Origin of the sequence: Duganella sp. BJB1802, assembly GCF_013369445.1 — a bacterium.
GTDB lineage: Bacteria > Pseudomonadota > Gammaproteobacteria > Burkholderiales > Burkholderiaceae_D > Rugamonas > Rugamonas vulcania_A.
Genome location: NZ_JABWEF010000009.1, coordinates 168,424 through 274,786 on the forward strand (window position 1 = coordinate 168,424; position 106,363 = coordinate 274,786).

A 106,363-nucleotide genomic window follows, 5' to 3' on the forward strand; every position below is an offset into this window, starting at 1 on the left:
CATGGCGCCGCCTCAGGCGTGGTAGCCGGCCACGGTGCCGCGCGCCATCTCGACGATCTCCTCGCTCGACAGCACGCGGCCGATGTCGAGCAGGATCACGAACTTGCCGTTGCACTTGCCGATGCCGGCGATGAAGTCGGGCCGGATGCGGGTGCCGAACGACGGCGCCGGCTCGATGTCGCCGGCGGCGATCTCCACCACCGCGTTGACCGCGTCCACCAGCATGCCCAGCACCTGCTTGCCGTCGCCGCCGTCGACCTCGACGATGACGATGCAGCTGCGCTTGCCGATCGCGCTGGGGCCGCGCTCGAAGCGCGCCGACAGGTCCATCACCGGCACCACCGCGCCGCGCAGGTTGATCACGCCGCGCACGCAGGACGGCATCATCGGCACCGTGGCCAGCGCGCCGTATTCGATGATCTCCTTGATGTGCAGGATGCCGACCGCGTACGGGTCGTCGCCCAGCATGAAGGTCAGGAACTGGCTGGGCAGCGCGGCGCCGCTCTGCAGCGCCACGATGGCACTGCTGCCGTAGGTGACCGCGTTGGCGGCCAGGTTGTTCGCTGCTGTGTGCATGGTGTCCTCTCCGGGGTTAGGCGGCCAGCGCCGCGGCGGCGCCCTTGCCGCTGACGGTGTGCATCAGCGCGGCCACGTCCAGGATCAGCGCCACCTCGCCGCTGCCCAGGATGGTCGAGCCGCTGATGCATTTGACTTCGCTGAACAGGGGGCTGAGCGGCTTGATGACGGTCTGGAATTCGCCCAGCAGGGTGTCGACCACCAGCCCGGCGCGCTGGTTGCCCAGCTTGAGCACGACAATGCTCTCGCGCCGCGTGGCGGCGCCGTCGATGCGGAACAGCGAACGCAGCCGCACGAACGGCAGCACCTGGCCGCGCAGGTTGCAGTAGTCTTGGCCCGGTTCGGTGGCGTACTCGATGCACTCCTCGATCATGTCGAGCGGGATCACGAACACCGAGGCGCCCACCTGCACCAGGAAGCCGTCGATGATGGCCAGCGTCAGCGGCAGGCGCACCGTGACGGTGGTGCCGGCGCCCTCGCGGCTGGAGACGTCGACGCTGCCGCGCAAGGCCGTGATGTTGCGCTTGACCACGTCCATGCCGACCCCGCGCCCGGACAGGTTGGTGATCTTCTCGGCGGTGGAGAAGCCGGCCTCGAAGATCAGGTTGTAGATCTCGCTGTCGGTCAGCTTGCGCTCGGGGTCGACCAGCCCGCGCTCGACCGCCTTGGCCAGGATCTTCTCCTTGCGCAGGCCGCCGCCGTCGTCGCTGACCTCGATGACGATGCTGCCCGATTCGTGGAAGGCGTTCAGCTTGATCATGCCCTTGGCCGGCTTGCCGGCCGCCACCCGCGCCTCGCCCGGCTCGATGCCGTGGTCCATGGCGTTGCGCACCAGGTGCATCAGCGGATCGCCGATCTTCTCCACCACGGTCTTGTCCAGTTCGGCATCCTCGCCGTCGACGATCAGGCCGATGTCCTTGCCCAGCTCGCGCGCGACGTCGTGCACCACGCGCTGGAAGCGGTTGAAGGTGGCGCCGATCTTGACCATGCGCAGCTCCAGCGCGGCGTCGCGCACCTCCTCCACCAGGCCCGACAAGGTGGAGGTGCATTCCTGCAGCTCGGTGTTGTGGATGTGCTGGCCGATCATGTCGGCGCGCGCGCCGGCGATGATCAGCTCGCCCACCAGGTCGATCAGGCGATCCAGCTTGTCGGAGTCGACGCGGATCGAGCGGCTCTCCTGCGCCTTCTGCTCGCTGACCTGCTTCTGCTTGGCCAGCGCGGCCTCCACCACCACCGGCGGCACGTTGCCGGCGCCGACCAGGATGCTGCCCAGCTGCTGCGGCGGCGCGTCGTCCCGCGGGTTGGCGGGATGGGACTGCTGGTGCAGCGCGCCCTCGAGCTCGTGCGCGGTGACGCTGCCGCAGCGCACCAGGATCTCGCCCAGGCGCGCGGCCTGCTCCGGCAGCGCGCGGATCAGGTCGACGTAGTGCGACACCTTGCTGTGCGGCGGGATGATGCGGATCTCGCAATCGTCCTGCACGAACTCGAACACGCCGGCGATGGCCTCGCGGTCGGCCGTGCTGTCGAAGGCGATCTCGAAGCCCAGGTAGCACAGCTCGGCGTCCATGTCGTCGGCGGCCGGCAGCGCGTCCGGCACGGTGGCGATGCCGACGATCCGGCCCAGCTTGGCCAGGTAGCGCAGGAAGGCGATCGGGTCCATGCCGTTCTGCAGCACGCCGCGGCCGAAGCGCAGCGAGATATGCCAGTAGTCGCTGTCGCCCCTGTCCTGGTCGATGCGCTCGACGCCGGGTTCGGCGTGCACCGCCAACGGCGCGTCCGCCGGCGCCGCGTGGGCGTCGGCCGAGCCGCCCGCCATGTGGCGGCGCAGCTGCTGCAGCAGCATCTCGCCCTCGGGCGCGGTGTCGGGGTCGGCGTCGAGCCGGCCGGCGGCCAGCGCGTCGGTCATGCCGGACAGATAGTCGCAGCACGACAGCAGCAGCACGATCATCTCGTCGTTGAGCGTGACGCGGCCGTCGCGCACCTCGTCGAGCAGGCTCTCGACCACGTGGGTGAAGGCGACGATGTGGTCCAGGCTGAACAGCCCGGCCGAGCCCTTGATGGTGTGCGCCGCGCGGAAGATGGCGTTGATCGCCTCGCCCTGCTCGCCCGCGATGTCGACGTTGAGCAGCGCGTTCTCCATGTCTTCCAGCAGCTCGCGGCTTTCGGTGATGAAGGTCTGTAGTGCTTCGTCCAGGTTCATGGTCATGCCCTCGGAACAAAATTAAACAGATGAAACGCGGATAAAACGATCAGGCGTGCATCAGCAGCGCGTCGCCGAAGAAGGCGCCCAGGTCCAGCATGTCGAAGACCTCCAGCACCGCCGGGCTGTGCTTGACCAGGCGCAGTTCGCGCTGGTCGGCGTGGGCGGTCTGCTTGGCCAGCATCAGCACCTGCAGGCCGGCCGTGTCGAGCTCGGTGACGCCGGACAGGTCGAGCTCCAGCACCCGGGTCTTGCGCAGCGCGTCGAGCACGATCGCCTTGAGGTCGGCGGCGCGGTAGATGGTCATCTCGCCGTCGAGGGCGACGCGGGCCACGGCGGCCCCGTTTGCATCGGACATGGCGTCCTCCGTCAGGTTATGGCATCACAAGTTTGGCCACCGCGCCCAGCAGCACCTCGGGCTTGAACGGCTTGACCACCCAGGCCTTGGCGCCGGCCGCCTTGCCCTCTTCCTTCTTGCTCTCCTGCGACTCGGTGGTGAGCATGATCACCGGCGTGAACTTGTACAGCGGCAGTTGCTTGAACTGGCGCACGAAGGTGATGCCGTCCATATTGGGCATGTTGACGTCGCACACGACCAGGTGGATCTTCTGGCCGGTGCACTTGGACAGCGCGTCGACGCCGTCGCGCCCTTCGATGACGTCGTAGCCGGCGCCCTTGAGCGCGATGCCGACCACTTGCCGCAGCGAGGCCGAATCGTCGACCACCATGATGGTTTTAGCCATGTCCTGCTCCCCGTTTAAACGTCAGAAAAAGGTGATCTCGTCGGCCGCCGCGGCCACCGGCGCGGCGTGGCTCGAGCCGCCGTGCACCGCGTGCTCCTCGGCCATGGCGTAGGTCTTCTGCAGGTCGTTCAGCAACGGCTGGGCGTCGAGCGGCTCGAGCACCTGCCCGGCCTCGTAGCGGTCGCGGTTGTCGCGCAGCAGCGCCGGCAACTGCTCCATGTTCTCGCGCACGTGCGCCATCACCTGGCTGACGCGGTCCTGGAACTGCAGCTGCACCAGCGCCTCGCCGACCTCGCCCTGGATGCCGATGCTGTCCTGCTTGAGTTTGTCGGACGACTGCACCAGCGCGTCGGTCATCGCGCGGAAGTCCTGCAGCACGGCGGCGATCATGCCCTCGGCCGACTGCATGGACTTGTCCTCCTGCTCGCTCGACAGCTCGGCGGCCTGGCTGGCGGCCAGGATGGCGCTGCTGATCAGGCCGACGCGGTTGGAGATGTTGCGGCCGGTCTCGGCCGAGCGGCTCGACAGGTTGCGCACCTCGGTGGCCACCACCGCGAAGCCGCGCCCGGCCGGGCCGGCGCGCGCCGCCTCGATGGCGGCGTTGAGCGCCAGCAGGTTGGTTTGCGCGGCGATGCTGGCCACGCCCTCGGCCATGTCGCGCAGCTCGCGCGTGAAGCGTTCCAGGTCCTTGATCTGCGCCAGCATGGCCTGCTTGGACGACATGGCCGACTTCATCGACGTCACCACCGAGCCGAGCTGGGTTTCGCTGCGCGAGAAGATCTCGGTCATGGCGTTGCCGCCGTGGCCGCTGTCGTGGCTGGACACGTGGACCGCGTCGTCGAGCTTGTCGACGATGCTGGAGAAGCGCCCGGCCAGGTCGGCCACCGCCTCCTCCATCTGGCTGCGGGAATTTTCGATGTGGCGGCACCAGATCGGCAGCACGGCGTCGCCGAAGCGTTCGCGCGCGGCCAGGTAGTCCTCGATCATGGCGCGCTCGCCGCCGCCGGGCAGGCCGGCGCCGCGCACGCTCCAGGCCGCGGCGGCGATGAGCAGCGCCGCCCACAGGATGGTGTACCAGCCCCACGCGCTCCAGCCGGCCGCGATGGTCCCCAGGGCGCCCCCGCCGGCCAGGCCGAAGGGAAGCAGCATCTTACCGTCGAATCCGCTATTGTTCTTCACTGGACGCCACCCCACTGTAGTGTGCCGGCGCCGCGTTCGCAGGGCGCCGTGCATCCAACTGTATCCCAGAAATAAAGCACGCGCCACAATGTAGGTGGCGATTCAATTGTATCGGTTGTTTTACGCGACAGGATTTTAAATAGCTTCCGAAGGGAAATAATTTAACGTTAAGATGTGGCCCGGTGGGCACGCTCCCCGCGCGCCTGTTGCACCCGCGCAACCGCGCGCCGGACGCCAAATTACTATCATTCTGGAAGCCGCCTATGCCCGCCTTGAATATCGATCCGACCCTGCCGCTGCTGGTGGTGGACGACAACCAGCAGATGCGCTCCGTGGTCAAGGGCATCCTGTCCGACCTCGGCTTCGTCAGCGTGTTCCTGGCCGGCAGCGGCGAGGAGGCCTGCCGCATCCTCGCGGAGCGGCCGATCGCCGCCGTCATCGCCGACCTCGACATGCCGGGCATGAGCGGCCTGCAATTGCTGCAGTGGGTGCGCGCCAACATGGCCGACGCCGAGCTGCCCTTCATGCTGCTGCCGAGCGAGGCCAACCGCGAAGGCTTGCGCGCGGCGGCCCAGGCCGGCGTGACCGATTGCCTGATCAAGCCGTTTACCCTGGCCACCTTCCACAGCAAGCTGCAGGCGATGTTCCAGTCGCGCGGCGACGCGGCGGCGCGCCGTGCGGCCATTCGCCGCGCCGCCATGCCGGCCGCCGCCGTCGCGGCCGCGCCGGCGCCGCTGATCGGCATGGAGCGGCCGCTGGAGGAGCGGCTGCGCGAGGCCACCGTGCTGGTGGTGGACGACATCGCCACCAACATCAAGGTGATCGCCGGCATGCTGGCCGAGGAAGGCTACGGCGTGAAGGTGGCGATCTCCGGCAAGAAGGCGCTGGAGATCATCCCCGTGCACCGGCCCGACCTCATCCTGCTCGACGTGATGATGCCGGAGATGGACGGCTTCGAGGTGTGCCGCCGGCTCAAGGCCGACCCGGCCACCGCCGACATCCCGGTGATCTTCCTGTCGGCCAAGGACCAGGCGGACGACATCGTCGGCGGGCTGGAGCTGGGCGCGGTGGACTACGTGACCAAGCCGGTCGACCCGGCCATCCTGAAGGCGCGCCTGCGCACCCACCTGCGGCTGGCCGGCACCATGGCCGAGCTGCGGCGGCAGAACAGCGCGGTGGCCGACAACGCCCAGCTGCGCGAGGAGCTCGAACGGCTGAGCCGCTACGACCTGGCCGCGCCGCTGGCCGAGGTGCTGGCCGCCAGCGGGCAGCTGCTGGCCGATCCGGCGCTGGCGGCCAGCCCGGCGCACCGCGCCCGGCTCGACACGCTGGACCAGGCCGCGCGCCACGCGCTGCGGCTGGCAGGGCTGTCGCTGGAGCTGTGCCGCATCGAACAGGGCGCCTGCCAGCCGCGCGCCGCACCGGTGGCGCTGGACGCGCTGCTGGCGCGCGCCACCGCCGCCGTCGCCCGCAGCCATCCGGTGATGCTGCCGGCGCAGGCCGCCACGCTGCTGGCCGACCACGCGCTGTGCCACATGCTGTTCGAGCACCTGCTGCTGAACGCGGCGGCGCACACGCCGGCCGGCACCTCGATCGTGCTGGGCGCCACGCTGGACGACGGCGGCTGGGCGCTGACGCTGGAATACGCCGGCGTGCTGCCGGCCGCGCAGCGCGCCTGCCTGCACGGCCTGGCCGAGCGCCCGGCCGCCGACGCCACGTTGCCGATGTACGCGGCGCGCCTGCTGGCGCAGGTGCAGGGCGGCGCGCTCAGCGCGCTGGACGACGGCGCCCGCACCCGTTTGCTGCTGCGCATGCCGTCCGCCTGAAAACTCTGCACTCGACTTTTTCGCGCTTCCCGGTTAGATTGCCAACGTTGCATGGAAATGATGCAAAATCGACTATCTTATTATGGGGAATCAAATGAAACAATATGGCGCGGAATTTTTCGGAACGTTTTGGCTGGTGCTCGGGGGCTGCGGCAGCGCGGTGGTGGCGGCGGCCTTTCCCGGCGTCGGCATCGGCCTGCTGGGCGTGTCGCTGGCCTTCGGCCTGACGGTGCTGACCATGGCCTACGCCATCGGCCACATCTCGGGCTGCCACCTGAACCCGGCGGTGTCGATCGGCCTGTGGGCCGGCGGCCGCTTCCCGGCCAACAAGCTGCTGCCCTACATCGTGGCCCAGGTGCTGGGCGCGATCGTCGCCGGCGGCGTGCTGTACACCATCGCCAGCGGCAAGGCCGGCTTCAACGTCATGGACGGCTTCGCCTCCAACGGCTACGACGCCCACTCGCCGGGCGGCTACTCGCTGCTGGCGGCGCTGGTGACCGAGGTGGTGATGACCATGATGTTCCTGCTGATCATCCTGGGCGCCACCGACGAGCGCGCACCGAAGGGCTTCGCGCCGCTGCCGATCGGCCTGGGCCTGACGCTGATCCACCTGATCAGCATCCCGATCACCAACACCTCGGTCAACCCGGCGCGCAGCACCGGCGTGGCGCTGTACGTGGGCCACTGGGCCACCAGCCAGCTGTGGCTGTTCTGGGTCGCGCCGATCGCCGGCGCGCTGCTGGGCGCGGCGATCTACCGCTTCATCGGCTCGCCGGAAAAGGCGTAAACCGTTTAGATTGTTTTAAGCCAGCACGGGGCGCGCGCGCCCCGGCACCGGAGGGCGCCGCAGCGCGGCGTCGTCCAGCTTGAAGATGCTGACCGCGGCCGCCAGCTGGGCCGCCTGCTCCTGCATCGCGTCGGCCGCGGCGGCGGCCTGCTCCACCAGCGCGGCGTTCTGCTGCGTCACCTGATCCATCTGCGTGATCGAGCTGTTGATCTGCTCGATGCCGTTGGTCTGCTCGCCGCTGGCGGTGCTGATCTCGGCCATGATGGCGGTCACCCGGCCGATGCTGCCGACCACCTCCTCCATCGTGCTGCCCGCCTGGCCCACCAGGCGCGTGCCGGCCGCCACCTTGCCGACCGAATCGTCGATCAGCGCCTTGATCTCCTTGGCCGCGCCGGCCGAGCGCTGCGCCAGGTTGCGCACCTCGGAGGCCACCACCGCGAAGCCCCTGCCCTGCTCGCCGGCGCGCGCGGCCTCCACCGCCGCGTTGAGCGCCAGGATGTTGGTCTGGAAGGCGATGCCGTCGATCACGCCGATGATGTCGACGATTTTCTTGGACGAGGCGTCGATCGAGGCCATGGTCTGCACCACGTCCGACACCACGGCGCCGCCGCGCTGCGCCACGTCCGAGGCCGACGCCGCCAACTGGTTGGCCTGGCGCGCGTTCTCGGCGTTCTGTTTGACGGTGGCGGTGAGCTCCTCCATCGACGAGGCGGTCTCCTCCAGCGAGCTGGCCTGCTGCTCGGTGCGCGAGGACAGGTCGAGGTTGCCGGCGGCGATCTGCGACGAGGCGGTGGAGATGGCGTCGGTGCCGCTGCGCACGTCGCCGACGATGCCCACCAGCGCGGCCGACATGCGGTGCAGCGCCTGCAGCAGCTTGCCCGGCTCGTCCTCGCTGTAGCTGGCGGCGCTGCGGCCGCGCTCGACCAGGTCGCCGGCGGCCACGCACTCGGCCAGCGCCACCGCCTCGTTGATGGGGCGGGTGATGCCGGTCGTCAGCCACCACGCGAACGCCACGCTGAAGGCCACCACCAGCGCCGCCATCGCCATCAGCAGGTTGCGGCTGTCCTTGGCCACCTGGTCGATGCGGGTGGCGGCGGCGTCGATCTCCTTGCGCTGGTGGTCCAGCATTTTCTGCAGCATCGCCTCGTAGGTCTTGGCGGCCGGGATGTAGGCCTCGTCGAGCAGGCGGGTGGCCTGGTCGGCGTCGCCGGCGGCCTTGGACTTCATGACGCCGTCGCGCGCGGCCACGTAGGCCTTGCGGGTGTTGACCAGATCGGCCATCAGCGCCTTGTCGTCGTCGGTGGCCAGCTCCTCGATCTTCTTGATCAGGCCCTGGGCGTAGGCGGTCGAGGTCTTGGCCTCGTCGGCGAAGAAGGTGGCCAGCACCGGGTCGGCGCTCTTGGCCACGGCGGTGGTGCGGCGGATGCCGGCGAACACCACGCGGTACCAGTCGGCGATCAGGCGCTCCTTGGCCAGCGGCAGCTCCATCATGGAGCGGGTGGATTCGGCCACGCCCTGCAGACGGTAGATGCCCAGTCCGGTGTTCAGTATCAGAATCGCCAGGATGACGGCAAATCCCAGCGATAAACGCCGTCCGATGCTGAGGTCGCTTATTTTCATTCCATTCTCCGTTCGCTTGAGGTGGGGGCCGATCTTGAATTGCCGGCTGGCATTTCGTTAGTCTATGGTAACGCCAATTTGACAACACGTTCAACTGGTTGAAGTTTCAAATATATTTTCGATTTACATTCCAATTCACAACAAAACTTGCGTTGTGGACTGAGAAAACGTTTACACTTCCGGCTGATTATCGGCGGCCATTTGCATGCCGGGACGCGGACCACCACCAAACATGAACCAGGCATTCTTAGATCACAGAGCAAAGTACCGGGAGACAGTGGCCCGGCGTTTCAAAGTCACGCCGGACATCTATGACGAGGTGACGCGTCTGTTGGCGCCGCTGGCGGTGGCGGTCAGCCTGCGCAAGGGCGAGTATCTGCAGCGCATCGGGGTGGTGGCCTCCAGCGTACACTGGCTGCACAGCGGGGTGGCGCGGACCGGCTTCATCACCGAGACCGGCAACGAAGTGACCTTGCATTTCCTGACCGACGGCGAGACCGCGGCCGCGCACGACGACCTGCTGCGCGCGCGCGAGGACGAGCCGGCGCTCAATTTCGTGGTGGCGGAGACGGCGGTGCACGGTTACCGGCTGGACTGGCTGGAGATCAGCAAGCTGGCGCACAGCAACGGGCTGCTGCGCGATTATTATTTGAAAGTGTCGGAGCGCGGCATCATCGACCAGAGCCGGCGGCGCTACCAGAGCGCCTCGCCTGCGCAGGGCCGGCTGAGCGCGTTCCGCCGCGAGTATCCCGGGCTGGAGCAGCGCATCTCGCAGAAGGTGGTGGCGTCCTTCCTGGGCATCACGCCGCAGTACATGTCGCAACTGCTGCGTAACCAAACGTAATTTGGAGTCAAGTCTGACATTCGGACACGAGCTCTTCAGTAGCAGGCGTTACTGAAGAGCTCGTGTCCGAATGTCAGACTTGACCCCAAGTTGGTTTATTTCATGCCTTTGATCTTGTTCTTGTCGTCGACGAACACGACTTTCGGCTTGTAGTCGCGGGCCTGCTCTTCGCTCATCGGCGCGTAGGTGCAGATGATCAACAGGTCGCCCAATTGCGCGCGGCGCGCGGCGGCGCCGTTCAGCGAAATCTCGCCGGTGCCGCGCAGGCCCGGGATCGCGTACGTGGCGAAACGCTCGCCGTTGTTCACGTTGTACAGCTCGATCTTCTCGTTGACCCAGATATCGGCCGCGTCCAGCAGGTCCTGGTCGATCCCGCACGATCCCTCGTAGTTCAAATCCGCCTGCGTGACCGTCACCCGGTGCAGCTTGGAGCGCAGCATAACTCGTTGCATAGACATCTTCTTCTTCCCTCAATTATTAAACATTCAAGCTTTGCATCCACACAAACCGCCGTGCCGTGACGCGAGGCCGCCATCCTACCATTAGCCGCACACAGCCGTCTCATTTCAAGCCGAGACCGCCCTCAACAACCACAGCGGCCGCGCTTTATGGCATATTGCCAACTAGCAAATAGGAATGCAGGTTGGCAGCAATGAGATTAACCCGATTATTCGCCCTCACCGGCGCCGTGCTGGCGTTGCTGGTGTGCGGCATGCTGGGCCGGCTGTTGTGGGGCGAATGGCTGCACTACCGCGCCGCCGGCACCGGCCACCAGACGCTGCAACTGATGCAGCGCGCCATGGTGGCGGCCGAAAAACTCTCCTTCGAACGCGGCCCGGTCAACGCCGTGCTGGGCGACCGCGTGCCGCCCGACCCGGCCTACCGCGAGCGGCTGCGGCGCGCCCGCGCCGACACCGACCTGGCGCTGGCGCGGCTGCGCGACGAGCTGGCCGCCGACAGCGGCCCGACCATCCCCGCCACCGCGCTGGCGCCGCTGCACGCGGCGCTGGCGGCGGCGCGCCGGACGGTGGACCAGCTGGCCGCGCTGCCGCCGCCCGAGCGCACCCCGGAACGCCTGGACGCGGCCGTCGAGCGCATGTTCGCGCTGGTGCCGCTGGCGCTCGACGCGGTGACCGGCTACACGCGCGCCTCGGAACAGATCTACCCCAGCATCGCCCGCATCCTGATGAAGGCCCGCCTGACGGTCGAGCTGCGCGAGTACGCGGGCCGCCTCGGCTCGGCGCTGACGGTGCCGCTGGCGGCCGCCCGTCCGCTGGCCGAGAGCGACCATGCGCGGCTGCAGTTCCTGCGCGGCCGCATCGAGCAGCTGCGCCAGCTGATCAAGCTCCCCGGCAGCGACATCGACGGCGAGCCGCGCGTGCTGGCGGCGGTGGCGCGCATGGACCAGGCCTACTTCGGCGCCGGCCTGCAACTGGTGGCCGACGTCGAGCAGGCCAGCCGCGCCGGCCGTCCCTACGGCATGAACACCGGCCAGTTCGCGCAGCGCTACGTGCCGAACATGGCGCCCATCCTGGCGCTGCGCGACGTGCTGCTGGACGAGGCCCAGGCCCAGGCGCGGCGCGACTTCGAGACGGCGCGGCGCGAGCTGATGCTGGCCCTGATGGTGGGCGCGGCCATCCTGCTGGCGCTCACGCTGCTGCTGCTGATCGTGCGGCGGCGCGTGGTGATTCCGCTGCTGCGCGCCACGCGCGCCGTGGTCCGGCTGGGCAACGGCGACTTCTCGCCGCCGCCCACCGGCGCCCGCCGCGACGACGAGATCGGCGACATGCTGCGCGCGCTGGCGACGCTGCGCGCCAACAGCATGGACCGCCAGCGGCTGGAGCAGGAGCGCGTGCGCCTGATCGAGGAACTCCGGCTGCGCGCCGACACCGACTACCTGACCGGGATCCTGAACCGGCGCGCCTTCACCGCGGCCGGCAACCTGCGCCTGCGCGGCGCGCGCGAGCACAATGAATCGCTGGCGGTGATCCTGTTCGACGTCGACCACTTCAAGTCGGTCAACGACTCCTACGGCCACGACGCCGGCGACCAGGTGCTGATCCGCATCGCCGAGGTGGTGCGCGACAGCCTGCGCGACGGCGAGATCGTGGCGCGCTACGGCGGCGAGGAGTTCGTGGTGATGCCGGCGGCCTGCGGACTGGAGGCGGCGCGCGCGCTGGCCGAGCGGCTGCGCGAGGCGATCGCGCGCGAGCCGCTGACGCTGAACGACGGCCATATCCTGCGCGTGACGGCCAGCTTCGGCGTGGCCGTGGCGCACGGCCCGCACGCCGCGCTGGACGACCTGTTCCACGCCGCCGACCTGGCGCTGTACCGCGCCAAGCACAATGGCCGCAACCGGGTCGAGAGCCAGGTCTAGCCTACTTGGCCGGGTCGGATTTGGGCGGCTTGACCGGCGTGAAATTCAAATCGCGGAAGTCGTAGCTGAAGTCCGTCTCCATCGACACCGGCGCCATTTTCATGCGCTCGATGCTGGCGTCCGGATTGAGCGCGAACGTCACATAGGCGTCGGCGTTCAGGTTGCGCTCCTTCCAGCGCACGATGAAGGTGTCGTGCTGGAAGTGCTCCAGCTCCCCCGTCAGGTCCGGCGTGCGGGTGAAGCTCATGATGCGCTTCTTGCCCTCGGCGCGTATCGTCACCTTGCCGTACCACGGGTCCTCATACTCGCCGTCGTAGGACGCCAGCGGCAGCGACGGCGTCGACTTCGCGGCGCGCGCGCCGGCCTCCTTGCCCTGCCGTTCCAGCTCCTCCTTGTGCGCGGCCGCCTCCTGGTCCGCGTACAGCTTGATCCAGTCGCTGGCCGGCACGTCCAGGTACTGGTCCAGGATGCGCCAGTACAGCGACGCCATCGCCGGGCTGTTCTCGGCGTTGGTGAGGATGGCGATGCCGAGCTTCTCTTCCGGCACCATCAGCACCGTCGAATAAAAGCCCTGCAGCGCGCCGCCGTGCATGGCGATCTTGCGGCCCTTGTAGTCGCGCAGGCTGAAGCCCAAGCCATAGGCCGAGAAATTGGGCTTGGTCGCGGCCAGCGCCGGTTTCGGTTCGCGGATACGCATCGGCGTCTGCTCGGACCACATCTCGCCCAGCTGCTTGGCGCTGATCAGCTGCGTGCCGTTTTCCAGCTTGCCGCCACCGAGCAGCATCGTCATCCAGCGCGCGATGTCCTCGGCGTTGGTGTTGATGCCGACCGCGCCCACCGCGTTCTCCACCGGCATGGGCTTGACCACCGCCGCCTTGTCGTCGATCTTGCTGTGCGGCGCGGAGTAGTCGCCACTGGCCAGCATCCCGGCGACGTCGGTGGTGGTGCCGTTCATGCCCAGCGGCGCCAGGATGCGGTCGTGGATGGCCGCGCCCCACGGCTTGCCCGCCTTGGCGGCGACGATCTTGCCGGCCACGATGTAGAGCAGGTTGTCGTAGGCGTAGCTGTTGCGGAAGCTGGTGGCCGGCTTCACGTAGCGCAGGCGCGCGATGATTTCGTCGGTGCTGAAATTGGTGGTCGGCCACCACAGCAAATCGCCCGCGCCCAGACCCAGGCCGCTGCGGTGCGTGAGCAGGTCGCGCACCGTCATCGCGCCGGTGACGTAGGAGTCGTACATCTGGAAGTCCGGCAGGTGCTTGGTGACCGGATCGTCCCAGGCGATCTTGCCCTCGTCGACCAGCATCGCCAACGCGGCGGCGGTGAAGGCCTTGGAGTTGGAGGCCACTTCGAACAGGGTCTTGCCGTCCACCGGCGTCGGGTCGCCCAGCTTGCGCACGCCGTAACCCTGGGCGGAGATCACCTTGCCGTCCTTGACGATGGCGATCGCCATGCCGGGCACGTCGAAGGTCTTCAGCGCGAGCTTGACGTCGGCGTCGAGGTTGTAGGCCGGCGCGGCGGCCAGCGCCGGGACGGACACCGCCAGCACCACCAGTGCGGCAGCGAAAGTACGAGAGAATTTCAGCATCGTTATTTTTTAAATTGTTTGTCGACCGATCCCTGGGTGACCGGGTGATAGTGCTCGCGCGCCTTGGCGTAGACCGCCTTGGCCCATTCCCGGTCGCCCGGATTCTTCAACAGCGCGGTGTACAGCGGCACCACGAACTTCTGGCGCCCCACGCTCATCAGGAAGGTGTTGAGCGGCTCGCGCACGTTGTAGCCGGCCTTGATCGAGGCCAGGTAGAAGCGGTAGGCGATTTCATTGTTGCCGCTCTTGCCCAGCGCGAAAGCCTGGTCCAGCTCCTGCAGCTGCGTGGCGTTGGCCTTGCCGTCGATATCGTTCAGGAAGTGCATCCACTCCAGCGCGATCCAGTTCTTGCCGTTCAAGTCCCTGGTCGGCAGCTCGCCCTTGAGCCACGCGGTGCGCTGCGCGTCCAGCGCGGCCAAGCGCGGCGAGGCCGCGTGCCTGGCGCTGGCCGGAATGCCGGCGCCGTACAGCCACTCGTCGAGCTCCGCCTGCGACATCACGTCCGGATGCGGGTCCAGCAGATTCTTCTTCAGGTAGGCGACGAATTCGTCGGTGGTGGCGGACTTGAACGCGTGCTGGTCGAACCAGCCGCGCAGGAAGGGATCGAACACCTCGCGGCCGGCGCGCTGCTCCAGGGTGCGCAGCAGCCACGCGCCCTTCGGATAAACCAGGCCGCTGTCGGTGTAGCTGGCGGCGCTGGTGTCGGCATCGCGCGTGACCAGCGCCTGCTTGGCCGCCGGGATGGCCGGCAGCGAAGCCAGCGCCTCCTCCTGCTCGACCTGCAGGTTCATCTCCGCCACTTCCTCGCCGTACAGCTTCTCGACGATGCGGGTGGTGACGTAGGTGGTGAAGCCTTCGTTGAGCCAGAAGTGCTTCCACGAGGCGTTGGTCACCAGGTTGCCGGACCAGGAGTGCGCCAGCTCGTGCGCGATCAGGTCGACCAGGCTGCGGTCGCCGGCGATCATGGTCGGCGTGAGGAAGGTCAGGCGCGGGTTCTCCATGCCGCCGATCGGGAACGACGGCGGCAGCACGATCATGTCGTAGCGCTCCCACCGGTACGGGCCGTACAGGCCTTCGGCGGCGCTGATCATTTTCTCGGTGTCGGCCAGCTCGTAGGCGGCGGCGTCGATGCGCGCCGGTTCGGCGTAGACGGCGGAGCGCGGGCCGAGATTGCGCACGTCGATCTCGCCGATGGCGATGGCCAGCAGGTAGGATGGAATCGGCTGCGCCATCTTGAATTTCCAGCCGCCGGCGCCGGTCGCATTCTGGTCGTTCTCGGCGCTCATCACCACGCGCATGCCAGACGGCGCCTCGATGCGGGCGCTGTAGGTGAAGCGCACCGCAGGCGTGTCCTGCACCGGCGCCCACGAGCGGGCGTTGATTTCCTCGGACTGGCTGAACATGAACGGACGCTTGCCGGACATGGTCTGCTGCGGCGACATCCACTGCAGCGCGGCGGCCGACGGCGCGGTGCGGTAGTACACGCGCACCTTCTGCGGCTGGAACGACAGCGCGATGCGCAGCGCCCGGCCCTTCTCGGCGTCCGGCTTGTCGAGCATGAAGGAGGCGGCGCTCCAGCGGCCGTTCGGGTTGAGCACCTGCACCTTGGCGATATTGAGTTCGTTCGTGTCCAGCACCAGCGTGCGGGCGGATGGATCGATCCAGTTCAGCGTCAGCTCGGCGTAGCCGGCCAGCGTCTTGTGGCCGAAATCGGCCTTCAGGTCCAGATACAGGTCGCTGGTGCGTACCTGGTCGTAGCGCGCGTAGCTCAGCGGGTCGGCGTGGGCGACGCCCAGCGCCGCCAGGGCGGCCAGGACGAACGCGGACAGTTTTTTCTTGATAGGCATGGCGGTCTTTTCAATGTTGACTGAAGCGCGAAGCAGAATAGCATAGCCATGTATCGAAGATGTGTACATCCGCACGCCTATGCTATCATTCGCTCCGTAAGTGGGGAGTAGTCGGCTTGCGCCGTCCCGGCGCAAGAACCTGTGTCAACATAATCGGTCCGCAGACCGTGGTGCAGGTGGTTGAAAAACTTGACGAGACCATGATCGAGGTGCGGCCATGATGGGCCGGAGTCGCGCCTGGATCATTGGTTAATCGTTTCCGGCCCGCGTACTACTAAAACAATCCCATGGAAGCCTTCCTCGTCTCTACCGGTATCGTCGCCCTCGCGGAAATCGGCGATAAAACCCAGCTGCTCGCCTTCTGCCTGGCCGCCAAGTTCCGCCGCCCGCTGCCCATCGTCGCCGCGATCTTCGTCGCCACCATCGCCAACCACACGTTCGCCGCGGCGGTCGGCGCCTGGATCACCAGCCTGCTGGGTCCCGACATCCTGCGCTGGGTGCTGGGCGCGTCCTTCCTGGCGATGGCCGCGTGGACGCTGGTGCCGGACAAGATCGACGACGACGACATGCCGCTGGCGAAGTACGGCGTGTTCCTGACCACGCTGATCGCCTTCTTCGTCGCCGAGATGGGCGACAAGACGCAGGTGGCCACGGTCGCGCTGGCGGCGCGCTATCACAGCCTGGTGGCGGTGGTGTGCGGCACCACCTTCGGCATGATGCTGGCCAATGTGCCGGCGGTCTACCTGGGCGACCGCATCGCGCACCGCGTCTCGCTCAAGCTGGTGCACGGCATCGCGGCGCTGGTGTTCGCCGTGCTGGGCGTGGCGACGCTGCTGGGCGCCGGGTCCAGCCTCGGCGCGTAGGGTCAAGTCTTTATGCCCCGCTCCGTGTGTTACCGCACGGATGCGGAGGAATTAACAATCTATTATACTTGTCACTTCATTATTGGCAGGGGCAAGGAATGCGATTGATGAGCAAAATTGCGGCGCTGGTGTTGTGCGCCTCCGCGTTGAACGTTCAGGCTTATGCGGCAGAACCGGCGCCGGTGGCGGCACACGCCACCAGCGCTTCCGGCATCGCCAAACCGGTCAAGCCGGCCAAAAAGGCCGACATGGTGTCGGTGCCGGAGCCGGTGAACTACAAGCTGATATTGCTCGGCATCGGCGTGCTGCTGCTGTTCGCGCGCAACGGCAAGAAGCGCGAACAGCCCTGGACCAACTAAGCGCGCCTACTGCACGTTCAGCGTGACGTCGTCGATCAGGAACGCGGTCGACACCGTCGAACCTTCCACACCCTCGAAGTATATCCTCACCGTCTGGCCCTTGTAGGCCGACAGGTCGAAACTCTTCTGCACATACGTGCTGCCCTTGTTCAGATTCGAATACGTCGCCAGCGTCGCCAGCACCGCGTTGGCGCCGCTGCGCACCTGCACCTTGAGCGTGTCGTAGGCGGTGGTGGTGGTGGTCTCGTCGGACACCACCTGCAGCCAGAACGCCAGCGTGGCGCTGGTGGCGTCGGCCGGTATCGTCACGGTCTGGTACAGCGTGTCCGTGTGGGCGCTGCCGTAGCCGTCCAGCCAGGCCTTGTAGCTACCCGCATGCGCGGCCTGGCTCGCGTCGTTGCTGATCACGCCCGACGTCGCGGTCCACGATGCGGCGCCCGACTCGAAGCCGCCGTTGACGATCAGCTGCGTGGCCGTGGGCGGCGTGGTGGTGCCGCCGCCGCTGGTCTGCGTGACCCACACCGGCGCCGACCACAGGATGTTGCCGTCGTTCTGGGTGATCTTGGCGTAGTAGAAGTGCTCGCCCACGGCCGGCGTGATGGTGGTGCTGGCGGTGGCCGACAGCTGCGTCACCGTGCCGTTGCGGCCCGGGACACCCTCGTACATCTTCACCGACGATACCGTCTTGCCGCTGCTGCTGGCGAAGTTGGCCACCAGGTTCAGGGTGCCGCTGTTGGTGAAGCGCTCGCCCATCACGTGGCCGTTGGCGGTCAGGATCAGCTGCGAGGTCTTGTCCATGGTGGCGAACACGCGGCGCGCCTTGATGGCGGCGATCATGCTGGCGGTGGTCAGCGGCGTGCCGGTCGGCAGCAGCACGCCGGTGCGGTTGGTGTAGGACACGCCCCAGTTGGCGCAGTGGTTGTCCTGGTCGCTGGAGAAGGCGACGTGGTAGCCCGCCTCCAGCGCCTTGTTGCAGGCGCCTTCGTAGGTGCTGCGGCCGGTCTCGCTCTCGCTGGTGTTGGTGGAGAAGGCCGAGGTGTTGAGCACTTCGCACAGCGCCATCGCCTGGTCGCCGTCGGCGGTGTAGCCCAGCGCCGTGCCGTTGACCAGGAACTGGCCCGACGATTCGGGATGGTTGAACTGGCCGATGTAGCCGCGCTGGCGCATCAGCGTGTACAGCGCGGCGTAGTCGTTCTTCGGCGTCAGCGTGTCGGCGATCAGCTGGCCGCTGCTGTTGCTCTCCCATCCCAGCAACTCGGTGGTGTTGAAGATGTTCATATGGCCGCCGTTGTTGATCACGCCCCACTCCAGCCCATACATGCCGAGGAAGTTGGCGTGCGCGCTGTTGAAGTTGGCGGCGGCGGTCAGCCCGGACTGGAACAGCGCCTTGGCGGTGACCGGATCGGCCGAGGCGTTGGTGCCGTCGGAACCGTCGTACATGTGATTGTGCTCGGAGGCCATCAGGAAATCGAGGCCCTTGTTCATGGCGTACTGGTAGGCGTCGGCCGGTCCCAGGGCCGCGCTTTGCGGCGCCTGCGCGCCGGTGCAGCTGCCCAGCGGGCCGCCGCCGTCGCTGTGGTTGGTCTGGCTGTGCAGGTTGCCGAGGTAGATGGTGTACGGCAGCGACGATGTCGCGGCCACGCTTTGCGCCACCAGGCCGGCCTGGCGCGTCGGGCGCGCCCGCGCGGTGTTGGTCGGCAGCGCCTTGAAGGCCGGCATGGCCTGCGCCGGATTGCGGCCCACCGAGATGTCCCAGCTTTGCTCGACCGTCTCGTCGCCGGTGACGGCCTGCATGCGCGCCAGGTAGACGCCGTCGGTCAGGATCAAGCCGTCGGCGCGGCCGTCCCACGCGATGCTGACGTCGACCGGCTTGCCGGCGATGCGCTGCACGCCCTGCCACTGCTGGACCACCACGCCGTCCGGGCTGACCAGCTCCAGGCGCCAGCGCACGTCCTGCTCGCGCTCCAGCAGCGGGAAATCGAAGGCGAGCTTGAAGGTGCGGGCTTCCGGCCGGTCCTGGTCGGCGCCGTCGGCGGCGAAGGGCGCGTGCAGCGTGGCCTCGAATTCGTGGTGGTCGGCCTTGGACGCGTGGACCGCGCCAATCGCGCCGGAGGACAGCATCAACATCATCGCGAGCCGGGACAGCATCTTAGATTTGTTCATCAGGTTCTTTCTCTCTGCGGTTGGGGATCCAAAATATTGGCAACTATGCATGACAGGAAGATGACGAACCAATTCGAATTTGCTTGGCTATTCAGAGGTCTTTGGAATAAATGCGGTGGCTACTGGGCGCGCACGCGACAACGGCGCGAAACTAAATTTTCGCGCCGTTGTACCGATGATGAAAATGTCCAGAATGGGACACTCTGTTAAGAATTTAACTTGGCCGGCATGAGCAGTTCGACCTTATGGATGCTGGCGGTATCGTGCAGGTCGATCGCCAGCGCCAGCTGGCGCACGCCGTCCACCGTCAGCACCGGCGCGGCGGTTTCCGCCGACTTCACCACCCGGATCACATACGAGCCTTCGCCATGGCGGTACGTCAGCGTGAAGTGATCCCATTCGGCCGGCATGCGCGGCGCCAGCGTGATCTGGGTGGCGGTGCGCGTCAGGCCGAGCAGCGACTCCAGGATCAGCCGGTACATCCAGCCCGACGAACCGGTGTACCAGCTCCAGCCGCCGCGCCCCACGTGCGGCGCCACGGCGTAGACGTCGGCCGTGACCACGTAGGGCTCGACCTTGTAGCGCGCCATGCCTTCCGGGGTGCCGCCGTGCTGCACCGGGTTGATCATGCGCGCCAGCTCCCACGCGCGCTCGGTCTCGCCCAGGCGGGCGAAGGCCATCGCGGTCCAGATGGCGGCGTGCGTGTACTGGCCGCCGTTCTCGCGCACGCCGGGCACGTAGCCGCGGATGTAGCCCGGGTTCGGGCCGGCCTTGTCGAACGGCGGATCGAGCAGCTGGATGATCCCTGAATCGCGCCGCACCAGGCGCTGGTTGACCTGCTCCATCGCGCCGCGCACCCGCACCGGATCGGCGGCGCCGGACAGCACGCCCCAGCTTTGCGAGATCGAATCGATCTGGCATTCCTCGTTGCTGTGCGATCCGAGCGGCGTGCCGTCGTCGAAATAGGCGCGGCGGTACCACTGGCCGTCCCACGCGTTCTGCTCGACGTTGTATGCCAGCTTCTTGGCCTCGCCGCGGCATTCGGTGGCGAAGTCCACGTCCTGCATCAGCTCCGCCACTTCGGCGAAGCGCTGCAGCACCTCGCACAGGAAGAAGGCCAGCCACACGCTCTCCCCCTTGCCATGCTCGCCCACCTTGTCCATGCCGTCGTTCCAGTCGCAGGAGCCGATCAGCGGCAGGCCATGCTCGCCGAAGCGCAGGCCGTTGCGGATGGCGCGCACGCAGTGCTCGTACAGCGTGCCGCTTTCGCTGGAGCGGCCCGGCATGTCGTAGTAGGAGTCCTCCTCCGGCTTGACGGCGCGGCCCTCCAGGTAAGGCATGCTTTCGGCCAGCACGCCAGTGTCGCCGGTGGCGATGACGTAGCGCCAGGCGCCCAGCGGCAGCCACAGGTAGTCGTCCGAGCAGTGGGTACGCACGCCGCGGTCCGACGGCGGATGCCACCAGTGCTGCACGTCGCCCTCCAGGAACTGGTGGGCGGCGCACAGCAGCAGCTGGTCGCGCAGCAGCTGCGGTTGCGTGTGGATGGTGGCCATCGCGTCCTGCAGCTGGTCGCGGAAGCCGAAGGCGCCGCCGGACTGGTAGTAGCCGCTGCGCGCCCACATGCGGCAGGCGATGGTCTGGTACATCAGCCAGCCGTTGGCCAGCAGGTCCAGCTCCGGCTCCGGCGTGTCGATGCGTACCGCGCCCAGGGTCTTCTCCCAGTGCGCGTGCACGGCGGCCAGCGCCTCGTGCGCGGCGCCGGCGCTGCGGTGCTTCTGCGCCAGGCTGCTGGCGTCGGCGTTGCGGCGGCCGGCCACGCCCAGCACGAAGACGATCTCGCGCTCCTGGCCGGGCAGCAGGTCGAACGGCACCTGGATCGCGGCGCAGGCGTCCAGCCCCGCGCCGATCTTGCCGGACAGGCGCGAGCGGCGCAGCGCCGCCGGCGCAGCCAGCGTGCCGTTACGGCCCAGGAATTCGCTGCGGTCGGCGGTGTGGGTGCGCAGCGTGGCGTCGCAGTTGAAGAAGGCCACGCGGCCGGTGAACTCGGTGTTGTAGGGGTTCCTGGCGAACAGCGCGCCGCTGACCGGGTCGGCCTCGGTGACGATGTGCATGCCGGACTTGGAACGCATGTCGCCCAGCACCCATTCGACGTAGCCGGTGGCCGACAGGCGCCGCGTCACCAGCGAATCGTTGCGCACCTTGAGCACCGTGTACTTGATCGGCGCGTCGGTGGCGACGAAGACGGTCATCTCGGTGGCGATGCCGGTCTCGCTGTGTTCGAACACGCTGTAGCCGAAGCCGTGGCGCGTGACGTAGCCGCCGTTGCCGCGCGCCGGCAAGGCGGTCGGCGACCAGAAGCGGCCGCTCTGCTCATCGCGCAGGTAGAAGGCCTCGCCGCTGGCGTCGCTGACCGGATCGTTGTGCCACGGCGTGAGGCGGAACTCGTGCGCGTTCTCGTGCCAGGTGTAGGCCTGGCCGCTCTCCGAGATCACGCAGCCGAACTGCGGGTTGGCCAGCACGTTGGACCACGGCGCCGGCGTGCGCCGCGCATCGCTGGTGGAGATGACGTATTCGCGGCCGTCCGGCGTGAAGCCGCCGATGCCGTTTTCCAGCATCAGCGGGCGCACCGCCGGCGTGGCGGGGCCGGCGTCCGCGTAGTCGCCGCGGTTGTCCGTCATCAGCGGCGGCATGCGCATGGCCGGCGCGCCGGGACGCTTGATCTGCTCGGCCAGCGTGCCGCGGCTGTCGCTGAGGATGGCGCGCGCCACCGATTGCAGCAGCACGCGGTCCTCGTTGGCGATCTGGTCGACCAGGCGCACGAAGATGCCGCCCGGCCGGTCGATGGCCTGGGCGTCGATGCCGGAGGCGATCAGGCCCATGATCTGCTCGTGCAGCAGCTGGCGGTAGCCCGACTGGTCCTCGTACCAGATCACCAGGTCGACCACCAGGCCTTTCAGGCGCCAGTAGGCGTGCGCCTGCACCAGCTGGCGCGCCAGCTCGATGTTGGCCGGGTCCTTGATCTGCAGCAGCACGATCGGCAGGTCGCCGGAAATCGCGTAGGCCCACAGGCCGGACTGGCCGCGCTGGTTCTTGGCCAGCGTGCCGGCGTCGGCGCGCAACGCTGCGTTCGGGTAGATGACCGAGTTGGCCAGGCGGCCGTACAGCTGGGCGTCCGCCTCGCTGGCGTTGAGCTGGCGCAGCACCACCTGGCTGTGGGTCCACGCCAGTTCGAACACGCGGTCGGCCAGGTGGCGGTCCTGGTATTTGTCGATCAGGTGCAGCGCGGCGTCGCGCTGCTCGGTCATGCCGGTGACGATGTCGACGATGGCCGTCTGGTCCGGCTGCAGCGTGATGGTGTGGCGGATCGCCACCACCGGATCGAGCACCGAGCCTTCGGCGCCGCTCAGCGGTTCGCCGTTCAGCATGGCGTCGGGCGCGGCGGCGGTGTTGCCACGGCCGATGAAGCGCGAGCGGTCGGTCTCGAACGAGACCTCCGTGACGGCGGCGTCGTGCACCATCATCGAGTGCATCAGCCACGGCATCACGTCGGCCTGGCCGCGCGGGCGGCGGGTGCACAGGATGGCGTTTTCGTCGCGCAGGATCTCGGTCTGCACGAACAGTTTGCTGAAGGCTGGGTGGGCGGCGTCGGCGGCGGCCGGCGCCATCACCACCTCGGCGAAGCTGGTCACCTCGATGGTGCGCACGCGGTCGGACTTGTTGGTGATGCGGGTGCGCCGCAGTTCGATGTCGTCCTCCGGCGAGACCACGATCTCCGTGTACAGGTCGATGTTGCGGTCGGAGCGGCGGAACTCGGCGCGGCCCTCGGAGAAGATCACCTCGTGCTTGCGCGGATCGACCAGCGTGGGCTGGTAGGTGGTGGACCAGAAGCGGCCATCCTCCATGTCGCGCACGTAGCAGAAGTTGCCCCAGTTGTCGCGGGTGCTGTCCTCGCGCCAGCGCGTCACGGCCAGGTCCTTCCAGCGGCTGTAGCTGCCGCCGGCGTTGGTGACCATGACGTGATAGCGGCCGTTGGACAGCAGCTGGGTTTCCGGCACCGGCGTGGTGTGCTGGCTCAGGATGCGCATCGGCATGGCCTGCTCCGGCACGCTGGAGCGGATCGCCGCCAGCTCGCTGGTGTTGGAGTAGAAAGCGCCCGCCTCCGGACTGCGTTCCTGCAGCACCAGCAGCGTCGATTGCAGCAGCGGATCGGATTCGAAGCGGCGCTGCATCGGCCGGTCGTGCAGCAGGTAGCTCAGCGCCAGCAGTCCCATGCCCTGGTGGTGCACCATGAAGGAGCGGATCACTGCGGAGGCCTGGCCGCGCGGCAGGCGCGAGGCCGTGTAGTCGACCGCCTCGAAGAAACCGTAGCGGCCCATGTAGCCCAGCCCCGCCATCTTCTGCAGGTTGAGGCAGGCCGCTTCCGGCCGCACCATCAGTCCCAGCATGGTGGCGTAGGGCGCGATCACCAGGTCGTCGGCCAGGCCGCGCTTCAGGCCCAGGCCCGGCACGCCGAAGGCGCGGTACTGGTAATTGAGGCTGGCGTCGACGGTGTTGTAGCCGGATTCGGAAATCCCCCACGGCACGTTGCGGCGCTTGCCGTAGTCGATCTGGGCGTCGATCACCGCGCTGTAGGTCTGGTCGAGCAGCGTGCTCGGATAGTTGGGCATCACCAGCAGCGGCATCAGGTACTCGAACATCGAGCCGCTCCATGACAGCAGCACCGGCTTGCCGGCCACGATGCACAGCTGGCGGCCCAGCGCGAACCAGTGCTCCTGCGGCAGCTGGCCCTGGGCGATGGCGACGAAGCTGGCCAGCCGCACTTCCGACGCCAGCAGATCGTAGTAGCTGGCATCCAGCCGGCGCTCGGAGACGTTGTAGCCGATGGCCAGCAGGTTGGTGGTCGGATTGAACAGGAAGCCATATTCCATCAGGGCGTATGCGCCGCAGCGCTGCGCCAGGCTGGCCAGCTCGCGCATGCGTTCGTGGGCGGCGGCGGCGCCCTGCGCGCACAGGCCGGCCAGCGCCAGCTGGCGATCGCGCTCGGCCGGGGCCAGGTCGTTGGCCAACACGGCGGCCGGTTGGTCGATCATGGCGGCCAGTTCGCGCAGCGTCGGCACGCGCGACAGGCTGGTGTCGAACACGGCGTCCGCCGGCAGGTCGACCCAGGGCGCGAGCAGCGTCAGGTCCGCCAGCGCGGCCTGGCATTGCCGCACCAGCGCGGCGGACCACATGGCCGCCTCGCCGTGGGCCTCGGCTTCCGCCGGCGGCGGCAGCTGGCCGGCGGCGGAAGCCACGCGGGTCAGCCAGGCGTGCATCTGCTGCAGGTTGCCGGCGTCCGGCGCGGGCGCCAGCGCGGCCAGCAAGGCGTTCAGCGCGGGCGCCTCGGCGCCGGCCTGCGATTGCTGCAGCACCTCGCAGGTGGCGACGACGCCGTCCACCGTCTGCGGCCCGAGGATGGGCTGGTCGTACAAGCCGGTCAGGCCGGCCTGCAGGGTCAGCAGGTGGCCGGCCAGGTTGCCGCTGTCGACGGTGGAGATGTAGATCGGGTGCAGCGGCTTGAGGGTCTGCGTGTCGTACCAGTTGTAGAAGTGGCCCTGGTGGCGTTCCAGCTGGTCCATCGTGGCCAGCGTGCCGGCGGTGCGCTCCATCATCTGGCCGACGGTGATGTAGCCGAAATCGCTGGCGCTCAGGTTGGCCAGCAGCGCCATGCCGATGTTGGTCGGCGAGGTGCGGTGCGCCACCACATGCGCCGGATGCTCCTGCATGTTATCGGGCGGCAGCCAGTTGTCGTCCGGGCCGACGTAGCGTTCGAAATAGGCCCAGGTGCGGCGCGCCAGCTGGTGCAGGAAGCGCTGCTGGTCCGGCGTGAGCTGGGCCTGCCGGCGCACGATCGGGCGGCTGATCCGGTCCGCGATGGCCGGCGCCAGCAGCCACGCCAGCAGGAACAGCGCGGCCGGCGCCAGGCTGGTTGGGCGCCAGCCCAGCAGCGCGCCGCCGACGAACAGCGCCAGCACCGGCGACACCCACATGGTGCGCCACACGCCGGTCGCGCCGTCGGCCGCGCGCGTCAGCGCCGAGGCCCGCCATTCCAGCAGGTGCTTGTGCGAGACCAGCAGGCGCCAGCCGCTGCGCAGGATGGCGTCCAGGCTGAAATAGGCTTCGTACGGCAGGAACGCCAGCATCAGGATGGCGTGCGCGAACTGCATGCCGCCGCGCCGCAGCGCGGCCCGTATGTGCTGGCTCCACAGGGTGTCCTCCGGGCGGTGTATCAGGTCGTGCGTGGTGCTGGCCAGCGGCGGCACGAAGATCACGGCCAGCACGGCGCCGGCCCACAGCCACGGGTCGGGCAGCCAGCGCCATGCGGTGATCAGCGACAGCACCAGCGCTGGCGCGGTCAGGCTGCGGCGCAGGTTGTCGAACAGCTTCCAGCGCGACAGCAGCGACAGCGGATTGCGCTCGCGCTTGCGGTTCGGGCCCGGCACGCGGCCGAACAGCCACGAGGCCAGCTGCCAGTCGCCGCGGGTCCAGCGCTGGCGGCGGCTGACGTCGTCGCTGTAGCGGGCCGGGTAGGCCTCGTACAACTGCACGTCGCTCAGCAGGCCGGCGCGCAGGTAGCAGCCTTCCAGCAGGTCGTGGCTGAGGATGCGGTTGTCCGGCAGCCGGTCGCCCAGCACCTGCTCGTAGACGTCGATGTCGTAGATGCCCTTGCCGATGAAGGAGCCTTCGAAGAACACGTCCTGGTACACATCGGAGACGGTGCGGGTGTAGGGGTCGATGCCCGGCTCGCCGCCGCACAGTTTTTCGTACAGCGAGGCGTTCTCGCTCGGCAGGCTGACCGTGACGCGCGGCTGCAGGATGCCGTAGCCCTCCACCACGCGGCCACGCGCGCTGTCGATGCGCGGCTGGTTCAGCGGGTGCCGCATGGCGGCGATGAACTGGCGCGCGGCCTCGCGCGGCAGCTGGGTGTCGGTGTCGAGCGTGATGACGTACTTGATGTCTTCCAGTTCGCCGAGGTCGCCCACCACCAGGCTGAATTTGTCGCGCGCGCCGCCGCGCAGGAAGCGGTTCAGGTCCTGCAGCTTGCCGCGCTTGCGCTCCTCGCCCATCCACACGCCTTCCTGCGGATTCCAGCGGCGCGGGCGGTGCAGCAGCAGGAACGGCGACGCGGCCTGGCCGTTGGCGTGGGTGGCGTACTTGCGGTTCAGTTGCTCCACGCAGCGGCGCATCTGCTCCATCAGCGCGGCGTCGGCGGGCAGGGTTTCGGCGGCGGCGTCGGCGAAGTCGGTCAGCAGGCAGAATATCAGGTTGGGATCGCGGTTGGCGAGGAAGCGCACCTCCAGCTGCTCGCACAGATCATCGACATTCTCGCGGCTGTAGACCAGCGTCGGCACCACCACGACGGCGCGGGCGTCGGTCGGCACGCCATCCTTGAAGTCCATGCGCGGCAGCGGATTGGGACGGGTCACCAGCGTGGCGATCCAGTTCACCAGGCTTAGTGCCAGCTGGCCGCTGCCCGCCAGCGCCAGCACGCCGAGCAGCACGATCACCGGGCCGTGCACGCCGTTGCGCGCGGCGCGCTCCAGCAGCAGCGCGGTCGACACCAGCGAGATGGCGGCGATGGCGCCGAGGTAGGACGTCAGCGGCGAGGCGCGCGAGGTTTGCTGCAGCGCCTCCAGCCAAGGGCGGCGCATGCCGGTCTGCTTTTCCAGCGCGGCCAGACCGCCGCCGATCAGGTAGAAGCCCACGTGGCCGTGGCGCGCGTCGCCGCCTTCGAAGTGGGCCTGCGCCAGCTGCAAGGCCTGCTGCGCCACTTCGACTTCGGAATAGCGCGAACGCTTGGCGATCTTCTCGATCGCGTGGCGGTATTGGTCGCGGGTGGCGAATTCCATGCGGCCGTAGATGGCGGCCGGGTCCTGGCGCAAGGTCTGCTCGACCACGCTCATGGTCTCGACGAACTCCTGCCAGTCCATGGTGCCGAGGAAGCGCAGGCTGCCGATGCTGTTGGCGATCGAGACCTGCTCGGCCGCCTGCTGCTGGATCTCGGCCTGGATCTGCTGCTCGATGGTCTGGTCCGATTCGGCCAGGCGGTGCGTGATCCACGACAGCGCCAGGGTCAGCGCCGGGCTTTGTCCCTGCAGGCGGCGCGCCAGTTCGGCCACGAAGGCGCTGGTGATGGGCGGGTTGGAGCGCGCCATGTCGGCCACCATCAGTATCAGGCCGCTGGGATTTTTTTCGGCGACGTCGGTCATCTGGTCGGCCCAGGTGTTGGCCAGGTCGCGGTGGATGCGGTTGTCGGCCACGCGCGCGGCCACGCGCCGCAGGTTCTCGATCAGCGCCAGGCGCAGCATGATGGGGATGGCCCACAGCTCGCCCAGCTGCAGCGTGGCCACCTCCTGGTAGGCGTCGACGAAGCGGCACAGCGATTCGGGATCGACGCGGCCGTCGCCGTGGGCGATGATCTCCAGCGCGATCTTGTACACGCGCGGCGTGCCCTCCGGCGCGCCCTTGCCCAGGCGCGGCAGCTGCTTGCTGTAGTTCTTGGGCAGGTGGCGGCGGGCGATGCGGATCTGGTCTTCGATCAGGTAGAAATTATCCAGCAGCCATTCGGAGGCGGGCGTGATCTGGCGGCCGGCCTTGACGGCGGCGGTCAGCTCGTCGCAGGTGGAGTCGATGACGGCGGCGTTTTCCGCCAGCCGCGCCAGCAGGCGGTCGCGACCGCCGCGCTTGCTCAGTTCGTGGTGCGTGGCCAGCGTCTTGCCGTGCGCGGCCATCTGCGCCGCGCTGAACAGCTCGGCGCGCAGCGGCAGGTCTTGGTCGTCTTCGTCGGACAGCAAGGCGCCGGAGGGAGATTCGCGGAAGCCCAACGCGATGTCGGGCATGAGGGGGGCGGACTTGTTCAACGGTGTACCTCGTTTTGATTCTGCGAATAGGAAATTATCTGCCTAGGCATCCTACGGGGGCGCACGGCACGCGACTGTGCGCTGACGTACATACAGAATTTCCACGAAAAAAAAGGCCGCTTGCGCGGCCTTGTAAAGGAAGAAACCTTGATCTGATCAGGCCGCCTTCGCGAGCGGCGCCAGCGCCAATCCGCCGCTGAGGCTGTATGCCTGCGCGTGGCCGAGCCGGTGCAGCAGCTGCGCGGCCTTCTGGCTGCGGTTGCCGCTGCGACAGAAGAACACCAGCGGTGTGCGCTCGCCGCGCAGCCAGTCGCTGGCGTGCTCGGCCAGGCGGCCCAGCGGCACGCTGAGGGCCTGGCGTCCGCCCGGAGCGGGCGCGGTCGTCGCGGCGAATTCATACGGCTCGCGCACATCGACCAGCTTGGCGTCGGGATGGGCTTGCAGGAAGGCGTCCAACGCGGCGCTGTCGAGTTGCATGTCCGCAGACGCGCCGGCATTGGCGGGCGCGGCCATGCCGACGCAGAACTGGTTGTGTTCGTCGCGTGTCGGGCACAGCAGCGTCTGCGCGCAGGTCAGCGGACGCAGCGCGTCCACGGCGGGCCGCGCGCTGAAGGCGAAGCGCACCGCGCGCGGCGCCAGCGTGTCGCCGTCGGCCACGCCCAGCAGGTAATGGCGCGCGGCGCCGTCCGCCACGCGGGCCAGCGTCTGCGCGCCGAGCTTGATGACGGCGGCGGCAGGCCAGCCGTAGGCGTCGGTCGCGGCGCGGTGGTCGAAGTGGCGGCCGAGCGCTTCGATCAGCACGCTTCTATCGACGCCGGTCGTGGTGCTGACGATGGCCTGCACGTGGTAGTTCTGGCAGCGCACATAGGATTCGATGCGCCCGGTCATTTCCGGCAAGGGATCGATGACGATGCAGCTGCGGCTGGCGGCGTCCAGCACCAGCCAGCTGCACGCGCCTTCGACGCCCAGTTGCAGCAGGCCGTCGTGCGGGACGGCGGTGCGTTCGGACGGGATCAGGCAGCTGGCGCGCAAGGCCGCGCCGCAACGCTCGATGCGGCGGCAGGCGTCGGCTATGGTGGCCTCGTCCGCCAGCGGGCCGAAGGACATGCGGATGGCGCCGGCGCTGCGCCACAGCGGCGCGTGCATGGCGTCCAGCACGTAGCTGGGCGCGGCCTTGGCCGCCGAGCAGGCGCTGCCGGAGCTGACGCGCACCTGGGCGGCGTCGAACACGTCCATCAGTTCGCGGCTCGACAGGCCGGGCACGGAAAAGTTCAGCGTGGTCGGCAGCGATTTGTCGAAGGGGTGATTGAACACCACGCCGGGCAAGGCGGCGCGCAGGCTCTCGGCCAGGCGAGCGCGATAGCTGGCCAGCTGGTGATGGCTGCGGAAGGTGTCGCCGCGTTCCAGCGCGGCCAGCACCACGCCCAGCGCGGCGATGCCCGCCATGTTCTCGGTGCCGGAACGCTGGCCGCCCTCCTGGCCGCCGCCCATGATCAGCGGCGTGAACGGCGCGCCGGCGCGCACGTACAACATGCCCACGCCTTTCGGCGCGTACAGCTTGTGGCCGGAGAACGGCGCGTAGTCGATGCGGGTGGCGGCCAGGTTCAGGTCCAGCTTGCCCAGCGCCTGCACGCAATCGACCAGCCAGTAGGCGGGGCTGCCGGTCTCGGCCAGCACGGCCTCGATGGCGGCCAGGTCGGTGATGACGCCGGTTTCGTTGTTGGCGGCCATGGTGCACACCAGCGCGGCTTGCGGCGCCAGCGCGCGCAGCTGGGCCAGGTCGTGCGCGCCGTCCTGGTCGACCGGCAGTTTGTGCAGCGTCAGGTTCAGGCCCAGCAGGCGGTTCCAGTGCGCCAGGCTTTCCGGCACGGCCTTGTGCTCGGTCGCGCCGTAGACCAGCAGGCCGCCGATGGCCTCGCCGCGCTCTCGGCGTTCGCGCAGCGCGACCAGCGCCGACAGCACGGCGGTCTGGATGCCTTCGGTGGCGCCGCTGTTGAACATCAGGCGGCCTTCGCCCACACCCAGCAGGCGGATCGCGCAGGCGCGCGCCTGGTCCAGCAGGACTTTGGCCTTGAGGCCGGTGCCGTGGCTGCTGCTGGGATTGCCGTAGCGCTGGCCCATGGCATCGGCCGCAGCGGCGATGGCGGCCGGCAGCACGGCGGTGGTGGCGTTGCCATCAAGGTAGATTTCGGTCGTCATGAAAATGCCTGTGTCATCAATGCCTACAGTTTACTCAGCCGCGTGGAAACAGATGTACTAAAATACCCTTGATACGCATCCAATTCAGCATTTTTATGCTCCATTTCAGGAAATAATAGAATGAACCAACTCGATCGCTACGACTATGCAATTTTGTCCGCATTGCAAGGCGACGGCACGCTGTCGATCGCCCAGCTCAGCGAACGGGTCGGGCTGTCCACCACGCCGTGCTGGAAGCGGGTGCGGCGGCTGGAGGAGGAAGGCTATATCGAGAGCCGCGTGGCCATCGTCAACCGCCGCAAGGTGGGCTTGCCGGTGACGGTGTTCGTCAGCGTGCGGACCAGCCAGCACGACGACAAATGGCTGGCGCGCTTCGCCGCGGCCGTGGTCGCCCTGCCGGAAGTGCAGGAGTTCCATCGCATGAGCGGCGACATCGATTATCTGTTGAAGGTGGTAACGAGCGATATCGAAGGATATGACAGGTTTTACAAGAAGTTGATCAAGGTGGCGCAGCTGTCCGGGGTATCGTCGGCGTTTTCGATGGAGCAGATCAAGATCACCACGGCGTTACCGCTGGAGCTGGTTTCGCACCAATAATGTGCAGTGGCGGGCCGAGCATGGGATAATATTTGTCCCATATCAAATACTTGATTAAGCCCATGCGCGCACTGCTCGACCGCTGGCTGCCCAGCCCCACCACCGCCAGCCGCCGCGAACAATTGCGCGCCGCCGGCGGCGCCCTGTTCGGCCTGCTGCTGACCGCGCTGCTCGGACAATCCATGGCGCCCGGCGCGCTGTTCCTGGTCGCGCCGATCGGCGCCTCGTCCGTGCTGCTGTTCGCGCTGCCGGCCAGTCCGCTGGCGCAGCCGTGGTCGGCCATCGGCGGCAATGTGGTCAGCGGCCTGATGGGCGTGCTGTGCGTGCGCTGGTTCGGCGACGTGCTGTCGACGCCGCTGCTGTGCGCGCTGGCCGCCAGCACCGCGATCGCCGCGATGTTCGCGCTGCGCTGCCTGCATCCGCCCGGCGGCGCGGTGGCGCTGACGGCGGTGATCGGCGGCCCGGCCATCCACGCGGCCGGCTTCGCCTTCCCGCTGGTGACGGTGCTGGTCGACACGACGCTGCTGGCCGTCATGGCCATGCTATACAACAATCTGACCGGAAGGCGCTATCCCCATGCACAGCAAGGCGCGCATCCGAACCCGCACGCGACCAGCGACGCCGTGCCGACGGTGCGGCTGGGCTTCAAGCCGGAAGACCTGGACGCCGTGCTCAAGCAATACAACCAGGTGCTGGACATCAGCCGCGACGAGCTGGAATCGCTGTTCATGCAGACCGAGCAGCGCGCCTACCAGCGCCGCTTCGGCATCATCAGCTGCGCCGACATCATGTCGCGCGACATCATCAGCGCCGAGTTCGGCACCAGCCTGGAGGAAGCCTGGCAGCAGATGCGCGCACACCGCGTGGCCGCGCTGCCGGTGCTCAACCGGGCGCGGCGGGTGATCGGCATCGTCACGCAGACGGATTTCCTGGAGCACGGCGGGCTGGACGACTATCGCAGCATCCGCCATCAACTGCAGCGATTCCTGCGCAAAAGCGGCGTCACGCACACCGAGAAGGCCGAAGTGGTCGGACAGATCATGACCCAGCATCCGACCACCGCGCGGCTGGACACGCCGATCGTCGACCTGGTGCCGCTGATGGCCGACTCCGGCTTCCACCACATCCCCATCGTCGACCATGAACAGCGTTTCGCCGGCATCATCACCCAGTCGGACCTGGTGGCGGCGCTGTACGAAAGCCGTTTCGCCGAAGCGGCGGCCTGAAAGAAAAAAGGCCGCGCCCGAGGGCAGCGGCCAGGCTGTGCTGCTTTGTTATGCTTGTATCAGGAGGCGGCCTTGCGGCGGCTGACCACCGCGCCCAGCAGGCCCAGTCCGGCCGCCAGCATGGCGTAGCTTTCCGACTCCGGCACGGGGGACGTGATGGCCGCCCCTACCGTGGCGCCGTAGTAGTACTCGCTGTTGGGGGTAACGAAGCTGATATCGGTATAAGTTCCGCTAAATTTCAGCAAACCGTTCCCTTCGTAGCCGGTGACGGTCAGGCCGCTGCTCACCAGCGTACCGCCGCCCCAATGTCCGGCGCCCTGGCTGAGGATGGTGAAGCTGCCGTTCTGGAACACAAAGCTGACCGGCACGCCGCTCTGGCCGACGCTGAACATGTCGATGTATGGATCGACCACCGCCTGGCTGAAGTGGAAGTGATTGACGGTGGCATTACCGCCCGTCATCAGAATGGTGCCGTTGCTGCCTGGTGTGTTGGTCACTTCAGCGTTGGTGAACGACGAGGGCACGTCGTAGATGTTGGAACTGTAATCGAGGCCTATCGTGTCGCCCGTATAGGTGACGTTGATCGTCTGCGCGTTCTGCGTCAGGCTGCCGCTGCCGGCGTTGACCCAGGCCGTCCAGCTGACGGTCGGCGTTACCGCGGATGCCGCCAACGGTGCGGCCAAGGCCAGTGTCCATGCGGCTTTCATGATTTTTTTCATGCCATCCCTCCCTGTGTATAGTGCGGTGCAAGTTACGCGACCGAGTTCTCAGCATACGCCGGTTTTTTATGCTTTTTAAACAATTATATTTGCAAATTTGAATTTAGAATTTCCATGGAAAAACAATGTATCACCGATACAAAAATTGTCCCAGCGCCGCCCCGCAATGGCTTATGCTAGGCGCCAATTTTGTGACATCCCGAGGACGTAACCATGACGTATCGCAGCAACACCCTTGCTACTCTTGCCCCGCTCGCAGCGGCCGTGATGCTGGCGTTCGCGCCGCTGGCGTCCAGCGCCGCCGCGCCGGCCATCGCTGTTCCGCAAGTCAGCGCCGCGCCCGCCCACAAGGCGCTGCGAACCCTGGCCGACCAGTACTATGACGCCGGCGCCCGCTTCGAGCCGCTCAACGCAACGGAAAACGGCGACAACCGTTTCGACGATCAACTGGGCCTGAGCATCGCCCCGGCCAAGCGTGCCCAGCAGTTCAAGCTGTATCGCCAGTTCGCCGACCGCCTGAAGACGATCAAGCGCGCCCAGCTGGACAACGGCGACCGCATCAACTACGACATCCTCGGCTATGAGCTGAACCAACTGCTGGCGATGGAGAAGTTCCCCGAACATCTGCTGCCGATCAACCAGATGGACAGTGTGCCCGTGACGCTGGCCAACTACGCGGGCGGCGAAGCCTCGCAGCCGATCGGCACCGTCAAGGAATACGACGCCTACCTGAGCCGCATCAGCCAGCTGCCGGCCTGGATAGACCAGGCCATCGCCAATATGCGCGAAGGCATGAAGCAAGGCATCACCGAGCCGAAAGCCATCATGGAATCGGGCTTGCCGCAGTTCCAGAAGCTGGTCAGCGCCACGCCGGAAAGCAACATCTTCTACACACCGATCACCAAGCTGCCGGCCGCCTTCGCCGACGCCGACAAGCAGCGCCTGACCGCCGCCTACCGCAAGACCGTCGGCGAGCAATTGATGCCGGCGCTGGCCCGCCTGGCGACCTTCCTGGAAAAGGAATACGTGCCGGCCTGCCGCACCACCACCGGCCTGGGCGCGTTGCCGAACGGCGCCGCCTGGTATCAGGCACGCGTTGCCGGCGCCACCACAACCTCGCTCAAGCCCGATGAAATCCATGCCATCGGCCTGAGGGAGGTCGCGCGCATCCAGGCCCAGTTCGAAGTGCTGGGCCCCAAGCTGGGCTATACCGGCCCCGCCTCGGGCCTGCCGGTCTGGGTGGCGGCGCAGCCGAAATTCTATCCGTTCAAGACCGAGGACGAAGTCCAGGCCGTCTATCGCAAGCTGAACGATGTGCTGGACACCAAGCTGCCGCTGATGTTCACGCTGCTGCCGAAAGCCAAGCTGGACCTGCGCCTGGAACCCGAACTGAGCCGCGCCACCGCGTCGGACCACTACACGGCGCCGGCCGGCGACGGTTCGCGCCCGGGCGTGTTCTGGTCGGTGGTGAACGATCCGGGCAAATACGGCAGCACCGGCATGACCACGCTGTTCCTGCATGAGGGCAAGCCCGGCCACCACTTCCACATCGCCCTGATGCAGGAGCTAAATCTGCCTAACTTCCGCAAATATGGCGGCAACAACGCCTTTACCGAAGGCTGGGCGCTGTATGCGGAAACGCTGGGCAAGGAAATGGGCTTGTTCGACGATCCGGCCCAGTACTTCGGCCACCTGAACGACGAACTGCTGCGCGCCACCCGCCTGGTGGTCGACACCGGCATGCACGCGCAAGGCTGGACCCGCGAGCAGAGCATCCAGTACATGCACGACACGCTGGGCTATGACAATTCCGCCAAGACCGAAACCGAACGCTATATGGCCTGGCCCGGCCAGGCGCTGGGCTACAAGATCGGATCGCTGAAAATCGTCGAACTGCGCCAGCGCGCGGCCAAGGCGCTGGGCGACAAGTTCAGCCTGCCGAAGTTCCATGCCGTGGTGCTGGGCGACGGCACGTTGCCGCTGGCCCTGCTGGAGGAAAAAGTCGACCGCTGGATCGCGGCACAGAAGTAATCGCAACAGGGCGGGCCGCGCGGGCCCGCCCTATCCTGCTATTTGGCGTAGCGTTTGATGCGGGCGATCACCAGTTCGGGCAGGGCCGTGATCTGCTTTGCATGGTTGGCAAAGACGATCTGCTGGCGCCCCACCGACACCGGCTTGCCATCCGCATAAAAGCGGAACTCCAGCCAAAACGAACACTTCCTCACATCAAAAGCATTCAACTCGCAGTGGACTTCCTGGAAAGGGAAGGTCTCCCGCAGGTAGTCCTGCTCGGCGCGCTTGGTGATGAACACCCCCTCGTTTTGCAGCATGTCGCGCGAAATACAATCAAAAAACCACTTCTCACGGCAAATGCCCTGCCACTCGAAATACCGCGCGAAATATGTATTGCCGTAGGCGTTGGAATCCTTCAGGAAAATCGTCAGGGCGTGGGTGAACGTCTGCTTGGCGTTGATGGCGTTCGCAGCGGTGATTTCGGACATTTCTACTTCGGTGGCGTGCAGCAGCATGGGAATTCCCCTTTAAGATGAGTTGGACCGCCCTGGCCTGCGGCCGAGAACGTTTGCCCGCAAGCCGGGCAGGAACACTTAAAGGGGATTTCCCATGTGCTTGTTTGATAAAACGCAAACACCTATTCAATACTCAAGCGAGCTAGATCAACACGCGCAATACTTCGACCTAATCGTACCCAGTTCGTTGGAAAAAGCGCATGCATTCCCTACTGCCCGCCGTGGTCTCCCTGCTCTTCCTTTGCTACGGCGCGTACGTGCTGCATTCGCGCGGGGTGAGCCGCATCAGCCTGACGTTTTTCCTGCTGTGCGCCACCACGTTCTGCTGGCAATTCACCTGGGCCGTGCTGTTCCAGATCCACGACGAGCATGAGGCGTTGGCGCTGGCCAAGCTCGGCTATCTGCTCATTCTCTTCCTGCCGACCACGCTGTACCATTTCGTTGCCGAGTTGACTGCGCAGCGCAGCGAGCGGCGCTGGGTGGACCTGTCCTATGTCGGCGCCGGGTTGCTGGGCGTGGTCATGCTGAGCACCGATTGGCTGATCGCCGGCGTGTATCCCTATTTCTTTGGCTTTTACCCCAAGGCGGGGCCGCTGCACGCGCTGCATCTGCTGCAAACCGGCCTGGTGGTTGGACGCGGCCTGTGGCTGCTCTACCGGCGCCAGCAACTGGCCGTGTCGACCGAGAGGAGCCGGCTGCGCTACTGCCTGGTCAGCCTGCTGATCTACTTCTTCGCCTCGGTCGACTATTTGTGCAACTACGGCGTGCAGTTCTATCCGCCCGGGGTGCTGTTCGTGGCGGCCAGCCTGGGCCTGATCGCCCAGGCCATGGTGCGGCACAACCTGCTGGCCGACCCGATGGAGGTGGCCGCCACCATTGCCCACGAGATGCGTACGCCGCTGGCGACCATCCGCAACCAGTCGCGGGTGCTGGCCAAATGCCTGCCGGATCTTCTGGCCGGCTATCAAAGCGCGGTGGAGCATCACCACATCCAGCCGCTGCTGCAGCCGGCGCAACTGAATTACCTGAGCAAGCTAACCCAGCATATTGAAGCGGAAATCAGCCGCTCCAATTTCATCGTCGACATGATGCTGGCGTCCGCCCGCGCGGGCAGCCTGAACCGGAACGACTTCGCCAATCATTCAATCAAGAAATGCGTGGATGAGGCCCTGGCCTGCTATCCGTTCGAAAGCTCGATGCGCGACAAGGTCGTGGTGAAGGCGTCCGAGGACTTCACGTTTTTCGGCTCGGATGTCTTGCTGGTCTATGTGCTGTACAACCTGTTTAAAAACGCTTTACACGCGATTAAATCGGCCGGCCGGGGCGAGGTTGAAATTGCCTTCTTTACCAATGGAGATAGCAGGCAGTTATTGGTGACGGATACCGGAGCGGGAATACCGGACGATGTATTGCCGCATGTATTTGAGCCTTTTTATAGCACCCGGCATAATGGCGGCGGCACCGGAATGGGATTGGCATTCTGCCAGCGGGTAATTACCGCATTTGGCGGAAAAATACAGTGCGAATCCCAGGCTGGGCATTATACGAGATTCTCCCTATTATTCCCGCAGCGCCAGGCATGGACTGGCGATCAGATGCCGGATTAATTTACGGCGACTTCTTCGCCACTGATCTTTTCCAGATCGGTTTCATCGCCCAAGACATATATTTTCTGCTCCCGCAACACCTGGAGAATAAAAGGCTGTTGCTCGCGCAGACGGCGTTTAAAGTCAGGAATGGAATACAGATTGGGATTGATTTTACGCCGCAATAAACGTTCGGCGACCGGCAGGCGGGATAATAACTCGCCGTAGCTGGTATTATCGCCGATCAGCATTAATTCCACGGGCGTATCCATGCCCTCATGTTCCTTGGCCGTGGCGCCATAAACAAAGGCCACATTCAGCACATGCTGCAGCGGCGCCAGCGCCGAATTCAGCACGCTCACCAGGCCGAAGGTTTTCTTGACCAGGTTGCTTAACTCCCCGAATACGATGCATTCCTTGTTGGGCTTAAAACGGCGCACGTTGCCAATGCGCTCGGACACGATGACGCCCGACTCATGCAGCCGTTTCAGCTCCCGCTGGGCCGAGGCGCTGCCCAAACCGGTCAGGCGCATGATCTCGTTCAAGTGGAATCCTTGATTGACACGTACAAATAGCAAACCCAGCAGCTTCTGCTGGGCAGGGGTGAAGAGTGCTTGAGCGATCATGAGCCAAATCTTAGCATGAACACACCACAGTCTGGCGTGTTTAAACGTAGGGTTTTCCTGGTTTACTTGCAAGTGGCAAGCCGGTGCGCCATCGCCGGCGGATACGGCCGCCGCTGATGGGCAGGCCGGCACGCACCGGGGGCGAACATACGAACGACCGCCGCAGGGCGAATTCCATATTAACCCCGCTTGTCGCGAGTGGAAGCGGCAAACAGGCCGCGATTAACTCCTCTTCTCGAAAAGGCGATATTCAGATGAATTATATTTAAAAGCACACCGGCCATTTAAAACGCGGCCTTAAATAAAAAAACGGCACCCGAAGGTGCCGTTTTTATTTGCGGGACTAAAAGCTGAATTATGCTTCGCCGTCGTGCGGAATAACCGATTCGGTCGTTTCCACATCGCTGCTGGACATCGAGGCTTTCTCGGCCAGCAGCAGGGCTTGACGCTCTTCCACTTCCCACTGCTCTTTCTCTTTGCGAGCGCGGTGGAATGCCAGACCGGTGCCGCCTGGAATCAGACGACCAACGATGACGTTTTCTTTCAGACCACGCAGACCATCGCGCTTGCCCATAATCGCGGCTTCGGTCAGAACGCGGGTGGTTTCCTGGAACGATGCGGCCGAGATAAACGAATCGGTCGACAGCGATGCCTTGGTAATACCCAGCAGAACGTTTTCGTAGGTTGCAGGGATCTTATTCTCTGCAATTACGCGATCGTTTTCATCCAGCAGTTCCGAACGCTCAACCTGCTCGCCAACGATATAGTTGGTGTCGCCGGCATTAACGATCTGAACGCGACGCAGCATCTGACGCACAATTACTTCAATGTGCTTGTCGTTAATCTTCACGCCCTGCAGACGGTACACGTCCTGCACTTCGTCAACGATATAACGCGCCAGCGCTTCGATACCCAGCAGACGCAGAATGTCTTGTGGATCGGCAGGGCCGTCGACAATCATCTCGCCTTTGTTCACCACCTGGCCGTCGTGGACCAGCACTTGCTTGTCCTTGGTGATCAGGAACTCGTGCTTGTTGCCGTCCATGTCCGTGATTTCCAGACGCTGCTTACCCTTGGTTTCTTTACCGAAGGCAACAGTACCGGTGACTTCCGCCAGCATACCTGCGTCTTTTGGCGAACGTGCTTCGAACAGCTCGGCAACGCGCGGCAGACCACCGGTAATATCGCGAGTCTTCTGCGATTCGGTCGGGATACGCGCCAGCACTTCACCGACGGACACTGCCTGGCCATCCTTCACCATGATCAGCGCGCCGACCTGGAAGCCGATCGCCACAGCGTGTTCGGTGCCGGCGATCTTCACTTCGTGACCATCTTCGTTCAACAGTTTTACCTGTGGACGCAGGGTCTTGGTCAGCGAGCCGCGACGCTTGGCATCGATTACCACCAGGGTCGACAGACCGGTCACTTCGTCCACCTGACGGGCAACGGTCACGCCTTCTTCGACGTTCTCGAAACGCACCGTACCGGCGTACTCGGTGATGATCGGACGGGTCAGCGGATCCCAGGTCGCCAGGGCCGTGCCGGCCTTGATGACCATGCCGTCCTTGACGATCAGGGTCGCGCCGTACGGCACCTTGTGACGCTCGCGCTCACGGCCGTGGTCGTCGGTGATCAGCACTTCGCCCGAACGGGAAATGACGATTTGCGCGCCCTTGCCGTTGGTGACGTAACGCATGGTCGAGGTGAAGCGGATAGTACCGTTCGACTTCGCTTCCACCGACGATGCCACTGCCGCACGCGACGCCGCACCACCGATGTGGAAGGTACGCATGGTCAGCTGGGTACCTGGTTCACCGATCGACTGCGCTGCGACCACACCGACGGCTTCGCCAGCGTTGACCAGCATGCCGCGGCCCAAATCGCGACCGTAGCACTTGGCGCACAGGCCGAAGCGCGTGTCGCAAGTCAGCGGAGTGCGAACCTTGACTTCGTCGATCGACAGACGCTCGATCTCTTCGACCATGTCCTCGTCCATCAGCGTGCCGGCTTCGTACAGCGTAGCCTGGGTCTCTGGGTTGACGACGTCGTTGACCACCACGCGGCCGAGGATACGGTCGCGCAGCGCTTCGATCACTTCACCACCCTCGACCATCGCCTTCATCAGCGTGCCGTTAGAGGTGCCGCAGTCGTCTTCGATCACAACCAGATCCTGGGTCACGTCGACCAGACGGCGGGTCAGGTAACCCGAGTTCGCGGTCTTCAGTGCCGTATCCGCCAGACCTTTACGAGCGCCGTGGGTCGAGATGAAGTACTGCAACACGTTCAGGCCTTCGCGGAAGTTCGCGGTAATCGGCGTTTCGATAATCGAACCGTCCGGTTTCGCCATCAGACCACGCATACCTGCCAGCTGGCGAATCTGCGCCGCGGAACCGCGGGCGCCCGAGTCGGCCATCATGTAAATCGCGTTGAAGGATTCCTGGGTGGACTTGGTGCCGTCACGCTTGATGACGTCTTCCACTTTCAGTTGGTCCATCATGGCCTTGCCGACTTCATCGGAGGTCTTGCCCCAGATGTCGACCACCTTGTTGTAACGTTCGCCGGCGGTGACCAGACCCGAAGCGTACTGCTGCTCGATCTGCTTGACTTCGGACTCGGCGGCCGAAATCAGGGTCACTTTCTGAGGCGGTACCAGCATGTCGTCCACGCAGATCGAAATACCGGCGCGGGTCGCCAGGCGGAAGCCCGACTGCATCAGCTGGTCGGCAAACACCACCGTCGCGCGCAGGCCGCACTTACGGAAGGACGTGTTGATCAGCTTGGAAATCTCTTTCTTCTTCAGCGCGCGGTTCAGCACGGAGAATGGCAGGCCTTTCGGCAGGATTTCCGACAGGATGGCGCGGCCGACCGTGGTCTCGTAACGGGTCACGGTGCGAACGAATTCGCCCGTCGCTGGATCTTTTGGATTCTCAACGATACGTACGGTGATACGGGTGGTCAGTTCCACTTCCTTGTTGTCGTAGGCACGGATGACTTCCGACACGTCGGGGAACAGCATGCCTTCGTTCTTGGCGTTGATCGCTTCGCGGGTCGCGTAGTACAGACCCAGCACGATATCCTGCGAAGGAACGATCGACGGTTCGCCGTTCGACGGGAACAGGATGTTGTTCGAAGCCAGCATCAGCGTGCGGGCTTCCATCTGCGCTTCGATCGACAGCGGAACGTGAACTGCCATCTGGTCACCGTCGAAGTCGGCGTTGAATGCCGCGCAGACCAGTGGGTGCAGTTGGATCGCTTTACCTTCGATCAGAACCGGTTCGAAAGCCTGGATACCCAGACGGTGCAGCGTAGGCGCACGGTTCAGCATGATCGGGTGTTCGCGGATCACGTCTTCCAGGATGTCCCAGACGACCGGTTCCTGGATCTCGACCAGCTTCTTGGCGGCCTTGATCGTGGTAGCCAGGCCCATCAGTTCCAGCTTGTTGAAGATGAACGGCTTGAACAGTTCCAGCGCCATCAGCTTCGGCAGACCGCACTGGTGCAGTTTCAGCTGCGGACCCACCACGATGACCGAACGGCCCGAGTAGTCGACGCGCTTACCCAGCAAGTTCTGACGGAAGCGGCCGCCCTTACCCTTGATCATCTCAGCCAGCGATTTCAGCGGACGCTTGTTGGCGCCGGTCATCGCTTTGCCGCGACGGCCATTGTCCAGCAGCGAGTCGACCGCTTCCTGCAGCATGCGCTTTTCGTTGCGCGTGATGATCTCTGGAGCGCGCAGCTCCATCAGGCGTTTCAGACGGTTGTTACGGTTGATCACGCGGCGATACAGATCGTTCAGATCCGAGGTCGCGAAACGGCCGCCGTCCAGCGGGACCAGCGGACGCAGTTCCGGCGGCAGCACCGGCAGCACTTCCATGATCATCCACTCAGGCTTGATGCCCGAACGCTGGAACGCTTCCAGCACTTTCAGACGCTTGGCGTATTTCTTGATCTTGGCTTCGGACTTCGATTCCTTCAGTTCCACGCGCAGGGTCTCGGCATCGCGGTGGATGTCGATCGAGCGCAGCAGTTCGCGGATACCTTCAGCGCCCATGAAGGCGGTGAAGTCGTCGCCGTACTCTTCGTACTTGGCGGCGTAGTCGTCTTCCGACATGATCTGGCACTTCTTCAGCGGGGTCATGCCTGGATCGGTCACCACGTATGCTTCGAAGTACAGCACGCGTTCGATGTCCCGCAGGGTCATGTCCAGCACCATGCCCAGACGGGATGGCAGCGACTTCAGGAACCAGATGTGGGCGGTCGGCGAGGCCAGCTCGATGTGGCCCATGCGCTCGCGGCGCACCTTGGCCAGCGTGACTTCGACGCCGCACTTCTCGCAGATCACGCCGCGGTGTTTCAGGCGCTTGTACTTGCCGCACAGGCATTCGTAGTCCTTGATCGGGCCAAAGATCTTGGCGCAGAACAGACCGTCGCGCTCAGGCTTGAAGGTGCGGTAGTTGATGGTTTCCGGCTTTTTAACTTCGCCGTAGGACCACGAACGGATTTTTTCAGGCGAAGCGAGACCGATCTTGATCGCGTCAAAGGTCTCGTTCGTCTGTACTTGCTTGAATAAATCGAGCAGTGCTTTCATGTATCACTCCAGGTAGTGATGAATTCTTTAAACTGCCCCGCCGGCAACGACCGGCGGGGCCCGTGCTTGATGTCTTAGTTGCGTTCCAGGTCGATATCGATACCCAGGGAACGGATCTCTTTCACCAGCACGTTGAACGATTCCGGCATACCGGCGTCGATCACGTGGTCGCCCTTGACCAGGTTCTCGTACACTTTGGTACGGCCGTTCACGTCATCCGACTTAACGGTCAACATCTCTTGCAGCACATACGATGCGCCGTATGCTTCCAGTGCCCACACCTCCATCTCACCGAAGCGCTGGCCGCCGAACTGGGCTTTACCGCCCAGTGGCTGCTGCGTCACCAGCGAGTATGGACCGGTCGAACGCGCGTGCATCTTGTCGTCGACCAAGTGGTGCAGCTTCAGCATGTGCATCACGCCGACGGTGACCTTGCGCTCGAACGCTTCGCCGGTGCGGCCGTCGTACATCGTGACCTGATTCTTCGACGGGGTCATGCCCAGCTTGGCGGCGATGTCGTCCGGGTAGGCCAGGTCCAGCATGCGGCGGATTTCCGACTCGTGCGCGCCGTCGAACACCGGCGTGGCGAACGGAACACCCTTCTTCAGGTTGTTCGCCAGCTTCATGATCTCTTCGTCGTCGAACTGGTCCAGATCTTCCGGACGGCCATTTTCGTTGTAGATCACGGTCAGATACTTGCGCATCTCTTCGGCTTTGGTGTGCACGGCCAGCATTTCGCCGATACGGATACCCAGGCCCTTCGCTGCCCAACCCAGGTGGGTCTCGAGAATCTGACCCACGTTCATACGGGAAGGAACACCCAGCGGGTTCAGCACCACGTCGGCCGGCGTACCGTCGGCCATGTATGGCATGTCTTCCACCGGCACGATACGGGAAACCACACCCTTGTTACCGTGACGACCCGCCATCTTGTCGCCCGACTGCAGGCGGCGCTTGACAGCCAGGTAGACCTTGACCATCTTCTGCACGCCAGGTTGCAGTTCATCGCCCTGGGTCAGCTTCTTGCGCTTCTCTTCGAAGGCCAGGTCGAACTGGTGGCGCTTCTCGTTGATCGATTCCTTGATCGCTTCCAGCGCGGTGGCCGATGCGTCTTCCGCCGGGCGGATGTCGAACCAGTGGTACTTGTCCAGATCAGCCAGGTATTCCTTGGTGATCTTGGCGCCCTTGGCCAGCTTCTTCGGACCGCCGTTGACGACTTGGCCGATCAGCATTTTTTCCAGACGCTGGAAGGCATCGCCTTCCACAATACGCATCTGGTCGTTCAGGTCCAGGCGGAAACGCTTCAGTTCATCGTCGATGATCTGTTGCGCGCGCTTGTCGCGAACGATGCCTTCACGGGTGAAGACCTGGACGTCGATCACGGTGCCGATCATGCCCGATGGCACGCGCAGCGAGGTGTCTTTGACGTCCGATGCCTTCTCGCCGAAGATCGCGCGCAGCAGCTTCTCTTCCGGGGTCAGCTGGGTTTCGCCTTTAGGCGTTACCTTGCCGACCAGGGTGTCGCCCGCTTGCACTTCCGCGCCGATGTAGACGATACCGGACTCATCCAGACGAGCCAGCTGGTTCTCAGCCAGGTTCGAGATGTCGCGGGTGATTTCTTCCGCGCCCAGCTTGGTATCGCGTGCCACGACGGACAGCTCTTCGATGTGGATCGAGGTGTAGCGGTCGTCCTTGACGACGTTTTCCGAGATCAGGATCGAATCCTCGAAGTTCAGACCATTCCATGGCATGAAGGCCACGGTCATGTTCTGGCCCAGAGCCAATTCACCCAGGTCGGTCGATGCGCCGTCGGCGATCACGTCGCGCTTGGCCACACGGTCGCCCACCTTGACGATAGGACGCTGGTTGATGTTGGTGTTCTGGTTCGAACGGGTGTACTTGATCAGGTTGTAGATGTCGACACCGACTTCGCCGGCGGTTGCTTCGTCATCGTTCACGCGGATCACGACACGGCCCGCATCGATGTAGTCGACGATACCGCCGCGCAGTGCCTGCACGGTGGTGCCCGAGTCGACTGCCACGGTGCGTTCGATACCGGTACCGACCAGTGCTTTTTCTGGGCGCAGGCAAGGAACTGCCTGACGCTGCATGTTGGCACCCATCAATGCGCGGTTCGCATCATCGTGTTCGAGGAACGGAATCAGCGATGCCGCCACCGAAACGATCTGGCCCGGCGCCACGTCCATGTACTGGATGCGCTCTGGGGACACCAGGATGGTTTCGCCGGCTTCACGGGCCGAGACCAGCTCGTCGCTCAGCATGCCGTTCTTGTCGATGGTCGCATTCGCCTGGGCGATGATGTAGCGGCCTTCTTCAATGGCGGACAGGTAGTCGATCTGGTCGGTGATCTTGGAGCCTTCGACCTTGCGGTACGGGGTTTCCAGGAAGCCGTATTCATTCAGGCGGGCGTACAGCGCCAGCGAGTTGATCAGACCGATGTTCGGGCCTTCAGGCGTCTCGATCGGGCACACGCGGCCGTAGTGGGTCGGGTGCACGTCTCGTACTTCGAAGCCTGCGCGTTCGCGGGTCAGACCGCCAGGGCCCAGGGCGGAGACACGGCGTTTGTGCGTGATTTCCGACAGCGGGTTGGTCTGGTCCATAAACTGCGACAGCTGCGACGAACCGAAGAACTCGCGGATTGCGGCCGAGATCGGCTTCGAGTTGATCAGGTCGTGCGGCATCAGGTTGTCCGCTTCGGCCTGGCCGAGGCGTTCCTTGACGGCGCGCTCAACGCGCACCAGGCCGGCGCGGAACTGGTTCTCCGCCAGTTCGCCGACGCAACGTACGCGACGGTTGCCCAGGTGATCGATATCGTCGACTTCGCCGCGGCCATTGCGCAGTTCCACCAGGATCTTGATCACGGCCAGCACGTCTTCGTTCGACAGCGTCATGGCGCCGGTCAGTTCATCGCGGCCGATGCGGCGGTTGAACTTCATGCGGCCCACGGCCGACAGGTCGTAACGGTCGGCGCTGTAGAACAGGCCGTTGAACAGCGCTTCGACGGAGTCTTCCGTTGGCGGTTCGCCAGGACGCATCATGCGGTAGATCGCGACACGGGCGGCCATCTGGTCGGCGGTGTCGTCGATGCGCAGGGTTTGCGAAATGTAGGCGCCCTGGTCCAGGTCGTTGGTGTACAAGGTCTGGATTTCGGAGATGTTGGCTTCGCGCAGGCGGCCCAACACGTCTTCGGTCAGCTCATCGTTGGCGGACGCGACAACTTCGCCGGTCTCCGGATCGACGATGTTCTTGGCCAGCACGCGGCCCAGCAGGTAGTCTTCCGGCACGGAGATGTGCTTGATGCCGTTCGATTCGATATCGCGCACGTGCTTGGCGTTGATGCGCTTATCCTTCAGGACCAGCGTTTTGCCTTCCTTGTTGACGATGTCGAAACGCGCGACTTCGCCACGCAGGCGCTCGGCGACGAATTCCATTTCCGCGCCTTCGGAGCGCAGGTTGAAATTGTCGAACACGAAGAAGTTCGCCAGGATCTGCTCGTGCGACATGCCGATCGCTTTCAGCAGGATCGTCACTGGCATCTTACGGCGGCGGTCGACGCGGAAGAACAGGATGTCTTTCGGGTCGAACTCGAAGTCCAGCCACGAACCGCGGTAAGGAATGATACGCGCGGAGAACAGCAGCTTGCCCGACGAGTGGGTCTTGCCGCGGTCGTGCTCGAAGAACACGCCAGGGGAGCGATGCAGCTGCGAAACGATAACGCGCTCGGTACCATTGATCACGAACGAACCGGTGGTGGTCATCAGGGGCAGTTCGCCCATGTAGACTTCCTGTTCCTTCATCTCTTTGACAACCGGCTTGGTCGGCGATTCCTTGTCCAGGATCACCAGGCGCACCTTGGCGCGCAGCGGCGACGCGAACGTCAGGCCACGCAGTTGGCATTCCTTGACGTCAAAGGCGGGGTCGCCCAGGACGTACGACAGGAATTCGAGACGCGCAAAGCCATTGTGCGAAACGATAGGGAAAATCGAGGTAAAGGCCGACTGCAGGCCGTCGTTCTTGCGTGTCGACGGTGCTACGTCTTCTTGCAAGAAACTATGGTAGGACTCGAGCTGGGTAGCCAGCAGGAACGGAACGTGGTGAACGTTGGCGCGCTTCGCGAATGATTTGCGAATGCGTTTCTTCTCAGTAAATGAGTAGTGCATGGACACTCCGTGAGTGACAGAAAGGATAAAAAATTCAGGTTTTGCCAGTGCACTATTAGCCACTTCAGCAACAAGATCGGCTGCATGTCACACAGACGAAACCTGAAACTTCTACCATTTCCAGCTGATTCGATAAAACTGCGGCGTTGGACAAACGCTACAAATACGACGAGGACGACAAAGGAGCCAAAGCCGGATTTCCTCCCTTTCAGAAGGAAATCCGCAGCTTTGGCTCGAGGCGCTAACTAGCCGCCGTACAACTTGATTACTTCAGGTCGGCCTTGGCGCCAGCTTCTTCCAGCTTCTTCTTAGCGGCTTCAGCGTCAGCTTTCGACAGGGCTTCTTTAACGGTCTTAGGAGCGCCATCAACCACGTCTTTGGCTTCTTTCAGGCCCAGACCGGTGATTTCGCGAACTGCTTTAATAACGCCAACTTTGTTTGCGCCGACTTCGGTCAGAACAACGTTGAACTCGGTTTGCTCTTCAACTGCAGCAGCAGCTGCGCCGCCAGCTGCTGGAGCAGCCATTGCAGCGGCCGAAACGCCGAATTTTTCTTCGAAAGCTTTGACCAGTTCGTTCAGGTCCATTACGGACATTTCGCTAACTGCGTTCAGGATGTCGTCTTTGCTAATTGCCATTTGAAACTCCAATAATTTTTTGATTCGTTAATACATCAGATTGGTACTTGAGAAAAAAACCGGCTGCGGCTATTAAGCTGCGGCTGGGGCTTCTTCTGCGGCCACTTCGGCAACAGCTGGAGCACCTTCGGATTTTTTCGCTGCCAGAGCAGCCAGACCACGTGCAAAGCCCGACACCGGAGCCAGCATAACGCCCAACAACTGCGAGATGAGAACTTCACGGCTAGGAATGCTCGCCAACGCTGCAACAGCTGCTTTATCCAGCTGCTTGCCTGCGTAGTTACCTGCGGTGATGACCAGTTTGTCGTTGGTTTTAGCGAAGTCAGCGATGACTTTAGCTGCTGCAACGGCATCGTCCGAGATCGAGTAGATCAGGGGACCGGTCATGCTGTCTGCCAGGCTGGCGAACTGCGTGCCTTCGACGGAGCGACGAGCGAGGGTGTTTTTCAACACTCGCAGGTACACGCCTTGAGCGCGCGCTTTGGCACGAAGTTGCGTCAAGTGAGCAACCTGGATGCCACGATATTCGGCCACGACGATAGTTTGCGCAGTTGCTACTTTTGCGGAAACTTCGGCGACAACGGCCTTTTTGTCATTCAGATTGAGACCCACGGTCAACCTCCTTAAATGATGACGGGCAAACTGCCTGCCATCGGTTCGAACAACGGCGTCCGAGGTTTAGGAGTCCAATGGACTACGAAACTTGATCGGGTACACCATCTGCGTTGGGTGAAAAATTCAATTAACCGGTTGCCTGCCTGATGCACCCGGCCCAACGGTCTTTGATTGCCTGGCCGCCGCTGCAAGCAACGGCGACCAGCCCAAAGAACTGCCCCGCGCCTTGCAGCACAGGGACTTAAACTTTTAAAACTTAGGCAGCCAGGGTAGCCTGGTCAACACGGACGCCAGCGCCCATGGTCGACGACAGCGATACCTTGCGCAGGTAAACACCCTTGCTGGTGGCTGGCTTGGCTTTGTTCAGTGCGTCGATCAGGGCAACCAGGTTGCTCTTCAGATCTGCGTCAGCGAACGATTTGCGGCCGATGGTCGCGTGGATGATACCGGCTTTGTCGGTACGGTACTGAACTTGACCGGCTTTCGCGTTTTTCACGGCGGTAGCGACGTCAGGGGTTACGGTGCCGACTTTCGGGTTAGGCATCAGGCCACGTGGGCCCAGGATCTGACCCAGGGTACCAACGATACGCATGGTGTCTGGCGAAGCGATGACGATGTCGAAAGGCATGTCGCCGGCTTTGACGCGCTCGGCCAGGTCTTCCATACCAACGACGTCGGCGCCGGCTGCTTTAGCCTGCTCTGCTTTTTCGCCCGAAGCGAACACAGCAACGCGAACGGTCTTGCCGGTGCCGGCTGGCAGCACGACGGAACCGCGAACGACCTGGTCCGACTTCTTAGGATCCACACCCAGCTGTACCGACACGTCGATCGATTCGTTGAACTTGGCGGTAGCCAGTTCTTTGATCAGAGCGACTGCGTTGTCGAATGCGTAGGTTTTGGTGCTATCAACTTTGGCTTTGATAGCTTTAGCGCGTTTGGACAGTTTTGCCATGATTACAGACCTTCCACCGTGATGCCCATCGAACGTGCGGAACCAGCGATGGTGCGTACAGCGGCATCCATGTCGGCAGCGGTCAGATCTGGGGTTTTCAATTTAGCGATTTCTTCAGCTTGAGCGCGGGTCAGCTTGCCGACTTTGTCGGTGTGTGGCTTGGCCGAACCTTTAACAACGCCCGAGTGCTTCTTGATCAGGAAGGTTGCTGGTGGGGTCTTCATCACGAAGGTGAAGGACTTGTCAGCGAACGCGGTGATCACGACTGGGATAGGCATGCCTGGTTCCATACCTTGGGTCTGCGCGTTGAACGCCTTGCAGAATTCCATGATGTTCAGACCGCGTTGACCCAGAGCTGGACCGATCGGTGGGGATGGGTTTGCTTTACCAGCTGGCACTTGCAGCTTGATAAAACCAATGATTTTCTTTGCCATGATGGCTCCTATCTTGGATATGAGTAGTAGCGCCCCACCATGCGCAATTGCAGGGCGGGGCTCCTCTTTGCCAGATTTGTCAGGTTTTTACACCGTCGCCCGTTCTGGCGAACGGTCCTGCTTATACTTTTTCTACCTGGCCGAACTCAAGTTCCACCGGAGTGGCGCGGCCGAAAATGGTGACCGAGACGCGCACTTTGGATTTTTCGTAATTGACTTCTTCGACATTGCCGTTGAAATCGGTGAACGGGCCATCCTTGATGCGGACTTGCTCGCCCACTTCGTACAGCACTTTTGGCCGTGGCTTCTCGACACCCTCTTGCATCTGCTGCATGATCTTGTCGATCTCGCGCGCTGGAATCGGGGTCGGCTTGTTCGATTTGCCGCCGATGAAGCCGGTCACCTTGTTGGTGTTCTTCACCAGGTGCCAGGTTTCGTCGGTCATTTCCATCTCGACCAGCACATAGCCAGGGAAGAAACGACGCTCGGTGACGGACTTTTGACCGTTGCGGACTTCAACCACTTCTTCGGTCGGCACCAGGATCTGGCCGAACTGGTCCTGCATGCCCGCGCGCTCGACGCGCTCCATCAGGGCGCGCTGGACGCTTTTTTCCATGCCGGAGTATGCGTGTACAACATACCAGCGCTTATTGCTGACAGGTACGCTGATTGGCGCTGCGCCAGCATCTTGTGCCGGAACTTCGCCCGGCACCTCGTCTTGCACATTTTCGCTCATTATTTTCGTATACCCAGAATGACGTCGTACAACAGGAACTCGAGTGTCTTATCCGTGCCCCACAGGAACAGCGCCATCACCAGCACGAAGGCAAACACGATGCCCGTGATCTGGGTAGCTTCGCGACGAGTAGGCCAGACGACCTTTTTCGTTTCGCGTACGGCTTCTTTGGCGAAATTCAGGAATTCACGGCCAGTCGTCGAGGTCCACAAGAGCAGAACGGCAAAAGCCAAACCAGCTACAAGTGCGCCTGCGCGTACGAGAGCTGGTTTGTCTGACAGGTAATAAAACCCGACCACACCTGCGATTGCAACGGCTATTGCCAGAGCAACCTTAATCTTGTCATTCGACGTGCTGACGGTCTGCACGGATTGATTTGACATTTATATTTACTTTCGGTGCCCTGCACCTGAAAACGGTGGCAGGGACGGAGGGCATCGAACCCCCAACCTTCGGTTTTGGAGACCGACGCTCTGCCAATTGAGCTACGTCCCTACGTAAAACTACAAAGGATATCGATTATACCACCAGAGACGCCCCTGGTGGTACGACCTTATTCCTTAAGCGATGATCTTCGCTACAACACCTGCACCAACGGTACGGCCACCTTCGCGGATTGCGAAGCGCAGACCTTCTTCCATCGCGATCGGGTTGATCAGCTTGACGGTGATCGACACGTTATCGCCTGGCATAACCATTTCTTTGTCCGCTGGCAGTTCGATCGAACCGGTCACGTCAGTCGTACGGAAGTAGAACTGTGGACGATAGTTGTTGAAGAACGGGGTGTGACGGCCGCCTTCGTCTTTCGACAGAACATAGATCTCGCCGGTGAAGTGGTTGTGTGGCTTGATCGAGCCTGGCTTGGCCAGAACTTGACCACGTTCCACGTCTTCACGCTTGGTGCCGCGCAGCAGCAGACCAACGTTGTCGCCAGCTTGACCCTGGTCCAGCAGCTTGCGGAACATTTCCACGCCGGTGCAGGTGGTCTTGACGGTGTCTTTGATGCCGACGATTTCGATCTCTTCGCCGACCTTGATGATGCCGCGCTCGATACGACCGGTCACAACGGTGCCGCGACCCGAGATCGAGAACACGTCTTCCACTGGCATCAGGAAGGCGCCGTCCACTGCGCGCTCTGGCGTAGGGATGTAGCTGTCCAGTGCTTCGGCCAGGGCCATGATGGCCTGCTCGCCCATTGGGCCGGTGTCGCCGTCCAGCGCCATACGGGCCGAACCTTTAACGATCGGCAGGTCGTCGCCTGGGAAGTCGTACTTCGACAGCAACTCGCGCACTTCCATTTCAACCAGTTCCAGCAGTTCTGCGTCGTCGACCAGGTCGCACTTGTTCAGGAACACGATGATGTATGGAACGCCAACTTGACGGGCCAGCAGGATGTGCTCGCGGGTCTGTGGCATTGGGCCGTCGGCTGCGGAGCAAACCAGGATCGCGCCGTCCATCTGTGCCGCGCCGGTGATCATGTTTTTGATGTAGTCGGCGTGGCCTGGGCAGTCAACGTGAGCGTAGTGACGGCCAGCGGTTTCGTATTCGACGTGAGCGGTGTTGATGGTGATGCCGCGTGCTTTTTCTTCTGGAGCAGCATCGATCTGGTCGTATGCTTTAGCTTCGCCGCCGAATTTCTTCGACAGAACAGTTGCGATCGCAGCGGTCAGGGTGGTCTTGCCGTGGTCGACGTGGCCGATGGTGCCGACGTTAACGTGCGGCTTGGTCCGCTCGAATTTCTCTTTTGCCATTTTAGACTCCTAACGATTTGGTGTGATTGCCTGGGCGTACGCCCGACTGTCTTTGATAGTGCTGCGTATTAAATATGCTGCCGGTGCTGCGGGATACTGCGAATTCTGGTGCCCTTGACGTGGATTGAACACGTGGCCTCTCCCTTACCAAGGGAGTGCTCTACCACTGAGCTACAAGGGCTTATGGGGTACATCTGCATTGCAACAACACTGGAGCGGGTGAAGGGAATCGAACCCTCGTCGTAAGCTTGGAAGGCTTCTGCTCTACCATTGAGCTACACCCGCGAGGATTGTTCAATTCTTACTTCATCTACTTGCGTCACCCAGTCTTCTTGCAAAAACTTGGTGGAGGGGGCTGGATTCGAACCAGCGTACTCGAAAGAACAGATTTACAGTCTGTCGCCTTTAACCACTCGGCCACCCCTCCGCGAGGAACCGCAGAGTATGAAGCAACTTCTTCGACCTGTCAACCCTGCATCGCGTTTTTTACTGCCTATTTCACGCTGTGCGGATGAACCGTCTGCTTCGGGGCGAGATTTTAACTGCACCAACTGCAAATGTGCAAGTGTTGTTTTTACGTTCAACGAAATCCTATACAATCGCCTGACGATACTGAGACCTGGAGCCCCGCAGTTGAACAACCGTAGCGGTAGTTTGCGCAGCCTGGTGCTGGCCAATCTGGGCCTGTTGGCCTGTTATTTCGTCGCCGGCCGCCTCGGCCTGCTGTTGGCGCTGCCGCCCGGCTACGCCTCGCCGATCTTCCTGCCCGCCGGCCTGGCGCTGGCCAGCTGCGTGATCGGCGGCGCCCGCCTGTTGCCGGCCGTGGCGCTCGGCTCGCTGGCGGTCAACCTGGTCTATCCCTTCCTCAGCCCCGGCGGCGTCAGCGCCACGGCATTCGCCGGCGCCTGCTTCCCGGCGCTGGGTGCCCTGCTGCAGGCCTGGGCCGGCAGCGCCCTGTTCCGCCGCTATATCGACCCGGCCATCGGTTCCGGCCGCGACGTGGTGCGCTTCGTCATGCTGGCGGCCGGCGTCACCGTCATCAACAGCACCGTCGCGCTGACCGGCATGACCCTGCTCGGCATCCTCAGCTGGGACACCGTCGCGCTCGACTGGCTGGCCTGGTGGATGGGCGACACCATCGGCATCCTGCTGGCCGCGCCGCTGACCTGGATCGTCATCGGCCGCCCGCGCGCGCTGTGGTCGCGCCGGCGCCTGCTGGTCGGCCTGCCGCTGCTGCTGTCGGCGGGCGCCTTCATCGCCATCTACCTGCAGGCCGACCGCTGGGAAAACAACCAGCAGATGCAGACCTTCCGCCTCAAGGCGCAACAGACCGGCGACCTGCTGCAGGCCCAGTTCAGCGAGCACGAACGCTTCGTCTACGCAATGGCCAAGGCCCTCAACGATCCGCGCCGCACCCTCAACGCCGAGGACTTCGGCAACCTGGCGCACGGCTACCTCGACCAGCGCCCCGAGCTGCTGTCGATGGCCTGGCTGACGCCGGTGGCCGGCGGCGAGCGCGCCGCCTTCGAGGCCTGGGGCCGGGCCCAGGTGGCGCCCGACTTCGCGATCCGCGAACGCGCCGCCGGCGACACCCTGGTGGTGGCCGCCCCGCGCCCGCGCTACTTCGCCGCCACCTACATCGAGCCGGCCAACAACCGCCTGTTCCAGGGGCTGGACTTCCTGTCCGATCCGCCGCGCCGCGCCGCGCTGGAACGCGCCATCCAGTCCGGCCAGCCCACCGCCACCGAGCCGCTGCAGCTGATCGGCGGCCCGGCCAACGCCGGCCTGCTACTGCTGCAGACGGTTTACCCCAACAACAACCGCCACCAGGCCATCGGCTCGCTGCTGATCTCGATGCAGTTCGACGCCTACCTGGACCAGGCGCTCAAGCGCTCCGAGTTCGGCCACTTCCTGATGCGCTTCGAGGACATGGACGACGACGGCCCGCGCCGCGCGGTGCGCGACAGCCTGGGCCGCGCCGCCGGGCCGGGCGACTTCCAGCGCCAGCTGCACTTCGGCGGCCGCATCTACGAGCTGACGCTGGCGCCGACGCCGGAATACCTGCGCCAGCAGCGCGGCTGGCAGAGCTGGACGGTGCTGACCTGCGGCCTGCTGCTGACCGGCCTGCTGGGCACGCTGATGATGCTGATCAGCGGCGAGCGCGCCCGCATCCAGGCCCAGGTCAAGGACAGCACCTCGCGCCTGCGCGAGCGCGAAGCGCGCCTGCAGGCCATCCTCAACAAGGCGGCCGACGCCATCCTCACCATCGACGGCGACGGCCTGCTGATGTCGGCCAACGCCGCCGCCGGCCGCCTGTTCGGCTACGCGCCGGAGAACATGACGGCGCTGCCGCTGGACCGCCTGATCCCGGTCGGCGTGGGCGAGGCCGCCGGGCTGGACGCGGCCGGCCTGCTGCGCATGATCGCCTGCGGCGTCACCCACGAATACGAGCTGACCGGCTGGCGCAGCGACGGCAACGAGTTCCCGCTGGCGATGTCGGTGAGCGAGGTGGAGCTGCCCGACGAGCACCTGTTCGTCGCCATCCTGCACGACCTGACCGCGCAGCAGATGGCGCAGGAGCGCATCCACCGGCTGGCCCACCACGACACCCTGACCGGCCTGGACAACCGCCTGTCGCTCAACCTGCGGCTCGACCAGCTGCTGGCCCAGACCCGCCGCGCGGGCGGCGCGGCGGCCGTGCTGTTCATCGACCTCGACCACTTCAAGAAGATCAACGACACCCACGGCCACCAGACCGGCGACCTGCTGCTGGTGGCCGTGGCCCAGCGCCTGCAGGAGCTGCTGCGCGAGGTCGACACCATCGCCCGCCTGGGCGGCGACGAGTTCATCGTGGTCACCTCCGGCAGCGTGACGCCGGACGAGGCCTCCAACATCGCGGTACGCATCGTCGAGTCGCTGGGCGCGCCCTACCACCTGGAGGGCAAGACCGTGCACAGCGGCGCCAGCGTGGGCGTCGCCATGTTCCCGTCCGACGGCGAGGACGGCAGCACCCTGCTGCGCCACGCCGACACCGCCATGTACGCGGCCAAGAGCCAGGGCCGCGGCAACTTCCAGTTCTTCTCGGCCGAGATGAACAGCGCCACCCACGAGCGCCTGATGCTGGAGAACCGCCTGTGGCAGGCGCTCGAGCACAACGAGTTCGAGCTGTACCTGCAGCCGCAGGTCGAGCTGGCGAGCGGACGCATCATCGGCGCCGAGGCGCTGCTGCGCTGGCACCATCCGGAGCTGGGCATGGTGGGGCCGGACCGCTTCATCCCGATCGCCGAGGAGTCCGGCCTGATCCTGCCGCTGGGCGACTGGGTGCTGCAGCGCGCCGGCCGGCTGCTGGCCTCGTGGCGCGCGCCGGGGCTGGCGCACCTGCGGCTGGCGGTCAACCTGTCGGCGCGCCAGTGCCACGGCGCCGGCCTGCTGCCGCTGCTGGACCGCCTGCTGGCCGCGCACGGCATCGACCCGGCCCTGCTGGAGCTGGAGATCACCGAGTCGGCCGCGATGCAGGATCCCGAGCGCAGCCGCGCGCTGCTGGTCGAGCTGCGCTCGCGCGGCATCAAGGTAGCGATCGACGACTTCGGCACCGGCTATTCCTCGCTGAGCTACCTGAAGCTGTTCGAGATCGACCGCATCAAGATCGACCGCGGCTTCGTCAAGGATATCGAGAGCGATCCGGACGACGCCGTGATCGTGGCCGCCACCATCGCGCTGGCGCACTCGCTGGGGCTGGGCGTGGTGGCCGAGGGCGTCGAGACGCTGGCCCAGCGCGACTTCCTCAGCGCCAAGCAGTGCGACGAAGCGCAGGGCTATCTGTACGCGCGGCCGATGCCGGTGGCGCAGTTCGAGGCCATGGTGCGCAGCGAGAGCGCCGACGCCGCGTAGGGCGCGACACTCAGGAGCCCGGGGTCAGCGCCACCAGCACCTGGCCCTTGAGGGCGCGGATCAGCGAGGTCTCGTCGGGCGGCACGCCCTCCGGCGCCGGCAGCGCGCGGTCCGCGTAGAACAGGCCCAGCTGCACCGAGTTGACCACCAGCGGCAGCACGATGAAGCTGCGCGCGTCCGGCAGCAGCCTGCGGTGCCACTCCGGCAGCAGCGCGCGGATCTTGGGCGCGCTGGCGTCGGCGATCATCAGGTCGGCGTTGTTCTGCATCGCCAGGTGGAACAGGTCGTCGCCGGCGGCGGACGGAAACACGAAGCCGGCCTGGCGCTCCGCGTGGCGCTCGCCGAACGCCACGCGCGCCCGGTACTGGCCGCTGCGCACGTCCTTCAGGCACACGGTGGCGAAGCGGAAGCCCATGCCGCGGTACAGCGTCTCCAGCACCGCCTGGATGATGTCGTTGACCTTGCCGTGGCCGCCCGCGCGCATCTGCGTCACCTCCTGCACCCCGGCCAGCAGCAACTCGCGCGCGTTGTGCGGCTTGCCGCTCGGATGGCTGCCCTGCGGCGCCTCGCCCGCGCCCATCGCCGCCTGCGCCAGCACGCCCGGCAGGCCGGGGCCGCCGTCGTCGGGGTCGGCCTGCACGCCCATCTGCAGGCTCTCCAGCAGGCTGTCCATGTCGCGCGAAACGGTCGCGAACAGCTGCGCCAGGCGGTCCTGGTCCAGGTTGAGCGCGGCACCGTAGCGCTGCTCCAGCGCCCTGCCCTCGGCGCTGTCGGCGCCCAGGCGGCGCGCCAGCAGCCGCGCCGTCTCCATGCTGAACGACACCACCTGCCGCATCCACTCCTGGCGGCCGGCGGCCGGCTTGCACGGCCCCGGCGGCAGCGGCGCCAGCGCGCGCACGATCACGTCCGGGATCTTCCACTCGTGCAGGATGGCGGCCGACAGGCTGTCGTAGCTGCAGCCGAGCACCTGCAGCGCGGCCTGCGCCTCGGTCACCTTGCCGGCCGCCGCCAGCACGCCGATCTCGCGGAACAGCGCGTGCTCGTGCGAGGCCACCACCAGCGCGCCGATGTTCTTGAACAGCGCGCCGATGGCCGCCTCCTCGGCGCCCTGGTAGACGCTCAGGCGCGCCATCTCGCGGCCCACCAGGCTGGCGCACAGCGCCGCCTCCAGCTCGATGCGTACGCTGTGCGCGTGGCGGCTGTTGGCCAGCGTGTCGACCAGCAGCATGGCCATGGCCGTGGTCTTGACGTTGTCGAAGCCGAGCAGGGAGATCGCGCGCGAGATGGTGGTGACGGCGGTGCCGCCGGCGGCGCGGTAGGTCGGCGTGTTGGCCAGCCGCAGCACCTTCTGCGTCAGCGCCACGTCCGACAGCACGTAGTAGGCCAGGCTCTGCGTGCCCTGGTCGTCGGAATCGGCCAGCTGCACCACCCGCGCCACCGAAGCGCCCAGCGCGAACATGCCCTCGTCGCCGCTGAGCTTTTTCAGCAGCGCGCCGCGCACCGGGCGCTGCTCGCTGTCGGACGGATGCGGATTCGATGGCATGACTTGCTCCTGGCGTCCGGCCGCGCGCCCGCGCCGACGCGGCCTAGTCCGGCGTGTGGCCGATGGTGGGGTCGCGCTCGATCAGTTCCAGCAGCGCGGCCACGACCTCGGGGTCGAACTGCTTGCCGGCGCGCTCGGTGATGTAGGTCATCACCTCGGTGTGCGGCCATGGATCCTTGTACGGCCGCTCGTGCAGCAGCGAGTCGAACACGTCGACCACGGCGACGATGCGGGCCGACACCGGGATCGCGCGCCCGGCCAGCTGGTTGGGATAGCCGTTGCCGTCGAAATGCTCGTGGTGGCCGCCGGCGATCTCGGCGCCGTAGGTCAGGTAGCTGACGCCGTCGACCATGTTGGCGGCGCGCTCCAGAATGGAACGGCCGACCGCCGCGTGGGTCTGCATCTGGGCCCGTTCCTCGGGCGTGTGGATGCCCGGCTTGAGCAGGATGTGGTCCGGCGTGGCGACCTTGCCGACGTCGTGCAGGATGCTGGCCAGGCCGATCATCTCCAGCAGCTGCGGCGTGAGCTCGTCGGCGTACACGCCGCGCGCGGCCATCCGCTGGGCCAGCGCGGTCGACAGCATCTGCACCCGCCGCACATGGCCACCGGTGCCGCTGTCGCGGAACTCGGCCAGGTCGGCCAGCGCCACCACGGTGGCCTCCTGCGCCTTGCGCAGCTGGCCGAACATGTACAGGTTGTCGAACGCGGCGGCGATGCGCTGGCAGAACACCTCCAGCAGGTCGCGCTGGATCTGCGCCAGCGGCCACGGCGGCGTGACCGAGATGGCCACCTCGCGGTTTTCCTGCGTGTGGATGAACAGCACGTTGGCCGGATGCTCGAACTGGCTTTTCTTTTCCGCGAAGGCCTTGGCGATGGTCGGCCACAGCGGATGGCTGACCGGCATCAGCTCGGACTCGCCCAGCGCCGCGTAGCCGCCGGTGGCCGCCACCACGCTGGTGACGCCGGTGTCGCCCTGCATCAGGCACAGCACGCCATCGGCGCCGACGTCGAGGATGGCGCTGACCTGGTTCAGCACGCCCGAGGCGAACTCGCGCAGAGAATGGATCTGGTACAGGTTGGTGGCGCCGGCCAGGATCTTGCCCAGGCCGATGCGGCTGCGCTCGAGCATGTTCAGGCTCTCGTACGCGCGCAGCGCCGAGATCACCGTGGTGAACAGCTTCTGCGTGGTCAGCTCGGTCTTGGCCTTGTAGTCGTTGATGTCGTATTCGATGATCACGCGCTGCTCGGGCGCCTGGCCCGGCTGGCCGGTGCGCAGCACCACGCGCACGATGGCGTTGTGCAGCTCCTCGCGGATGCGGCGCGCCAGCAGCAGGCCGGCGTCGTCGGTTTCCATCACCACGTCCAGCAGCACCAGCGCGATGTCGGGCGTGTCGCGCAGGAACTCGTAGGCCTCGCGCCCGCTGTAGGCGGAGAACAGCTCCAGCTCGCGGCCCTTGAAGGAGACGTTGCGCAGCGCCAGCCGCGTGACCGCGTGCACGTCGACGTCGTCGTCAACGATGAGCACCCGCCACAGGCGCTGTTCCGGCGACCCCGTTCCGTCAACCGGCGCCGGCTCCTCGTCCTCCTGGATCAGCCAGTTGTCGTCTGCGGCGTTGGAATCGGTCATCACATCTCCTGGCGCTAAGCCCGTGGCTGTCTTAGGCCTAGCATAATCAGATTCCCCCCCTGTGACAACCCCCTTCGGAATTGATAGCAACAGGCGTGCGTTTTTCGCCCGTGCCGTGCTTTGCCGCGCTCGTCAGCGGGCCGCGAACCTGATACGCTAGCGCCGTCATTGTAAGGATTGCGGCGCGGTCGCCGACCAAGGCGATATCGCGATCAGATCAATATTTCAAGGACCACCATCATGCAAGAAAACGCATCGGACATCGCCGGACGCGAGTTCCTCGCCTTCACCCTCGGCGCCGAGGAGTACGGCATCGACATCCTCAAGGTGCAGGAGATCCGCGGCTACGAGGCGGTCACCCGCATCGCCAACGCGCCCGAGTTCATCAAGGGCGTGATCAACCTGCGCGGCATCATCATCCCGGTGGTCGACATGCGCATCAAGTTCAAGCTCGGCGAGCCGGTGTACGACCAGTTCACCGTGGTCATCATCCTCAACATCGGCGGGCGCGTGGTGGGCATGGTGGTGGACTCGGTGTCGGACGTGACCACGCTCATGCCCGACCAGGTCAAGCCGGCGCCGGAAATGGGCACGGCCTTCAACTCCGACTACATGATCGGCCTGGGCACCATCGACGAGCGCATGCTGATCCTGGTCGACATCGACAAGCTGATGTCGAGCGCCGAGATGGGCCTGACCGACGTCGTCGCCGCCAACTGAACCCTACCCAAGCGCCCTTATGAACCTGACCAACTTCAAAATCAAAACCCGCCTCGGCGCCGGCTTCGGCGTGCTGGTGCTGCTGATGCTCATCATGATAGCGACCGCCATCGGCCGCTTCGGCGCCATCAGCCAGAGCGCCAAGGGCATCGTCGAGCGCGACTGGCCGAGCGCCTCGGCCGCCGCCACCATCGACGCCGCCGCGCGCGAGGACGCGCGCCGCGTGCTGGCCCTGTTCGTCATCACCGACAAGGCGCAGCGCGCCAAGAGCTACGAGCGGATCGACCAGGACAAGAAGACCATCGACGCCGCGCTGGTCGCGCTGGACCGGCTGACCGAGACGCCCGACGAGAAGGCGCTGCTGGCCAAGATCCAGGCCGCGCGCGCCACCTACAACACGGCCTTCCTGAAGGTGGCCGACCTGGTCGAGGCGGACGAGCGCGACAAGGCGTCCGAGCTGATGAACCGCGAAGCCTTCCCCGCGCTCGACACGCTCGAGGAGCTGACCGGCGCCATGGTCAAGCAGCAGAAGACCGACATCGAGGACGGCGGCAAGGTGGCCACCGGCCACATCGATTTTTCGCGCACGATGATGATCGTGCTGGGCGTGGTGGCGCTGATCGTCTCGGCCGCGCTGGCGGTGTGGATCACGGCCTCGATCACCGGCCCGCTGGAGGAGGCGGTGGCGATCGCCAAGTCGGTCGCGGCCGGCGACCTGAGCACCCGCATCGAGGCGCGCGCCAGCGACGAGACGGGCGAGCTGTTGGAGGCGCTGCAGCACATGAACACCAGCCTGGCGCGCACCGTGCACGAGGTGCGCAGCAGCACCACCACCATCAACCGCGCCTCGGCCGAAATCGCCAGCGGCAATATGGACCTGTCGGGCCGCACCGAGTCGCAGGCCAGCTCGCTGGAGGAGACCGCCAGCACCATGGAGGAGCTGACCTCCACCGTCAAGCAGAACGCCGACAACGCCCGCCAGGCCAACCAGCTGGTGATCTCGGCGTCGTCGGTGGCCACGCGCGGCGGCGAGCTGGTGGCCCAGGTGGTCGACACCATGGGCTCGATCAAGGCCAGCTCCAGCAAGATCGTCGACATCATCGGCGTGATCGACGGCATCGCCTTCCAGACCAACATCCTGGCGCTCAACGCCGCCGTGGAAGCGGCGCGCGCCGGCGAGCAGGGACGCGGCTTCGCGGTGGTGGCGTCGGAGGTGCGCAGCCTGGCGCAGCGCTCGGCCACGGCGGCCAAGGAAATCAAGGTGCTGATCGACGATTCGGTGGAGAAGGTGGACGGCGGCAGCGCCGTGGTGGACGAGGCCGGCCAGACCATGGGCCTGATCGTCACCTCGGTGCAGCAGGTGGCCGACATCATGGCGGAGATCACCTCGGCCAGCCAGGAACAGAGCATGGGCATCGAGCAGGTCAACGAGGCGATCTCGCAGATGGACGAGATGACGCAGCAGAACGCCGCGCTGGTGGAGCAGGCCGCAGCCGCCGCGCAAAGCATGCAGGACGAGGCGGCCACGCTGTCGGCCTCGGTCAGCGTGTTCAAGCTCGATAGCAGTTATGCGGCGCCTGCCCCGGCAGCGGCGGCCCGTCCGGCCGTCGCCAAGGCGGCCGCCGCCGCGCCACGGCTGGCGCCAGCCGGCAAGCCGGCGGAGGCCAAGCCGGCAGCCCGTCCGGCCGCGAAACCAGCCGCCAAGCCGGCAACCAAGACCGCCAAGCCCAAGGCCGATCTGAATTCGGAGTGGGAAGAGTTCTAGTTGTTGACCGGCGCCGGCGCCGTGCTGGCCGCCGCCGTGCGGCTGGCGGGCGCGCAGCCACTCTGGTTGGCGCCCACGTCCAGGTTCTGGTAGCGGATCTCGTACTTGCCGTTGGCGAGCTTGTCGACCACCAGCTTGTCGTGCGCCTGCACGTAGGCGTAGCGCACGTTGGAACGGCGCTCGGTGTCGTAGATCTTGATGAACACCGCCGACGCGTTGCCGGCGTTGTCCAGCGTGAGCTGCATGTCGTCGCCACGGTTGGCGACCGGGAAACCGGTCATGTAGCCGGACTGCGTCGGCCACGGCTCGCCATTGGGCGCGACCAGGGTCTGGGTTTCGCTTTCGCAATCGGCGGTGGCGTTCGGCAGTATCACCTGCGACAGCGCCTGCACCTTGATCGCCGCCGGTCGGCTGCTGTTCGCCTCCGGGTAGTACGGCTGGGCGCCGGCCCAGGCCTCGCGCATCTCGGCCTTGGGATCGCGCGCCACCGCGCGCGGTTCCGCCGCCCTGCCGTTATTGGCTTTGCCGCCCCACGCCGCCGCCAGCGCCGACGACACCACCTGCGTTTCGGATACCATCGTCACGCCGGCCACCCAGCCCACCACCAGGCTGGCCGCCAGCCCGCCCCACCACTTCCACGCGCCGCGCCGGTGCGCGCGCGGCAGGTCGTCGACCGGCTCCGGGCTCCAGGCCCGCTCCGCGCCATCGTGGCGGTGCTTGTCGCCGCGATGACCGTCCTCGTGGTGGGTGCTCTCCAGCCATTCGATTTCCCACTCCTCGGCCGCGATCCATTCGTCGTGCTCCTTGCGGCGCTGGGTGTCGGACAAGGTGTCGTAGGCGCTGTTGAGAATGGCCATGATGCGCGCAGCCTTCTCATCCCCCGGATTTTTGTCCGGATGGTATTTTTGACTGAGCGCCTTGTAGGCGGCACGTATGACTTCCTGCGGCGCCATGCGCGACACCTTCAGGTTGTCATAGTGAGTGTGTATCTTTGCCATCGTTCCAATAATTGTCCGCGAGCGTGCGTTATTCATCATAGCCGATCTGGCGCGCCGTAACTCAGCGATCAAACAAGGTTTGGCCTTGCTGTTTTGATCACTGTAACATTTAATCTACAGGCGGTGGGTGCGGTCATGGGCGGCAATGGCGTCCGGCAAGGCGACGTTCTTGCCGATCACCAGCACCTTGAACAATTCCCCCATCTCGGCCGGCGACAGCAGCTTTTGCAAGGCCTTGGCCTGCGGCAGGTAGCGCAGCGCGTCGGACGGGTCGGTGCGCAGCAGCAGCTCGCCGGCGCCGGCGCCGATCAGGAAGCCGGCCTGGTTCAGGTAGGCCAGCACGTCGGCGCCCGCCTCCTGCGCGGCCAGCGCCATCGCCGTGAAGTCGACGTGGGCCGTGATGTCCTGCAGGCCCGGATAGTAGAACGGGTCCGGGTGCGAATGGTGGCGGTAGTGGCACATCAGCGTGCCGGTGGCGCGCTGCTCCAGGTAGTACTCGTGCGCCGGGAAACCGTAGTCGAACAGGAAGGCGGCGTTGGCGCGGCCGTTGCGCAGCATGCGCGCCAGGGTCGCCATGAAGCCGCAGGCCACGCCGTGCACCTCGGTCACGTAGCCGACTGGCAGGCTGTCGTGGTCCTGAATCTGCAGCGCGATCTGCGCCAGCAGCTCGGGGCCGGCCGGCGTTTCGAGGTAATCGAAGCGGCCGTCGCGCACCGTCACCCGCAGTTCCTGCCAGCCTTCCGGATGCTTGGTGATCAGCTGGACCGGCATCGCGTCGAGCACCTCGTTGCCGACCACCACGCCGTCGAAGGCGTCGGGGAATTCGTCCAGCCACTGCACCTGCGGGAAATCGCGCAGCTTGTCCTGCTGGCGCGCGCGCAGTTCGCCGGACAGCTCGACGATGAAATAGCGCTCGATCGCCACGCCGGCCAGCGCCATCTCGGTCAGGATGTCGAAGGCCAGCTTGCCGGTGCCGGCGCCGAATTCGAGGATCCGCGGCGCGCTTTGGGCGATAATAGCGGCTGCGGCCTGTGCCACGGCGGCGCCGAACAGCGGCGTGAGCTCGGGCGCGGTTGTAAAATCGCCATCTTTGCCGAGTTTGGCGGAGCCGCCGCTGTAGTAGCCCAGGTCGGGCGCGTACAGGGCCAGCTCCATGTAGCGGGCGAAGGAAATGGCACCGTCGTTGCGCGCGATTTCGGCGGCGATCAGGTGCTGCAGGGCGTGGGACGCGGCCAGCGCGTCACTGGTGGGAACAGGTAGGGACATAACCGGCATTGTAGCGAATCGGCGCGCCGGGCCGCCACTTTGACATTCAGACAGCACATGACGACAGCAGAACAAACAGCAACCGGCGCCCCCGTGGCGCCAGTGGCGCTCGTGACCGGCGCCGGCCGCCGCATCGGCCGCGCCATCGCGCTTGGCCTGGCGCGCGCCGGCTGGGACGTGGCGGTGCACTACCGCGCCTCGGCCGACGAGGCGCGCGCGGTGGTGGCCGAGATCGAGGCGCTGGGCCGGCGCGCCGCCGCCCTGCCCTGCGACCTGGCCGACGAGGCGGCGGTGCGCGCGCTGCTGCCGCAGGCGTTGGCCGCGCTGGGCGCGGTGCGCTGCGTGGTCAACAACGCCTCGCTGTTCGAGTACGACAGCGCCGCCGACTTCACCGCCGCCCGCCTCGACGCCCACATGCGCGCCAACGTGGCCGCGCCGGTGATCCTGGCGCAGGCGCTGCACACGGCGCTGGCGGGCACCGGCGAACAGGGCGTGGTGATCAACCTGCTCGACCAAAAACTGTACAATCTCAATCCTGATTTTTTGTCGTACACCCTGTCCAAGGCGGCGCTGCACACCGCCACCACGATGCTGGCGCAGCAGCTGGCGCCGGCGGTGCGGGTGGTCGGCATCGCGCCCGGCATCACGATGGTGTCCGGCGACCAGACCGAGGCCGGTTTCGCCAACGCGCACCGGCAAACCCCGCTGGGCCGCTCCAGCACCCCGGAAGATATCGCCGACAGCGTGGTCTACGCTGCCACGGCGCGCGCGCTGACCGGCACCACCCTGCTGGTCGACGGTGGCCAGCACCTGATGCCGCTGCCGCGCGACGTGATGTTTTTGGCCAAATGAATACCATCTCTAGAAAGTGAAACTATGCTGTCCGCCCTGATCCACCCGCAACTGAACGACTGCCGCCGCCTGTTCCTGCGCAATTACGAAGTGCTGATCAACATCGGCGTCTACGAGTTCGAGAAAAAGGGCGAGCAGCGTTTGCTCATCAACGTCGACCTGTACATCCCGCTGGCCGTCTCGACCCCGGTCAAGGACCAGCTGGAGGAAGTGGTGGACTACGACTTCATGCGCGACTCCATCGCCAAGCTGATGGCGCGCGGCCACGTCCACCTGCAGGAGAGCCTGTGCGACGACATCGTCGCCGCCATGCTGGCCCACCCGCGCGTGCGCGCGGCCCGCGTGTCGACCATGAAGCCGGACGTCTATCCGGACTGCGAAGGCGTCGGCGTGGAAGTATTTAAAATCAAGGAAACCGTATGAACGCAGTACTCGACAACGCAGCGGCCGCGCCGGCCGGCAAATCGGCCGAGAAGATCGCGCTGGAAAACAACAAGCTGCACAAGCGCCTGTGCCGCCTGGTCGGCCAGGCCATCGGCGATTTCAACATGATCGAAGACGGCGACAAGGTCATGGTCTGCCTGTCCGGCGGCAAGGACAGCTACGCGCTGCTCGACATCCTGATGACGCTGCGCGAACGCGCGCCGATCAATTTCGAGCTGGTCGCCGTCAACCTGGACCAGAAGCAGCCCAACTTCCCCGACCACATCCTGCCGGCCTACCTGAAGCAGCTGGGCATCCCGTTCCACATCGAGAACCAGGACACCTACAGCATCGTCAAGCGCCTGATCCCGGAAGGGAAGACCACCTGTTCGCTGTGCTCGCGCCTGCGCCGGGGCATCCTGTACCGCGTGGCCGATGAACTGGGCTGCAACAAGATCGCGCTGGGCCACCACCGCGACGACATCCTCGAGACCTTCTTCCTGAATATGTTCTTCGGCGGGAAGCTCAAGGGCATGCCGGCCAAGCTGGTGTCCGACGACGGCAAGCACATGGTGATCCGCCCGATGGCCTACGTGAAGGAAGAGGACACCGAGCGCTATGCCGAAGTCAAAGGATTCCCCATCATCCCGTGCGACCTGTGCGGCTCGCAGGAGAACCTGCAGCGCAAGCAGATCAAGGGCCTGATGCGCGACTGGGAAAAGAAATTCCCCGGCCGCGTGGAGAACATCTTCTCGTCGCTGTCGACGGTGGTGCCGTCGCACCTGATGGACCGCGACCTGTTCGGCTTCAAGGACATCAAGGCCGACGGCCAGGCCAATCCGCTGGGCGACATCGCCTTCGACGAGGAGCCGTGTTCGACTCCGTCCACCGTGCCGGGCATCATCCCGCTGCAGCGGACCTGATCGACGGCCGATATTCTTCGTCCCCCTGCTAGTGCAAATTACGCTATATTGCGTAAATAACCACTATCAGGGAAAACCAGGATGAAAATCGATACCAAGGCACTCGGCAGCGCCAGCGCGGCGGCCTTCGCCACGAACCGGAAATCCGGCGGCGCCGACTTCAAGGCGGTGCTCGAGACCAAACAGCAGCCGCCGCAGCAGCCGACCGCCGCGCAGGAGCTGGATACCTACATGAAAAAATCGCCGGCCGAACGGATGGCGGAAATGATCCTGAAAAGCCTGGGCGAGACGCCGGAATCGCTGGCGGCCAAGTCGCCCGAGGAACAGGCGTCGATCATGGCCAAGGTGGCCGCGCTCATCAAGCAGAAGATGGAAGAAGCCACCGCCAAGGCAAATGGCGGCGGCGATGGCGGCGGCGTTAGTGGCGCCAGTGGCGTTACCGGCGTCAGCGTCTCCGTTTAAAACTTCTGCGCGGTACGCATCACCGGGTAGAGGTTGTAGCGCTCGTCCCACGACGCATGGCGGCGCGCGAAGAACTCCAGCCGCTTGGCCTGGCTCTTGTTGAACTCCGCGTCGCCGTCGAGCTTTTTCTGGAACTCCTCGCGCAGCGCCGGATCGGCCTCCAGCTGCGCGCGCGCCACGTCCTCCGCCACGTACTCCTCCATGTATTCCTTGCGCTCGAAGGCGTTATTGAATTCGCCCCAGGCCAGCAGCGAATCGGCGCCGCGCGGCTCCAGCATCGTCATCACCAGGCGCGCCTTCGGCTGCGCGATCGGCACGAACAGCGCGCCCTTCGCCAGGCTGCGGCGCTCGCGGCCCCAGTCGCCCTCCACCGCCAGCGATTGATGGCCCTCGAACGACTGCGCGCCGAACTTGGTCTTGGTCGCGCGAAAGGTCTCCACCTCGGCCGCCATCTGGTCCGACGCCAGCACCTTGAAGACGATGCCGTGCTGTTTCAGCTTGGCGCCGATGCGCGCGGCGTCGGCCAGCGGCACCAGGTAGCCGCCCTTGGGCGCGGCGATCTTCAGGTCCGGCACCACTTCGTCGCGCAGCGGCACGCTCCATATCTGCGGCTTGCTCTCGTCGTAGTGCGTCATCAGGCCGCCCGACACTTCCGAATAGCCGCGCGTGTATTCGTAGCCGGGGAACTCGATGGTCTTGGCGTTGAAGGTGGTGCGGTAGCTGATCGGGAAATCGGCGCCAGCCATGGCGGTGGCGCGGGCGTCGGCGTCCTGCGTCATCTTCTGCCATTCCTTACCGTGCGCGGCGACCTGCGACAGCAGCGAGACGATGGTGTTGCGGGTGATGCGCACGCGGGTCGGATAGTCCTTCCACGAATGGGTTTCGACCAGCATCGCGAAGCGGTTACGCAGCGGGAAGTAGCCGGTCGAGAAGCGCGGCGTGGCCATGCTGTCGACGAAGCCGGAGGTCGGATCGTCGTCGGCCGCGAACGAGATGTAGTACGGCTTGGGATCGGAGCCCTGCGCCTTCAGGTCGGCCATCACGGCGGTCTGCAGCGCCGCGCCGGCGCGCTTGAGTTCCTCGTCGCCGCCGTGCACCGGCTCGACCTGGATCGAGACGTCGGGCTGGAACTTGGCGCCGTCGGTCACGTGCAGGTCGATGTAGGCCAGCGGATCCCAGGCGTTCACCAGCGCCAGCATGGACTGCATCTCCGGCGCGTCGGCCTTCACGTAGTCGCGATTCAGGTTGTAGTTCTGCGCCGTGGTGCGCCAGCCCATCTCCACCGGGCCGCGCTGGTTCGGACGGTTCCATTTGCCGAAGCGCTCATGGCCATCGACGTTGAACACCGGGACGAACAACAGCACTTGCTTGTCCAGCGCGCCCGGCGCGGCCTTGTTCTCCAGCGCCTCGCGCAGCGCCAGGAAGCCGGCGTCCTTGCCGTCGATCTCGCCGGCGTGGATGCCGCCCTGCACCAGCATCACCGGCAGGCCGCGCTTCTTCGCCTGCTCGGCGGTCAGCGCGCCGGTGCGCGAGACGGCCAGCGCCAGCATGGGCCGGCCCTCCGGCGTGCGGCCGAATTCAAAGCAGCGCACCTGCTTCGGATACGCCTTCTGGAAGCGCGCGCACAGGTCGACGACTTCGTCGTAGCGGCCGGTGTTCTGGAAACCGGAACGTTCGGCGATGGTGCTCAGGGAGGTGGCGGCGGGCGCTGCGACGGCCAGCGTGGAGGTGGCGGCAAAGGCAAGCAGAATGGCGGAACGTATCATGGACAGGCTTCCAGCAAGGGTTGAATGGCCGATGCCCGGCGGGAGCGGCCCGCCGGCATCGGATGCGCTGGAAATTATAGTCGGCTTTGCGCGTCAGCGATTGCGGATCGCGATTTCCTTCACCGGCGGCCGCACCAGCTGCACGGCGCCTTCCTTGGCGCCGGCCTGCATGCGGTTGCCCTGCGGCGCCACCGGACAGGCGCCGCTGGCGCGGTAGCTAAGCGCCGCCGCGAGCATGTTCTCGGCCGGGTCGCCCAGCGTCTGCGTCAGGTCGTCGCCGGCGCGGCAGGTCGGCGGGAAGCCGTCGGCGTAGTCGCCGAAGCCCTTGTTGTTCACGCCCTGGTACTGGATCGAAAAATAGGTGGTGCCGCAATTGGGAGACGGAATAAAGGCATACGGCTTGCCGCAGGTTTCGCCGCCGATCAGCGTGACCTCGATGTCGATTCCGCGCAGGCTATTGATGACGGACTCGCTGGCCGAACAGGTGCCGGGCGTGGTCAGGATGGTGACCCGCTTCAGGCCAAGGTAAGGCAGCGGTGTGCCCGGCGGGAGCCGGTCCGGCGACTTGAAACCGCTGGTGCTGGTCAGGAATTTCGACGGCGGGTCCTGCTTGGTCTTGTCGTTGGCGCGCAGCTGTTCGAAGGTCTTGCCGGCGGTCGGTCCCGGACCGGCGATCATGTAGGCCAGCTCGTTGGCGATGTCCAGCAGGCCGCCGCCGTTGTAGCGCATGTCCAGCACCAGGTCGGCGACGCCGGCGCTCTTGAAGCCGTTGAAGGCTTTCACCAGCTGGCCTTCGGCCACCGCATTGTGCTCGTTGAATTGCAGGTAGCCGACCTTGCCGCCGGGCGTGTCGAGCAGCTTGACGTTTTGCACCGGCGGCACGGCCAATTGCTGCGACGTCATGGTGACCGTGCGCGGGACGCCGTCGCGGCTCAGCACCATGCGATGCGATTCGCCGGCCTTGACCGGGAACAGGCCGGCGTTGAGCGCGGCCAGGCCGGCGGTGCTGGTGTCGCCGATGGCGACATCGTCGACCGAGACCAGCACGTCGCCGCGCCGCAGGCCGGCCAGGGCGGCCGGGGAATCCGGTGCCACCATCGTCAGCGTCCACACGCGCCGGGTCGAGGTGTCGGTGCTGCGCAGCCAAGTCAGGCCGTAGCCCAACTCGACGCCGGAGTCCGACAGCGCCCGCCAGGCGTCGGTCGGATAGGTGAAGTGGAAGCGGTCCTTGGGCCGGCCGGACGCGGTGATCACCGGCGTTTTCAGGTCGGCGAAGTAGGCGGTCGTGCTCTTGTAGCTCTCGATCTTCAGATCGGCAGGGATCTCCTTGTACCAGAGGTAGGCGTTCTCCTGGACGGAGCGCAGCCATTTCAGCTCGTCCATCAGCGTGCCCTGCACCTCGACCGAGGAGCCCGGACGCGGCTTCTCGCAGTGCGAGGCCAGCACGAACCAGTCGCCGGTGTAGTCCAGCGGCGGCGTGACGGGAGGCGTGACCGGCGGGGTCACTGGCGGGGTCACCGGTGGGGTCACGGGCGGGGTCACGGGTGGAGTGACCGGCGGGGTGACCGGTTCGACCGGCGCAACCGGGGTGGCCGGCGCTGGCGGCGCATCGCCGCCGCAGCCGCTCAGCAAGGGCAGCGCCAGCGCGGCCGCGAAGGCAAGGGAAGTCATTTTCATCGCGAAATTATAATCCGCAATCCATGCTGGCGTATCTATTTGGCAATCTTTCTTACAATTTAGGCCTGCAGGTCGGGATCGGCCTTGAACACGCCGGCGATCCAGTCCGCGAACACCCGCAGGCGCGGCGACGCCATGCGGCCCTGCGGGTACAGCAGCGAGATCGGCATCGGCGTCGGCGGGGTGGCCGCCAGCACCTCGACCAGCGCGCCGCTGGCCAAGTGCTGGCGCACCTGGTAGCGCGCCGCCTGGATCAGGCCCATGCCCTGCAAGGCGCAGATGACGTAGGCGTCGGGATCGTTGACCGCGATCGCGCCGGGCACCTCCACCATCGTCACGCCGCCGTCGACCACGTAGTCCCAGGCGAAGGCGCGGCCGGTGCGGCCTGAGAAATGCGTCACGCCGCGATGCGCCGCCAGGTCGGCCGGTGTTTGCGGCACGCCGTGCACGGCCAGGTAGGACGGCGCGGCGCAGGTCAGGAAGCCCATGTTGCCCAGGCGCCGCGCGACCATCGCCGAATCCTGCAGCTCGCCCACGCGCAGCGAGCAGTCCAGGCCTTCCTGCGTCAGGTCGGTGAGGCGCTCGTTCAGGCTGATCACCAGCTCGATGTCGGGATACTCGCGGCAAAAGCCGGCGATGTGCGGCAGCACCGCGTGGCGGCCGACCGCCCCCGGCAGCTCCACCCGCAGCTTGCCATGCGGCTTGCCCCGGCCGTGGCCACGGAACGCGCCCTCGGCATCCTCCACCGCCTGCAGGATCTCCAGGCACTTCCTGAAATAGTCGGCGCCGTCGGGCGTGAGCGACAGGCGGCGCGTGGTCCGCTGCAGCAGTTGGGTGCCGAGGAAGGCCTCCAGTTTCTTGATGGTCGCCGTGAGCGCGGCGCGCGGCAGATCCAGCGTTTCGGCGGCCCGCGTGTAGCTGTTGGCCTCGACGATGCGCACAAAGGTCTGCATGGCCTTGAGTCTGTCCATGATTGTTCACATTATGTGAAAAGTATAAGGTCATTATGCCCTAATTATCTTTGCTCCGGTTTTGCCTAGAATCTGCCCATCCCCACTTACTTACGGAGTCATCATGAGCAATCCCGCACAAGACGACATCAGCCCCGGCATGGTGCTGCTGCTGGCCGCCGCGACCGGCCTGATCGTCGCCAACCTGTACTACGCGCAAACGCTGGTCGGCCCGATCAGCGCCGCCACCGGCCTGTCGCCGCAGGCGGCCGGCCTGATCGTCACGCTGACGCAGATCGGCTACACCCTCGGCCTGCTGTTCGTCGTGCCGCTGGGCGACCTGCTGGAAAACCGCCGCCTGATCGTCGCCGGCCTGCTGTTCACCTCCGCCATGCTGGTGCTGGCCGCGTTCAGCACCAGCGCGTGGATGTTCCTGAGCGCCGCGCTGGGCATCGGCCTGGGTTCGGTGGCGGCGCAGATCATCGTGCCGTTCGCCGCCCACCTGTCGAAGGAAGCCACGCGCGGCCACACGGTCGGCAAGGTGGTCAGCGGCCTGCTGCTGGGGATCATGCTGGCCCGCCCCGCCGCCAGCCTGATCGCCGACGCCAGCAACTGGCACGTGGTGTTCGGTGGCGCCGCCGTGCTGGTGCTGGCCGTGGCGCTGGTGCTGCGCGCCAAACTTCCGCTGCGCGTGCCGACCGCCACCATCAGCTACCCGGCGCTGATGGCGTCCCTGTGGCACCTGTTCCTGCGCACCCCGGTGCTGCGCCGCCGCGCCGCCTACCACGCCGGCCTGTTCGGCTCCTTCAGCCTGTTCTGGACCGTCACCCCGCTGATGCTGGCCGGCCCGCAGTTCCACCTGTCGCAGACCGGCATCGCGGTGTTCGCGCTGGTCGGCATGGCGGGCGCGGTGGCCTCGCCGGTCGCCGGCCGCCTGGCCGATGCCGGCCACACGCTGATGGCCACCGCCGCCGCGCTGGCGCTGGGCGTGGTGGGCTTCGCGCTGCCGATGGTGGCGCCCGAGTCGCGCAACGTGGCGCTGGCGATGCTGGTGATCGCCTCCATCGTGCTGGACATGGGTGTGGCGGCCAACCTGGTGCTGGGCCAGCGCGCCATCTTCTCGCTGGGCGCGGAGGTGCGCAGCCGTCTGAATGGCGTGTACTTCGCGCTGTTCTTCGCCGGCGGCGCGCTCGGTTCGGCGCTGGGCGGCTGGATGTACGCCACCCACGGCTGGCATGCCGCGCTGTTGACCGGCATGGCCTTCCCCGGCCTGGCGCTGCTGTACTGGCTGACCGAGTATGCCGCCCACTCCTCGGCGCTCAACGCCGGCGTGAAAGTCTAAGGCAGCGCCAACGCCGCCGCGTGTGCGGCGGCGAATCCGCCGGGCGCCACGCCCATCTCGCGGCGGAACATGGCGATGAAGGCGCTCAGGCTGTCGTAGCCCAGCTCCAGCGCCACGGCGGTGACGGCCTGCCCGGCCGCCAGCAGCTCCACCGCCCGCATCAGGCGCGCACGCTGGCGCCAGTCGCTGAAGGACAGGCCGGTCTCCTCCACAAAGCGCCGCGTCAACGTGCGCGGGGCGATGGCGGCCCAATCGGCCCACTCATTCAATGAACGCGCATCGGCCGGATCGGCGGCCAGCGCCAGCGCGATCTTCAACGCGCGGCGGTCGGTGGGCATGGTCAGCACCAGCTGTTCGCGCGCGGCGGCCGCCAGTTCGTCCAGGATCACCGCCACGATACGCTCCTGCGCGGAAGCTGGCGCGGGCGCCTGCTGCCATGCGCTAGCGCGCAGCACCGCCTCCCTCAACAGGCCCGATACCTGGAACACCTGCGGCAGCGCGGGCAACGCGGCGCAGGCGTCCGGCGCGACGTAGACGCTCCAGCCGCTGGTCGGCCCGTGCGCATCGAGGCCGTGCGGGTGATGCGGCGGCATCCAGATCGCATACCCCGGCGGCACCACCAGGCGCTCACGCTCCGTGCCGATGGTCAGCAGGCCGCTCAAGGCGCCGATGGCCTGGCCGCGCGCGTGGCTGTGGGTGGGCGTGTGCCGCATGTCGCCGGCCGACAGCGCGGCGAACAGCAGCGGGCCGCCATCGGCATCGGCGCGGGCGGGATCGATCTGGGGAGATGGCTTGGCTTGCATGCGACACATTATGGCATCGCCGCGCAAGCCAGGCCACCGGCGCGCTGTCAAGATGAAGTCCTCATCAACCCAAAAGGAGTTTTCATCATGCGAGCACAAGACGTACTGCCAGACCACATCAACAGCGGAGAATTCAACGGCGTCACCGTGAGGAAGGGCACTGTCGGCGCCTTCCTGGCCAACGCCCGCACCTTGCAGGCGAAGGACAGCTCGGAAGAGGCCCGCGCCGAAGCGCGCGCCGACATCATCGACGGCCTGCCGGGGGTAGTGGCGCTGGGCGTCCTCGATATCTTCGAAATCAGGGACCCGGCGCTGCGCGAACTGGTCGCGCAGCACCTGCCAGCTTAGGAGCCGAAGTGGTAATTCAACTCGACCCAGCCCTGGCGGCCGGTCGGGTTGTAGTTACCGACCGGGTAGTAAGGCCAGCCGCCGCTGGTGTCGGCCTTGACCTTGTTGAACAGGTTGTTGACCGCCACCGACACCGTGGTGCGCCGGTTCAGCTGATAGACGATGCTGGCATTGGCCAGCGTGGTGGGCGACAGGAAGGCGGTGCCGGCTCCGTTGGGCACCTTGCCGTAGCGTTGCAGGAACAGCGTGTTCGACCAGTCGCCCACGTTCCACGTCAGGCTGGCATTGAGCTTGTCGCGCCAGTCGGCGTTGCTCAGGTCTTCCAGGTCGTCGATCAACTCGTCGCCGGCGAACTGGCGCGACTTCTTGTTCAACGTCTTCGAGTAGGCGCCCTTGGCGATCCATACGCCGTATGCCTGCGTGCGCAGCACGTACTTGCCGCTGATGTCGATGCCGCTCACGCTGGTCGACGCGGCGTTGATCGGGCTGACGCGAATCAGCCTGATTTCGCCCGGCTTGTTCAACGCCGTCAGCGGATTGCGGACCACGCGCGCGACGGTGTCGGCGCAGGTCGGCGACGTCAGGTCGTTGATCTTGCGGCAGGCCGCCTCGTCGCGCAGCAGCTTGTCGGCGCTCAGGTTCGTCACCAGGTCATCGATCTTGATGTTCCAGTAGTCCAGCGTCAGGTCGAAGTTGGCGCTTGGCGACCACACCGCGCCCAGGCCCGACGAGCGGCCCTTCTCCGAACGCAGGTCCTTGCTGCCTGACTGCTCGTAGTCCGCGCCCGGCGACACATTGGCGAACTCGCACTTCTCGACCGGCTGGCCGGCCTTGGCGCAGCGGTAGTAGTCGGTGGTGGACGAGTAGTAGCCGGTGCCTCGCGCCTTGAAGATGTAGTTCATGTCCGGCGCGCGGAAGCTGGTCGAGTGGTTCCCGCGCACCAGCAGCTGAGCGGCCGGGCGCCATTCCAGGCCGGCGTTGTAGGTCAGCTTGCCGTCGCTGCGGCCGGCGAAGCTGTAACGGTCGTAGCGACCGGCCAGCGTGGCATCCAGCTTCTGCAGCAGCGGCACGTTAGCCTCCAGGCCCAACGCATAGCGCTTGCGGGTGCCGGCGGTGACGTCGGACGGCGTCACCGTGTTGAAGTAGCCCTGGTTGATGCGCGGGTCCGGCGTGTTCGAGAAGCCCTGCTTGCCCACCTCCGCCACCGTCGCCAACTTGACCGGGCCGGCCGGCAGCTGGAAGGCCTCGCCGTTGGCGCTGATGCTGGCGGTGTTGGTCCACGATTTGTCGTTGCTGACGGAGGTGCCGGTGATGCTGTCGAATTCCGCCGGCGTCAGGCGCCGCGTCAGGCGCGCCGGATCGGGCGCGTAGATCGCCACGCCGTCTTGGTCGACGCCCAGCTTGGGACCGAGGAAGAAGCTGTCGATGTTCGACAGCGCGCGCGGCGTGTGGCTCTCGCTCTTGTACTGCGAGGCGGTGTAGCCGGCCTCGTACTGCCAGCCGGTACCGGGTATGCGGCCCTTGGCGCCGAGGGCGATCGAGCTGGCCTGGTCGTCCCAGCTGCGGTTGTAGCGCTGCACGCCGCCGATTTCCTCCGGCGCGATGTAGCGGTTCCAGGCCTCGTAGGTGCCGCTGTTCTTATTCCAGAAATAGCTGTCGGCGGTCGATGCCGACGTCCACGACGGCCCGCGCGTGTTGTTGGCGCTGCGGTTCTGGCCCAGCAGTGCTTCGGCGAACAGCGTGGTGTCGGCCGACAGCTCGTAGTTGGCGCTGCCGAACAAATTCTGGCTGCTGTTCTTGGTCTGCGTGGTCCAGTAGGTCGGCCCCACCTTGCCGCTGCCGCAGTAGCTGCCCGACTTGCCGGTGTACTTGACGGTACTGCCTTCGAACAGGTCGCCCAGGTTGGCGCAGGCGTCGCCCGGATCGACATACTTGCCGGTGTTGACGTTCTTGCGGCCCAACAGGGGAGTCGGAGCCACACCGACCTTGGCGCTCATGAATTCGCGGTCGCGGCTCCACAAGGGATCGCGTTCCAGGAACTCGGCGCTGAACAGCGTATTGAGCTTGCCGAAGCTTTGACCGCCGGTCAGCTGCAGCCGCTGGTCGCCACCGCCGCCGCGCGAGGTGCCGCCCACCTTGACGTTGACGTCCACTCCCTCGGCCTGTTTTTTCAGGATGATGTTGACCACGCCCGCGATGGCGTCCGAGCCGTAGACGGCGGAGGCGCCGCCGCTGAGGATCTCGATGCGCTCCACCACGCTCGATGGAATGTTGGCCAGGTTGGTGAAGTTGACCGTGCCTTCGTACGCGATCGGGAAGTCCGCCATGCGGCGGCCGTTGAGCAGCACCAGCGTGTGGTTCGGCCCCAGGCCGCGCAGGCTGATGGTGTTGGCCGACGGCGTGAAGGTGTTGCCGTAGTCCGCGCCTTGGGTGAAGCCGCTGTTCTGCGTCAGGTTGCTGAGCGCATCGAAGACGTTCTTGTAGCCTTGCTTGGTGATGTCCTCGCCGGTGAGGATGGTGACCGGAGAAGGCCCTTCCAGGCTGGCGCGCGGAATGCGCGAGCCGGTGACGACGACGGCGGGCGGGGCATCCTGCGCTTGTGCCAGCGCAGGATCGGCAGCTCCGCACAGCAGCGCGATAGCGCCCGCCGCCAGAGGCTTCAATTCAAATTTTGTTTTCATTGAGGTGATCCGGGTGAGAAAGGGATGCCACCTTACCAAGCCACAGATCAAACCTGAACGAAGGAATTCGCGATTGCTTATGTATTATTTTGTGGTCTAATCGTCGGACACACCCACTCCATCACCGGTAACAGTCCCATGACCACATCCACCACCGCCGGCCCCAAATGGGGCATGGCCATCGACCTCGAACGCTGCATCGGCTGCCACGCCTGCTCGGTAGCGTGCAAGGTTGAAAATTCGGTATCGCTCGGCCACTTCCGCACCAAGGTGTACTACTACGATTTCGCTTCGGTCAATCCGTACAACCACCAGCCGACCACCAAACGCGCCTTCCTGCCGACGCTGTGCATGCAGTGCGAGGACGCGCCTTGCCTGGATGCCTGCCCCAACGACGCCATCGCGCGCGGCGCCGACGGCATCATCCACATCGACGATACCGCCTGCGACCGCAGCCGCGACTGCATCAAGGCCTGTCCCTACGGCGCCATCCACATCGACCCGGTGGCCGAGGTGGCCGACAAGTGCGACTTCTGCTCCCACCGGCTGGCGGCGGACATGGAGCCGGCCTGCGTGGAGGTATGCCCCGCCGATGTATTCGCGTTCGGTGACCTGAACGATCCGGCCAGCCCGGTCAGCCGGTTCCACGCCAAGCACCGCCAGCAAGTGGCGCCGCTCAAGCCGGAGGAGAAGACCAAGCCGCTGGTGCAGTACCGGGGCCTGGGCGGCGTGGTGCCGCGCGCGATGGCGCACAAGGTGCCCAAGGGCCGCAGCCACGACCCGTTCTCCTACGAGATCGACACCTGGGACCAGCTGAAGTCAGCGTTCCCAAAACCGAAGGGAGCATGAACATGGACCGTCGGGGATTCATCAAAAGCGGCATCGGCTCGATGGCCGGACTGGGACTGGGCGAGACCATCCTGTTGACGCCCAACGCCGCGCAGGCGCTGAACTACCGGCCGCTGGCCAACGGCGACCAGCGCAAGGTCAAGAACGACTACCGCAACGCCAAGCGCGTCACCAGCGTATGCCTGAACTGCTCGACCGTGTGCGGCATCGAGGCCTTCGTCCAGGATGGCAAGGTGATCAAGATTCGCGGCAATCCGCTCGATCCCAACATGGGCAGCCACATGACCTGCGCCAAGGGACAGTCCGCGCCGACCATCAACGACTATCCCGAACGCCTGCTGTACCCACTCAAGCGGGTGGGCGCGCGCGGCGAGGGGCTGTGGAAGCGCATCAGCTGGGACGAGGCCTACGCCGAGGTGGCGGACCGCATCAAGGCCAGCATCGCCAGCGGCCACCCGGAGCGGGTCGCGCTGCATCAGGGCCGCTCCCGCATCGACGCCGAGATCAATCGCTTCCTGAGTGCGATCGGCACGCCGGTGCAGCTGAACCACCGCGCGCTGTGCTCCTCCAACAAGCGCGCCGCCAACTACGTTTCGCTCGGCGAGACCGACTGGGAATCGATCGACGCGGAGCGCTGCAAATACTTCCTCAACTTCGGCGCCAATTTCTACGAGGCGCACCAGGGCGGCCTGCATCTGGTGAGCCGCATCGTCAAGGCGCGCTTCGACCATGGCGCCAAGCTGGTGACGTTCGACGTGCGCCTGTCCAACACGGCCGGCCGCAGCGACGAATGGCACCAGCCCTTCCCCGGCACCGATGGCGCGGTCGCGCTGGCGATGGCGCACGTGATCGTGCGCGAGAACGAAATCGACCACGACTTCATCGACAAGTTCGTGCAACCCGGCCTTGAGACCATCCGCAGCTGGCTGGCCCCGTGCACGCCGGCGTGGGCGGCCAAGCTGTCCGGCATCGCCGCCGCCGACATCGAGCGGCTGGCGCTGGAGTTTGCGCGCAAGCGCCCCGCCGTCGCGGCCTTCACCAATCGCGGCACCGGCGCCCACTACAACGGCTTCAACTCCGAGCGCGCGGTCGTCATGCTCAACGCGCTGGTCGGCTCGGTGGCGCGGCCCGGCGGCTACTGCTACGGCCTGGAGGAGAAGCTGTCCGCCAGCCGCTATCCGCTGCCGCAGCCCTCGCCGCCCGCGCCGAAGATCCGCACCGACCTGGAGGATCCGCAGGAATGGCCGCTGGCCAACCGCTGGCAGAAGATGAAGGTCGGCCAGATCGTCTACGACTATCTGCGCCAGGGCCGGGCCAAGCTGGACGTCTACCTGAGCTACACCATCGCCTCGCCGATGACTTGGCCGGAGGGCCGCAGCACCACGGTCGAAGTGCTGAAGGATGAGAAGCTGATCCCCTTCCACGCCTGTTCGGATGTGGTCTACTCCGAGATGGCCCACTACGCGGACCTGATCCTGCCCGATGCGACCTTCCTCGAACGCTGGGGTCTGGACATCCGCAACAATCTGGAGCTGACGCACTTCGTCACGCTGCGCCAACCGCTGGTGCCGCCGCCGGGCGAGGCGCGCAGCTTCGCCGATGTGCTGTTCGATATCGGCCGCCGCCTCGGACCTGATCAGGCGAAGTACTTCCAGTTCGGCAGCCACGAGGACTTCGTTCGCATCCAGTGCTCGAAGCTGCCGGCCACGGGGCCGGACGGCAAGCAGTTCAAGGACGGCTTCGAATACATGAAGCACTACGGCGTGTATGTCGATACCTCCCAACCGAAACCGTACGAGGTGTTCCAGAAGCCGCTGAACGGCAAGCAGCTTGACGGCAGCCGGGTGGACGCCGCGAGCGGCGTGATCTACCGCCCCGACGACAAGGGCAAGGACAGCGCGATCGGCCTGATGGCCGGCGGCGCGCCGGTGCGCGGCTTCGCCACACCGTCGCGCAAATTCGAGGTGCACGCGCCGGAGGTGACGATGGTGGCGAAGACGCGCGGCTTTGAGGACGACGGCATGCCGACCTTCGTTCAGATCCCGTCGCACCGCGACCTGCCGGCGGACCGCTTCATCCTCAGCACCTTCAAATGGAACGTGCATACGCAGGGCCGCACCGCGTCGCAAAAATACCTGAGCGAGATCGTGCACGACAACCCGATGTGGATCAACGTCGCGACGGCCAAAAAACTCGGCTTGAAAAGCGGCGACATGGTGGAGCTGACCACCTACCGGCCGTTGTCAGGGCCGGCCGATCAACCGGGCCTGCAGGCGTATCGCGGCAACGGCGAGAAATTAGGCTCGACGCGGATGCGGGTGTTCGTCACGCGCGGCATCCATCCGCGCGTGGTGGCGGTGTCGAATTCGCTGGGCTGGATCAGTGGCGGCCGCGCCGCCGAAGGTCGCAATGGACGGCGTGTAGAGGTGGTGGCGCAGGGAATAGGCCCCGAGGCGGCCAAGGCCTACGGGCCGGCGCCGGCGATCGATGACCTGAACGCCGGCGTGTGGTGGGACAAGAAGAACGGTGGGCGGGGAAATGGCGTCAACATCAACGCCCTGCTGCCGATCAACCCGCAACCGCTGGTCGGCATGCAGGCCTGGTTCGATACCGTCTGCTCGCTGCGCAAGGTGTGAGCCGGACGCCCAGGCGAAAAAAACGGCCCCGCGAGGGGCCGTTCCTTATGCAGCGTTGGTGTGGCTGCCTGCCGGCTTGCCGAAGGCAGCCAGCAGCGCCGCCTCCTTCTGCTTGGCCGCCTTGAAGTGGCGTTCCTTCACGTGGCCGTAGCCGCGGATGTCTTCAGGGATGCTGGCGATGGCCACGGCCTGCGACAGGTTCTCCGCCGTCAGCTTGGGCAGCAGCGAGGCCACGGTGTCGCGGTACTCGCCGATCAGCGCGCGTTCCATCCTGCGCTCCGCCGTGTAGCCGAAGATGTCCAGCTTCGAGCCGCGCAAGCCCTTCAACTTGGCCAGCACGCCGAACGCCTTCATCATCCACGGGCCGAATTCCTGCTTGACCAGGTGGCCTTCGGCATCGTGCTTGGCAAACAGCGGCGGCGCCAGGTGGAACTTCAGCGTGATGTCGCCTTCGAACATGCCGGCGATCTTCTGCTGGAACGCGCCGTCGGTGTACAGGCGCGCGACTTCATACTCGTCCTTGTACGCCATCAGCTTGTAGTAGTAGCGCGCCACGGCTTCGCTCAGGCGGGTGGTCTTGCCCACCTTGGCCTCTTCCGCGCGAACTTGGTCGATAAACGATTTATACTGTTTAGCATAATCCGCGTCCTGATAGGCGGTCAGCAGCTCCACGCGGCGGGCGACGATGTCGTCCAGCGTCTGGATGCGTTTGAACTCGATCACCTTGGCCGGCGTGGTCAGCTTGGTCACGGATGCCAAGTCGTGCGCGGCGGTGCGGCCCCAGTTGAAGGCCGCCTTGTTGAAGCCCACCGACACACCATTAAGCTCGATCGCCTTGATCAGCGACGCTTCGCTCAGCGGCACGTGGCCCTTCTGGAACGCGTAACCGAGCATGAACATATTGGTGGCGATCGAGTCGCCCATCAGCGCGGTGGCGATCTGGCCGGCGTCGACAAAGTCCACCAGCTCGTTGCCGCAGGCCCTGACGATTTCGCCGCGCGAGGAAGCGTCCGGGAACTGCCAGTTCGGATTCTTCACAAACGCCGCCGTCGACGAGCCGGTCGAGTTGATCATCGCGTGCGTGCGGCCTTCGCCCATGCGCGACAAGGCGTCGCGCGAGGCGGTGACGATCAGATCGCAGCCCACCACCAGGTCGGCGCTACCGGTGCCGACGCGGGTCGAGTGCAGGTCGGACTGCTTGTCCGCCAGGCGCACGTGCGACATCACCGGGCCGCCCTTCTGGGCCAGTCCGCTCATGTCCAGCACGATGGCGCCCTTGCCTTCGACGTGCGCGGCCACCGCCAGGATCTGGCCGACCGTCACCACGCCGGTGCCGCCGATGCCGGTGATCAGGATGCCGTAAGGCGTCTCTGTCGACGGCAGCACCGGAGTAGGCAGCACCACTTGCGGCGCCTCGCCGACAGCGGCCTTCTTCGGCTTCTTCAGCGCGCCGCCTTCCACCGTCACGAAGCTTGGGCAGAAACCGGTGGTGCAGGAGAAGTCCTTGTTGCAGGACGACTGGTTGATCTGGCGCTTGCGGCCCAGCTCCGTCTCCAGCGGTTCCACCGACAGGCAGTTGGACTGCACCGAGCAGTCGCCGCAGCCTTCGCAGACGGCTTCGTTGATGACGGCGCGCTTGGCCGGATCCGGATACTCGTTGCGCTTCCGGCGGCGGCGCTTCTCGGAGGCGCAGGTCTGGTCGTAGATCATGGCCGACACGCCCGGCTTGTCGCGCAGCTCGCGCTGCACGTCCATCAACTCGCTGCGGTGGCGCACGGTGACGCCCTCCGCCCATTTGTAATCGGACGGGTATTTTTCCGGCTCGTCGGTGACGACGATGATCGGCGTGACGCCTTCGGCGGCGATCTGGCGCGAGATCATGCCGGGGTCCAGCGGGCCATCGAACTGCTGGCCGCCGGTCATGGCGACGGCGTCGTTGAACAGGATCTTGTAGGTGATGTTGACCTTGGCCGCCACCGCCGCGCGGATCGCCAGGATCCCGGAGTGGAAGTAGGTGCCGTCGCCCAGGTTGGTGAAGACGTGCTTCTCGTTGGTGAACGGCGCCTGGCCTACCCAGGTCACGCCCTCCGCGCCCATGTGGGTGAAGGTGGAGGTTTCGCGGTCCATCCACAGCACCATGTAGTGGCAGCCGATGCCGGCCAGCGCGCGCGAGCCTTCCGGCACCTTGGTCGAGGTGTTGTGCGGACAGCCGGAGCAGAAGAACGGCGTGCGGTCGGTTTCCGGATTCGGCTTGGACGGCAGCGTTTTCAGCGCCAGCTCCTTCGCCTCCAGGAAGGCCACGCGCTCCTGCACGCGCTGCGCCACCGGATGGCCGGCGCAGTAGTGGGCGATGCGCGATGCGATGGCGCGCGCGATCTGCGCCGGGTTCAGTTCATAGGTGGCCGGCAGCAGCCAGTCGCCGTGGCCGGTCTTGCCCTTGTTGCTCCATTCGCCGGTGTCGTCGAACTTGCCGACCACGCGCGGGCGCTGGCCGTCCGGCAGGTTGTACAGCTCTTCCTTCAACGCGTATTCGAGGATCTGGCGCTTCTCTTCCACCACCAGGATCTCGTCCAGGCCCTTGGCGAATTCGTGCACGCCATCCGCCTCCAGCGGCCAGGTCATGCCGATCTTGTACAGGCGGATGCCGATGTCGGCGGCCGCCTGCTCGTCGATGCCCAGGTCGGCCAGCGCCTGGCGCGTGTCGAGGTAGGATTTGCCGGCGGTGATGATGCCGATTTTCGGCTTGGGCGAATCCCAGATGATCTTGTTCAGCTTATTGGCGCGGCAGTAGGCCAGCGCGGCGTACCACTTATAGCTGTTCATCCGCACTTCCATATCGAGCACGGTGTCCGGCCAGCGGATATTCAGGCCGCCGGCGGGCAGCTCGAAGTCGGTGGGCAGCTTGATCTGCACGCGGTCGGGATCGAAGTCCACCACGGCGCCCGATTCGATGATGTCGGTGACGCACTTCATCGACACCCACAGGCCGGTGTAGCGGCTCATGGCCCATGCGTGCAGGCCGTAGTCGATGTACTCCTGCACCGACGACGGATACAGCACAGGGATGCCGCAGGCGTTGAGGATGTGGTCCGACTGGTGCGCGGTGGACGAGGACTTGGCCGCGTGGTCGTCGCCGGCCAGCACCAGCACGCCGCCGTGCTTGGCGGAGCCGGCGTTGTTGGCGTGCTTGAAGACGTCGCCGCAGCGGTCCACGCCGGGGCCTTTGCCGTACCACATGGAGAAGACGCCGTCGTATTTGGCGTCCTGGAAAAGATTGGTTTGCTGCGTGCCCCAGACCGCGGTCGCGGCCAGGTCCTCGTTCATCCCGGGATGGAACTTGACGTGGTGGGCGTCGAGATACTTCTTGGCTTTCATCGCCGTCATGTCGACGCTGGTGACGGGAGAGCCGCGATAGCCGGTGATGTAGCCGGCGGTGTTCAGGCCTGCCTTCAGGTCCCGTTCGCGCTGCATCATCGGGAGGCGGATCAGGGCCTGGGTGCCGGTCATAAAGGCCCGGCCGCGTTCCAGCGTCCACTTGTCGTCCAGTGAGATTTCGTTGTCCGAGTGCGTGCCCGGCTCTAGCTGCGAGCCCTTGTGAGGTGCGTTCATTGTGTCTCCATTATTCTTTAAGCCATGCGCTATAGGGCCGGATTGGCCCAGTAGCGCGCGATCCGCCGGCCCTTGTGGAGACGGCGGAACGGAAAAATGCGGTTTTTTTATAGGGTACCACAGGCCTGCGCCCCGTTCTGTGCGGGGCTGCGGGCTTTACACCCTTGTTCCTTATGCTGCGCTAGGATCCTTCAACACGCCGCGCTTGATCTGATCCAGCTCGATCGATTCGAACAGCGCGCGGAAGTTGCCTTCGCCGAAACCCTGGTCGCCCTTGCGCTGGATGATCTCGAAGAAGATCGGTCCGATGACGTTCTGGCTGAAGATCTGCAGCAGCAGTTCGCGCTCGTTCTCGTTGCTGTGGCCATCGATCAGGATGCGCAGGCGGCGCAGGTCTTCCAGGCGCTCGCCGTGGTTCGGCAGGCGGCGGTTGACCAGTTCATAGTAGGTCTCGATCGTGTCCTGGAAGACGATGCCGGCCTTCTTCATCGTCTCGACGGACGAGTAGATGTCGTCGGTACCCAGCGCGATGTGCTGGATGCCTTCGCCGTGGTACTCGTCCAGGTATTCGGCGATCTGCGACTTGTCGTCCGACGATTCGTTGATCGGAATCCGCACCTTGCCGCACGGCGAAGTCATGGCCTTCGACTTCAGGCCGGTCAACTTGCCTTCGATGTCGAAGTAGCGCACTTCGCGGAAGTTGAACATCTTCTCGTAGAAGTCCGCCCATTCCTTCATGCGGCCGCGGTGGACGTTGTTGGTCAGGTGGTCGATGTAGGTCAGGCCATGGCCGACCGGGTTGGCGACCGCGCCGGGAATCGCGACGAAGTCCACGTCGTAGATGCTGATGTCGCCGATGGCGCCTTGCTCGCCGCCGTTCTTGCCGCGCCAGCGGTCGACCAGGTAGATCAGCGAATCGCCCACGCCCTTGATGGCGGGGATGTTCAGTTCCATCGGGCCGGTCTTGTTGTCGAAGCCCCAGGCGCCCTGCTCCAGCGCGCGCTTGTAGGCGAAGGCGGCGTCCTTCACGCGGATCGCGATGGCGCACACGGACGGGCCGTGGTGACGGGCGAAGCGCTGGGCGAAGGAGTCCTGCTCGGCGTTGATGATGAAGTTGATGTCGCCCTGGCGGTACAGGGTCACATCCTTATGGCGGTGGCGGGCAATCGCGGTAAAACCCATGCTCTCGAACAGCGCGCCCAGTGCTTTGGGATCGGGTGCGGCGTATTCGACAAATTCAAAACCATCGGTCCCCATCGGGTTGTCCCAAGGCGTAAATTTCATGCAAGTCTCCTTCTTAGAATAGCGCACAGTATAGTCTCGGTCCGACAGCAGTAAATTGCAAACAATTCCCATGGACGGAGGTTTTGCGCAATAATATTGCCTGAACCAAGAATTTTTGAGGTGTTTATGACCAAGATTACGCTGGACAAAACGGACCGTAAGATTTTGTCCATCTTGCAGGCGGACGGGCGGCTGTCGAATCAGGACGTGGCGGAGCTGGTGGCCTTGTCGCCGTCGCCGTGCCTGCGCCGCATCAAGCGGCTGGAGGAGGCGGGCGTGATCCGCCAGTACGTGGCGCTGCTGGATCCGGACAAGATCGGCCTGGGCCTGCTGGCCTACGTCAACGTGCGGCTGGAGAAGCACAGCGACGCGGCGGCGCACAGCAACGCGCGCGCGCTGGGCGCGCCGAACGCGCCGGTGTCGCCGCGCGCGGATTTCGCGGTGTCGGTGGAGCAGTGGCCGGAGGTGGTGGCCTGCTACGCGATGACGGGCGAGATGGACTACCTGCTGCGGGTGCACGTGGAAGACATGGATCACTTCTCGCGCTTCATGATGGCGACGCTGCTGCGCCACCCGGCGGTGCTGGACGTGAAATCCTCGTTCGCCCTGCAGCGCATCAAGGACACCACCGCGCTGCCGCTGGTATAAAGGAGGTTCGCCGGCCGGATGCGCGGCCGGCCGGATTTCAACCCGGCAGCAATGGAGGATGGCAATGTTCCCACTTTCCCATGTCTCAAAGTACTTCTCGGACGACGAAATCCGGCGCATTTGCGAGGAGATGCCAATCAGCATCGACAAAAACCCGCATCTATCCGAGCGCAGCAAGCGAATCATAAAATCCGTATTTCTCTCGGATGAAGACCTGAAGCAGATCCTGGTCGAGTTGGCCAGCGAGAAGGCAAAGGAGTAGCCTGTGTTGAATATCTACGCCTCGCTGGTAAAAACCGAGTACGACGTCCCCGGCGCCCTCGCTTACTCAATCTACAAGCGCTGTAAAGCGGAGTGGCGAGCGGGCTTTCCCGCCACGCACGACGGCAACGAGCCGACCACAGAAGATGAGGCAGAGTTCATTTCCATTTGAATGCTTCCGGAAAATCTGGAGAATCTGAAGCAGCGCGGCGCAAAACTTGCGCGTGATTTCGCTGCCAAGTCTCTAGAAAAGAGAATGGCGGAAGTAGCCGACGAAGTCGCGGAATCGGAGGTCATACGCCAAATCTTCTTGCTCGAAAACCGCATCAAAGTTGGGTTCGACAACGTTGAAAAACAGCTGCACGAGAAAAAGACTTTGCGGGCCTGGGGGCGGGATATTGTTACGGCCTTTATCGCCGGCCTTGGTGTGATACTTGCGGTCGGCCTGCTGTTCAACGGGTATGTGCGCTTTGCCGCGATCAATGCCACTGCCGAGAAGGCGGTGGGCATTGATCTGGAGACTCCGCAGAGGAATGCCGCGCCGCTCAGGAAGTGAGGTGGCGGCTCAGGTGCTGGACGAAGGGCTCCGGCGCCAGGAAGCCGATCACACGGCTGTTCGGGATCTCCTTGCCGCCGTTGAAGAGGATGATGCCCGGTGGCCCGAACAGGCCGAAACGCTTCATCAAAGCCTTGTCGTCGGCGCTGTTGGCGGTGACGTCCACCTGGATCAAACGCACCTGCTTCAACTTGCCGCTGACGGCCGGCTTGGAGAACGTGAAGCGCTCCATCTCCTTGCAGGACACGCACCAGTCGGCGTAGAAGTCCAGCATCACCGGCGTGGTGCTGGAGGCCAGCACCTGATCCAGTTCGGCCACGGTCTTGATGCGGCTGAAGCGGATCTCATCGCCGGCCGGCGCGGCGCCTTCCGCACGGGCCAGGCCCAGGTGGCCCAGCGGTTGCAGCACGTCGCGGCCGGAGCTGGCGGCGCCCGCCAGTTCAAACAACCCGGCGAGCAGGAACGCCAGTCCCAAGGTCTTGCCGACATACGCGCCCAAGCCCGCGCCGCGTGCAGCAGGCAGCGGCTCAAACACATGCAGGAACACTGCGCACAGCAGCGCGAACACGCCCCACAGCGCCATCATCACCGGCACCGGGAACACCGGCGTCACCATCCAGATCGCGACCGCGATCAGCAGCAGGCCGAAGATCTTCTTCACGCCGTTCATCCACGCGCCGGCACGCGGCAGCAGGCTGCCGGCCGAGATACCGGTCAGCAGCAGCGGCACGCTCATGCCGACCGCCATCGAGAACAAGGCCCAGCCGCCGGTCCAGACGTTGCGCGTCTGGCTGATGTAGAGCAGCGCGCCAGCCAGCGGACCGGCCACGCACGGGCCGACGATCAGCGCCGACAAGGCGCCCATGACGAACACGCCGGCGAAACGGCCGCCGCCCATGTTGCCGCTGGTCGCGCTCAAGCGGCTTTGCAGTGCGCTTGGCAGCTGCAGCTGGTAGACGTCGAACATCGACAGCGCCAAGCCGACCAGCAGCGCGCCGAAGGTCAGCAGCACCCATGGCTTTTGCAGTGCGCCGGCCAGGCCTTCACCGGCTAGGCCCGCGCCCACGCCGAGCGAGGTGTAGACCAGCGCCATGCCCAGGCAATATGCCAGCGCCAGCGAGAAGCCGCGTCCGCGCGACACCGCGCCCTCGCCCACGATGATCGAGGACAGGATCGGCACCATCGGCAGCACGCATGGCGTGAACGACAGCAGCAGGCCGAAGGCCAGGAAGGCCAGCCCGATGCGCCATGCGCTGCCGCTTTGCAGCGTGCGCTGGGCGAGGGAGCTGTCGTCCTCGTGGGCCGGCACGGTGGCGGCTGCGGTGGCGGCTGCGGTGGCGGTTGTGGCGGCGGTGGTGGCGTTGGCTGCCTCACCGGCCGGCGGTGCATCCACCGTCACCAGCTTGCCCGGCACCGACGGATCGACGCGATAACTCTGCGTCGCCGGCGAATAGCACAGGCCCGCATCCGCACAACCCTGATAGCCCACCTGCAGCGTGAACGCCGCAGCCGCCGTCACCGGCAGGTTGACCACCAGCTTGTCCTGGTAAGTCTCCATCTCCTTGTTGAAGTTCGTGTCGAACTTGCGCAGCCCAGCCGGCAGCGACGGTGCGGCGATCTGCGCGCCATCCGACTTGAAGCTCAGGCGGTCGCGATACAGGTGATAGCCCGGTGCGATCGCCCACGACAACCGCACCGTATGCGCGTCGACCAGCTCCCCCTTCAGCTGGAACGCCTGGTCCGGCTCCAGAAAGTCATCCGCCCGTGCGCCGGCGGCCAGCGCCAGCACCGCCACCATCAACGCCATCAGGCGCGTCATCCAATTGTTCATCATATCCATCCTATTCAAACATCCCTGAACAGCATCTGCCCCTGATCGTTCACGGCCAGATACCCCATATCGGACGCATTCAAAAAACTCAGACCATCCTGCTGCTTCAGCATCGCGATGGTGGAACAGCTGCCGGCGGCGATCGCCATCGGCGCCAGCACGCTCACCGAGCGCCAGTACCGCACCGGCATGCCGTCGCGTGGATCGAGGATGTGGCAGTAGCGCTGCCCATCGAGCTCGAAGTAGCGCTCATAATCGCCGCTGGTAGCCAGCGCGCCCTGGCTGACCGGGATGCTCGCCACCACGCTGTCCGGATCGCGCGGATCCTGGATGCCGATGCTCCACGGCCGCCCGTTCAGGCGCGGTCCGATGAAGCGCATGTCGCCGCCCAGGTTCACATAACCATGCCGCACGCCCGCATCGGCCAGCAGCGCCGCCGCGCGGTCGGCCGCGTACTCCTTGCCGAAGCCGCCGAAGTCGATTTCCATGCCGGCCCGGCGCAGATGGATATCCTCCGCGCCGCAGTCCACCTTGTTCCAGCCGACCAGCGCCAGCAAGGGCTCCAGCACTTCCTTGCCCGGCACCCTGGGCTGGCGAAAATCCCAGGCCCGCCGCAGCACGCCGGAAGTGATGTCGAACAGCCCCTCGCTGGCGCCGTGCAGCGCCGCCGCATAACCGAGCAGCGACATGGTCTCGGGATCGCAATGCACCGCCTCCCTGCCCGCCGCCGCGTTGATGCGCGAGACGATGCTGTCCGGCCGGTAGCGCGAATACTTGGTTTCGATACGCAGCACCTCGTCCATGGCGCGCTGCGCCAGCAGCGCCGCCGTATGCGCGTCCGGCGCGGCGAACCGCAACTCGCAGCGGCTGGCCATCGCCTGGAACGTGGTGCGGTGTATCGCGTCTACCATTTCGCTTCTACCACTGCCGGTTGATTGCTATCTGCACCGTCTGCGCGCGCAACGCATCCAGCCCCGGACTGCCTTCGTGGAACAGGCGCCAGCTGCCGCGCTGCTGGTACACCGACGCCTTCACGTCGACGGACCACAGCTTGTCCAGCTGCTTGCTGACCTTCAGGCCCAGCGTCACCGCGCCGAAGCCCGACAGGCGCTGGTCGGCCGTCATGTAGCCGCTGCCGTTGTAACCCGGCGGGAACGGCGCGCCCAGCTTCGCATCGTAGAGCGGATCGTAGTAGAAGCTGGCCGCGCTCTGCGAGTACAGGCGCGCTTCCGGCGTCACAGTCCAGCCCTGCGACAGCGGCTGCACATATTCGGCGCCCAACGTATGCCCGCGCACGCCGAAGCTGTCACGGTAGTAGCGGTAGGACAGCCGGCTGGTGCCGCCGGTCGAGGCCAGGTGATGGTTCCAGCGTGCCAGCAAGGTGGTCTCGTCGCGGCTGCGCGGGCGATTGTCCAATGCCTTGTACGGATCGGAGAAATAGCCCTCGCCCTGGCTGTGCGTCAGCGTCAGCTGGGCGATGTCGTTCGTGGACAGCACCTGCGTCACGCCCAGCAGCAGGCTGGTGCTGCGCTTCTTCTCGTTGCTGACGATCTTGTTGACCGGGTTGATGTGGTCATCCGCATGGCCGATGCCGACGGTCCACGTGGTGTTCTTGCTTTCGCTTTCCAGGCTGCCCTGCAGCGACAACGCGCGCGACAGGTAATCGTGCTCGTTCGAATACGCCACGCCCACCGTCACCGTGCCGCGTTCGAAATAGCGCGTGGCCGATGCATCGCCCGCCGTGCGGTGGTCCTGCATGTGCGAGGCGCCCGAGATGGCCGTGTGGTAGCGCGGCGAAGCGCCCGACACATCATCCGACACCACCGAGGCGCCGATGTTCCACACGCCCGCCACCGGCGCCGTGATCGACACCGACGGCGAATGCACGGTGATGCGGTCCAGGCCGGACTGGCTATCCTTGTAGTTCAAATAGCCCAGCGTGATGGTGCCGTTGGCCGGCGGCGTCTCGGCGTGCGCCTGCACGCCCGGCAGCATCAGCGCCGCCGTCATGATGGAAGCGGCCAGGCTGCGCCCGGATGCCTTGTCTTCGTTACTCGTCATGGTGGTCCTCAATTGCAGCCGCAGCCACCGCCACCCACACCGGCGCCGCCGGACGAGGCCTCGCGGCTGGTGTAGATATGGTCGTCGAAGCGTGTGAACATATGACCGTCGCCGAAGGTCATCTCGGTGCGCGCCAGCGTGCCCTTTTCCCAGGGCTGCACATTGCCCAGCGAAGCGCAGCCGGACAGCCCGGCCGCCAGTGCGATCAACAATAGCGCCTTCATTTGACGGCTCCCAATGCGTTCTGGATCTTGCTTTCCAATTCGGCGCGGTCGGCTTCGCGGAAGCCGGAATGCTCCAGCAGCACCTTGCCGTCCGGGCCGATCAACACGCTGCTCGGCATGCCCTTGATGCCGTAGCTGCGCGGAGTGGCGCCTTGCGGGTCGAAGCCGATGGCGAAGCGCGCCGGGGTCGTCGTCAGGAACTGGCGCGCATCGGCGCTGTTGGCGTCGACGTTGACGCCGACGATCTGCAGGCCCTTCGCGCCATACTTGGCCTGCATCTCGTTCATCCACGGGAAGGACTGGCGGCACGGACCGCACCACGAGGCCCAGAAGTCCACATACACCACCTTGCCCTGCAGCTTGGCCAGCTTCACCGCGCCCTCCAAGCCTTGCAGGTCGAACTGCGGCGCGGCGGCTCCCTTCTCCAGCGCCCAGGCCGGGGCGGCGCCCAGCGCCACGGCCATCAGCATGGCGATCGATATCGGTTTCATGTCAGCCTCCAATGCGTTTGGTTTGACGACGGCGCCAGCCGATGGCGATCGCCGCCGAGATAATCAGGAACACCATCATCGGATCGTTGACATCGTCCGAGGCCGAGCAACCGCCACCGCCCTTGTTGACCGGTGCGGCGTTGCTGGCCGCAGCCGTGCCCTGGCCGCTCAGCGCGATGGTCCAGCCGCTGCCGGCCACGGTGGACTGCAGGACCACGCTGCCGCTGCTGGCGCCGTTGGCCGGCGTGTAGCTCACCACCAGGTCGCACGAAGCGCCAGGAGCCAGCGTGACCGGGAAGGCGGCGCAACCGGTGTTGTCCGCCACGGCGGCGAACGGACCGGTAAAGGTGGCGCTGGCAAGCGTGACGGCTGCCGCGCCGCTGTTGGTCAGCGTGAAGCGGCGGGTAGGCGCCGCACTGCCGATGACGACCGAGCCGTAGTCAAAGCTCTGCGGCGCTATCGTCAGCGACGGCGTGGTGATGACAACCGCCACGCCATTACCGTTCAGGGCCAGGTGGAACTGGGCGCCACCGTCGGTCACCAGCAGCAGGTCGGCGCTGCGGGCGCCGGCGGCGACTGGTTTGAACGCGGTGGTCAGCGTGCAGCTGGAACCCGGAGCGACGGCGGCGCCGGCAACGCAGGTCCCGCCGAGGACGAAGTCACCGGGCTGATTTCCGCCCAGCGTCAGCGTGGCGATCGACAACGAAGCGTTACCGCTGTTGGACAGCGTGGTCGTGTGAGCCGTGGCGCTGCTGCCGACTTGCGTGTCGGCGAAGACGATAGGACCGGCTTCGGACAGCACCGGCGTCGCGGTAGCCTGCTTGGTGCCGGTGCCGGTGATGCCGACTTGCAGCGCAGTCGCGTTCGAGGTCACCGCCAGCGTGGCCGAGACAGCGCTTTCCGCCGCCGGCGCGAAGCGCACCGGCACCGAGCAGCTGGCCCCCACCGCCAGGGTGGCACCGCAATCGCTGGCGCCCAGGGTGAAGCTGGCCGCACCGCCGGCGCTCAAGCCGATCTTGTTGAAGGTGATGACCACATTGCCGGTGTTGGCCAGCGTGACCGTCTGCGCCACTGCCGCCGCGCCGATGGTCTGCGTGCCGAAGGCGATGGCCGACGGCGTCGCCGTCAAGGCCGGCGCCGGCGTGGCGGCCGTACCGGACAGGCCGACCGTGGCGTTGCCGTTGGAGGCATTGGACGCCAGCGCCAGGCTGGCGGAGAACGCGCCCGCAGCCACCGGCGACGCTTGCAGCGTCACCGTGCAGCTGCCTGCCGCGGGCACCGGCGTGGCGACGGCACAGGTGCCGCCCAACGTGAAGATGCCGGCGTTGGCGCCGCCCAGCGCGATGGAGCTGAAGGTCAGCGCGGCCTGCCCGCTGTTACTGACGGTGATGGTCGACACGGCGGACGGAGATCCCGTCAGCAGCGTGCCGAAATTGACGCTGGCCGCCGACAAGGCGATGGTGGCCTGCGGCGTGGCGTTGCCGGTGCCGCTCAGCGCGACGACGCTGCTGCCGCCTGTCGCGTTGTGGGTGATGGTGAGCGAAGCAGCGCGCGCACCCGCCGCCGTCGGCTTGAAGCTGGCCTGCACGGTGCAGCTGGCGCCCGCCGCGACCGCGCCGCCGTTGGCGCAGCTGCCGCCGGCGACGCTGAAATCACCCGCAGCCGCGCCGCTGAGAGAAATGGTGCCGATGTTGAGCGCGGCGTTGCCGGTATTGCTCAAGGTGGCGGACAGCGGACCGGCCGTCTGGCCGATACTGGTGCCGCTGAAGGTCAGGCTGGCCGGCGCCAGCGAGGCTGCCGGCGCGGCCACCACGTTCGGGTTGCCGATGAAGGCAGCCAGGTCGGCCAGCTCCGCCGCGCTGAATTTGCCGTTGAACAGGCTACCCATGCCGCCCTTGTTGGTGGCGATGGCGTTCTGGATCACCGACGGCTGGTTGGCCGCCGCCAGGATGCCGCTGACGTTGTTCGCCGGCGAGGCGGTGTGGCACGAGGCGCACGTGGCGCCGCCGGACACCGGCCCGTTCAAATACAGGCTCTTGCCGTTCAGCGCATCGGCCGCGTTGGCGCCCTGCCCCATCACACCGACCAGCAGGACCGCAGTCCACCGAAGCCGGAACACCTTTGCTAACAAGCCTGTCATCACATTCTCCTGAAGTTTGATCTAGAAATTGATCTGTAATTCGCAGACAGAGATCGCAAAGGCATTCATGCCGCTGTGCGCCAGGGCGCACCAGGTCCAGCTTCGGGTGCGCTGGTAAAGCAGCGCCAGCGCCAGTCCCGGCGCCAGCACCGCCAGCGCGTGCTGCCAGCCGGAGCCTATATGCAGCAAGCCGAAAACCGCCGTCGACACCAGCACAGGTCCGCCCCGTGCCAAAGGCAGGCCGCCGTCACTGGCCGCCAGCTGGCGCGTCATCCACTCCTGCAGCCCTGCCCTGACCACGCATTCCTCCAGCGCAGGCGAGAGCAGCAGCAGGCGAAGGCAGACGGCAAGGTCCGGCGCCTGCAACTGCGTGCTGCAAAAATGGGTAATCGACGACACGGAATATAGTGGTTTTGCTGCCGGTTGCGTATCTTGTCCGACCGTTCATACCCGGCCGCGCAGCAAAGGTTCTAACGAAGGGAGATTTATTTTCGGCCGCGCAGGCGGTCGAGCCATTTCACGGCGATGCGCTTGTTGGCTTTGAGGGTGTAGTCCAGCGTGGCGAATTGCTCGTCCAGCGCTTCCTGCAGCACGCTGGCCGGATTGGCCGGGGGCAGTTTCAGATAGGCGTCCGCCTCGCCGTAGTCGCGATGGATTTCCATGCCGGCTTTTTTCGCGATGTGCATCATCGTCTTGTTGGACGACAGGCAGTGCATATACAAGGTATCGACGTCGTCGTTGCGGCAGTGGATGGCGGCGCGCTCGAACAGCTTGGAGCCGATACCCAGGCCACGCGCCGAGCGGCTGACCGACACGCCGAACTCCGCCACCCGCTCCTTCTCGGTGACGGCACTCTTCGATTCGTCGCGCGGCGCGAAGGCCAGGTGGCCGACCGCCACCAGCTTGAACACGCGGTTGTACACGCCGAACACCATGTCGCGCGAAAAGTCGATGCGGTTGACGTAGTTGGCCACCTGCTCGTCCGGCAGCACGGTGCCGAAGCGCAGCAGGCGGTCGCTGTCTTCCAGGTCGAGGAAGTGCTTGACCATGCGCCGCCGGTCACGCTCGCGCAGCTCCTTCACCAGAACCGTCGGACGGCGCTTGCCGTCCTTGTGCTTGCCCCAACGGCGCAACGGGTTCTGGAAAAGGTCGATCGAGCTCATATTTCCGCCGTGGCCCCGTCATCGTCGTCGTCATCGCCGGCGCGCAGCGCCACCTTCACCGCCGTCACCCGCGCGCGGTGCACCAACTCCGGGATGCGCTGCGGGTAGGCGGTGCTGGCCAGGGCGATCTCGCCGGCGTTGACGCCGCGCGCGGCCGCCAGCGCCGTCTCCAGGTGCGCCAGTTGCGGGAACGGCGCGTCGCGGAAGCTGGCGTTCGGGCCGATGCGGCCGCGCGAGTCGCATTCGGTCGCCAGCAGCATCTGCGAGAAGCGCGCCGGCTTGCGGAAGGCGTCGCAACGCTCCAGCAGCGTGACGATGGTATTGGACCGCAGTTGCAGGGCGCGGCCGACGTTGCCGTGTTCGCGCGCGGTCATCACGGCCAGGTCGCGGCATTCGGTCGGCACCTTGAGGCGCTTGCAGACCTGCTCCACCAGCTTGACGCCCAGCCCTTCGTGACCGTGGTGCGCGGGCCAGTTTTCCGGCGGCGTGGCGCCCTTGCCCAGGTCGTGCATCAGGCAGGCGAAGCGCGTGGCCAGTTCGTGGCCAGCTTCCGCCGCGCAGTCGATCACCTGCAGCATGTGGGTGCCGGTGTCGATTTCGGGATGCCATTTTTCCGGCTGCGGCACGCCCCACAATACGTCCAGCTCCGGCAGGATGCGCGCCAGCGCGCCGCAGTCGCGCAGAACTTCCAGCATGCGCGAGGGCTTGGCTTCCATCAGGCCGCGCGAGAGTTCCTGCCACACGCGTTCCGGCACCAGCGCGTCGACTTCGCCCTGCTCCACCATCTGCCGCATCAGCGCATTGGTTTCGGGCGCCACGCGGAAATCGCTGAAGCGGGCGGCGAAGCGGGCCACGCGCAGGATCCGCACCGGATCTTCGGCGAATGCGTCGGAGACGTGGCGGAAAATGCGCTGCTCCAGATCGCGCCTGCCGCCATAAGGGTCGGTGAGCGTGCCGTCATCCGCGCGGGCGATGGCGTTGATGGTCAGGTCGCGGCGTACCAGGTCGTCTTCCAGCGTGACGTCGGGCGAGGTGTGGAACACGAAGCCCTTGTAGCCGGGCGCGGTCTTGCGCTCGGTGCGGGCCAGCGCGTATTCCTCCTGCGTCTTCGGATGCAGGAACACCGGGAAGTCCTTGCCGACCGGGCGGAAACCCTTGGCCAGCATGTCGTCCGGCGTGGCGCCGACGACGACGTGGTCGTGGTCCTTGACGGGCAGGCCAAGCAGTTCATCGCGCACCGCGCCACCGACGACATAAATCCGCATCATCGTCAGTCCGGCATTTCGGCGTCGTGCTTAGGCGCCATTTCGGTTTCGGCCATCGCCTCCTCGACCCAGCGGGCCACGGCGGGATGGGCCAGCACGCGCTGGCAGTAGGCGTCCAGCGCCGGCGCCAGCGACACGCCGTAGGTGCGGAAGCGCAGCACCACCGGCGCGTAGTAGGCGTCGGCGATGGAGAAGTCGCCGAACAGGAACTGGTGGTGGCCGAAGCGCGACAGGCATTCCTCCCAGATCTCGCTGATGCGGCCGATGTCGGCCTGGGTGCCGTTGGTGCGGCCCTTGCCCGGATAGCTGGCGCGGATGTTCATCGACATCGAGTTGCGCAGGTCGGAAAAGCCGGCGTGCATCTCGGCGCAGACCGAACGCGCCATCGCGCGCGCGGCCACGTCCTGCGGCCACAGGTGCAGCTCCTGGAACTGTTCGGCGAGGTATTCGCAGATCGCGAGGCTGTCCCAGATCGTCATCTCGCCGGCCAGCAGCACCGGCACGCGGCCGCTGGCCGAGTAGCCGCAGATGCGGTTGGCGGTGTCGTCCTGGTCGAGCAGCACGCGCACTTCCTGGAACGGGATGCCGAAGGCGGTCATCGCCACCCACGGCCGCATCGACCACGACGAGTAGTTCTTGTTGCCGATGACGAGCGTCAGGCCCGGCTCGCGCGCGGCGGCCAGGGTTTGCGACAGGCTGGGATCAAGTTGTGTGCTCTGCATGGTGCGTCCAAGGTGGTTGTATGGGTCAACGCGAGCCGAAGCTCGACTCCTGCTGTTCCTGTTCGGTGTAGCCGCGCGGCGCGACGGTGCCCAGGCGCGCCTTCAGCGATTGCGGTCGGCCTTCGAACAACGCCGCGTAATAGGTGGTGTTCGACATCACGTTCTTGACATAGGTGCGGGTTTCGACGAACGGGATCGACTCGATGAAGACCGCGCTGTCCATCGGCTTGGTCAGCGTGGAGCGCCACGAGCGCAGGCGGCCCGGCCCGGCGTTGTAGGCGGCGGTGGCCAGCACCTGCGAGCCGTCCATGTTCCCGAGCACCATGTTCAGGTAGTTCGCGCCCAGCAGGATGTTGGTACGCACGTCGCTCAGCATCTCCTGGGCGAAGTCGGTCAGGCCGATCTTTTTGGCCACCCAGCGGCCGGTGGACGGCATCACCTGCATCAGGCCCGAGGCGCCGACGTGGGATTGCGCGTCCATGATGAAGCGCGATTCCTGCCGTATCAGGCCGTAGACCCAGGCCTTGTCCAGGCCCAGCGTCTGCGTGGTCGGGTGCATGATGTCGATGTGCGGCGACGGGTAGCGCTGCGTGTAGTCGACCTGGATGCGGGTGCGGTCCGAGGTGTTGACCATGCGGTCGAGGATATTGTTCTGGCGCGCGAATTCGGCGGCGGCCAGGTGTTCGCGTTCGCTCAGGCCGCGCAGGCCCCAGTTCCATTCGCGCGTGCCTTCGAAGCGCAGGCGCATGCCGAAGAACTTCAGGGCCCGCTGGAAGTTGGGATTGGCGGCGATGGGCGCGATTTCGGCCTGCGTGATCGGCAGGCCTGGCAGCGGGATCGTAATCAGCTTGCCGGTTTCCTCCAGCGCCAGCAGGCCGTAGAAGTTGGACTGGTCCGAGATGCTGCGGAACAGCTGCATCGCTTCGCCGGTGGCCTGGATGGAACCCGCTTGCACCATCAACGCGCGGCCCAGCCAGTAGACCCAGGCCGGATCGGCGCGCAGCGACGCGGGCATGGCGCGGATGTTCTTCTCCACCTGCTTCCAGTCGCCGTTGCGCAGCGCGATGCGGGTCTTCCATTGAATCTGATCGATCGACAGCGCGGCGCCGTTCGACTTCTGCCAGTACTCGGTGGTCTCCGGCGACAGCGAGTACGACGATTGCAGCGCCACCGCGGCCCACGCCTCCTGCTGCTCCTGCGGGCTCAGTTTGGACGCGGCCTTGTTCAGCGCCAGCACCGCCAGCTTGGCGCTGGTCTTGGCCATGCGGCCGATGGCGACGATGTAGATTTCGTGTTCGCCGCGGCCGCTGCCCACGCCCTTGGCCAGCGCGATGGCCGGCAGGTCGACCGCCTGCACGGCCTTCTTCTCGTTCCCGTCCAGCAGCGCGACGATGCGGCGCGCCTGGCCGGTGGCGTTGAATTCGCCGGACAGGCGCAGTTGCGCATACAGGTCGTCGAGGTTGAACTGGCCGGCCTGGTACAGCGTGGCGATCAGGCCCGCGCATGGTTCGCCGTAGCCGTTCGGCGCGGTGAGCAGCTCGCGCGCCTCGCCGGCCACCTTCTGGCCCTTGAGCGCGCGCGATTGCAGCGCGTAGCATTTGACCTGGGTGTCGTCGTTCAGCACGAACAGCGGCAGCTGCTCGTCGAAGGTGGCCCAGTCGCGCTTGCGGCCAAGGTCCAGCAGCCAGTCGTTGCGCAGGCGGTCGACGATGGCCTGGCCCTCGTAGCGCTTCATGAAATCGCGGATTTCGGCGTACGAGGCATCCTTCAGGCGCGGTTTCAGCCGATAATATTCAACGTAGGATGGAATGGAGTAATCGCCCAGGCGGGCGGCGTAGAAATCGGCCTTGGATGCGTCGTCCTGGCGCACGGCGTCGCGCAGCAGCAGGAAGGAGTCGTCCGCCCGGCGGCCGTCATCGCCAAGGTCGTCGGCGCGGGCCAGGGAGGTCGTGGCCACGGCAGCAAAGGCGGCGGCGCCGGCAATCCATTTTAAAGCGGAAATCAATGTGCAACTCTCTAAAGTCTTGAAAATCTGAACCTATGACCAGCGACCCTAGAATACCACGCGCCGCGACTGAACCACCAGCCCCGGTAGCCCCGCAAAAGGCCGATTTACGCAAGCAATTGCTGACCGCTCGGCGCGCGCTGGACGCGGCCACGCGCGCGGCATGGGACCACGCGATCGGCGCGCAGGTGGTCGATTGGTGGAAGGCGGCGCGGCCGGCGGCGCTGGGCGTGTACTGGCCGCTGCGCGACGAGCCGGACCTGCATGCGGCCTACGCGGAACTGGCGGGGCTGGGGGCGCGGCTGCTGCTGCCGGTGGTGGTGGAAAAGCACGCGGCGCTGGAATTCGCCGAATGGCGCATCGGCGAGGCGATGGTCAAGGATGCGATGGGGGTGGCGGTGCCGGCCGACCTACGCCTGCAGGAGGCGTATCCGCCGGCGCTGCTGGTGCCGTGCCTGGGATTCAATCCGGAGGGCTACCGGCTGGGATACGGCGGCGGTTTCTACGACCGCACGCTGGCGCGGTCGCCGCGTCCGCAGACACTGGGAATCGCTTACCAGTGCCTGCAGGTGCGGTTCGACAGCGACGGCCACGATGTGGCGCTGGACCGCATCATCACCGAGTAGTTACACCAGGCGTTGCCACAGCGCCGTGGTGGCCGCTGCCTGGTTCATGCTGTAGAAATGCAGGCCGGGCGCGCCGCCCGCCAGCAGGCGTTCGCACAGCGCGGTCACCACGTCCAGGCCGAAGGCCTTGATCGAGGCACTGTCGTCGCCGAAGCTGGCCAGCTTCAATCGCACCCAGCGCGGGATCTCGGCGCCGCACATGTCCGAGAAGCGCATCAGCTGCGTGTAGTTCGTGATCGGCATGATGCCGGCCACGATGGGCACGTCGATGCCGATCTTGCGGGTCTGCTCGACGAACTGGAAGTAGGCGTCGGCGTTGTAGAAATACTGGGTGATCGCGGCGTTGGCGCCGGCCTTGATCTTGCGCTCGAACGCCAGCAAATCGTCCTGCGGCGACTTGGCCTGCGGGTGCACTTCCGGATAGGCCGCCACTTCGATGTGGAACCACTCGCCGGTCTCCTGGCGGATGAACTCCACCAACTCGTTCGCGTAGCGGAACTCGCCGGCCGCGCCGTAGCCGCTCGGCAGGTCGCCGCGCAGCGCCACGATGCGCTTGATGTTGTGCGCCTTGAATTCCGCGAGGATCTCGCGGATCGATTCGCGCGTGCCGCCCACGCAGGACAGGTGCGGCGCGGCGTCCTCGCCGGCGGCGAGGATTTCCACCACGGTGTCGAGCGTGCCGCGCTGCGTGCTGCCGCCGGCGCCGAAGGTCACGGAAAAATACTTGGGCTTGAGCTCGGACAGCTTGGCGCGCGTGACGCGCAGCTTTTCCGCGCCCTCCGCCGTCTTCGGCGGAAAGAACTCGATACTGAAATTATGATTAGCCATCTGACGTCTTCAAAAGTAAGGTAGACAGGGCCCAGGAAATCACGCTGTACAACAATGCACCACCGATCGCCGACGCGAAGCTGTCGACGTGGAAGCCGTCCACCCATTGGGCGACCAGCCAGAACATGAAGCCGTTGATGATGAAGATGAACAGGCCCAGCGACACCACGGTCACGGGCAGCGTCAGCAACAACAGCACGGGGCGTATCAGCGTGTTGACCAGGCCCAGTACAAGGGCCGCGACGAGGGCTGCGCCTATGCTTGTGACATCGACGGAATGCATCAGGTAGGGAACTGCCAGCAAGGCAATCGCATTGATTAACCAGGTAAGGACCAAACGCATAAGATGAGCTCGCTGCAAAAAAGGACTGGATAAAAACGGGGCCGGCGAGTTGCCGGCCCCGCTTCACACCGGCAGATTAATAACGGTAGTGGTCAGGCTTGTACGGACCTTCTTGCGTCACGCCGATGTAGGCCGCTTGCTCTTCGGTCAGCACGGTCAGCTGCGCGTTCAGTTTCTTCAACTGCAGGCGCGCCACTTTTTCGTCCAGGTGCTTCGGCAGCACGTACACGCCGACCGGATACTTGGCGGTGTTGGCGTACAGCTCGATCTGGGCGATGGTCTGGTTGGCGAACGACGACGACATCACGTACGAAGGATGGCCGGTGCCGCAACCCAGGTTGACCAGGCGGCCTTCGGCCAGCAGGATGATGCGCTTACCCGACGGGAAGATCACGTGGTCGACCTGCGGCTTGATGTTCTCCCAGGTGTACTTCTTCAGCGCGGCGACGTCGATCTCGTTGTCGAAGTGGCCGATGTTGCAGACGATGGCCTGGTCCTTCATGGCCAGCATGTGCTTCTCGGTCAGGATGTGGTAGTTGCCGGTGCAGGTGACGAAGATGTCGCCGTGTTCGGCGGCGTAGTCCATGGTGACGACGCGGTAGCCTTCCATCGCGGCCTGCAGCGCGCAGATCGGATCGATTTCGGTGACCCACACCTGCGCCGACAGCGCGCGCATGGCCTGGGCCGAGCCCTTGCCGACGTCGCCGTAGCCGGCGATCACGGCGACCTTACCGGCGATCATCACGTCGGTGGCGCGCTTGATGCCGTCGACCAGCGATTCGCGGCAGCCGTACAGGTTGTCGAACTTGGACTTGGTGACGGAGTCGTTGACGTTGATCGCCGGGAAGGCCAGCTTGCCTTCCTTGTGCATCTGGTACAGGCGGTGCACGCCGGTGGTGGTTTCCTCGGTCACGCCCAGGATGTGCGGCAGGCGCTTGGAGTACCAGGCCGGGTCGATCGCCAGGTGGGCCTTGATGGCGTTGAACAGGCAGATCTCTTCTTCCGAGCCCGGCGCGGCCAGCACGGAGATGTCTTTTTCAGCGCGCGCGCCCAGGTGCAGCAGCAGCGTGGCGTCGCCGCCGTCGTCGAGGATCATGTTCGAGTAGACCGCGTTGCCGGCGGCGTCGGCTGGCCACTCGAAGATGCGGTGGGTATAGTCCCAGTATTCGTCCAGGGTTTCGCCCTTGATGGCGAACACCGGGGTGCCGGCGGCGGCGATGGCGGCGGCGGCGTGGTCCTGGGTCGAGTAGATGTTGCACGAGGCCCAGCGGACCTTGGCGCCCAGTGCTTCCAGCGTCTGGATCAGCACGGCGGTCTGGATGGTCATGTGCAGCGAACCGGTGATGCGCGCGCCCTTGAGCGGCTGCGACGCGGCGAATTCCTCACGGATGGCCATCAGGCCAGGCATTTCGGTTTCGGCAATCTTGATTTCTTTGTCGCCCCAGGCGGCCAGGGAGATGTCGGCGACCAGGAAGTCTTGTGCGGATTTGAGTACGGCGTTCATCACGCCCTCCTTTCATGTTGAAAAAAGTAACGTGAGCGCGGTTTGGGACTCCGAGCCTGGCGAATTCATGATTCGTCGCAACGCTCCTCGGAAGGCGCATTTTAGCACCGTTGGGCTGGAATGGTGAACTGCGGCGCCAATAAAGTCCCGTTTGTGGTGGATCAAACCAACGGCGGCGGCACCCGGCTACGCTGGATTTTTCAGGTGGTGATCCATCATGACTATCGATCCGCGCGATGCGATCTGGAATGAAGCCCAGGATCTGCTTTACCGCGCCAGCTATGCCGGCGAACTCAAGACCGCCCTGCTGGCGCGCTGGGTGTGGCTGGACAGCGCGACCAAGATCGCCGTGGCCATCTCCTCGGGCGGCGCCGCGCTGGCCGGCCTCGTATTCTGGAAAAATAGCGACTATACTTTTCTATGGCCGATGTTCACGTCGGCCAGCGCGCTGCTGGCCATCGTGTCGCGGCAATTGTCCGTCGCCGAAAAAGTGCAGGCGCATGCCACATCCGCCGTCAGCCTCAGCTTGCTGGTCATCGAAATCGGTTCGCTGATTGTGCGGATGAAGGTCAACCCGAGCTTTTCCATTGCGGAGTTCGAAAAGAAGCTGCTGGCTTTCAGAACCAGGTACGGCACCGAAGTCAGCAAATTTCCATATGACCTGCTGCTGACGCAAAAGCTGCGCGTCACGACGCAGGCCGCCGTCAATCAGGCGCTGGGCCGGCAACCGAAGGAGGGAATATGATACCGAAAGACGATCCTCGCCGCAGATATGAACCGCCCAATCCAATACCGCCGCCGCCCAAGCGGCCGACGTAGTTAGTCCAGATGCGACAACGCCCCGGCATGCGGGGCGTTGTCGTTTAGTGCGAGGCGATTACTTCAGGCCGGCCGCGGCGCGCAGGATGGCGGCCTTGTCGGTGCGCTCCCACGTGAATTCCGGCTCTTCGCGGCCGAAGTGGCCGTAGGCGGCGGTCTTGGCGTAGATCGGACGCAGCAGGTCCAGCATCTGCACGATGCCCTTCGGACGCAGGTCGAAATGCTCCATCACCAGCGCGGCGATCTTCTCGTCCGGGATCACGCCCGTGCCTTCGGTGTAGACCGTGATGTTGATCGGACGCGCCACGCCGATCGCGTAGCTGACCTGCACCTGGCACTGGCGCGCCAGGCCGGCGGCCACCACGTTCTTGGCCACATAGCGGGCGGCGTAGGCGGCCGAACGGTCCACCTTCGTAGGATCCTTGCCGGAGAACGCGCCGCCGCCGTGCGGGCTGGCGCCGCCGTAGGTGTCGACGATGATCTTGCGGCCGGTCAGGCCGCAGTCGCCCTGCGGACCGCCGATGACGAAGCGGCCGGTCGGGTTGACCAGGTACTTGGTGTCCACCAGCCACTCGCGCGGCAGCACCTGCTTGATGATCTCCTCGATCACCGCTTCTTCGATCTGCTTGTGCTGCATTTCCGGCGCGTGCTGCGTCGACAGCACCACGGTGTCCACCGCCACCGGACGGCCGTTGACGTAGCGCAAAGTGACTTGCGATTTGGCATCCGGACGCAGCCACGGCAGGCGGCCGTCCTTGCGCAGCTGCGACTGGCGCTCGACCAGGCGGTGCGCGTAGTGGATGGCGGCCGGCATCAGTTCCGCGGTTTCATCGCAGGCGTAGCCGAACATCAGGCCCTGGTCGCCGGCGCCTTGATCGAGATCAATCCCCGCGCCCTCGTCCACGCCCTGGGCGATGTCCGGCGACTGCTTGTCGTAGGCCACCAGCACGGCGCACCCCTTGTAGTCGATGCCGTAGTCGGTGTTGTCGTAACCGATGCGCTTGATGGTTTCGCGCGCGACTTGAATATAATCAACGTTGGCGAACGTGGTAATCTCGCCGGCCAGCACCACCAAGCCGGTGTTGCACAAGGTTTCGGCGGCAACGCGGGCTTTCGGGTCCTGGGTCAGGATGGCGTCCAGAATCGCATCGGAAATCTGGTCGGCGACCTTGTCGGGGTGGCCTTCCGAGACGGATTCGGAAGTAAAAAGATAATCATTTGACATCGCAAGCTCCTGTGATTGGTTAAGAATGTTTTGTCGCTAACCAATACGGCTTGCGACGCTTTAGCGACATTTATATTCCGCTTCGCAAGTTGTCTGTTAACTCAGCGGTTACTGCATACGTGGTATTTTACGCTTCTTAAAAAATTTTGGCATGGCAACGCTGCCAAGAGCACCTTCTACTAGAACAATTACTCATGCTTGTACCCATTTTCCGCTTCCTCTCCATCTTTCCATTGCCATTTTTACACGCGCTGGGCGCGGCACTGGGCTGGCTGGTCTACCTGAGCTCGCCATCCTACCGCCGCCGCATGCGCGACAACATGGCGCAGGCCGGCTATTCCGCACACCTGTCGGCCGCCATCGCCGAAGCGGGCAAGAGCATCGTCGAGCTGCCCTTCATCTGGTGCGCCGATCCGGCGCGGGTGTCGCGCCACGCCACGGACGAGAACTGGGCCATCGTCCAGGCCGAGCTGGACGCCGGCCGCGGCATCGTGTTCCTCACACCCCACCTGGGCTGCTTTGAGATCGTCGCGCAGGAAATCGCGCTGCGCACCGAGCTGATGGTGATGTACCGGCCGCCGAAAAAGGCCGCGCTGAAACCGCTGATCGAGGGCGCCCGCGCGCGCGACAACCTGCTGCTGGCGCCAGCCAACATGTCCGGCGTGCGGATGCTGGCCAAGTGCCTGAAGAAGGGCAAGCCGATCGGCCTGCTGCCGGACCAGGTGCCGCAGGAAGGCGAGGGCGTGTGGGCCACCTTCTTCGGCCGCGCCGCCTACACCATGACGCTGCCCGCCAAGCTGGCGCAGCTGGGCGACGCCACCATCATCGTCACCTACGCCGAGCGGCTGCCCGGCGGCAAGGGCTATGTGATCCGCTTCGTGCCCTTCGACGGCACGCTGGAGGGCAGCGCCGCCGAGCAGGCGCAGGCCATCAACCACGCCATGGAACGCCTGATCGCGCGCAGCCCGAGCCAGTATTTCTGGAGCTACAACCGCTACAAGGTGCCGGCCGGCATAGACGCGCCAAGTGCGGCGCCAACGGCGGGAGAACAGGCATGAAGCTACTGTTGGGAATCATGTGGCTGCTGCACTGGCTGCCGCTGCCGGTGCTGGGCCGCTTCGGCGACGCCGTCGGCAGCCTGCTGTTCCTGGTGATGCGCTCGCGCCGCCACATCACGCTGACCAATCTGCGCCTGTGCATGCCGGAGCTGAGCGAGGCCGAGCGCACCGCCATCGGCCGCCGCCACTTCCAGGCCTATTCGCGCAGCGTGTGGGAGCGCGGCATCCTGTGGTGGGCGTCGGAGGAACGGCTCCAGCGCCTGATCAAGGTCGAGCCGGGCCCGGTGCCGGTGGAGGCGATGACGTCGCAGCCGACCATCCTGCTGTGTCCGCACTTCGTGTGCCTGGACGTGGCCGGCGCCTCGATCGCCATGGTGACCAGCGCCTCGTCGATGTATGTGCAGCAAAAGAACGCCGCCTTCGACCAGGTGCTGCGCGCAGGCCGCGCCCGCTTCAAGCCGGTCAAGCTGTTCACCCGCCAGGACGGCATCAAGCCCATCCTGCGGGCGCTGCGCGACAAGCTGCCCTACTTCATGCTGCCGGACATGGACTTCGGGGAGAAGGACGCCGAGTTCGTGCCCTTCTTCGGCATCGAGGCCGCCACCTTGACCGCCACCGCCCGCATCGCCGCCACCACCGGCGCCCAGGTAATGCCGGTGATCGCCACCTTCCTGCCCGATTACCAGGGCTGGCGTGTGAAATTCTATCCAGTGTGGGACAATTACCCTGGTCCCGACATGGTTGCCGCCACCCGCCGCATGAACGAGTTCATCGAGGAACGCGTGCGCGAAGCCCCGGCTGAATATTTCTGGACGCACAAACGGTTCAAGACGCGCCCGAACGGCGAAGCTTCGCTGTACCAGCGTTCCAAGTAAACACAGGCAGCAGATGAAACTCAAATTCACCAAAATGCACGGCGCCGGCAATGACTTCGTGGTCATCGACGGCATCAACCAGCACATCGACTTCTCGCCCGCGCAATGGCAGCTGCTGGGCGACCGCCGCTTCGGCGTGGGCGCCGACCAGATCCTGCTGGTGGAAAAACCCACCGAGCCGGGCTGCGATTTCCGCTACCGCATCTTCAACGCCGACGGCGGCGAGGTCGAGCAGTGCGGCAACGGCTCGCGCGCCTTCGTCAAGTTCGTGGCGGAAAAAGGCCTGACCGCGCAGCGCAGCATCACCGTGCAGACCAAGGCCGGCGTGATCGCGCCACGGCTGGAGCTGGACGGCAGCATCACGGTCGACATGGGCGCGCCGGTGCTGGAGCCGCAGCGCGTGCCGTTCGACGCCGAGGGCCTGCACGGCGAGCGCCAGGGCGAAGACACGCTGTGGCCGCTGGTGCTGGAGCTGGGCGGCGCGCGCGAGAGCGTGCTGATCTCGGTGGTCTCGATGGGCAATCCGCACGCGGTGCAGATCGTCGACGACGTCGACGCCGCGCCGGTCGAGCTGACCGGGCCGCTGATCGAGCACCACGCGCGCTTCCCGAACCGGGTCAACGCCGGCTTCATGCAGATCGTCGGCCGCCACCACATCAAGCTGCGCGTGTTCGAGCGCGGCGTGGGCGAAACGCTGGCCTGCGGCACCGGCTCGTGCGCGGCCGTGGTGGCCGGCATCCGCCGCGGCCTGCTTGACAGCCCGGTGCGCGTGGACGCGCGCGGCGGCCAGTTGTCGATCAGCTGGGCGGGCGTGGGCCAGCCGGTATGGCTGACCGGCCCTGCCGTGACGGTGTTCGAGGGTGAGATAGAAATTTAAAGCTGGCTCAGGCCGCCAGCCGCTCGTCGGTGCCCGGCAGCCAGGTCTTGAGCCGGTACAGGCGCTGGCGGTAGTTGCCTTCCAGCCCGTCCGGGCCGTTGTCGAGATGCTCGAACAAGCGGCCGATGCGGTCCAGCGCCTGCCGCTCGCGCGCGGTGCGCAGCAACACCAGGCGCCGCTTGCTGCGGCCGTAACTGGCGCGGATATCCACCACCAGGCAATGGCCCTGGTCGGCCGCCTTCACATCCAGCAACAACGCTTCCGCCCGGCTCAGGCCGAACAACTGGGCCAGGGTCAGGCGCGCCGCCAGCAGCGGCTGGCTTTCCAGCGCCTCGCGCGACATGTGGCGCAGGATGGCTTCGGCCCAGTCCGACTCCTTGGGCGCCGCGCCGATGCGCGCCAGCGCCGCCTCGGCCTCGTCGCAGCCCTGGGCCGCGGCCTTCTGCAGCCAGTAGGCCGCGCGCACGTCGCTGTGCTCGTCGGCGCGGCGGTTGCGCCAGGCGTACATGCCGCACTCCAGCTGCGCGGCGCAGTGGCCCATGTCGGCCGCCCGCTCCAGGTAGCCCTGGGCCTCGGCCACGCAGCGCTGGGAAAATTCCGGTTTCAGATAAATGCGCGACAGCGCGTACCAGGCATCGGCCAGGCCCTGCTCGCCCGCTTGCGTCAGCCAGCGTATGGCGCGCTTGAAATTGACGGCGGCGATGCCGTTGGCCTGGCGCCGGCCGTCGCCGTCCATGCGGGAGAACCACAAGCCCAGCGCCAGCTGGGCCTGGCGGTCGCCGCCGTGCGCGGCCAGTTCGCGGCAATGATGCAGTTCGTCCCGGAACGCGGCGTCGCGGCCGGCCTCCTCGTCGAGCAGCGCGGCGCAGCGCGCCAGCAGCGTCAGCTGGGCCGGCTGGAGCGGCCAGTCGACCGCGCGGGCCGCCTCGGCGTCGGCCGGGGCGCCGTCCAGCAGCTTGCGCGCCAGCGGCAGCGCCCGTTGTAAAAACGCCGCGCGGTCGCCGTGCCAGGCTTGTTCCAGCACCGCGTACTGGGCGGCGGCCAGGCCGCCGTCGGCCGCCCGGTCCAGCCACTGCTGGCGGGCGTTGGCGCGCTGCGAAGGCGGACCGCCGCGCCGCGCCGGCAGCGGCGCCACCGGCGCCGGCGACGGCGCGCCCGTCTGGTGCGCCAACCGCCATTGCG

82 protein-coding genes, 4 tRNA genes and 2 riboswitches (1 of these 88 cut by a window edge) are annotated in these 106,363 nt (G+C 65.5%); of the genes, 30 read left to right on the forward strand and 56 right to left on the reverse strand.

Features of this window, described 5'->3' with window-relative positions; translation table 11 throughout:
* The 6 genes in view from HUX88_RS16165 to HUX88_RS32990 are tightly spaced (at most 49 nt apart) and all read right to left on the reverse strand, a layout consistent with a single transcriptional unit that may run on beyond the window.
* Positions 1 to 3, reverse strand: partial view of a protein-glutamate O-methyltransferase CheR gene (locus HUX88_RS16165; RefSeq protein ID WP_117012719.1) — the start only. Its footprint begins 804 nt before the window's first position; 3 of the gene's 807 nt are visible here — the first part of the coding sequence; it begins with the start codon at positions 1 to 3; the stop codon falls past the left edge of the window.
* Between the two features lie 9 nt (positions 4 to 12).
* Positions 13 to 576 (reverse strand): chemotaxis protein CheW, encoded by a 564-nt coding sequence (locus HUX88_RS16170; protein ID WP_117012718.1) that lies wholly within the window; start codon positions 574 to 576, stop codon positions 13 to 15.
* 16 nt (positions 577 to 592) lie between these two features.
* Positions 593 to 2,776: a chemotaxis protein CheA gene (locus HUX88_RS16175; protein ID WP_176362428.1), complete on the reverse strand. Its 2,184-nt coding sequence runs from the start codon at positions 2,774 to 2,776 to the stop codon at positions 593 to 595.
* Between the two features lie 49 nt (positions 2,777 to 2,825).
* Complete coding sequence (locus HUX88_RS16180) at positions 2,826 to 3,134, reverse strand: STAS domain-containing protein (protein WP_117012717.1); 309 nt, start codon at positions 3,132 to 3,134, stop codon at positions 2,826 to 2,828.
* Between the two features lie 16 nt (positions 3,135 to 3,150).
* Positions 3,151 to 3,519 carry a response regulator gene (locus HUX88_RS16185; protein ID WP_117012716.1) on the reverse strand — a complete coding sequence of 123 codons (369 nt, stop codon included), beginning with the start codon at positions 3,517 to 3,519 and terminating at the stop codon, positions 3,151 to 3,153.
* Positions 3,520 to 3,540: 21 nt separating this feature from the next.
* Positions 3,541 to 4,698, reverse strand: a complete 1,158-nt coding sequence (locus HUX88_RS32990) for a methyl-accepting chemotaxis protein (protein ID WP_301547059.1) — start codon at positions 4,696 to 4,698, stop codon at positions 3,541 to 3,543.
* Positions 4,699 to 4,961: 263 nt separating this feature from the next.
* Between HUX88_RS32990 and HUX88_RS16195 the strand changes: the two genes are divergently transcribed.
* Positions 4,962 to 6,524, forward strand: a complete 1,563-nt coding sequence (locus tag HUX88_RS16195) for a response regulator (RefSeq protein ID WP_176362429.1) — start codon at positions 4,962 to 4,964, stop codon at positions 6,522 to 6,524.
* A gap of 94 nt (positions 6,525 to 6,618) precedes the next feature.
* Positions 6,619 to 7,311 (forward strand): aquaporin Z, encoded by a 693-nt coding sequence (aqpZ, locus tag HUX88_RS16200; protein ID WP_117012713.1) that lies wholly within the window; start codon positions 6,619 to 6,621, stop codon positions 7,309 to 7,311.
* A 15-nt stretch (positions 7,312 to 7,326) separates the two neighbouring features.
* Here the strand turns inward: aqpZ and HUX88_RS16205 are convergent, their stop codons facing one another.
* On the reverse strand, positions 7,327 to 8,931 hold the full coding sequence (locus HUX88_RS16205; protein WP_117012712.1) for a methyl-accepting chemotaxis protein: 1,605 nt from the start codon (positions 8,929 to 8,931) through the stop codon (positions 7,327 to 7,329).
* A gap of 277 nt (positions 8,932 to 9,208) precedes the next feature.
* Here HUX88_RS16205 and HUX88_RS16210 point away from each other — a divergent pair, with 277 nt between their 5' ends.
* A complete protein-coding gene (locus tag HUX88_RS16210) occupies positions 9,209 to 9,775 on the forward strand; it encodes a Crp/Fnr family transcriptional regulator (RefSeq protein ID WP_229213070.1) in 567 nt (188 codons plus the stop codon).
* Positions 9,776 to 9,870: 95 nt separating this feature from the next.
* Here the strand turns inward: HUX88_RS16210 and panD are convergent, their stop codons facing one another.
* Positions 9,871 to 10,227, reverse strand: a complete 357-nt coding sequence (gene panD, locus HUX88_RS16215) for an aspartate 1-decarboxylase (protein ID WP_117012711.1) — start codon at positions 10,225 to 10,227, stop codon at positions 9,871 to 9,873.
* A 200-nt stretch (positions 10,228 to 10,427) separates the two neighbouring features.
* On the opposite strand from panD, the gene HUX88_RS16220 reads away from it, so the two are divergent.
* Positions 10,428 to 12,152: a diguanylate cyclase gene (locus HUX88_RS16220; RefSeq protein ID WP_176362430.1), complete on the forward strand. Its 1,725-nt coding sequence runs from the start codon at positions 10,428 to 10,430 to the stop codon at positions 12,150 to 12,152.
* Between the two features lies 1 nt (position 12,153).
* Here HUX88_RS16220 and HUX88_RS16225 read toward each other — a convergent pair whose 3' ends face one another.
* Both HUX88_RS16225 and HUX88_RS16230 read right to left on the reverse strand, forming a co-directional pair.
* Positions 12,154 to 13,737: a serine hydrolase gene (locus HUX88_RS16225; RefSeq protein WP_176362431.1), complete on the reverse strand. Its 1,584-nt coding sequence runs from the start codon at positions 13,735 to 13,737 to the stop codon at positions 12,154 to 12,156.
* A 2-nt stretch (positions 13,738 to 13,739) separates the two neighbouring features.
* Positions 13,740 to 15,584: a M1 family metallopeptidase gene (locus HUX88_RS16230; protein ID WP_176362432.1), complete on the reverse strand. Its 1,845-nt coding sequence runs from the start codon at positions 15,582 to 15,584 to the stop codon at positions 13,740 to 13,742.
* A gap of 90 nt (positions 15,585 to 15,674) precedes the next feature.
* A riboswitch (yybP-ykoY riboswitch) is annotated at positions 15,675 to 15,860 on the forward strand.
* An 11-nt stretch (positions 15,861 to 15,871) separates the two neighbouring features.
* On the opposite strand from HUX88_RS16230, the gene HUX88_RS16235 reads away from it, so the two are divergent.
* Both HUX88_RS16235 and HUX88_RS16240 read left to right on the forward strand, forming a co-directional pair.
* On the forward strand, positions 15,872 to 16,447 hold the full coding sequence (locus HUX88_RS16235; protein WP_176362433.1) for a TMEM165/GDT1 family protein: 576 nt from the start codon (positions 15,872 to 15,874) through the stop codon (positions 16,445 to 16,447).
* Positions 16,448 to 16,554: 107 nt separating this feature from the next.
* The gene (locus HUX88_RS16240) at positions 16,555 to 16,806 is read left to right on the forward strand and encodes a hypothetical protein (protein ID WP_229213071.1); all 252 of its coding nucleotides are present in this window, start codon (positions 16,555 to 16,557) and stop codon (positions 16,804 to 16,806) included.
* Positions 16,807 to 16,812: 6 nt separating this feature from the next.
* Here HUX88_RS16240 and HUX88_RS16245 read toward each other — a convergent pair whose 3' ends face one another.
* The 3 genes from HUX88_RS16245 to HUX88_RS16255 all read right to left on the reverse strand — a co-directional run bounded on the left by HUX88_RS16245 (position 16,813) and on the right by HUX88_RS16255 (position 30,068).
* A complete protein-coding gene (locus HUX88_RS16245; protein ID WP_176362434.1) occupies positions 16,813 to 18,969 on the reverse strand; it encodes a CehA/McbA family metallohydrolase in 2,157 nt (718 codons plus the stop codon).
* A 206-nt stretch (positions 18,970 to 19,175) separates the two neighbouring features.
* On the reverse strand, positions 19,176 to 27,848 hold the full coding sequence (locus tag HUX88_RS16250) for a GH36-type glycosyl hydrolase domain-containing protein (RefSeq protein ID WP_176362478.1): 8,673 nt from the start codon (positions 27,846 to 27,848) through the stop codon (positions 19,176 to 19,178).
* 177 nt (positions 27,849 to 28,025) lie between these two features.
* Entirely contained in the window at positions 28,026 to 30,068 is a 2,043-nt protein-coding gene (locus HUX88_RS16255) for an aminotransferase class V-fold PLP-dependent enzyme (RefSeq protein WP_176362435.1), read from the reverse strand.
* Between the two features lie 120 nt (positions 30,069 to 30,188).
* Here HUX88_RS16255 and HUX88_RS16260 point away from each other — a divergent pair, with 120 nt between their 5' ends.
* Both HUX88_RS16260 and HUX88_RS16265 read left to right on the forward strand, forming a co-directional pair.
* Positions 30,189 to 30,665, forward strand: a complete 477-nt coding sequence (locus HUX88_RS16260) for an Lrp/AsnC family transcriptional regulator (RefSeq protein ID WP_176362436.1) — start codon at positions 30,189 to 30,191, stop codon at positions 30,663 to 30,665.
* Positions 30,666 to 30,727: 62 nt separating this feature from the next.
* Positions 30,728 to 31,891: an HPP family protein gene (locus HUX88_RS16265; RefSeq protein WP_176362437.1), complete on the forward strand. Its 1,164-nt coding sequence runs from the start codon at positions 30,728 to 30,730 to the stop codon at positions 31,889 to 31,891.
* Between the two features lie 59 nt (positions 31,892 to 31,950).
* Here the strand turns inward: HUX88_RS16265 and HUX88_RS16270 are convergent, their stop codons facing one another.
* The gene (locus HUX88_RS16270; RefSeq protein WP_176362438.1) at positions 31,951 to 32,610 is read right to left on the reverse strand and encodes a hypothetical protein; all 660 of its coding nucleotides are present in this window, start codon (positions 32,608 to 32,610) and stop codon (positions 31,951 to 31,953) included.
* Positions 32,611 to 32,823: 213 nt separating this feature from the next.
* Between HUX88_RS16270 and HUX88_RS16275 the strand changes: the two genes are divergently transcribed.
* Entirely contained in the window at positions 32,824 to 34,641 is a 1,818-nt protein-coding gene (locus HUX88_RS16275; RefSeq protein WP_176362439.1) for a DUF885 family protein, read from the forward strand.
* A 38-nt stretch (positions 34,642 to 34,679) separates the two neighbouring features.
* On the opposite strand, the gene HUX88_RS16280 is transcribed toward HUX88_RS16275, so the two are convergent.
* Positions 34,680 to 35,138 carry a thioesterase family protein gene (locus HUX88_RS16280; RefSeq protein ID WP_117012698.1) on the reverse strand — a complete coding sequence of 153 codons (459 nt, stop codon included), beginning with the start codon at positions 35,136 to 35,138 and terminating at the stop codon, positions 34,680 to 34,682.
* A 200-nt stretch (positions 35,139 to 35,338) separates the two neighbouring features.
* On the opposite strand from HUX88_RS16280, the gene HUX88_RS16285 reads away from it, so the two are divergent.
* Positions 35,339 to 36,745, forward strand: coding sequence for a sensor histidine kinase (locus HUX88_RS16285; RefSeq protein WP_176362440.1), 1,407 nt, complete (start codon positions 35,339 to 35,341; stop codon positions 36,743 to 36,745).
* Here HUX88_RS16285 and HUX88_RS16290 read toward each other — a convergent pair.
* From HUX88_RS16290 to HUX88_RS16355, 14 genes are all read right to left on the reverse strand, one after another.
* Entirely contained in the window at positions 36,742 to 37,350 is a 609-nt protein-coding gene (locus tag HUX88_RS16290; RefSeq protein ID WP_117012696.1) for an ArsR family transcriptional regulator, read from the reverse strand. The two genes, HUX88_RS16285 and HUX88_RS16290, sit on opposite strands and share 4 nt — an antisense overlap.
* 355 nt (positions 37,351 to 37,705) lie before the next feature.
* The gene (gene rpoC / locus HUX88_RS16295) at positions 37,706 to 41,938 is read right to left on the reverse strand and encodes a DNA-directed RNA polymerase subunit beta' (RefSeq protein WP_117012695.1); all 4,233 of its coding nucleotides are present in this window, start codon (positions 41,936 to 41,938) and stop codon (positions 37,706 to 37,708) included.
* Between the two features lie 74 nt (positions 41,939 to 42,012).
* A complete protein-coding gene (rpoB, locus tag HUX88_RS16300) occupies positions 42,013 to 46,119 on the reverse strand; it encodes a DNA-directed RNA polymerase subunit beta (RefSeq protein ID WP_176362441.1) in 4,107 nt (1,368 codons plus the stop codon).
* A 265-nt stretch (positions 46,120 to 46,384) separates the two neighbouring features.
* Complete coding sequence (rplL, locus tag HUX88_RS16305; protein ID WP_117012784.1) at positions 46,385 to 46,756, reverse strand: 50S ribosomal protein L7/L12; 372 nt, start codon at positions 46,754 to 46,756, stop codon at positions 46,385 to 46,387.
* A 72-nt stretch (positions 46,757 to 46,828) separates the two neighbouring features.
* On the reverse strand, positions 46,829 to 47,368 hold the full coding sequence (rplJ, locus tag HUX88_RS16310; protein ID WP_026334850.1) for a 50S ribosomal protein L10: 540 nt from the start codon (positions 47,366 to 47,368) through the stop codon (positions 46,829 to 46,831).
* Between the two features lie 259 nt (positions 47,369 to 47,627).
* Positions 47,628 to 48,323: a 50S ribosomal protein L1 gene (gene rplA, locus HUX88_RS16315; protein ID WP_117012693.1), complete on the reverse strand. Its 696-nt coding sequence runs from the start codon at positions 48,321 to 48,323 to the stop codon at positions 47,628 to 47,630.
* Between the two features lie 2 nt (positions 48,324 to 48,325).
* Positions 48,326 to 48,757, reverse strand: a complete 432-nt coding sequence (rplK, locus tag HUX88_RS16320; RefSeq protein WP_117012692.1) for a 50S ribosomal protein L11 — start codon at positions 48,755 to 48,757, stop codon at positions 48,326 to 48,328.
* 121 nt (positions 48,758 to 48,878) lie between these two features.
* Complete coding sequence (nusG, locus tag HUX88_RS16325; RefSeq protein WP_117012691.1) at positions 48,879 to 49,493, reverse strand: transcription termination/antitermination protein NusG; 615 nt, start codon at positions 49,491 to 49,493, stop codon at positions 48,879 to 48,881.
* Complete coding sequence (secE, locus tag HUX88_RS16330; RefSeq protein ID WP_008444107.1) at positions 49,493 to 49,876, reverse strand: preprotein translocase subunit SecE; 384 nt, start codon at positions 49,874 to 49,876, stop codon at positions 49,493 to 49,495. Before secE ends, nusG begins: the two co-directional genes overlap by 1 nt.
* Before the next feature lie 36 nt (positions 49,877 to 49,912).
* Positions 49,913 to 49,988: transfer RNA gene (locus HUX88_RS16335), tRNA-Trp, on the reverse strand.
* Positions 49,989 to 50,053: 65 nt separating this feature from the next.
* A complete protein-coding gene (gene tuf / locus HUX88_RS16340) occupies positions 50,054 to 51,244 on the reverse strand; it encodes an elongation factor Tu (RefSeq protein ID WP_117012690.1) in 1,191 nt (396 codons plus the stop codon).
* A gap of 106 nt (positions 51,245 to 51,350) precedes the next feature.
* A tRNA-Thr gene (locus tag HUX88_RS16345) sits at positions 51,351 to 51,425 on the reverse strand.
* 30 nt (positions 51,426 to 51,455) lie between these two features.
* Positions 51,456 to 51,529 (reverse strand) — tRNA-Gly (locus HUX88_RS16350).
* Positions 51,530 to 51,587: 58 nt separating this feature from the next.
* Positions 51,588 to 51,671: transfer RNA gene (locus HUX88_RS16355), tRNA-Tyr, on the reverse strand.
* A gap of 206 nt (positions 51,672 to 51,877) precedes the next feature.
* On the opposite strand from HUX88_RS16355, the gene HUX88_RS16360 reads away from it, so the two are divergent.
* Entirely contained in the window at positions 51,878 to 55,135 is a 3,258-nt protein-coding gene (locus HUX88_RS16360) for an EAL domain-containing protein (RefSeq protein ID WP_176362442.1), read from the forward strand.
* Between the two features lie 10 nt (positions 55,136 to 55,145).
* Here HUX88_RS16360 and HUX88_RS16365 read toward each other — a convergent pair whose 3' ends face one another.
* Both HUX88_RS16365 and HUX88_RS16370 read right to left on the reverse strand, forming a co-directional pair.
* On the reverse strand, positions 55,146 to 56,678 hold the full coding sequence (locus HUX88_RS16365; protein WP_176362443.1) for an HDOD domain-containing protein: 1,533 nt from the start codon (positions 56,676 to 56,678) through the stop codon (positions 55,146 to 55,148).
* 43 nt (positions 56,679 to 56,721) lie between these two features.
* A complete protein-coding gene (locus HUX88_RS16370; RefSeq protein WP_176362444.1) occupies positions 56,722 to 58,305 on the reverse strand; it encodes a DUF3369 domain-containing protein in 1,584 nt (527 codons plus the stop codon).
* A gap of 240 nt (positions 58,306 to 58,545) precedes the next feature.
* Here HUX88_RS16370 and HUX88_RS16375 point away from each other — a divergent pair, with 240 nt between their 5' ends.
* On the forward strand, positions 58,546 to 59,025 hold the full coding sequence (locus tag HUX88_RS16375; protein WP_117012686.1) for a chemotaxis protein CheW: 480 nt from the start codon (positions 58,546 to 58,548) through the stop codon (positions 59,023 to 59,025).
* Positions 59,026 to 59,044: 19 nt separating this feature from the next.
* Positions 59,045 to 60,790, forward strand: a complete 1,746-nt coding sequence (locus HUX88_RS16380; protein WP_176362445.1) for a methyl-accepting chemotaxis protein — start codon at positions 59,045 to 59,047, stop codon at positions 60,788 to 60,790.
* On the opposite strand, the gene HUX88_RS16385 is transcribed toward HUX88_RS16380, so the two are convergent.
* Positions 60,787 to 61,788, reverse strand: a complete 1,002-nt coding sequence (locus tag HUX88_RS16385) for a J domain-containing protein (RefSeq protein ID WP_117012684.1) — start codon at positions 61,786 to 61,788, stop codon at positions 60,787 to 60,789. The genes HUX88_RS16380 and HUX88_RS16385 overlap by 4 nt on opposite strands.
* Positions 61,789 to 61,902: 114 nt before the next feature.
* Positions 61,903 to 63,054 carry a class I SAM-dependent methyltransferase gene (locus HUX88_RS16390; protein WP_176362446.1) on the reverse strand — a complete coding sequence of 384 codons (1,152 nt, stop codon included), beginning with the start codon at positions 63,052 to 63,054 and terminating at the stop codon, positions 61,903 to 61,905.
* Positions 63,055 to 63,111: 57 nt separating this feature from the next.
* Here HUX88_RS16390 and HUX88_RS16395 point away from each other — a divergent pair, with 57 nt between their 5' ends.
* The 4 genes from HUX88_RS16395 (at position 63,112) to HUX88_RS16410 (ending at position 65,714) form a co-directional block, all read left to right on the forward strand.
* Positions 63,112 to 63,906, forward strand: coding sequence for an SDR family oxidoreductase (locus HUX88_RS16395; RefSeq protein ID WP_176362447.1), 795 nt, complete (start codon positions 63,112 to 63,114; stop codon positions 63,904 to 63,906).
* A 24-nt stretch (positions 63,907 to 63,930) separates the two neighbouring features.
* Positions 63,931 to 64,329, forward strand: coding sequence for a dihydroneopterin aldolase (locus HUX88_RS16400; protein WP_117012681.1), 399 nt, complete (start codon positions 63,931 to 63,933; stop codon positions 64,327 to 64,329).
* Positions 64,326 to 65,252: a tRNA 2-thiocytidine(32) synthetase TtcA gene (gene ttcA / locus HUX88_RS16405; RefSeq protein ID WP_117012680.1), complete on the forward strand. Its 927-nt coding sequence runs from the start codon at positions 64,326 to 64,328 to the stop codon at positions 65,250 to 65,252. Before HUX88_RS16400 ends, ttcA begins: the two co-directional genes overlap by 4 nt.
* Before the next feature lie 81 nt (positions 65,253 to 65,333).
* Entirely contained in the window at positions 65,334 to 65,714 is a 381-nt protein-coding gene (locus tag HUX88_RS16410) for a hypothetical protein (RefSeq protein WP_117012679.1), read from the forward strand.
* On the opposite strand, the gene HUX88_RS16415 is transcribed toward HUX88_RS16410, so the two are convergent.
* From HUX88_RS16415 to HUX88_RS16425, 3 genes are all read right to left on the reverse strand, one after another.
* Complete coding sequence (locus tag HUX88_RS16415; RefSeq protein WP_176362448.1) at positions 65,711 to 67,480, reverse strand: M14 family metallopeptidase; 1,770 nt, start codon at positions 67,478 to 67,480, stop codon at positions 65,711 to 65,713. The genes HUX88_RS16410 and HUX88_RS16415 overlap by 4 nt on opposite strands.
* Before the next feature lie 93 nt (positions 67,481 to 67,573).
* Positions 67,574 to 69,157: a S41 family peptidase gene (locus HUX88_RS16420; RefSeq protein WP_229219379.1), complete on the reverse strand. Its 1,584-nt coding sequence runs from the start codon at positions 69,155 to 69,157 to the stop codon at positions 67,574 to 67,576.
* Between the two features lie 59 nt (positions 69,158 to 69,216).
* On the reverse strand, positions 69,217 to 70,128 hold the full coding sequence (locus HUX88_RS16425; protein WP_176362450.1) for a LysR family transcriptional regulator: 912 nt from the start codon (positions 70,126 to 70,128) through the stop codon (positions 69,217 to 69,219).
* Positions 70,129 to 70,231: 103 nt separating this feature from the next.
* Here HUX88_RS16425 and HUX88_RS16430 point away from each other — a divergent pair, with 103 nt between their 5' ends.
* The gene (locus HUX88_RS16430) at positions 70,232 to 71,449 is read left to right on the forward strand and encodes an MFS transporter (protein ID WP_176362451.1); all 1,218 of its coding nucleotides are present in this window, start codon (positions 70,232 to 70,234) and stop codon (positions 71,447 to 71,449) included.
* Here the strand turns inward: HUX88_RS16430 and HUX88_RS16435 are convergent.
* Positions 71,446 to 72,261 carry a helix-turn-helix transcriptional regulator gene (locus HUX88_RS16435; protein ID WP_176362452.1) on the reverse strand — a complete coding sequence of 272 codons (816 nt, stop codon included), beginning with the start codon at positions 72,259 to 72,261 and terminating at the stop codon, positions 71,446 to 71,448. The two genes, HUX88_RS16430 and HUX88_RS16435, sit on opposite strands and share 4 nt — an antisense overlap.
* A gap of 78 nt (positions 72,262 to 72,339) precedes the next feature.
* Here HUX88_RS16435 and HUX88_RS16440 point away from each other — a divergent pair, with 78 nt between their 5' ends.
* Positions 72,340 to 72,600 carry a hypothetical protein gene (locus HUX88_RS16440; RefSeq protein WP_161092237.1) on the forward strand — a complete coding sequence of 87 codons (261 nt, stop codon included), beginning with the start codon at positions 72,340 to 72,342 and terminating at the stop codon, positions 72,598 to 72,600.
* On the opposite strand, the gene HUX88_RS16445 is transcribed toward HUX88_RS16440, so the two are convergent.
* Entirely contained in the window at positions 72,597 to 75,281 is a 2,685-nt protein-coding gene (locus HUX88_RS16445; protein ID WP_176362453.1) for a TonB-dependent siderophore receptor, read from the reverse strand. The two genes, HUX88_RS16440 and HUX88_RS16445, sit on opposite strands and share 4 nt — an antisense overlap.
* A gap of 138 nt (positions 75,282 to 75,419) precedes the next feature.
* Between HUX88_RS16445 and HUX88_RS16450 the strand changes: the two genes are divergently transcribed.
* On the forward strand, positions 75,420 to 76,130 hold the full coding sequence (locus tag HUX88_RS16450) for a 4Fe-4S dicluster domain-containing protein (protein WP_176362454.1): 711 nt from the start codon (positions 75,420 to 75,422) through the stop codon (positions 76,128 to 76,130).
* A gap of 2 nt (positions 76,131 to 76,132) precedes the next feature.
* Positions 76,133 to 78,766 (forward strand): molybdopterin-dependent oxidoreductase, encoded by a 2,634-nt coding sequence (locus HUX88_RS16455; protein WP_176362455.1) that lies wholly within the window; start codon positions 76,133 to 76,135, stop codon positions 78,764 to 78,766.
* A 45-nt stretch (positions 78,767 to 78,811) separates the two neighbouring features.
* Here the strand turns inward: HUX88_RS16455 and HUX88_RS16460 are convergent, their stop codons facing one another.
* Positions 78,812 to 82,375 (reverse strand): indolepyruvate ferredoxin oxidoreductase family protein, encoded by a 3,564-nt coding sequence (locus HUX88_RS16460; protein ID WP_176362456.1) that lies wholly within the window; start codon positions 82,373 to 82,375, stop codon positions 78,812 to 78,814.
* 171 nt (positions 82,376 to 82,546) lie between these two features.
* A complete protein-coding gene (hppD, locus tag HUX88_RS16465) occupies positions 82,547 to 83,659 on the reverse strand; it encodes a 4-hydroxyphenylpyruvate dioxygenase (protein WP_117012668.1) in 1,113 nt (370 codons plus the stop codon).
* A 126-nt stretch (positions 83,660 to 83,785) separates the two neighbouring features.
* Here hppD and HUX88_RS16470 point away from each other — a divergent pair, with 126 nt between their 5' ends.
* From HUX88_RS16470 to HUX88_RS16485, 4 genes are all read left to right on the forward strand, one after another.
* Positions 83,786 to 84,307, forward strand: coding sequence for an Lrp/AsnC family transcriptional regulator (locus tag HUX88_RS16470; RefSeq protein ID WP_117012667.1), 522 nt, complete (start codon positions 83,786 to 83,788; stop codon positions 84,305 to 84,307).
* Between the two features lie 64 nt (positions 84,308 to 84,371).
* Positions 84,372 to 84,569, forward strand: coding sequence for a hypothetical protein (locus HUX88_RS16475; RefSeq protein WP_117017688.1), 198 nt, complete (start codon positions 84,372 to 84,374; stop codon positions 84,567 to 84,569).
* Between the two features lie 3 nt (positions 84,570 to 84,572).
* Positions 84,573 to 84,740, forward strand: a complete 168-nt coding sequence (locus HUX88_RS16480) for a hypothetical protein (protein ID WP_176362457.1) — start codon at positions 84,573 to 84,575, stop codon at positions 84,738 to 84,740.
* The gene (locus HUX88_RS16485; RefSeq protein WP_117012665.1) at positions 84,741 to 85,124 is read left to right on the forward strand and encodes a hypothetical protein; all 384 of its coding nucleotides are present in this window, start codon (positions 84,741 to 84,743) and stop codon (positions 85,122 to 85,124) included.
* Here the strand turns inward: HUX88_RS16485 and dsbD are convergent.
* The 11 genes from dsbD to HUX88_RS16540 all read right to left on the reverse strand — a co-directional run bounded on the left by dsbD (position 85,114) and on the right by HUX88_RS16540 (position 97,026).
* The gene (gene dsbD, locus HUX88_RS16490) at positions 85,114 to 86,958 is read right to left on the reverse strand and encodes a protein-disulfide reductase DsbD (protein ID WP_176362458.1); all 1,845 of its coding nucleotides are present in this window, start codon (positions 86,956 to 86,958) and stop codon (positions 85,114 to 85,116) included. The genes HUX88_RS16485 and dsbD overlap by 11 nt on opposite strands.
* An 11-nt stretch (positions 86,959 to 86,969) precedes the next feature.
* Complete coding sequence (locus tag HUX88_RS16495) at positions 86,970 to 87,866, reverse strand: FAD:protein FMN transferase (RefSeq protein WP_176362459.1); 897 nt, start codon at positions 87,864 to 87,866, stop codon at positions 86,970 to 86,972.
* Positions 87,867 to 87,873: 7 nt separating this feature from the next.
* Positions 87,874 to 89,016: a DUF3570 domain-containing protein gene (locus HUX88_RS16500; protein ID WP_176362460.1), complete on the reverse strand. Its 1,143-nt coding sequence runs from the start codon at positions 89,014 to 89,016 to the stop codon at positions 87,874 to 87,876.
* 8 nt (positions 89,017 to 89,024) lie between these two features.
* Positions 89,025 to 89,240, reverse strand: a complete 216-nt coding sequence (locus tag HUX88_RS16505; protein ID WP_117012661.1) for a DUF4266 domain-containing protein — start codon at positions 89,238 to 89,240, stop codon at positions 89,025 to 89,027.
* On the reverse strand, positions 89,237 to 89,731 hold the full coding sequence (locus HUX88_RS16510; protein WP_117012660.1) for a TlpA disulfide reductase family protein: 495 nt from the start codon (positions 89,729 to 89,731) through the stop codon (positions 89,237 to 89,239). The genes HUX88_RS16505 and HUX88_RS16510 overlap by 4 nt, the downstream gene beginning before the upstream one ends.
* 1 nt (position 89,732) lies before the next feature.
* Positions 89,733 to 91,871 carry a choice-of-anchor D domain-containing protein gene (locus HUX88_RS16515; protein ID WP_176362461.1) on the reverse strand — a complete coding sequence of 713 codons (2,139 nt, stop codon included), beginning with the start codon at positions 91,869 to 91,871 and terminating at the stop codon, positions 89,733 to 89,735.
* Between the two features lie 21 nt (positions 91,872 to 91,892).
* Positions 91,893 to 92,270 carry a JDVT-CTERM system glutamic-type intramembrane protease gene (gene mrtJ / locus HUX88_RS16520; protein WP_373886805.1) on the reverse strand — a complete coding sequence of 126 codons (378 nt, stop codon included), beginning with the start codon at positions 92,268 to 92,270 and terminating at the stop codon, positions 91,893 to 91,895.
* A gap of 86 nt (positions 92,271 to 92,356) precedes the next feature.
* A complete protein-coding gene (locus tag HUX88_RS16525; RefSeq protein ID WP_117012658.1) occupies positions 92,357 to 93,034 on the reverse strand; it encodes a GNAT family N-acetyltransferase in 678 nt (225 codons plus the stop codon).
* Complete coding sequence (locus tag HUX88_RS16530; RefSeq protein WP_176362480.1) at positions 93,031 to 94,299, reverse strand: multifunctional CCA addition/repair protein; 1,269 nt, start codon at positions 94,297 to 94,299, stop codon at positions 93,031 to 93,033. The genes HUX88_RS16525 and HUX88_RS16530 overlap by 4 nt, the downstream gene beginning before the upstream one ends.
* A gap of 5 nt (positions 94,300 to 94,304) precedes the next feature.
* Complete coding sequence (locus tag HUX88_RS16535; protein ID WP_117012657.1) at positions 94,305 to 95,021, reverse strand: glutathione S-transferase family protein; 717 nt, start codon at positions 95,019 to 95,021, stop codon at positions 94,305 to 94,307.
* Positions 95,022 to 95,046: 25 nt separating this feature from the next.
* A complete protein-coding gene (locus HUX88_RS16540) occupies positions 95,047 to 97,026 on the reverse strand; it encodes a lytic transglycosylase domain-containing protein (protein WP_176362462.1) in 1,980 nt (659 codons plus the stop codon).
* Positions 97,027 to 97,061: 35 nt separating this feature from the next.
* Here HUX88_RS16540 and HUX88_RS16545 point away from each other — a divergent pair, with 35 nt between their 5' ends.
* Positions 97,062 to 97,652 carry a 5-formyltetrahydrofolate cyclo-ligase gene (locus HUX88_RS16545; RefSeq protein ID WP_217916350.1) on the forward strand — a complete coding sequence of 197 codons (591 nt, stop codon included), beginning with the start codon at positions 97,062 to 97,064 and terminating at the stop codon, positions 97,650 to 97,652.
* On the opposite strand, the gene metF is transcribed toward HUX88_RS16545, so the two are convergent.
* From metF to ahcY, 3 genes are all read right to left on the reverse strand, one after another.
* Positions 97,653 to 98,480: a methylenetetrahydrofolate reductase [NAD(P)H] gene (metF, locus tag HUX88_RS16550; RefSeq protein ID WP_117012655.1), complete on the reverse strand. Its 828-nt coding sequence runs from the start codon at positions 98,478 to 98,480 to the stop codon at positions 97,653 to 97,655.
* On the reverse strand, positions 98,473 to 98,823 hold the full coding sequence (locus HUX88_RS16555) for a phage holin family protein (RefSeq protein WP_117012654.1): 351 nt from the start codon (positions 98,821 to 98,823) through the stop codon (positions 98,473 to 98,475). Before HUX88_RS16555 ends, metF begins: the two co-directional genes overlap by 8 nt.
* A 76-nt stretch (positions 98,824 to 98,899) precedes the next feature.
* Positions 98,900 to 100,327: an adenosylhomocysteinase gene (gene ahcY, locus HUX88_RS16560; RefSeq protein ID WP_117012653.1), complete on the reverse strand. Its 1,428-nt coding sequence runs from the start codon at positions 100,325 to 100,327 to the stop codon at positions 98,900 to 98,902.
* A 26-nt stretch (positions 100,328 to 100,353) separates the two neighbouring features.
* A riboswitch (S-adenosyl-L-homocysteine riboswitch) is annotated at positions 100,354 to 100,422 on the reverse strand.
* A 122-nt stretch (positions 100,423 to 100,544) separates the two neighbouring features.
* On the opposite strand from ahcY, the gene HUX88_RS16565 reads away from it, so the two are divergent.
* Positions 100,545 to 101,072: a hypothetical protein gene (locus tag HUX88_RS16565; RefSeq protein ID WP_117012652.1), complete on the forward strand. Its 528-nt coding sequence runs from the start codon at positions 100,545 to 100,547 to the stop codon at positions 101,070 to 101,072.
* Positions 101,073 to 101,204: 132 nt separating this feature from the next.
* Here the strand turns inward: HUX88_RS16565 and metK are convergent, their stop codons facing one another.
* A complete protein-coding gene (gene metK, locus HUX88_RS16570; protein WP_117012651.1) occupies positions 101,205 to 102,371 on the reverse strand; it encodes a methionine adenosyltransferase in 1,167 nt (388 codons plus the stop codon).
* A 194-nt stretch (positions 102,372 to 102,565) separates the two neighbouring features.
* On the opposite strand from metK, the gene HUX88_RS16575 reads away from it, so the two are divergent.
* Genes HUX88_RS16575 through dapF form a run of 3 tightly spaced genes read left to right on the forward strand, consistent with a single transcriptional unit; the run spans position 102,566 to position 105,181 of the window.
* Positions 102,566 to 103,429, forward strand: a complete 864-nt coding sequence (locus HUX88_RS16575; protein ID WP_176362463.1) for a lysophospholipid acyltransferase family protein — start codon at positions 102,566 to 102,568, stop codon at positions 103,427 to 103,429.
* Entirely contained in the window at positions 103,426 to 104,304 is an 879-nt protein-coding gene (locus HUX88_RS16580) for a lipid A biosynthesis acyltransferase (RefSeq protein ID WP_176362464.1), read from the forward strand. Before HUX88_RS16575 ends, HUX88_RS16580 begins: the two co-directional genes overlap by 4 nt.
* Positions 104,305 to 104,317: 13 nt before the next feature.
* Positions 104,318 to 105,181 (forward strand): diaminopimelate epimerase, encoded by an 864-nt coding sequence (gene dapF / locus HUX88_RS16585; protein ID WP_117012648.1) that lies wholly within the window; start codon positions 104,318 to 104,320, stop codon positions 105,179 to 105,181.
* 7 nt (positions 105,182 to 105,188) lie between these two features.
* On the opposite strand, the gene HUX88_RS16590 is transcribed toward dapF, so the two are convergent.
* On the reverse strand, positions 105,189 to 106,363 hold a 1,175-nt coding region (locus HUX88_RS16590), incomplete at its 5' end, for a sel1 repeat family protein (protein WP_176362465.1).

Coding starts and splice junctions, on each gene's coding strand:
- HUX88_RS16170 (WP_117012718.1), bottom strand. CDS start 576: ATGCACACAGCAGCGAACAACCTGGCCGCCAACGCGGTCACCTACGGC.
- HUX88_RS16175 (WP_176362428.1), bottom strand. CDS start 2,776: ATGAACCTGGACGAAGCACTACAGACCTTCATCACCGAAAGCCGCGAG.
- HUX88_RS16180 (WP_117012717.1), bottom strand. CDS start 3,134: ATGTCCGATGCAAACGGGGCCGCCGTGGCCCGCGTCGCCCTCGACGGC.
- HUX88_RS16185 (WP_117012716.1), bottom strand. CDS start 3,519: ATGGCTAAAACCATCATGGTGGTCGACGATTCGGCCTCGCTGCGGCAA.
- HUX88_RS16195 (WP_176362429.1), top strand. CDS start 4,962: ATGCCCGCCTTGAATATCGATCCGACCCTGCCGCTGCTGGTGGTGGAC.
- aqpZ (WP_117012713.1), top strand. CDS start 6,619: ATGAAACAATATGGCGCGGAATTTTTCGGAACGTTTTGGCTGGTGCTC.
- HUX88_RS16205 (WP_117012712.1), bottom strand. CDS start 8,931: ATGAAAATAAGCGACCTCAGCATCGGACGGCGTTTATCGCTGGGATTT.
- panD (WP_117012711.1), bottom strand. CDS start 10,227: ATGCAACGAGTTATGCTGCGCTCCAAGCTGCACCGGGTGACGGTCACG.
- HUX88_RS16220 (WP_176362430.1), top strand. CDS start 10,428: ATGAGATTAACCCGATTATTCGCCCTCACCGGCGCCGTGCTGGCGTTG.
- HUX88_RS16225 (WP_176362431.1), bottom strand. CDS start 13,737: ATGCTGAAATTCTCTCGTACTTTCGCTGCCGCACTGGTGGTGCTGGCG.
- HUX88_RS16230 (WP_176362432.1), bottom strand. CDS start 15,584: ATGCCTATCAAGAAAAAACTGTCCGCGTTCGTCCTGGCCGCCCTGGCG.
- HUX88_RS16235 (WP_176362433.1), top strand. CDS start 15,872: ATGGAAGCCTTCCTCGTCTCTACCGGTATCGTCGCCCTCGCGGAAATC.
- HUX88_RS16240 (WP_229213071.1), top strand. CDS start 16,555: ATGAGCAAAATTGCGGCGCTGGTGTTGTGCGCCTCCGCGTTGAACGTT.
- HUX88_RS16245 (WP_176362434.1), bottom strand. CDS start 18,969: ATGAACAAATCTAAGATGCTGTCCCGGCTCGCGATGATGTTGATGCTG.
- HUX88_RS16250 (WP_176362478.1), bottom strand. CDS start 27,848: ATGCCCGACATCGCGTTGGGCTTCCGCGAATCTCCCTCCGGCGCCTTG.
- HUX88_RS16255 (WP_176362435.1), bottom strand. CDS start 30,068: ATGACGACCGAAATCTACCTTGATGGCAACGCCACCACCGCCGTGCTG.
- HUX88_RS16260 (WP_176362436.1), top strand. CDS start 30,189: ATGAACCAACTCGATCGCTACGACTATGCAATTTTGTCCGCATTGCAA.
- HUX88_RS16265 (WP_176362437.1), top strand. CDS start 30,728: ATGCGCGCACTGCTCGACCGCTGGCTGCCCAGCCCCACCACCGCCAGC.
- HUX88_RS16270 (WP_176362438.1), bottom strand. CDS start 32,610: ATGAAAAAAATCATGAAAGCCGCATGGACACTGGCCTTGGCCGCACCG.
- HUX88_RS16275 (WP_176362439.1), top strand. CDS start 32,824: ATGACGTATCGCAGCAACACCCTTGCTACTCTTGCCCCGCTCGCAGCG.
- HUX88_RS16280 (WP_117012698.1), bottom strand. CDS start 35,138: ATGCTGCTGCACGCCACCGAAGTAGAAATGTCCGAAATCACCGCTGCG.
- HUX88_RS16285 (WP_176362440.1), top strand. CDS start 35,339: ATGCATTCCCTACTGCCCGCCGTGGTCTCCCTGCTCTTCCTTTGCTAC.
- HUX88_RS16290 (WP_117012696.1), bottom strand. CDS start 37,350: ATGATCGCTCAAGCACTCTTCACCCCTGCCCAGCAGAAGCTGCTGGGT.
- rpoC (WP_117012695.1), bottom strand. CDS start 41,938: ATGAAAGCACTGCTCGATTTATTCAAGCAAGTACAGACGAACGAGACC.
- rpoB (WP_176362441.1), bottom strand. CDS start 46,119: ATGCACTACTCATTTACTGAGAAGAAACGCATTCGCAAATCATTCGCG.
- rplL (WP_117012784.1), bottom strand. CDS start 46,756: ATGGCAATTAGCAAAGACGACATCCTGAACGCAGTTAGCGAAATGTCC.
- rplA (WP_117012693.1), bottom strand. CDS start 48,323: ATGGCAAAACTGTCCAAACGCGCTAAAGCTATCAAAGCCAAAGTTGAT.
- rplK (WP_117012692.1), bottom strand. CDS start 48,757: ATGGCAAAGAAAATCATTGGTTTTATCAAGCTGCAAGTGCCAGCTGGT.
- nusG (WP_117012691.1), bottom strand. CDS start 49,493: ATGAGCGAAAATGTGCAAGACGAGGTGCCGGGCGAAGTTCCGGCACAA.
- secE (WP_008444107.1), bottom strand. CDS start 49,876: ATGTCAAATCAATCCGTGCAGACCGTCAGCACGTCGAATGACAAGATT.
- tuf (WP_117012690.1), bottom strand. CDS start 51,244: ATGGCAAAAGAGAAATTCGAGCGGACCAAGCCGCACGTTAACGTCGGC.
- HUX88_RS16365 (WP_176362443.1), bottom strand. CDS start 56,678: ATGCCATCGAATCCGCATCCGTCCGACAGCGAGCAGCGCCCGGTGCGC.
- HUX88_RS16370 (WP_176362444.1), bottom strand. CDS start 58,305: ATGACCGATTCCAACGCCGCAGACGACAACTGGCTGATCCAGGAGGAC.
- HUX88_RS16375 (WP_117012686.1), top strand. CDS start 58,546: ATGCAAGAAAACGCATCGGACATCGCCGGACGCGAGTTCCTCGCCTTC.
- HUX88_RS16380 (WP_176362445.1), top strand. CDS start 59,045: ATGAACCTGACCAACTTCAAAATCAAAACCCGCCTCGGCGCCGGCTTC.
- HUX88_RS16385 (WP_117012684.1), bottom strand. CDS start 61,788: ATGGCAAAGATACACACTCACTATGACAACCTGAAGGTGTCGCGCATG.
- HUX88_RS16390 (WP_176362446.1), bottom strand. CDS start 63,054: ATGTCCCTACCTGTTCCCACCAGTGACGCGCTGGCCGCGTCCCACGCC.
- HUX88_RS16395 (WP_176362447.1), top strand. CDS start 63,112: ATGACGACAGCAGAACAAACAGCAACCGGCGCCCCCGTGGCGCCAGTG.
- HUX88_RS16400 (WP_117012681.1), top strand. CDS start 63,931: ATGCTGTCCGCCCTGATCCACCCGCAACTGAACGACTGCCGCCGCCTG.
- ttcA (WP_117012680.1), top strand. CDS start 64,326: ATGAACGCAGTACTCGACAACGCAGCGGCCGCGCCGGCCGGCAAATCG.
- HUX88_RS16410 (WP_117012679.1), top strand. CDS start 65,334: ATGAAAATCGATACCAAGGCACTCGGCAGCGCCAGCGCGGCGGCCTTC.
- HUX88_RS16415 (WP_176362448.1), bottom strand. CDS start 67,480: ATGATACGTTCCGCCATTCTGCTTGCCTTTGCCGCCACCTCCACGCTG.
- HUX88_RS16420 (WP_229219379.1), bottom strand. CDS start 69,157: ATGAAAATGACTTCCCTTGCCTTCGCGGCCGCGCTGGCGCTGCCCTTG.
- HUX88_RS16425 (WP_176362450.1), bottom strand. CDS start 70,128: ATGGACAGACTCAAGGCCATGCAGACCTTTGTGCGCATCGTCGAGGCC.
- HUX88_RS16430 (WP_176362451.1), top strand. CDS start 70,232: ATGAGCAATCCCGCACAAGACGACATCAGCCCCGGCATGGTGCTGCTG.
- HUX88_RS16435 (WP_176362452.1), bottom strand. CDS start 72,261: ATGTGTCGCATGCAAGCCAAGCCATCTCCCCAGATCGATCCCGCCCGC.
- HUX88_RS16440 (WP_161092237.1), top strand. CDS start 72,340: ATGCGAGCACAAGACGTACTGCCAGACCACATCAACAGCGGAGAATTC.
- HUX88_RS16445 (WP_176362453.1), bottom strand. CDS start 75,281: ATGAAAACAAAATTTGAATTGAAGCCTCTGGCGGCGGGCGCTATCGCG.
- HUX88_RS16450 (WP_176362454.1), top strand. CDS start 75,420: ATGACCACATCCACCACCGCCGGCCCCAAATGGGGCATGGCCATCGAC.
- HUX88_RS16455 (WP_176362455.1), top strand. CDS start 76,133: ATGGACCGTCGGGGATTCATCAAAAGCGGCATCGGCTCGATGGCCGGA.
- HUX88_RS16460 (WP_176362456.1), bottom strand. CDS start 82,375: ATGAACGCACCTCACAAGGGCTCGCAGCTAGAGCCGGGCACGCACTCG.
- hppD (WP_117012668.1), bottom strand. CDS start 83,659: ATGAAATTTACGCCTTGGGACAACCCGATGGGGACCGATGGTTTTGAA.
- HUX88_RS16470 (WP_117012667.1), top strand. CDS start 83,786: ATGACCAAGATTACGCTGGACAAAACGGACCGTAAGATTTTGTCCATC.
- HUX88_RS16475 (WP_117017688.1), top strand. CDS start 84,372: ATGTTCCCACTTTCCCATGTCTCAAAGTACTTCTCGGACGACGAAATC.
- HUX88_RS16485 (WP_117012665.1), top strand. CDS start 84,741: ATGCTTCCGGAAAATCTGGAGAATCTGAAGCAGCGCGGCGCAAAACTT.
- dsbD (WP_176362458.1), bottom strand. CDS start 86,958: ATGATGAACAATTGGATGACGCGCCTGATGGCGTTGATGGTGGCGGTG.
- HUX88_RS16495 (WP_176362459.1), bottom strand. CDS start 87,866: ATGGTAGACGCGATACACCGCACCACGTTCCAGGCGATGGCCAGCCGC.
- HUX88_RS16500 (WP_176362460.1), bottom strand. CDS start 89,016: ATGACGAGTAACGAAGACAAGGCATCCGGGCGCAGCCTGGCCGCTTCC.
- HUX88_RS16505 (WP_117012661.1), bottom strand. CDS start 89,240: ATGAAGGCGCTATTGTTGATCGCACTGGCGGCCGGGCTGTCCGGCTGC.
- HUX88_RS16510 (WP_117012660.1), bottom strand. CDS start 89,731: ATGAAACCGATATCGATCGCCATGCTGATGGCCGTGGCGCTGGGCGCC.
- HUX88_RS16515 (WP_176362461.1), bottom strand. CDS start 91,871: ATGACAGGCTTGTTAGCAAAGGTGTTCCGGCTTCGGTGGACTGCGGTC.
- HUX88_RS16525 (WP_117012658.1), bottom strand. CDS start 93,034: ATGAGCTCGATCGACCTTTTCCAGAACCCGTTGCGCCGTTGGGGCAAG.
- HUX88_RS16530 (WP_176362480.1), bottom strand. CDS start 94,299: ATGCGGATTTATGTCGTCGGTGGCGCGGTGCGCGATGAACTGCTTGGC.
- HUX88_RS16535 (WP_117012657.1), bottom strand. CDS start 95,021: ATGCAGAGCACACAACTTGATCCCAGCCTGTCGCAAACCCTGGCCGCC.
- HUX88_RS16545 (WP_217916350.1), top strand. CDS start 97,062: ATGACCAGCGACCCTAGAATACCACGCGCCGCGACTGAACCACCAGCC.
- metF (WP_117012655.1), bottom strand. CDS start 98,480: ATGGCTAATCATAATTTCAGTATCGAGTTCTTTCCGCCGAAGACGGCG.
- HUX88_RS16555 (WP_117012654.1), bottom strand. CDS start 98,823: ATGCGTTTGGTCCTTACCTGGTTAATCAATGCGATTGCCTTGCTGGCA.
- ahcY (WP_117012653.1), bottom strand. CDS start 100,327: ATGAACGCCGTACTCAAATCCGCACAAGACTTCCTGGTCGCCGACATC.
- HUX88_RS16565 (WP_117012652.1), top strand. CDS start 100,545: ATGACTATCGATCCGCGCGATGCGATCTGGAATGAAGCCCAGGATCTG.
- metK (WP_117012651.1), bottom strand. CDS start 102,371: ATGTCAAATGATTATCTTTTTACTTCCGAATCCGTCTCGGAAGGCCAC.
- HUX88_RS16575 (WP_176362463.1), top strand. CDS start 102,566: ATGCTTGTACCCATTTTCCGCTTCCTCTCCATCTTTCCATTGCCATTT.
- HUX88_RS16580 (WP_176362464.1), top strand. CDS start 103,426: ATGAAGCTACTGTTGGGAATCATGTGGCTGCTGCACTGGCTGCCGCTG.
- dapF (WP_117012648.1), top strand. CDS start 104,318: ATGAAACTCAAATTCACCAAAATGCACGGCGCCGGCAATGACTTCGTG.